Annotated in this window: 91 protein-coding genes and 1 pseudogene (2 of these 92 running past the window's edge); 35 read left to right on the top strand and 57 right to left on the bottom strand. The window is 70.7% G+C overall.

All coding sequences use genetic code 11. The annotated features are described in order from the left end of the window. From QSK18_RS17040 to pepN, 3 genes are all read right to left on the bottom strand, one after another. A protein-coding gene (locus QSK18_RS17040) for an IPT/TIG domain-containing protein (RefSeq protein ID WP_285620263.1) crosses the window boundary here: on the bottom strand, positions 1 to 4,347 show its 5' portion. The gene continues 3,981 nt to the left of window position 1, outside the view; the window shows 4,347 of its 8,328 coding nt (coding positions 1–4,347); its start codon is at positions 4,345 to 4,347; its stop codon lies off the left edge, out of view. 646 nt (positions 4,348 to 4,993) lie between these two features. Then, on the bottom strand, positions 4,994 to 6,538 hold the full coding sequence (locus QSK18_RS17035; RefSeq protein ID WP_285620262.1) for an alpha-amylase: 1,545 nt from the start codon (positions 6,536 to 6,538) through the stop codon (positions 4,994 to 4,996). Positions 6,539 to 6,633: 95 nt separating this feature from the next. Next, entirely contained in the window at positions 6,634 to 9,183 is a 2,550-nt protein-coding gene (gene pepN, locus QSK18_RS17030; protein WP_285620258.1) for an aminopeptidase N, read from the bottom strand. A 73-nt stretch (positions 9,184 to 9,256) separates the two neighbouring features. Between pepN and QSK18_RS17025 the strand changes: the two genes are divergently transcribed. Then, the gene (locus QSK18_RS17025; protein WP_285620256.1) at positions 9,257 to 9,880 is read left to right on the top strand and encodes a class I SAM-dependent methyltransferase; all 624 of its coding nucleotides are present in this window, start codon (positions 9,257 to 9,259) and stop codon (positions 9,878 to 9,880) included. A 10-nt stretch (positions 9,881 to 9,890) separates the two neighbouring features. On the opposite strand, the gene QSK18_RS17020 is transcribed toward QSK18_RS17025, so the two are convergent. From QSK18_RS17020 to QSK18_RS16995, 6 genes are all read right to left on the bottom strand, one after another. Further along, positions 9,891 to 10,976 carry a glucosidase family protein gene (locus tag QSK18_RS17020; protein WP_285620254.1) on the bottom strand — a complete coding sequence of 362 codons (1,086 nt, stop codon included), beginning with the start codon at positions 10,974 to 10,976 and terminating at the stop codon, positions 9,891 to 9,893. Continuing rightward, positions 10,973 to 11,683 (bottom strand): class I SAM-dependent methyltransferase, encoded by a 711-nt coding sequence (locus QSK18_RS17015; RefSeq protein WP_232814100.1) that lies wholly within the window; start codon positions 11,681 to 11,683, stop codon positions 10,973 to 10,975. The genes QSK18_RS17020 and QSK18_RS17015 overlap by 4 nt, the downstream gene beginning before the upstream one ends. Positions 11,684 to 11,717: 34 nt before the next feature. Continuing rightward, positions 11,718 to 12,977 carry a glycosyltransferase family 4 protein gene (locus QSK18_RS17010; protein WP_285620250.1) on the bottom strand — a complete coding sequence of 420 codons (1,260 nt, stop codon included), beginning with the start codon at positions 12,975 to 12,977 and terminating at the stop codon, positions 11,718 to 11,720. A gap of 100 nt (positions 12,978 to 13,077) precedes the next feature. Next, positions 13,078 to 14,427, bottom strand: coding sequence for a mannitol dehydrogenase family protein (locus QSK18_RS17005; RefSeq protein ID WP_285620248.1), 1,350 nt, complete (start codon positions 14,425 to 14,427; stop codon positions 13,078 to 13,080). Then, on the bottom strand, positions 14,424 to 15,941 hold the full coding sequence (locus QSK18_RS17000) for a UxaA family hydrolase (RefSeq protein ID WP_285620246.1): 1,518 nt from the start codon (positions 15,939 to 15,941) through the stop codon (positions 14,424 to 14,426). The genes QSK18_RS17005 and QSK18_RS17000 overlap by 4 nt, the downstream gene beginning before the upstream one ends. Beyond that, the gene (locus QSK18_RS16995; RefSeq protein ID WP_285620244.1) at positions 15,938 to 16,936 is read right to left on the bottom strand and encodes a LacI family DNA-binding transcriptional regulator; all 999 of its coding nucleotides are present in this window, start codon (positions 16,934 to 16,936) and stop codon (positions 15,938 to 15,940) included. Before QSK18_RS16995 ends, QSK18_RS17000 begins: the two co-directional genes overlap by 4 nt. Before the next feature lie 118 nt (positions 16,937 to 17,054). On the opposite strand from QSK18_RS16995, the gene uxaC reads away from it, so the two are divergent. Together uxaC and QSK18_RS16985 are read left to right on the top strand one after the other, a co-directional pair. After that, the gene (gene uxaC, locus QSK18_RS16990; RefSeq protein ID WP_232814275.1) at positions 17,055 to 18,458 is read left to right on the top strand and encodes a glucuronate isomerase; all 1,404 of its coding nucleotides are present in this window, start codon (positions 17,055 to 17,057) and stop codon (positions 18,456 to 18,458) included. 13 nt (positions 18,459 to 18,471) lie between these two features. Continuing rightward, a complete protein-coding gene (locus tag QSK18_RS16985; protein ID WP_232814276.1) occupies positions 18,472 to 19,911 on the top strand; it encodes a Gfo/Idh/MocA family protein in 1,440 nt (479 codons plus the stop codon). 24 nt (positions 19,912 to 19,935) lie between these two features. Here QSK18_RS16985 and QSK18_RS16980 read toward each other — a convergent pair whose 3' ends face one another. The 3 genes from QSK18_RS16980 to QSK18_RS16970 are packed head-to-tail and all read right to left on the bottom strand — an operon-like array spanning position 19,936 to position 23,377. Continuing rightward, on the bottom strand, positions 19,936 to 21,273 hold the full coding sequence (locus QSK18_RS16980; protein WP_232814277.1) for a dihydrolipoamide acetyltransferase family protein: 1,338 nt from the start codon (positions 21,271 to 21,273) through the stop codon (positions 19,936 to 19,938). Then, entirely contained in the window at positions 21,273 to 22,250 is a 978-nt protein-coding gene (locus QSK18_RS16975; protein WP_285620240.1) for an alpha-ketoacid dehydrogenase subunit beta, read from the bottom strand. The genes QSK18_RS16980 and QSK18_RS16975 overlap by 1 nt, the downstream gene beginning before the upstream one ends. Then, positions 22,250 to 23,377 (bottom strand): thiamine pyrophosphate-dependent enzyme, encoded by a 1,128-nt coding sequence (locus tag QSK18_RS16970; RefSeq protein ID WP_285620237.1) that lies wholly within the window; start codon positions 23,375 to 23,377, stop codon positions 22,250 to 22,252. The genes QSK18_RS16975 and QSK18_RS16970 overlap by 1 nt, the downstream gene beginning before the upstream one ends. Before the next feature lie 155 nt (positions 23,378 to 23,532). Here QSK18_RS16970 and QSK18_RS16965 point away from each other — a divergent pair, with 155 nt between their 5' ends. Genes QSK18_RS16965 through QSK18_RS16940 form a run of 6 tightly spaced genes read left to right on the top strand, consistent with a single transcriptional unit; the run spans position 23,533 to position 28,725 of the window. Continuing rightward, on the top strand, positions 23,533 to 24,714 hold the full coding sequence (locus QSK18_RS16965) for an acyl-CoA dehydrogenase family protein (protein WP_285620235.1): 1,182 nt from the start codon (positions 23,533 to 23,535) through the stop codon (positions 24,712 to 24,714). Next, complete coding sequence (locus QSK18_RS16960; protein WP_285620233.1) at positions 24,711 to 26,378, top strand: acyl-CoA carboxylase subunit beta; 1,668 nt, start codon at positions 24,711 to 24,713, stop codon at positions 26,376 to 26,378. The genes QSK18_RS16965 and QSK18_RS16960 overlap by 4 nt, the downstream gene beginning before the upstream one ends. Beyond that, positions 26,375 to 26,524 carry a hypothetical protein gene (locus tag QSK18_RS16955; protein WP_232814282.1) on the top strand — a complete coding sequence of 50 codons (150 nt, stop codon included), beginning with the start codon at positions 26,375 to 26,377 and terminating at the stop codon, positions 26,522 to 26,524. Before QSK18_RS16960 ends, QSK18_RS16955 begins: the two co-directional genes overlap by 4 nt. Next, complete coding sequence (locus QSK18_RS16950; protein ID WP_232814283.1) at positions 26,514 to 26,993, top strand: MaoC family dehydratase; 480 nt, start codon at positions 26,514 to 26,516, stop codon at positions 26,991 to 26,993. Before QSK18_RS16955 ends, QSK18_RS16950 begins: the two co-directional genes overlap by 11 nt. Beyond that, positions 26,990 to 27,784 (top strand): HpcH/HpaI aldolase/citrate lyase family protein, encoded by a 795-nt coding sequence (locus QSK18_RS16945; RefSeq protein WP_232814284.1) that lies wholly within the window; start codon positions 26,990 to 26,992, stop codon positions 27,782 to 27,784. The genes QSK18_RS16950 and QSK18_RS16945 overlap by 4 nt, the downstream gene beginning before the upstream one ends. Beyond that, entirely contained in the window at positions 27,781 to 28,725 is a 945-nt protein-coding gene (locus tag QSK18_RS16940; RefSeq protein ID WP_285620222.1) for a MaoC family dehydratase, read from the top strand. The genes QSK18_RS16945 and QSK18_RS16940 overlap by 4 nt, the downstream gene beginning before the upstream one ends. On the opposite strand, the gene QSK18_RS16935 is transcribed toward QSK18_RS16940, so the two are convergent. Continuing rightward, positions 28,715 to 29,602 carry an AraC family transcriptional regulator gene (locus QSK18_RS16935; RefSeq protein WP_232814286.1) on the bottom strand — a complete coding sequence of 296 codons (888 nt, stop codon included), beginning with the start codon at positions 29,600 to 29,602 and terminating at the stop codon, positions 28,715 to 28,717. The genes QSK18_RS16940 and QSK18_RS16935 overlap by 11 nt on opposite strands. Before the next feature lie 219 nt (positions 29,603 to 29,821). Between QSK18_RS16935 and QSK18_RS16930 the strand changes: the two genes are divergently transcribed. Further along, positions 29,822 to 31,987, top strand: coding sequence for a beta-glucosidase family protein (locus QSK18_RS16930; RefSeq protein ID WP_285620220.1), 2,166 nt, complete (start codon positions 29,822 to 29,824; stop codon positions 31,985 to 31,987). Positions 31,988 to 32,044: 57 nt separating this feature from the next. Here the strand turns inward: QSK18_RS16930 and QSK18_RS16925 are convergent, their stop codons facing one another. The 4 genes from QSK18_RS16925 to QSK18_RS16910 form a co-directional block, all read right to left on the bottom strand. Further along, positions 32,045 to 32,764, bottom strand: coding sequence for an ABC transporter permease (locus tag QSK18_RS16925; RefSeq protein WP_285620218.1), 720 nt, complete (start codon positions 32,762 to 32,764; stop codon positions 32,045 to 32,047). A 30-nt stretch (positions 32,765 to 32,794) separates the two neighbouring features. After that, entirely contained in the window at positions 32,795 to 33,700 is a 906-nt protein-coding gene (locus tag QSK18_RS16920; RefSeq protein ID WP_232814289.1) for an ABC transporter ATP-binding protein, read from the bottom strand. 46 nt (positions 33,701 to 33,746) lie between these two features. After that, positions 33,747 to 35,468 (bottom strand): GMC oxidoreductase, encoded by a 1,722-nt coding sequence (locus QSK18_RS16915; protein WP_232814290.1) that lies wholly within the window; start codon positions 35,466 to 35,468, stop codon positions 33,747 to 33,749. A gap of 186 nt (positions 35,469 to 35,654) precedes the next feature. Further along, positions 35,655 to 36,479 (bottom strand): SDR family oxidoreductase, encoded by an 825-nt coding sequence (locus tag QSK18_RS16910; RefSeq protein WP_232814291.1) that lies wholly within the window; start codon positions 36,477 to 36,479, stop codon positions 35,655 to 35,657. 62 nt (positions 36,480 to 36,541) lie between these two features. Here QSK18_RS16910 and QSK18_RS16905 point away from each other — a divergent pair, with 62 nt between their 5' ends. Then, positions 36,542 to 37,543: a sugar-binding transcriptional regulator gene (locus QSK18_RS16905; RefSeq protein WP_232814292.1), complete on the top strand. Its 1,002-nt coding sequence runs from the start codon at positions 36,542 to 36,544 to the stop codon at positions 37,541 to 37,543. On the opposite strand, the gene QSK18_RS16900 is transcribed toward QSK18_RS16905, so the two are convergent. Continuing rightward, positions 37,540 to 38,460 (bottom strand): LysR family transcriptional regulator, encoded by a 921-nt coding sequence (locus tag QSK18_RS16900; RefSeq protein WP_232814293.1) that lies wholly within the window; start codon positions 38,458 to 38,460, stop codon positions 37,540 to 37,542. The two genes, QSK18_RS16905 and QSK18_RS16900, sit on opposite strands and share 4 nt — an antisense overlap. 86 nt (positions 38,461 to 38,546) lie before the next feature. Here QSK18_RS16900 and QSK18_RS16895 point away from each other — a divergent pair, with 86 nt between their 5' ends. Further along, positions 38,547 to 39,452, top strand: coding sequence for an EamA family transporter (locus QSK18_RS16895; RefSeq protein ID WP_232814294.1), 906 nt, complete (start codon positions 38,547 to 38,549; stop codon positions 39,450 to 39,452). Here QSK18_RS16895 and QSK18_RS16890 read toward each other — a convergent pair. Then, positions 39,424 to 39,810, bottom strand: coding sequence for a DUF1304 domain-containing protein (locus QSK18_RS16890; RefSeq protein WP_232814295.1), 387 nt, complete (start codon positions 39,808 to 39,810; stop codon positions 39,424 to 39,426). The two genes, QSK18_RS16895 and QSK18_RS16890, sit on opposite strands and share 29 nt — an antisense overlap. A 124-nt stretch (positions 39,811 to 39,934) precedes the next feature. Between QSK18_RS16890 and QSK18_RS16885 the strand changes: the two genes are divergently transcribed. Then, positions 39,935 to 40,501 carry a TetR/AcrR family transcriptional regulator gene (locus QSK18_RS16885; RefSeq protein ID WP_232814296.1) on the top strand — a complete coding sequence of 189 codons (567 nt, stop codon included), beginning with the start codon at positions 39,935 to 39,937 and terminating at the stop codon, positions 40,499 to 40,501. A gap of 22 nt (positions 40,502 to 40,523) precedes the next feature. Here QSK18_RS16885 and QSK18_RS16880 read toward each other — a convergent pair whose 3' ends face one another. Beyond that, positions 40,524 to 41,366 (bottom strand): hypothetical protein, encoded by an 843-nt coding sequence (locus QSK18_RS16880; RefSeq protein ID WP_285620211.1) that lies wholly within the window; start codon positions 41,364 to 41,366, stop codon positions 40,524 to 40,526. A gap of 243 nt (positions 41,367 to 41,609) precedes the next feature. Here QSK18_RS16880 and QSK18_RS16875 point away from each other — a divergent pair, with 243 nt between their 5' ends. Beyond that, entirely contained in the window at positions 41,610 to 42,938 is a 1,329-nt protein-coding gene (locus tag QSK18_RS16875; RefSeq protein ID WP_285620210.1) for a glycosyltransferase 87 family protein, read from the top strand. A 491-nt stretch (positions 42,939 to 43,429) separates the two neighbouring features. Here QSK18_RS16875 and QSK18_RS36270 read toward each other — a convergent pair. The 3 genes and pseudogenes from QSK18_RS36270 to QSK18_RS16865 all read right to left on the bottom strand — a co-directional run. Continuing rightward, positions 43,430 to 44,452, bottom strand: a pseudogene (locus tag QSK18_RS36270) (MptA/MptB family glycosyltransferase); the annotation flags it as partial. A 99-nt stretch (positions 44,453 to 44,551) separates the two neighbouring features. Then, positions 44,552 to 46,141 carry a nitric oxide synthase oxygenase gene (locus QSK18_RS16870; RefSeq protein WP_232814299.1) on the bottom strand — a complete coding sequence of 530 codons (1,590 nt, stop codon included), beginning with the start codon at positions 46,139 to 46,141 and terminating at the stop codon, positions 44,552 to 44,554. Next, entirely contained in the window at positions 46,138 to 48,303 is a 2,166-nt protein-coding gene (locus QSK18_RS16865; protein ID WP_285620209.1) for a globin domain-containing protein, read from the bottom strand. The genes QSK18_RS16870 and QSK18_RS16865 overlap by 4 nt, the downstream gene beginning before the upstream one ends. Positions 48,304 to 48,968: 665 nt before the next feature. Between QSK18_RS16865 and QSK18_RS16860 the strand changes: the two genes are divergently transcribed. Then, positions 48,969 to 49,667 (top strand): response regulator, encoded by a 699-nt coding sequence (locus QSK18_RS16860; protein ID WP_232814301.1) that lies wholly within the window; start codon positions 48,969 to 48,971, stop codon positions 49,665 to 49,667. Positions 49,668 to 49,929: 262 nt separating this feature from the next. Here QSK18_RS16860 and QSK18_RS16855 read toward each other — a convergent pair whose 3' ends face one another. Further along, on the bottom strand, positions 49,930 to 50,550 hold the full coding sequence (locus QSK18_RS16855) for a hypothetical protein (RefSeq protein WP_285620206.1): 621 nt from the start codon (positions 50,548 to 50,550) through the stop codon (positions 49,930 to 49,932). Between the two features lie 403 nt (positions 50,551 to 50,953). Between QSK18_RS16855 and QSK18_RS16850 the strand changes: the two genes are divergently transcribed. The 4 genes from QSK18_RS16850 (at position 50,954) to QSK18_RS16835 (ending at position 54,774) form a co-directional block, all read left to right on the top strand. Further along, entirely contained in the window at positions 50,954 to 52,276 is a 1,323-nt protein-coding gene (locus tag QSK18_RS16850; RefSeq protein WP_285620205.1) for an SMP-30/gluconolactonase/LRE family protein, read from the top strand. A gap of 148 nt (positions 52,277 to 52,424) precedes the next feature. Next, the gene (locus QSK18_RS16845; protein ID WP_285620203.1) at positions 52,425 to 53,066 is read left to right on the top strand and encodes a DUF6518 family protein; all 642 of its coding nucleotides are present in this window, start codon (positions 52,425 to 52,427) and stop codon (positions 53,064 to 53,066) included. Positions 53,067 to 53,130: 64 nt separating this feature from the next. Continuing rightward, positions 53,131 to 53,982 (top strand): ATP-grasp domain-containing protein, encoded by an 852-nt coding sequence (locus tag QSK18_RS16840; RefSeq protein ID WP_285620798.1) that lies wholly within the window; start codon positions 53,131 to 53,133, stop codon positions 53,980 to 53,982. A gap of 141 nt (positions 53,983 to 54,123) precedes the next feature. Then, entirely contained in the window at positions 54,124 to 54,774 is a 651-nt protein-coding gene (locus tag QSK18_RS16835) for a helix-turn-helix transcriptional regulator (RefSeq protein ID WP_232814305.1), read from the top strand. A 7-nt stretch (positions 54,775 to 54,781) separates the two neighbouring features. On the opposite strand, the gene QSK18_RS16830 is transcribed toward QSK18_RS16835, so the two are convergent. From QSK18_RS16830 to QSK18_RS16755, 16 genes are all read right to left on the bottom strand, one after another. Next, the gene (locus QSK18_RS16830; RefSeq protein ID WP_232814306.1) at positions 54,782 to 56,974 is read right to left on the bottom strand and encodes a hypothetical protein; all 2,193 of its coding nucleotides are present in this window, start codon (positions 56,972 to 56,974) and stop codon (positions 54,782 to 54,784) included. Next, positions 56,971 to 60,981, bottom strand: a complete 4,011-nt coding sequence (locus tag QSK18_RS16825; protein WP_232814307.1) for a hypothetical protein — start codon at positions 60,979 to 60,981, stop codon at positions 56,971 to 56,973. Before QSK18_RS16825 ends, QSK18_RS16830 begins: the two co-directional genes overlap by 4 nt. 2 nt (positions 60,982 to 60,983) lie before the next feature. After that, positions 60,984 to 61,973: a hypothetical protein gene (locus QSK18_RS16820; RefSeq protein WP_232814308.1), complete on the bottom strand. Its 990-nt coding sequence runs from the start codon at positions 61,971 to 61,973 to the stop codon at positions 60,984 to 60,986. Between the two features lie 27 nt (positions 61,974 to 62,000). Beyond that, entirely contained in the window at positions 62,001 to 62,618 is a 618-nt protein-coding gene (locus QSK18_RS16815; protein WP_232814309.1) for a hypothetical protein, read from the bottom strand. Next, complete coding sequence (locus QSK18_RS16810) at positions 62,611 to 65,688, bottom strand: LamG-like jellyroll fold domain-containing protein (protein WP_285620198.1); 3,078 nt, start codon at positions 65,686 to 65,688, stop codon at positions 62,611 to 62,613. The genes QSK18_RS16815 and QSK18_RS16810 overlap by 8 nt, the downstream gene beginning before the upstream one ends. Next, entirely contained in the window at positions 65,685 to 67,025 is a 1,341-nt protein-coding gene (locus QSK18_RS16805; RefSeq protein WP_285620197.1) for a baseplate J/gp47 family protein, read from the bottom strand. Before QSK18_RS16805 ends, QSK18_RS16810 begins: the two co-directional genes overlap by 4 nt. A 5-nt stretch (positions 67,026 to 67,030) precedes the next feature. Continuing rightward, entirely contained in the window at positions 67,031 to 67,456 is a 426-nt protein-coding gene (locus QSK18_RS16800) for a GPW/gp25 family protein (protein WP_285620193.1), read from the bottom strand. Further along, positions 67,453 to 67,797, bottom strand: a complete 345-nt coding sequence (locus QSK18_RS16795; RefSeq protein WP_232814313.1) for a hypothetical protein — start codon at positions 67,795 to 67,797, stop codon at positions 67,453 to 67,455. Before QSK18_RS16795 ends, QSK18_RS16800 begins: the two co-directional genes overlap by 4 nt. After that, positions 67,797 to 69,458: a hypothetical protein gene (locus QSK18_RS16790; protein WP_232814314.1), complete on the bottom strand. Its 1,662-nt coding sequence runs from the start codon at positions 69,456 to 69,458 to the stop codon at positions 67,797 to 67,799. The genes QSK18_RS16795 and QSK18_RS16790 overlap by 1 nt, the downstream gene beginning before the upstream one ends. After that, positions 69,455 to 69,838, bottom strand: coding sequence for a hypothetical protein (locus tag QSK18_RS16785; RefSeq protein WP_232814315.1), 384 nt, complete (start codon positions 69,836 to 69,838; stop codon positions 69,455 to 69,457). Before QSK18_RS16785 ends, QSK18_RS16790 begins: the two co-directional genes overlap by 4 nt. A gap of 21 nt (positions 69,839 to 69,859) precedes the next feature. After that, the gene (locus tag QSK18_RS16780) at positions 69,860 to 70,357 is read right to left on the bottom strand and encodes a hypothetical protein (protein WP_232814316.1); all 498 of its coding nucleotides are present in this window, start codon (positions 70,355 to 70,357) and stop codon (positions 69,860 to 69,862) included. Next, on the bottom strand, positions 70,354 to 70,629 hold the full coding sequence (locus QSK18_RS16775) for a hypothetical protein (RefSeq protein ID WP_232814317.1): 276 nt from the start codon (positions 70,627 to 70,629) through the stop codon (positions 70,354 to 70,356). The genes QSK18_RS16780 and QSK18_RS16775 overlap by 4 nt, the downstream gene beginning before the upstream one ends. 1 nt (position 70,630) lies before the next feature. Next, the gene (locus tag QSK18_RS16770; protein WP_232814318.1) at positions 70,631 to 71,023 is read right to left on the bottom strand and encodes a hypothetical protein; all 393 of its coding nucleotides are present in this window, start codon (positions 71,021 to 71,023) and stop codon (positions 70,631 to 70,633) included. A 13-nt stretch (positions 71,024 to 71,036) separates the two neighbouring features. After that, a complete protein-coding gene (locus QSK18_RS16765) occupies positions 71,037 to 72,161 on the bottom strand; it encodes a hypothetical protein (protein ID WP_352396570.1) in 1,125 nt (374 codons plus the stop codon). Between the two features lie 27 nt (positions 72,162 to 72,188). Further along, positions 72,189 to 73,013 carry a hypothetical protein gene (locus QSK18_RS16760; protein WP_232814320.1) on the bottom strand — a complete coding sequence of 275 codons (825 nt, stop codon included), beginning with the start codon at positions 73,011 to 73,013 and terminating at the stop codon, positions 72,189 to 72,191. A 244-nt stretch (positions 73,014 to 73,257) separates the two neighbouring features. Next, the gene (locus QSK18_RS16755) at positions 73,258 to 74,277 is read right to left on the bottom strand and encodes a phosphotransferase family protein (RefSeq protein ID WP_232814321.1); all 1,020 of its coding nucleotides are present in this window, start codon (positions 74,275 to 74,277) and stop codon (positions 73,258 to 73,260) included. 318 nt (positions 74,278 to 74,595) lie between these two features. Here QSK18_RS16755 and QSK18_RS16750 point away from each other — a divergent pair, with 318 nt between their 5' ends. Together QSK18_RS16750 and QSK18_RS16745 are read left to right on the top strand one after the other, a co-directional pair. Then, on the top strand, positions 74,596 to 75,138 hold the full coding sequence (locus QSK18_RS16750; protein ID WP_285620183.1) for a hypothetical protein: 543 nt from the start codon (positions 74,596 to 74,598) through the stop codon (positions 75,136 to 75,138). A 95-nt stretch (positions 75,139 to 75,233) separates the two neighbouring features. Beyond that, positions 75,234 to 75,518 carry a hypothetical protein gene (locus QSK18_RS16745; protein ID WP_285620181.1) on the top strand — a complete coding sequence of 95 codons (285 nt, stop codon included), beginning with the start codon at positions 75,234 to 75,236 and terminating at the stop codon, positions 75,516 to 75,518. 170 nt (positions 75,519 to 75,688) lie between these two features. Here the strand turns inward: QSK18_RS16745 and QSK18_RS16740 are convergent, their stop codons facing one another. The 9 genes from QSK18_RS16740 to QSK18_RS16700 all read right to left on the bottom strand — a co-directional run bounded on the left by QSK18_RS16740 (position 75,689) and on the right by QSK18_RS16700 (position 86,729). Then, the gene (locus tag QSK18_RS16740) at positions 75,689 to 78,823 is read right to left on the bottom strand and encodes an efflux RND transporter permease subunit (RefSeq protein WP_285620179.1); all 3,135 of its coding nucleotides are present in this window, start codon (positions 78,821 to 78,823) and stop codon (positions 75,689 to 75,691) included. 73 nt (positions 78,824 to 78,896) lie between these two features. Continuing rightward, entirely contained in the window at positions 78,897 to 79,616 is a 720-nt protein-coding gene (locus QSK18_RS16735) for a TetR/AcrR family transcriptional regulator (RefSeq protein ID WP_232814325.1), read from the bottom strand. Between the two features lie 92 nt (positions 79,617 to 79,708). Then, positions 79,709 to 81,052 carry a DUF4153 domain-containing protein gene (locus tag QSK18_RS16730; protein WP_285620176.1) on the bottom strand — a complete coding sequence of 448 codons (1,344 nt, stop codon included), beginning with the start codon at positions 81,050 to 81,052 and terminating at the stop codon, positions 79,709 to 79,711. A gap of 356 nt (positions 81,053 to 81,408) precedes the next feature. Beyond that, a complete protein-coding gene (locus QSK18_RS16725; RefSeq protein ID WP_232814327.1) occupies positions 81,409 to 82,506 on the bottom strand; it encodes a HAMP domain-containing sensor histidine kinase in 1,098 nt (365 codons plus the stop codon). After that, positions 82,503 to 83,216, bottom strand: coding sequence for a response regulator transcription factor (locus QSK18_RS16720; RefSeq protein ID WP_269811071.1), 714 nt, complete (start codon positions 83,214 to 83,216; stop codon positions 82,503 to 82,505). Before QSK18_RS16720 ends, QSK18_RS16725 begins: the two co-directional genes overlap by 4 nt. A gap of 36 nt (positions 83,217 to 83,252) precedes the next feature. Next, positions 83,253 to 84,404 carry an AI-2E family transporter gene (locus tag QSK18_RS16715; RefSeq protein WP_502894207.1) on the bottom strand — a complete coding sequence of 384 codons (1,152 nt, stop codon included), beginning with the start codon at positions 84,402 to 84,404 and terminating at the stop codon, positions 83,253 to 83,255. A gap of 211 nt (positions 84,405 to 84,615) precedes the next feature. Next, positions 84,616 to 85,080, bottom strand: a complete 465-nt coding sequence (locus tag QSK18_RS16710; protein ID WP_232814330.1) for a nitroreductase/quinone reductase family protein — start codon at positions 85,078 to 85,080, stop codon at positions 84,616 to 84,618. A gap of 57 nt (positions 85,081 to 85,137) precedes the next feature. Continuing rightward, the gene (locus tag QSK18_RS16705) at positions 85,138 to 86,328 is read right to left on the bottom strand and encodes an RNA polymerase sigma factor (protein WP_285620167.1); all 1,191 of its coding nucleotides are present in this window, start codon (positions 86,326 to 86,328) and stop codon (positions 85,138 to 85,140) included. A 26-nt stretch (positions 86,329 to 86,354) separates the two neighbouring features. Beyond that, entirely contained in the window at positions 86,355 to 86,729 is a 375-nt protein-coding gene (locus tag QSK18_RS16700; protein WP_285620165.1) for a YciI family protein, read from the bottom strand. A gap of 138 nt (positions 86,730 to 86,867) precedes the next feature. Here QSK18_RS16700 and QSK18_RS16695 point away from each other — a divergent pair, with 138 nt between their 5' ends. From QSK18_RS16695 to QSK18_RS16685, 3 genes are all read left to right on the top strand, one after another. Further along, positions 86,868 to 88,151, top strand: a complete 1,284-nt coding sequence (locus QSK18_RS16695) for a sensor histidine kinase (protein ID WP_285620163.1) — start codon at positions 86,868 to 86,870, stop codon at positions 88,149 to 88,151. Continuing rightward, the gene (locus QSK18_RS16690; RefSeq protein WP_285620161.1) at positions 88,148 to 88,828 is read left to right on the top strand and encodes a response regulator; all 681 of its coding nucleotides are present in this window, start codon (positions 88,148 to 88,150) and stop codon (positions 88,826 to 88,828) included. Before QSK18_RS16695 ends, QSK18_RS16690 begins: the two co-directional genes overlap by 4 nt. A gap of 147 nt (positions 88,829 to 88,975) precedes the next feature. Further along, entirely contained in the window at positions 88,976 to 91,153 is a 2,178-nt protein-coding gene (locus QSK18_RS16685; RefSeq protein WP_285620159.1) for an MMPL family transporter, read from the top strand. 6 nt (positions 91,154 to 91,159) lie between these two features. Here the strand turns inward: QSK18_RS16685 and QSK18_RS16680 are convergent, their stop codons facing one another. After that, on the bottom strand, positions 91,160 to 92,779 hold the full coding sequence (locus QSK18_RS16680; protein ID WP_285620157.1) for a PucR family transcriptional regulator: 1,620 nt from the start codon (positions 92,777 to 92,779) through the stop codon (positions 91,160 to 91,162). Positions 92,780 to 92,932: 153 nt separating this feature from the next. Beyond that, the gene (locus QSK18_RS16675; protein WP_232814337.1) at positions 92,933 to 93,955 is read right to left on the bottom strand and encodes a hypothetical protein; all 1,023 of its coding nucleotides are present in this window, start codon (positions 93,953 to 93,955) and stop codon (positions 92,933 to 92,935) included. A gap of 366 nt (positions 93,956 to 94,321) precedes the next feature. Between QSK18_RS16675 and QSK18_RS16670 the strand changes: the two genes are divergently transcribed. Beyond that, positions 94,322 to 95,239, top strand: a complete 918-nt coding sequence (locus QSK18_RS16670; protein WP_352396576.1) for an AraC family transcriptional regulator — start codon at positions 94,322 to 94,324, stop codon at positions 95,237 to 95,239. Positions 95,240 to 95,277: 38 nt separating this feature from the next. Here the strand turns inward: QSK18_RS16670 and QSK18_RS16665 are convergent, their stop codons facing one another. Beyond that, positions 95,278 to 95,988, bottom strand: a complete 711-nt coding sequence (locus QSK18_RS16665) for an SDR family oxidoreductase (protein ID WP_269811089.1) — start codon at positions 95,986 to 95,988, stop codon at positions 95,278 to 95,280. 261 nt (positions 95,989 to 96,249) lie between these two features. On the opposite strand from QSK18_RS16665, the gene QSK18_RS16660 reads away from it, so the two are divergent. From QSK18_RS16660 to QSK18_RS16635, 6 genes are all read left to right on the top strand, one after another. Then, on the top strand, positions 96,250 to 97,119 hold the full coding sequence (locus tag QSK18_RS16660) for a calcium-binding protein (protein ID WP_285620150.1): 870 nt from the start codon (positions 96,250 to 96,252) through the stop codon (positions 97,117 to 97,119). A 241-nt stretch (positions 97,120 to 97,360) separates the two neighbouring features. Next, positions 97,361 to 97,522, top strand: coding sequence for a hypothetical protein (locus QSK18_RS16655; protein ID WP_232814341.1), 162 nt, complete (start codon positions 97,361 to 97,363; stop codon positions 97,520 to 97,522). A gap of 78 nt (positions 97,523 to 97,600) precedes the next feature. Then, entirely contained in the window at positions 97,601 to 98,302 is a 702-nt protein-coding gene (locus QSK18_RS16650; protein ID WP_232814342.1) for a calcium-binding protein, read from the top strand. A 322-nt stretch (positions 98,303 to 98,624) separates the two neighbouring features. Continuing rightward, positions 98,625 to 99,845, top strand: a complete 1,221-nt coding sequence (locus QSK18_RS16645) for an MFS transporter (RefSeq protein WP_269811073.1) — start codon at positions 98,625 to 98,627, stop codon at positions 99,843 to 99,845. 75 nt (positions 99,846 to 99,920) lie between these two features. Beyond that, complete coding sequence (locus tag QSK18_RS16640) at positions 99,921 to 102,893, top strand: condensation domain-containing protein (RefSeq protein WP_285620146.1); 2,973 nt, start codon at positions 99,921 to 99,923, stop codon at positions 102,891 to 102,893. Next, positions 102,886 to 105,849 (top strand): amino acid adenylation domain-containing protein, encoded by a 2,964-nt coding sequence (locus QSK18_RS16635; protein WP_285620144.1) that lies wholly within the window; start codon positions 102,886 to 102,888, stop codon positions 105,847 to 105,849. The genes QSK18_RS16640 and QSK18_RS16635 overlap by 8 nt, the downstream gene beginning before the upstream one ends. Positions 105,850 to 105,884: 35 nt before the next feature. On the opposite strand, the gene QSK18_RS16630 is transcribed toward QSK18_RS16635, so the two are convergent. After that, positions 105,885 to 106,793 carry a S66 peptidase family protein gene (locus tag QSK18_RS16630; RefSeq protein WP_285620142.1) on the bottom strand — a complete coding sequence of 303 codons (909 nt, stop codon included), beginning with the start codon at positions 106,791 to 106,793 and terminating at the stop codon, positions 105,885 to 105,887. Positions 106,794 to 106,801: 8 nt separating this feature from the next. After that, positions 106,802 to 107,716, bottom strand: a complete 915-nt coding sequence (gene gnd / locus QSK18_RS16625) for a phosphogluconate dehydrogenase (NAD(+)-dependent, decarboxylating) (RefSeq protein ID WP_232814347.1) — start codon at positions 107,714 to 107,716, stop codon at positions 106,802 to 106,804. 94 nt (positions 107,717 to 107,810) lie between these two features. On the opposite strand from gnd, the gene QSK18_RS16620 reads away from it, so the two are divergent. Beyond that, a complete protein-coding gene (locus QSK18_RS16620) occupies positions 107,811 to 108,464 on the top strand; it encodes an HAD family hydrolase (protein ID WP_232814348.1) in 654 nt (217 codons plus the stop codon). A gap of 33 nt (positions 108,465 to 108,497) precedes the next feature. Here QSK18_RS16620 and QSK18_RS16615 read toward each other — a convergent pair whose 3' ends face one another. Next, the gene (locus QSK18_RS16615; protein WP_232814349.1) at positions 108,498 to 109,043 is read right to left on the bottom strand and encodes a hypothetical protein; all 546 of its coding nucleotides are present in this window, start codon (positions 109,041 to 109,043) and stop codon (positions 108,498 to 108,500) included. A gap of 104 nt (positions 109,044 to 109,147) precedes the next feature. Continuing rightward, positions 109,148 to 109,795: a hypothetical protein gene (locus tag QSK18_RS16610; RefSeq protein WP_285620137.1), complete on the bottom strand. Its 648-nt coding sequence runs from the start codon at positions 109,793 to 109,795 to the stop codon at positions 109,148 to 109,150. A gap of 189 nt (positions 109,796 to 109,984) precedes the next feature. Here QSK18_RS16610 and QSK18_RS16605 point away from each other — a divergent pair, with 189 nt between their 5' ends. The 3 genes from QSK18_RS16605 (at position 109,985) to QSK18_RS16595 (ending at position 114,152) form a co-directional block, all read left to right on the top strand. After that, entirely contained in the window at positions 109,985 to 110,569 is a 585-nt protein-coding gene (locus tag QSK18_RS16605; RefSeq protein WP_285620135.1) for a YdeI/OmpD-associated family protein, read from the top strand. A gap of 268 nt (positions 110,570 to 110,837) precedes the next feature. Then, the gene (locus QSK18_RS16600) at positions 110,838 to 112,433 is read left to right on the top strand and encodes a 5-guanidino-2-oxopentanoate decarboxylase (protein WP_285620132.1); all 1,596 of its coding nucleotides are present in this window, start codon (positions 110,838 to 110,840) and stop codon (positions 112,431 to 112,433) included. Positions 112,434 to 112,529: 96 nt separating this feature from the next. Next, positions 112,530 to 114,152, top strand: coding sequence for a flavin monoamine oxidase family protein (locus QSK18_RS16595; RefSeq protein ID WP_285620124.1), 1,623 nt, complete (start codon positions 112,530 to 112,532; stop codon positions 114,150 to 114,152). 7 nt (positions 114,153 to 114,159) lie between these two features. On the opposite strand, the gene QSK18_RS16590 is transcribed toward QSK18_RS16595, so the two are convergent. Then, positions 114,160 to 115,343, bottom strand: partial view of a class I adenylate-forming enzyme family protein gene (locus tag QSK18_RS16590; protein ID WP_232814354.1) — the 3' portion only. 226 nt of this gene lie beyond the right edge of the window; only the last 1,184 of its 1,410 coding nucleotides appear in the window; the start codon falls outside the window, past its right edge — the gene reads right to left on this strand; it ends in the stop codon at positions 114,160 to 114,162.

Raw genomic sequence — 115,343 nt, 5'->3', positions numbered from 1 at the left:
GGACAGCCCGGAGACCACCGGCGTCCCCACGTAGGTGTAGTCGTCGGCCGCGGTGCCCGGCGAGGTTCCGCCTGCGGTGCTGACCCGGACGTTGACCGTTCCCGGCAGGAGCGACTGCGGTGCGGTGGCGGTGATGCTGCTCGGACTGTTCACCACCACGCTGGTTGCCGCGCTCAGGCCGAAGGTCACCGTGCTGGTGGGCGTGAACCCGGCACCCGTGATGGTCACCGTGTTCCCACCGGCCAGCGGGCCCGTGCTCGGGTTGATCCCGCTCACGGCCGGCGCCCCTAGGTAGGTGAACGTACCCGGGGCAGAGGTCCCTCCGTCGGCGGTGGTGACCGTGACGTCGACGGTGCCGGCACCGTGCGCCGGAGTGACCGCCGTGATCACGGAGTCGCTCACCTTGAGGTAGCTGACCGCGTTGACCCCGCCGAACCTGACCGCCGCAGCGCCGCTCACCGTGTCGAAGCCGCTGCCGTTGATCGTGACCGCGGTCAGCCCCGTGGTCGGGCCGGCGTCCGGGCTCACCGTGCTGACCACGGGCTGGGCGATGTAGGTGAAGTCGTTCAGCAGGGCCAGAGGCACCGACGTACCCCCGGGCGCCACCACGGTCACCTGAACCGTGCCTGCCCCGTGCGGCGGGGCGAGCACGTCGAGGCTGTTGTCGCTGCTCACGGTCGGCACCACGGAAGTCGTGCCGAACCTCACCTCGGTGGCCCCCGTGAATCCGGTGCCCGTCAGCGTGACCGGCGTACCCCCGCCGATCGGCCCGGTGTTCTTCGACAGCGTCAGCACCGTGGGCACGCCCGCGTAGGTGTACGGGCGCGAGTTCGAGGTGTTGCCCAGGCCCGAGGAGACCGTCACGTTCACCGTGCCGACGCCGGCCGGGACCGTGGCGGTGATCTGGGTGTCCGAGCTGATGGTGAACGTGGCCGCGAGAATGCCGAAGTCGACGTCGGTGGCCTGGTTGAACCCGGTGCCGGTCAGAACGACCTGGTTGCCGCCGACCAGCGGCCCGCGGGCGGGAGCGACGGATCCCAGGGTTGGCGCGCCCAGGTAGGTGTAGGTCGCGGGCGCGCCCGGTCCACCGTTGAGGGTGGTGACGACGACGTCCACGTCCCCGGCTGCGTGGGCGGGAGTCAGCGGGACGGTGATGGTCGTGGGCGTGAACTGGGTGAACACGACTGGTGTTCCATCAAAGGTGACGCTGCTGGTGCCGGTGAAGTCGGTGCCGGTGATCGTGACCGTGGTACCCCCGATCGCCGGGCCGCTGCTGGGCGACAACGACGTGACGGCCGGCGCGGTGACGTAGGTGAAGTCGTTGCCCGCCCCTGCGGTGGAAGAGGTTCCGCCGGGCGCGGTCACCACGACCTGGGCCGTTCCGGTGCCGGCCGGCGCCTTGGCGGTGATGCTCAGGTCACTCGAGACGGTGATCGGCCCGTCGGCTGGGACACCGTCGAAGGTGACGCTGGTGGCCCCGGTGAAACCGGTACCGGCGATCACCACGTTCGTCCCGCCGGCCTCCGGTCCGGAGGACGGGAGCAGCCCGGACACGGTCGGCGCAGCCACGTAGGTGAAGGTGGCCGCCAGGTTGAGGGTGGCGGCGATCGGCGTGGTCACCGTGACATTCACCGGTCCGGCCAGCCCCAAAGGTGCGGCCGGAGCCACCGCAGTGATCTGCGTGTCCGAGTCCACGGTGTAACTGGTGGCGTTCGTGGCACCGAACTTCACCGCTGCGGCGCCGGTGGTACCAGTGAACCCGGTACCGGTGATCGTCACGCTCGTGCCGCCGGAGACCGGACCACTGGTGGGACTGAGCGTGGTCAGGGTGGGGGCACCGCGATAGGTGAACACCGCCCCCGGGTCCTGGGCGCTGATCCCGCCGTTGGGCGTGCTCACCCGCACGTACACCGGCCCGGTCGGGTGGCCCGGCAGGACCGGCACGGTAATCTGGGTGTCGTTGTCCACGGTGAAGGCCAGCGGGTTGGTGCCCCCGAAGCTGACCGCGTTGGCGTTGCTGAATCCGCTGCCCCGGATCACCACCGAGGTCACCGGCAGCCCCAGGGCCGGCCCCTGGTCAGGCGTCACCGACGTCACGACCGGAGCCGCCACGTAGGTGAAGCGGTTGGCTCCGCTGGTGGTGACCGTGCCACCGGCGGTGGTCACGGCGACGGCTGCCGGGCCGGCTGCGCCGGCAGGAGTGACGGCGGTGATGCTGGTGGAGTTGTTCACCGTGTAGCTGGTGGCGTCCACACCGCCGAAACGCACCGTGGTGGCCCCGGTGAAGTTGGATCCGGTGATGGTGACGCTGGTACCCCCGGCCACCGGACCGGCTGACGGCGAAATGCCGCTCACCGTGGGCGCGGCCGCATACGTGTAGTTGTCGGCGCTGGTGTCGGCCGACGTGCCACCGGGCGTGAGCACCCGGACGTCGACCGTTCCGGCCGAGTGCGCCGGCGCCGTGGTGGTGATCTGGGTGGGGCTGACCACGGTGAACGCCGAGGCGTTGTTCCCCGCGCCGAAGCTCACCGCGCTCGCACCGGTGAAGCCCGTGCCGGTAATGGTGACCGGCGTACCGCCGGCCGTCGGCCCGGCGGACGGGCTGACGTTGGTCACGGTGGGCAGAGCGATGTAGGTGAACTGGTCGGCGGCTGAGGCGCTGGAGGTGCCGGACGGGTTCGTGACGGTGATGTCGATCGTGCCGGCAGTGCCCGCCGGGGCGATGGCGGTGATGCTGGTCGGCGAGTTCACCGTGTAGCTGGTCGCGTTGGCGTTGCCGAACTTCACGGCCGCGGCCCCGGTCAGACCCGCGAACCCGGTGCCGGTGATGGTGACCGACGTACCCCCGGCACTCGGGCCGCTGAAGGGCGCCACATTCGTCACGGTGGGCTTTGTGACGTACGTGAAGTTGTCGGCGCTCGTGTTGGCCGACGTCCCCCCGGCGGTGGTGACCGCGACGTCCACGGTGCCGGCCGAGCCTGCCGGTGCGGTGACCGTGATGCTGGTGCCGGTGTTCGCGGTGATGGTGGCGCTGGCGTTGCCGAACTTCACGGCCGTCGCGTTGGCCAGCCCGGTACCGGAGATGGTGACGCTCGTTCCACCGGCGAGATCGCCCACGGACGGGGAGAGCCCGGAGACCGTCGGAACCGCGACGTAGGTGTACTCATCGGCCGTGACCACGTCGGACTGGCCGCCGGGCGTATTCACCCGCACGTCCACCGGCCCGGCCGAGCCGGCCGGGGCCACCGCAGTGATCTGCGTGGCGCTGTCCACGCTGAAACTGGTGGCGGCGGTACCGCCGAAGCTGACGCCGGTCGCGCCGGTGAGATTGGTGCCGGTGATGGTCACGCTCGTGCCGCCCGCGGTCGGGCCGCGCGTCGGATTCATCGCGGTGATGACCGGTTTGGGGACGTAGGTGTAGTCGTCCGCGGCCGTGTTGGCGGAGGTGGCGGTCGGGTTCACCACGCGTACGTCCACCGTGCTCGTGCCCGGCGGGGCGACCGCGGTGATGCTGGTCAGCGAGTTGATGGTGTAGCTGGTGGCGCTGGTCGAGCCGAACCGCACGTCCGTAGTGCCGAGGAAGCCGGTGCCAGTGACCGTGACGCTGGTGCCTCCCGCCTCGCTGCCCCGGATCGGCGAGATCCCCGTGACCGCGGGCGTGGGCGGCACGGTGGTGCCGCACTCGCTGGTACCGACGTCCAGGTTCACCGCGGCCAGGCCGGCCACGTTGATGGACACCCTTACGGCGACCACCTTCCGGGCGTACTGCCCGGCGCCCTGGCTGGAGGTGCTCTGGTAGTTCAGGATGATCGACCCGGCCGAGACCGGCGCACCGAGCACGGTGACGGTCAGCGGGATCGTGTAGTTGGCCGGGATCGGCCCGGCCGGGATCGCCGCCCCCAGATTCAACCCGCCGCCCAACTGCAGGCCGGTCACGGTCGCGGAGCCGGTGACCCCGCTGCCCGTGGCCGCGCACTGCGACTGGGTCGGACCGAGCCGCACCAGGCCACTGGCCACGTTCAGGTTGGCCAGTTCGGCACTGGAGTTGGCCCGGTCGTAGAGCGGATCGGCGGTGGCCGCGCTCTGCAGCACGCCGGCCGAGAGCACCGAGTCCAGGCCCAGACCGGAGGTGTTCACGGCCGAGTTGCTGGTGGTGCCCGGGTACTGCGAGGCGATCACACTGGCGATGTTGACGTTGGCCGCCCCGAGCAGGGCGACGCTGCCGTTGAGCACGTTGGCATTGGAGATGACGGTGCCGGTGAACGCCGAACCCGGCTGCGCGGCAACCGGAACCACGGCCCCGGCGACCAGCGCCGCGGCCAGGCCCCGGGCCGTCGCCCGGCGCATCCCGCCCAGCCGACCGAGCCCACCCGACCCCGCCGCCTGAGCAGACCCGGGCAACCTGCCCCGGCCGTCCGCTCGACCAGGACCAGGAAACCCGGGCGAGCGAACCGCGCGACCAGAACCGAGCAACCCAACCCGGCCACCCGCGCGACCAGAACCAGGCACCCCATCCCGGCCGTCCGCCCGATCAGGAGCGGGCCACCCGGACGAACCCTCCGCGCGACCAGAACCGGGCAACCCGACCAAGCCACCCGAGCGACCAGAACCGGGCAACCCGACCGAGCCACCCGAGCGACCAGGATCGGGCGACCCAACCGGGCCACCTGAGCGACCCGGTCGATCGAGCGGACCGTGGCCACCGACGTCCGTGCTTGGTTCGCCCCGAACCCGTCCACTTACCCAGGCTGCCAGCCTGTTATCACCGAGCAACCGATGCCACGCGCGCATGCCCGCACTCCCCCAGAGTCCCCCACATCCCCCGACGTGGCGTGAGTGACTCTAGGTAGAGCGCGAATTACAGAGAGGTAATTAGCTCGGCGTGTCGGGAGAGCCGTGCAGATGATGCCGGGGCAGTTGGGACATAAAGGCCCGAGTCCCTACCAGCGCCGGAGTCCTACCAGCGCCGAAGTCCCTGCCAGCGCCCGAGCCCCTACAGGCGGTCGGCCTTGGTGAACGCCACCGCACTCTTGCCCTTCACGGTGACCTTGGCCCGCCCGTCCGAGCCCACCTGGACCGTCGAGCCCGAGCACTTGCCCTTCTTCACCGTGCCGGTGGTGACGTCGCAGTAGGTGCCCCCGGGCAGCCCGGTGTCGAAAGTGGCCGTACGCGGCTGCTTGTCGTTGTTCAGAGCCATCCAACCGGCCTTGCCGCGACTGAAGGCGATCAGGTTGCCGCCGTCGTCCCACCAGTTACGCACCGGGGAACGGCCCACGTGGTTGTGGAACGAGACCATCCCGGTCACCGCCGGGTCCGAGTGCACGCACACCCACGCCTTCGAGGTGCAGTCGGTGTCGGTGATGTACCCATCCTTGTCCGCGGGCGGCGAGGCATCCGTGGTCTCCCACGCGAAACTGCTGTACACCTGAGGGGTTCCGTAGCCGTAGCCGAGCAGGAACTGGTTGGCCAGCACGTTGGTCGCGCCGTCCTTGTAGTTCAGCGAGTCGCCGTTGCGCTCGGTGTCGTGGTTCTGCACGAAGCTCAGCGTCTTCTTGCTCGGCGTCAGCCCGGAGCCCTCACCGAACCCCTGCAACGTGGCCAGACTGCCGGTGGCGTTCTCCGGGTAGCTCTTGAACGCGTTCTTCAGCTGGATGTCGGCGTCCAGCCCGAGCACCGCCGAGCCCGCCTCGGTGAAGGCGTGCGGCGAGAGGATGCCCGGTCCCCCACCGAACACCTCCAAGGCCACGTAGGGGCGGGTGCCGTCCACGGTGTCGCGCAGCTTCTTCTGCAGGGCGATCAGGTCGGCCTGGCCGATGTGCTTGGCCGCGTCCACCCGGAACCCCGAGACTCCCCAGCCGAGCAGCTTGTTCAGGTAGCCGGCCAGCTCCTTCTGCACCTCGGGCCGGTCGGTACGCAGGTCGGCGAGACCGACCAGCTCACACTTCAGCACCTGCTGCAGGTTGTTGAAGTCGTCGATACCACCGGTGGCGGACGGGCAGTCGGTGCCCTTCTGATGGAAGTCGGCCGCGTCGTACAGTCCCGGATACTCGAAGTGCGAGTACGAGCGGCCGCCGTACGAGACCGATCCCTGCCCCGTCATGTGGTTCACCACGGCGTCCACGTAGACCTTCACCCCGGCCTGCCGGCAGGTCTTCACCATGGCCCGGAACTCGGCCTCGGTGCCCATCCGCCCGGCCAGCTCGTACGAGACCGGCTGATAGATCTCCCACCAGGGATGGAGCACGGTGTCGCTACCGTCGCCGAGCTTGGTGCGCTTGAGCGAGTCGGCGGGCTGGGAGACCTGGACGCCGGCGTACCCAGAGGGCCCGAGGACGTTCGTGCACTCCTTCGCCACGGACGTCCAGTTCCACTCGAACAGGTTGGCCATCACGTCCGAACGTCCCGTCCCGGCCGCCTGCACCACCTGTTGTTCAGGGGGAGCCGGGCGGTCGCGCTCCAGAGCGGCCATGCCCCCGAGCGGCAGACCGATCGCGGCCAGGACGGCCAGAGCACTCAGGGACGAGGAGCGTACGGACATGCGATCCCCCATGGTCGACACTGACCCACCGACGGCGTTGCGCGTAGCAACCGAACCGTAGCTGCCCGCACACGCCCCCGGCTAGGGGCTCCCGCTCAGCGGCCCTGGATCTTCTGCACCCGCACCAGCTCGTCACGCCCCTCCAGCACCAGCCGGCGCAGCCACGACGGCGGCTGCGCCTCGGCCAGATACTGCTCCGTCAGCGCGAGGGCCTCGGCCGCCGTCTCGGCCGCTGCCGGATAGGCGTCCTCGGCGAACGCCTGCGTGCGCTCGCTCGGCCAGACCGCGGCCACGTTGACCAGCACGTCGAAGTACGCCTGGGTGAAAGGATGCACCAGCTCGCCGTGTTCGGCCGCCCGCAGCCCCGTCAGCGCCCACTGCAGAGTGCCGAGCGGCTGCGTGCCCGAGGTGATCGCCTTCCAGGCGGCCGACTTCGCCTCTGCGGCCGGACGCGCCGCGGAACAGGCAGCGGCCTGCGAGCGCCCCTTGTCGGTGAGGTCGCGCTGCAGTTCGGCGTCGATGCGCTCCTGGGTGGCCCGGCCGGTGGTGGCCAGGCGCAGCAGCAGGCTCCAGCGCAGGTCGGTGTCCACGACCAGCCCCGGCACGGTCTCGCTGTCGGTGCCCTCGAGCAGCGCCTCGACGAGGTCGAGCTGCTCGGGCGCCAAGGCCGAGGCGGCGAAAGCGCGCACGTAGGCGAGCTGTTCGGGAGATCCGGCACCGGCGGCCCGGGCCAGTTCGAGGGTCACGGCGGCCAGCTCGGGAAGCTTCTGCGCGCGGGCCGAGGGCTCCAGGTACCGCTTGGCCGCGGTGACGGCCTGGTTCAGCAGCGTGCGGCGCACCACCGCGTTCGGCACCGTGCCCACGTTCTCGAGCACCAGGTCGACGTAGCGCCCGGGCGGGAACTGCGCGTCGCGCACCATGTCCCAGACGATCGTCCAGCACACGGCCTGGGCCAGCGGGTCGCCGATGCGCCCCACGCCCTGCCCGTCCGGGGCCGTGACCAGGGCCAGTGAGGCATCGTCGAGGCGGACCTTGGCGTAGGTGAGGTCGTCGTCGTTGACCAGCACCAGGTCGGCGCGGGCCTGCCCGATCAGCTCCAGCACCTCGGTGCGGGCGCCGGAGACCTCCAGCTCGACCCGGTGCCGGCGCACCACGGCACCGGCCTTCTCGTCGTACAGGCCGATCGCGATCCGGTGCGAGCGCAGCGTGGGGTGCTCCGGCGGGGCGGTCTGCAGCACGGCGAAGCTGCTGTAGGTGCCGGACTCGTCCAGCGTGAACTCGGCGTGCAGGGTGTTCGGGCCGGTGGTCTGCAGCCATTCGGCGGCCCAGCCGTTCATTTCCCGGCCGGTCTCCTCGGTCAGCGCGGCGAGCAGGTCGGCCAGGGTGGCGGTACCCCAGGCGTGCCGGGCGAAGTAGCGGCGCAGGGCCGCCCAGAAGGTCTCCTGGCCGATCGTCGCCACCAACTGTTTCAGCACCGACGCGCCCTTGTGGTAGGTGATCGCGTCGAAGTTCACCTCCATCGAGCGGATGTCGACGATGTCGGCCGCGATCGGGTGGGTGGTGCTGAGCTGGTCCTGCCGGTAGGCGCGGGCCTTGGCGTTGTCGGCGAAGGTGACCCAGGCGTCGCTCCAGCGGGTGGCCCCGACCATGGCGCTGGCCGCGGCGTAGGTGGCGAACGACTCGTTCAGCCACAGGTCGTCCCACCACTGCATGGTGACCAGGTCGCCGAACCACATGTGCGACATCTCGTGCAGGATCGTCGCGGCCCGGTTCTCGTACTCGGCGTCGGTGACCCGCGAGCGGAACACGTACGTCTCGGTGAAGGTGACGCAGCCGGGGTTCTCCATCGCGCCGAGGTTGAACTCGGGCACGAAGGCCTGGTCGTACTTGCCGAAGGGGTAGGCCATCCCGAACGCGCTCTGGAAGTAGCCGAAGCCCTGCCGGGTGACGTCGAGGACGGCCTCGGCGTCGAAGTGCGGGGCCAGTGACTGCCGGCACAGCGTGCGCAGCGGGATCACCACCTCGGCGCCGTCCACCTCACCCCGGTACTCGCCGGAGACCACGTGGTACGGCCCGGCGACGATCGCGGCCAGGTAGGTGGACAGGCGCTCGGTCTCGGCGAAGCGCCACCGCCGGCCCTGTGCCACCGGCTCGACCGCGGTCTCGGGCGAGTTGGAGACCACCTCCCAGTCGGCCGGGGCGGTGACCGTGAAGGTGTAGCGGGCCTTGAGGTCGGGCTGGTCGAAGCAGGCGAACACCCGCTGGGCGTCGGCGGTGGCGAACTGGCTGTGCAGGTAGACCCGATCGTCCACCGGGTCGACGAAGCGGTGCAGGCCCTGGCCGGTGCCGGAGTAGGCGAAGTCGGCGACCACCCGCAGCGTGTTCTCGGCCTCCAGGCCGGCCAGGGTGATCCGGCCGTGCGGGTCGGCGGTGACCGGGGTGCCGTTCAGGTCGGCCTCGCGGCAGGTGGCCTCGGCGATCTCGGCGAAGGTGGTGGCGCCGGGCTGGGAGGAGGTGAACCGCACGAGGGTGGTGGAGCGGAACGTCTCGGGCCCGGTGGTGAGGTCGAGCTCGACGTCGTACGAGTGGACGGTGAGCAGTCGGCTACGCTGTGCTGCTTCGTCTCGGGTCAGGTTCCCAGCCATGGTCCGCAGCCTATGCGCAGTGCCCCGGTCACCGGACAAACCCCTGCACCAGGGGCTCCCCTATCCTCACGCCATGGCCTCGCCCACCGCCCTGCTCGCCGCCGCCCAGGCCGCCCCGGGCTTCATGCCGCCGCACGAGGGCCAGGCCCTGTACCGGGCCGCCCTGGCCGCGAGCGCCGAGGGGCCGCTGCTGGAGGTGGGCAGCTGGATGGGCAAGTCGGCGCTGTACCTGGCCGCGGCCGCCCGGCAGCGCGGAACCCAGGTGGTCACCGTCGACCACCACCGGGGCTCCGAGGAGCACCAGCCCGGCTGGGAGTACCACGACTCGGGCCTGCTCGACGGGCTCGGCCGCATCGACACCCTCCCGGCGTTCCGCCGCACCATCGCCGAGGCCGACGCAGAGGACGTGGTGGTGGCCGTGGTCGCCCGCGGCGAGACCCTGGCCGCGATCTGGAGCACCCCGCTGGCGTTCCTGTTCATCGACGGCAGCCACACCGACGAGTCGGCGCAGCGTGACCTGGCCGCCTGGGCCCCGCACCTGGCCCCGAACGGCACCCTGGCCATCCACGACGTCTTCCCTGATCCGGACGACGGCGGCCAGGCCCCGTACCGGATGTACCAGGCCGCCCTCGCCACCGGCGCCTACGAGGAACTGGAAGGGACGCACTCGCTGCGGCTGCTGCGCCGCAAACCCTGAGAGCGGGCGGTCAGGACGCGACGCCGTCCAGGTCGTCGTCCTCGGCCGACCGGTGGCCGAACACATCGGCGGTGGCCTGCCCACCGCCGATCAGGTCGACGGCCAGCACCACCGCCGCGCCGGTCCAGGTGCTGCGTTCCACCGGCCAGCGCTTGCCGTCCTCGAGCACCAGCCCTGTCCAGTAGGAGCCGTCGCTCTCGCGCAGATGCTGCATGGCGGCGACCAGTTCGGCAGCCCGCCCCAGGTCGCCCGCGCCGGCCAGGGCAAGGGCCAGTTCGCAGGTCTCGGCCCCGGTGACCCAGGGCCGGTCGTCCACACACCGGATTCCCCAGCCCGGCACCACGAACCGTTCCCAGTCGGCCGAGAGTCGTTCGAGGGCGGCCTGGCCACGCAGTGCGCCCCCGAGCACGGGGTAGTACCAGTCCATCGAGAAGCGGTTACGATCAGCAAAAACGGACGTTTGGCGCGACTTTTCGAGCAGGGTCACCGGGCTGCCGTGTCCACTGATCATCAGAGCCAGACGCGTCGCCGCGCGCTCCCACTCGCCCGCAACGTCCAGACGTCCCATCTGGTGCGCGATCCGGGCCCCACACCGAAGAGCGTGGTGGATGCTCGAGCAGCCGGTGAGCAGGGCCGTGGGATCGGCAGAACCCTGGGGTGAGCGGGCCCAGCCGATCGTGCCGTTCGGATTGGCCAGCCCCAGAACGAATCCCAGGGCCCGGCGGACCATGGGCCACATCCGCGCCAGGAACTCGTCGCCACCCCCGCTGAGCCAGTGGTGCAGCACCCCGACCGCGACGTAGGCGGCGTGGTTGCTCTCGGCCGTCGCGTCGGTGACCGATCCGTCCGCTGCGTAGCGGGCGGCCCAGCTGCCGTCGGCACGCTGCTCGCGCCGCAACCACTCGTAACCGGCCAGCGCCTGGTCGTTCAGGCCCGCCACGTCCAGCGCCATCAGGCACTCGACGTGGTCCCAGGCGTCGACCTGCCCGCCGGCCTCCCACGGCACCGCTCCGTCCGGAAGCTGCACCGCGGCGATGCTGTGCGCCGTCTCCAGCAGGTCCGCAGCCTGAGGCAGTACCGGAAGAGTGTGGCTCACGCCGGCTTGTGCAGATAGAGAACGACGCTCTTGCCGATCAGCGGGTTCAGCGCCGCCTCCAGCACCCGGGTGGTGCGCGGCTTCTTCACGATGTCCCAGACCAGCAGCCGGTGGTAGGCGCGCACCACGGCCGCGTCCCGGTTCACGCCGACCGCGCACTTCAGCCACCAGTACACGCTGTGCAGGGCGTGGGCGTGGGCGGTGCCGGTGTGCTGCAGGCCCGCGTCCTGGCACAGCGACGCCAGTTCCGAGGCCTTGTAGATGCGTACGTGCCCACCCTCGTTGGCGTGGTACTCGTCCGACAACGCCCAGCAGATCCGCTCCGGCAGCCACCGCGGAACGGTGATCGCCGCCCGGCCACCCGGTTTCAGCACCCGCGCCAGCTCGGCCACCGCACTTGCGTCGTCCTCGATGTGCTCCATCACCTCCGAGGCGATGACCCGGTCGAAGGACGCGTCGGGGAACGGAAGGGTGCGCAGGTCACCGACGACCGGGGCGGTGCGGGTACCGGCCGGCGTCTCCCCGGCCAGGTCCATCGCGCCGGTCCAGGTGCGGGTGGTGGCCAGGTCCTTGTGCGACAGGTCGAGCGAGACCACGTGCGCGCCGCGCCGGTACGCCTCGAACGTGTGCCTGCCCTCACCACACCCCAGGTCCAGCACATCCATCCCGGCCTGCACGTCCAGCCGGTCGTAGTCCAGCGTCAGCACCTACCCCGCCCTACCATTCCGCTCGTCGAACACATCAGGAACCCACGGCCGCAATCGCGTCCGAATACCACTGCGCCGTACGGCTGGCCGTCAGCCGCCAGGTGAAATGCTCGACCACCCGCGACCTTCCGGCCTCGCCCAGCCGGCGGGCCAGGGCGGCATCGTCCAGAAGCCGCCCGATCGAGCGGCCCAGGGCGTCCACGTCCCCGGAGGGCACGTGCAGGGCGGCCAGCCCGTCCGGCCCCACCACCTCCGGCAGCGCGCCCGCAGTGGTGACCACCAGGGGCACACCGCAGGCCATCGCCTCCACCGCCGGCAGCGAGAACCCCTCGTAGCGCGAGGGAACCACCGCGACCTGGGCGCTGCGGAACAAAGCCGCCAGCGCCTCGTCCGTAAGCCCTTTCACGAAACGCACCACACCGCTCAGCCCCAGCCGCGTGATGGCCTGATCAGCCGCCCCACCGGGCCGCGCCGCCCCCACCACGACCAGCTCCACCGGCCGCTCCACGGCCACCTTGGCAACCGCCTCGATCAGGTCGTTCAGCCCCTTCAGGGGAACGTCGGCACTGGCCACGGCCACCACCCGCCCGGCCACCGGCTCAGGCCCGGCGGTCGGGGCGAACGTCTCCTCGTTCACTCCGACCCCGATCACCCGCAACTTCTCAGCGCGCACCCCGAAAGCCCGCACGATCTCGTCGCGCGAGGCCTGGGAGACGGTGGTGAGCCAGGGAAGCCGCCGCGCGACCCGCCCCTGCATCCGGCAGAACGCGTACCACCGCCGCAGCGACAACTGCTTCGCCCGGTCGCCCGCCTCCCGCGCCGCCGCCAGCTCCAGGTCACGATCGACGGTGATGGGATGGTGAATCGTGGCCACCAGCGGAATCCCCCGCCGCGCCAGTTCTGCCCGCAACCCCAGCAACCCGTAGCCCAGCGACTGGTTGTCGTGCACCACATCGAACTCGCCCAACCGCGAGCGCAGATGGTGCCACGCCCGCAGCGAGAAGGTCAGGGGCTCCGGGAACGCCGCCGTACACATCAGCCCCCACTCCAGCACGTCGACCGGCGAGCGGAACTCACGCAGCCGCGGGGTACGGAACGGATCGGGCTCGCGGTACAGGTCGAGGTTGCGCAGGTGGGTCAGCCGCACCCCCGGATCGAGCTCCGGCAGCGGCGGTCCGGAGAACACCTCGACCTGATGGCCGAGCGTGACCAGCTCACGGGACAGATGCCGGACGTAGATGCCCTGCCCGCCACTGTGCGGCTTGCTGCGGTACGACAGCAGCGCAATGCGCAAAGGGCGTCCTGCCTGCAACCGCCGGTCCATGTCCATGAACTGATCACGATATCGGCTCCCTGGCACGCGGACGCGAACCCCCGCACGCCGGGAGCCTGACCTACCCCTTGCGGCGCCAGCTTCGCGCCACCTGAACCTGCTCGACCAACGCGGCCCGCAGTTCCCCGTCGTCCCGTAAGTCTGGGGCGAAGACCTCGTCCACCCCCAGCAGTGCCTCCACCAGCCCCGCGGCACTGTCGGGGGCAGCGGTAACAGCAGAACTGAGGACGTCGGCGTGCGGGTCGTCGAGGGGAAGGCCGGTGGAGTGGGTGGTCGCCTCTACGTAGGCCATCCAGGCCGCGACGCCGAGGATCGCGGCCTGGGGCAGGCGGCCGGCCGCGCGGGCGTCGCGGATGGTGCCCAGCAGGCGGGGGCCGAGCTTGAGGCTGCCGTCCATGGCCACCTGCACGGTGCGGTGCGGCAGGGCCGGATTGCCGAAGCGCTGCAGCACCGTGCGCCCGTACTCCAGAACCTCCAGGCCGTCGGGGGCCAGGGTGGGGGCGACGTCTTCCTCGATCAGGCGCCACGCCGCCGCGGCGAGGGCGTCGTCGGAGGCGGCCTGGGCGATCGTGGTGTGACCGGCCAGGGCGCCGAGGTAGGCCAGCAGGGAGTGGGCGCCGTTGAGCACCCGCAGCTTGCGCCGCTCGTAGGGGGCCACATCGGCCACCAGTTCGGCGCCGGCCTTCTCCCAGGCCGGGCGGGCGGCGGCGAAGTCGTCCTGGATCACCCACTGCCGGAACGGTTCGGCCACCACGAGCGCCTCGTCGAGCAGGCCGAGACGCTCGGCGGCCTCGGCGCGGTCGGCGGCGGTGGTGGCCGGCACGATGCGGTCGACCATGGAACAGGGGAAACGGACGTGGTCGGCCACCCAGGCGGCCAGCGGGGCCGGGCTGTGCTCGAGGACCAGGTCGCGCAGCACCTCGCCGTTGCCGTTGAGGTTGTCGCAGGACAGCACGGTCAGCGGCGCGCCCCCGGCAGCCCGGCGGGCGGCCAGGCCGGTGATCAGCCGGTCGAGGGCGCCGCCCGGGCCGGGGCGGTAGCCCTTCTCGGTGATGGTCAGCGTGACCACCTGCACCTGTTCCTGGGCCAGGCGCTCGGTGAGGCGCTCGGGCTCGCTGCTGCCGTCGACCACGTCACGCACCACGTCGATCACATCGAGGCGGACGCCCTGCGGGCCGCGTTCGAGCACCGAGTACAGGCCCTGCTGCGGCCGCAACTGCTCGGCGACCGTGGCCGAGCGCTGGGTGACCCCGCAGATGCCCCACTCCCCCGGCGCGGCCGCGAGCTGGGTGTACACGGCCTGGTGGGCACGGTGGAACGCGCCGATGCCGAGGTGCACGATGCCGACCGGAGCCTGCGGCCCGAACTCGTGCTCCCCGCGGTCGAGCGCCTCAGGGGAAAGTCGTTTCACAGCACGGCTCCGATCTGCCAGGGCACGATCTCTTCCTGCCCGGCGCCGAGTTCTTCGCTGAGGGTGGGCTCGCCGGAGGCCACGTCGAGCACCCGGTCGTAGATCTGCCGCCCCACGTCGGCCACGTCCAGGCCCTGTTCGACGATGCCGGAGCAGTTGATGTCGATGTCGTCGGCCATGGTGCGGGCCAGTTCGGCGTTGGTACCGAGCTTGAGGGTGGGCGCCGGGCGGCTGCCCAGCACCGATCCGCGGCCGGTGGTGAAGCAGAGCACGTTCGCCCCGCCGGCCACCATGCCGGTGACCGACACCGGGTCGTAGCCGGGCGTGTCCATGAACACGAGCCCGGGCCGGGGCACCTGCTCGCCGTAGCCGACCACCGCCGACAGCGGGCTGTGGCCGGCCTTGGCCACCGCCCCGAGCGACTTCTCCAGGATGGTGGTGATGCCGCCGGCCTTGTTGCCCGGGGAGGGATTGCCGTCGAGGGTGGTGCCCAGCGAGGCCGTGTACTCGCGCCACCACTCGATCCGCTCGCGCAGGTCCGCCGAGACCTGCTCACTGACCGCGCGGCGCATGAGCAGCACCTCGGCGCCGTAGATCTCGGGGGTCTCGCCCAGGATGCTGGTGCCGCCGGCCGCGACCAGCAGATCGCTGGCCACCCCGAGGGCCGGGTTCGCGGTCAGGCCGGACCAGCCGTCCGAGCCCCCGCACTGCAGGCCCAGGACGAGGTGCTCGACCCCGGCCGGTTCGCGTCGGAGCCCGGCCAGGGACTGCGCCATCTCCCGCACCACGCCCGCTCCCCTGGCCACGGCCGCCTTGGTGCCACCGGCGTCCTGAATCGTGTAGGAGACCACCGGGACCTCGGGCGAGAGATCGAGATCGGACAGGACGCCGGACATCTCGTTGATCTCGCAGCCCAGGCCGACCACCACCAGGCCGGCGATGTTGGGGTGGCGCGCGTAGCCGGTGAGGGTGCGGCGCAGGATGTCCCAGCCCGGGCCGCTGTTGGCCATGCCGCAGCCGGTGCCGTGGGTGAGGGCCACCACCCCGTCGACCGAGCCGTCGGTCTCCGTGCGCACGAGCTCGTCGGTGCGGCGGGCGATCGCCTTGGCCACCCCCGCCGAGCAGTTCACCGTGGTCAGCACCGCGATGCTGTTGCGGGTGCCGACCCGGCCGTCGCCACGGTGGTAGCCCAGGAAGGTGCGGCGCAGGCCGGCCGGCAGCTCCAGCGTGGAACCGTGCCCGACGGCGGATTCCGACGCGGCGCCCCCGTCGACGAAGGCCAGGTTGCTGGTGTGCAGGTGCTCGCCCGCCTGCACGTCGCGGGTGGTCACACCGATGACCTGACCGTACTTGCGCACCTCGGCCCCGGCCGGCAGATCCCGCAGGACCGCCTTGTGCCCGGCCGGGATCTCCTGCCGCGCCACCAGGTCGGGGGCGAGCTGGTCACCGGCCTTCACCGGCGAGCGCACCACCGCCACATCGTCACCGGCGGCCAGACGCAACAACAAGCTCACTGAGACTCCGATCGTCGTCGCTTCGGGCCGGTCGAGCCCCGCACCACCAGCGCAGCCGGCACCCGCCGCTGCCGGGCCCGGGGTTCGGCCTCGGCCAGCTGCTGCAGCAGCAGATCCACCGCCTCGGCACCGGCCCGGGCCAGCGGCATGGCCACCGTGGTCAGCGAGGGCCGGATCATGCCGGCCATCGGGATGTCGTCGAAACCGGCCACGCTCAGCCGGGCGGGCACCGCCACCGACTGCTCGGCCAGCGCCTGGCACAGGCCGATCGCGACCAGGTCGTTGTAGGCCACCACCGCGCTGACCGGCGCCGACAGCACCAGCCCGGCCGCGCCCGCGCCGCCCTCGAACGTGGGCGACACCTGCCCCAGTTCGTGCAGCACGACCCCGGCCCGGGCACAGGCCTGGCGCACGCCGCGCAGCCGCTGCGCCCCCGACCAGCTGCCGCTCGGCCCACCCAGGAAGCCGATGTCGCGGTGGCCGAGGCCGGCCAGGTGGTCGATCAGCTCGGCCGCGCCCTCGGCGTTCTCGAAGGTGACCGACGAGGCCCGCGGCAGCGCCCGGTTGACCAGCACCGTGGGGGTGGCCTCGACCGCCTCGTGCAGCGCGGCCGGGCGCATCCGCGGTGAGCACAGCAGCAGGCCGTCGACCTGCTTGGCCAGCTGCCGCACCAGCTCCGGCTCGGCCGCGGCGTTCTCGTCGGAGTCGATCACGAACAGCTGGTAGTCCGACTCCAGCGCCCGGGCCTGGATCGCCTTGACCAGGCCGGGGAAGAACGGGTTGGCCAGGTCGGGCACCAGCAGGCCCAGGTTGCCGGTGCGGCCGGTGATCAGCCCCCGGGCGGCCCGGTTGGGCCGGTAGCCCAGCTCGGCGGCCAGGGCCACGATGCGTTCCCGGGTGCGCTGGTCCACCTTCTCCGGCACCGTCAGCGCCCGCGAGACGGTCGACGCGGACACGCCCGCCGCCTGCGCCACGTCGCGAAGCGTCACCGACACGGTTCACCCTCCCTGGCCTTCGGGCCTCCATCCTGCCCCCGCCTGCAATCGTTTGCAAGGCCGGGTCGAAATGGGAACCGGGCCTTGACACAGCAGATTCAGATGCAAAGGTTTGCACATGCCGACCGCGCTGACGCTGCATCCCGACCGTGCCCTGCCCTCCGAACCGGCCGCCCGTGCACTGGCCCGGCGCATCTACTCCCACACCGCCGCGCTGCCCATCGTGAGCATGCACGGCCACGTCGAGGCACAGGCCCTGGCCGACGACGCACCGTTCGGCGACCCGGCCGCTCTCCTGGTCACCCCCGACCATTACGTCACCCGAATGCTCTACTCCCAGGGCGTGCCCACCCACCAGCTCGGCGTGGGCGAGAACCCGGCCACCGCGCGGGAGATCTGGCGCACCTTCTGCAACCACTGGCACCTGTTCCGGGGCACCCCCTCGCGCTACTGGCTGGAGCACGAGCTGGTCGAGGTCTTCGGGGTGAGCACGGCCCCCTCCGCCGAGAGCGCCGACGCCCTGTTCGACCAGATCTCCGCCGTCCTGGCCGATCCGGGGTTCCGGCCCCGGGCCCTGCTCGAACGCTTCGGCATCGAACTGCTGGCCACCACCGACCCGGCCGCCTCCCAGCTGGAGCACCACGCCAAGCTCGCCGCCGACGGCTTCGGCGAGCGCGTCATCCCCACCTTCCGGCCCGACGCCGTCACCCACCCCGCCCGCCCGGGCTGGGCCTCCGACGTCGCGCTGCTCGGCCGGGCGGCCGGCATCGACACCGGTGACTACACCGGCTACCTGGCCGCACTCCGCCAGCGCCGCAACGCCTTCGTCGAGGCCGGGGCCCTGGCCACCGACCACGGCCACCTCGCCACCGACACCACCCCCCTCAGCCCGCAACAGGCGTCCTCCATCTACCGAAACGCCCTCGACGGCGAACTGAGCGCCGAGGCGGCCGAAGCGTTCACCGGGCACATGCTCTTCGTGATGGCCCAGATGTCGGCCGAGGACGGCCTGGTCATGCAACTGCACCCGGGGGTCCTGCGCGACCACCACCCCGGCGCGGCCGCCGCCCTGGGGCCCGACCGGGGCTGGGACATCCCGGTGCGCACCGAGTTCACCCGCTCGCTGCGGCCCCTGCTGGAGCAGTTCGGCATGGACCCGGCGTTCCGGCTGATCCTGTTCACCGTCGACGAGACCACCTACAGCCGGGAGCTCGCGCCGCTGGCCGGGGTCTACTCCGCCGTGCGGCTGGGCGCCCCCTGGTGGTTCCTCGACAGCCCACACGCCATGCGCCGCTTCCGTGAGGCCGCCACCGAGACCGCCGGTTTCTACAACACCTCCGGCTTCGTCGACGACACCCGGGCCTACGCCTCCATCCCCGCCCGCCACGACCTGTCCCGGCGCATCGACGCCGGCTACCTGGCCTCGCTGGTGCTGGAACACCGCCTCAGCGAGGAAGAAGCCACCGAGACGGCCCTCGACCTGGCCTACCACCTGCCCAAGAAAGCCTACGCCCGCCGCTAGGGAGCCCTCCGCAATGAGCAGCCCGATCGACCAGAACCCGACCGCCCCGCCCGCTGGCCCCCCGAAAACCCCCTCAGCACAGGTCGTCCCCCAGTTCGAAGCGGTCCCGGCCGACCGCCCTCGCCGCCGCTACGCGGTGGTGGGCACCGGCCACCGGGCCGGCATGTACATCGGCGCACTGACCGGCGAGCACGCCGACGTGGGCCGGATCGTGGCCTGGTGCGACCCGAACCCCGCCCGGATCGGCTACTACGACCAGCAGGCCGGGCCCGGGCTTCCCGCCTACACCCCCGGCGACCTGGAGCGGATGATCCAGGAACAGGCCGTCGAGACGGTGATCGTCACCAGCCCCGACGTGCACCACGCGGGCCTGGTCGACCGGGCCCTGCGGGCCGGGGCCGACGCGGTGGTGGAGAAGCCGCTGACCACCACCGCCGAGGGCTGCCGGCTGATCACCGACGCGGTCGCCGAGACCGGCCGCGACGTGGTGATGACGTTCAACTACCGCTACGCGCCCCGGAACTCGAGCCTGCGGGAGGTGATCGCCTCCGGCCGGATCGGGACGGTCACCAGCATCCACTTCGAGTGGGTGCTCGACACCCTGCACGGCGCCGACTACTTCCGCCGCTGGCACCGCGACAAGGCCAACTCCGGCGGGCTTCTCGTGCACAAGTCCAGCCACCACTTCGACCTGGTCAACTGGTGGCTGGGCGACGTGCCGCAGCGCGTGTACGCCACCGGCGGGCTGCGGTTCTACGGCGACCAGGCCGCCCAGCAGCGCGGTCTCGGCGAGCGCCCGGACCGCGGCACCGGCGCCGGCAACGACCCGTTCTCGCTCGACCTGCGCGAAGACCCCCGGCTGAAGGCGCTTTACCTCGACGCCGAGCACCACGACGGCTACCGGCGTGACGTGGACCCGTTCGCCCCCGGCGTGAGCATCGAGGACAACATGTCCCTGCTGGTCGAGTACGCCGGCGGGGCCAGCCTGACCTACTCGCTGAACGCCCACTCCCCCTGGGAGGGCTACCGGGTCACGGTCAACGGCACCCGCGGCCGCGCCGAGCTCGACGTGGTCGAGCGCAGCCACATCGACCTGGACGAGCAGGGCCGGGCCGTGCTCGACCCCTCCGCCACCCCGGACGACGCCAGCGACGACCTGCGCCCCCAGCGGGACCGTCTGCTGGTCCAGACCCACTGGGCGCGCGCCGAGGAGTACCCGATCCCCGACGGCATCGGCGGGCACGGCGGCGGGGACGCCATCCTGCTCAAAGACGTCTTCCGCCGCGACCTGCGGATCGGCGACGACCCCCTCGGCCGGGCGGCCGGCCACCTCGACGGGGTGCGGGCGGTGGCCGTGGGCATCGCCGCCAACCGCAGCCTGACCAGCCGTCTTCCGGTGGACGTGGCCGACCTCGGGCTCGGGGTCGACCTCGCCACCGGCAAGTCGGTCTGAAGCCAAGCTGAAGTCGGGCTGAGGTCAGGCCAGTAGCAGCTCCCGTCGCGGGTCGGCCAGGATCGCCCCGATCCGGGCCAGGGCCCGGGCCCCCTGCTGGCCGTCGATGATCCGGTGGTCGAAAGACATCGCCAGCTGGGTCATCCAGCGCAGCGCGATCCGGCCCTGGTGCTCGGCCGGTGCCCGCCGCACCGAGCCCAGGCACAGGATCGCGCTCTGCCCCGGGTTCAGGATCGGCGTACCCGAGTCCACCCCGAACACCCCGATGTTGGTCAGGGTGATCGTGCTGCCGGAAAGCTGGGCCGGGCTGGCCTTCCCGGAACGGGCCAGCTCGGTGGTCCGGGTGACCTCACGGGCCAGCGCCGGCAGGCTCAGGCTGCCGGCGCCCTCCACCGAGGGCACCAGCAGGCCGCGCTCGGAGGCCGTGGCCACCCCGAGGTTCACCCGGTGGTGCAGCACGATCTCGTTCGCGTCCTGGTCGAAGGTGGCGTTCAGATCGGGGAACTCGCGGGCGGCCAGGCACAGGGCCCGGGCCGCCAGCAGCATGATGGTGACCCGGGAGCCGTCGAACGCTTTGTCGGCCCGCAACTTCTCGACCAGTTTCACCGACCGGGTCACGTCCACGGTGTGGAAAACGGTGACGTGCGGGGCGGTGAAGGCACTGGCCGTCATCGCCGCCGCGGTGGCGGCACGAACACCCCGCACCGGGATGTGCTCGTCGTCGCTCACTGCGGCCACGGTCTGCGGCCTTTCGGGAACGGCCGTGGCCGCCTGCCGCACATCGTCGCGGGTGACGTCGCCGTGCGGGCCGCTGCCCCTCAGCGAGGCCAGGTCCACGCCGAGATCCTTGGCGAGTTTGCGTACCGGCGGCTTGGCCAGCGGCCGCCCGGTGCCGTTGCTGTTGTTTGCGGACTGGGGGTACCTCCCGGACCCGGAGGGGTTGGGGGATTGTGCCGACGCGGGTTTCTCGGCCGGCGGTTCGGGGGTGGCGGGCTGGGTGGCCGGTGGACGCCTGCGGGCGCGCCCCCGGCTGTGGCCGGGGCCGTAACCGACCAGCGTGGACGGCGGTTTCTCCTCGTCGGGCTTGCCGATACCGGGCTTGGCCATCTCCCCATCATCGGTGATGGCGATGATCGGGGTGCCCACCGGTACCAGCTGCCCGGCCGGCACCAGCAGCTCGGCGACCACCCCGGCGTACGGTGAGGGCAGCTCGACCAGCGACTTCGCGGTCTCGATCTCCACCAGCGGGTCGTTCACCGCCACCCGGTCGCCGGGGGCGACCCGCCAGGTCACGATCTCCGCCTCGGTCAGGCCCTCACCGACGTCGGGAAGCCGGAACTGCCGGCCGGTGACCACGGTCATCAGAACTCCAGCAACTTGTCGACGGCGGCCAGCACCCGGTCGGTGTCCGGCAGGTACTGCTCCTCGAACTTGGCCGGTGGGTACGGCAGGTCGAAACCGGTCACCCGCAGCACCGGCGCCTCCAGCTGGTAGAAGCAGCGCTCGGTGACCCCGCTGACCACCTCGGCCCCCAGCCCGGCGAACCCGGGCGCCTCGTGCACCACCAGGCAGCGGCCGGTACGGGCCACCGAGGCACACACCGTGTCCAGGTCCAGCGGCGACAGCGAGCGCAGGTCCACCACCTCCAGCGAGCGGCCCTCCTCCTCGGCGATCCGGGCCGCCTCCAGGCAAGTGGCCACCATCCCGCCGTAACAGACCACGGTGGCGTCGGAGCCGGCCCGGGCCACCACGGCCTTGTCGAAGGCCGGGGCCAGCGACAGGTCGGTGGAGACCTCGCCCTTCTCCCAGTAGCGGCGCTTGGGCTCGTAGAAGATCACCGGATCACCGCAGGCCAGGGCCTGGCGCAGCATGTAGTGCCCGCTCTGGGGGTCGGAGCAGATCACCACCCGCAGGCCGGCGGTGTGGGCGAAGTAGGCCTCGTTGGACTCGCTGTGGTGCTCGACCGCGCCGATCCCACCGCCGCAGGGGATGCGGATCACCACTGGCATCGGCACCCGCCCGCCGGTGCGGGCCCGCATCTTGGCCAGCTGGGAGACGATCTGGTTGAACGCCGGGTAGACGAAGCCGTCGAACTGGATCTCGCACACCGGGTGGTACCCGCGCATCGCCAGCCCGATCGCGGTGCCCACGATCGAGGACTCGGCCAGCGGGGTGTCGATCACCCGATCGGACCCGAAGTCCTTGCTCAGACCGTCGGTGACCCGGAAGACCCCACCCAGCGGACCGACGTCCTCACCCATCACCACGGCCTTCGGGTCCTGCTCGAGCACCTGCCGCAGCCCCGAGTTCAGCGCCGCCGAAAGACTCAGCCGGGTCATCACGCCACCCCCTCGAAACTCGCCACGAAGTCGGCGTACTCGGCCTTCTGAGCACTCAGCGCCGCCGTGCGCTCGGCCAGCACGTGGTCGAAGAGCCCGCCCAGTTCCACCGGCCCGAACTCCTGGCAGGCCCGCCGCAGCTGCACGCCCAGCTCCTCGCACTCCTCCTCCAGCGCGCCGAGCCACTCGGGCGGGGCCCAGCCCCGCGCCTGCAGCAGCTTCTCCACCCGGGTGAGCGGGTCACGCGAGCGCCAGGCGTCGGCCTCGGCCTGGTCGCGGTAGCGGGTCGGGTCGTCGGAGCTGGTGTGCGCCCCCATCCGGTAGGTCACCGCCTCGATCAGCGCCGGTCCCGCCCCCGAACGGATCTGCTCGACGGCCAGTTTCGTGACCGCGTGCACCGCCAGCACGTCGTTGCCGTCGACCAGGTACGAGTCCAGGCCGAAGCCCCGCGCCCGCTGGTGCACCGACGTGCGCATCTGCAGCCGGGTCGGGGTGGAGATCGCGTACTGGTTGTTCTGGCAGAAGAAGAGCACCGGCGCCGAGCAGGCCGCGGCCCAGTTGAATGCCTCGTTCGCATCGCCCTGGCTGGAGGCGCCGTCACCGAAGTAGGCGGTGACCACCTCGTCGCTACCGTCGCGCTGCACCCCCATGGCGTAGCCGGTGGCGTGCGGCAGGTGCGCGCCCAGCACCACCGAGTAGGCGCTCAGGTGCAGCTCGGCCGGGTCCCAGCCGCAGCCCGAGACCCCACGCCACTGCTCGAGCATCTGGGCCGGCGTGACCCCGCGGAACAGGGCCGCGGCGTGCTCGCGGTAGCTGGGGAAGATCTGGTCGGTGGGCCGTAGCGCGGCCACCGAGCCCACCTGCGCGGCCTCCTGGCCCAGGCTGGGCGCCCAGAGGCCGAGTTCGCCGTGCCGCTGCAGGGCGAACGCCTCGGAGTCGAGACGGCGGGTCAGGCGCATCCATCGGTACAGGTCACGCACGAGTTCGGCGCTGTCGGCGCCGACCTCGAGATGCCGGGCCAGATCGGCGGGCCACTGCTCGGGCGCCGCCAGATCACCGCCGGGGGCCAGCAGTTGCAGCGGCTCGGTGGTTCGCTCGTGGTGCCTGTGTTGCTCGGACTGCTCCATTGCATTCCTCCTGCATCCAACACCAGGTCAGGTGGTGGGTGCCGCGACGAGGGGTGGCCGCCGACGGAACCCGCGGATGGTGCGTCGATCCACCGGGTGAGGCGGATCACGCACAATGTAGCCCGCGGCAACGTGGTCTGGGTACCGTGGGGTCCGTGGACCAATGGGGATCTGCACGACGCGGCGGCCGTTTCGAGCTTTCGGCCGAACACGAGAACTTCCGGGACAGTGTGCGGGCGTTCGCCGAGCGGGAGGTCGCCCCGCACGTAGCCGGCTGGGACCGGGAGCACCACTTCCCGGTGGAGCTGGTCGCGAAGATGGGCGATCTGGGGCTCTTCGGGCTGGTCGTGCCGGAGAAGTTCGGCGGCGCCGGGGGTGACTTCACCAGCCTGTGCGTGGCCATCGAGGAACTCGGCCGCGTCGATCAGTCTGTGGGGATCACTCTTTCGGCGGGTGTCGGCCTGGGCATCAACCCGATCCTGACCTTCGGCGACGACGCCCAGAAGGAACGCTGGCTGCCCGACCTGGTGGCCGGGCGCACCCTGGCCGCCTTCGGCCTGACCGAGCCGGGCGCCGGTTCCGACGCCGGCGGCACCCGCACCCGGGCGCGGCGCGAGGGTGAGGACTGGGTGCTCAACGGCGCCAAGCAGTTCATCACCAACTCCGGCACGCCGGTGACCTCGGTGGTCTCGGTCACCGCGCGGCACGAGGACGGCTCGATCTCGACCTTCCTGGTGCCCAGCGGCACAGCCGGTTTCACCGCCGGGCCGGCGTACGACAAGCTGGGCTGGCGGATCTCGGACACCCATCCGCTCACCCTCGACGACGTGCGGGTGCCGGCCGGGAACCTGCTGGGCGTGCAGGGCCGCGGGTTCCACCAGTTCCTGGCCATTCTCGACGACGGGCGGATCGCCATCTCGGCGCTGGCCCTGGGCCTGGCCCGGGCCTGCCTGGAGCTTTCGCTGCGCTACGCCGGTGAGCGCCAGACCTTCGGCCGGCCGATCGGCAGCCGCCAGGCCGTCGCGTTCTCCTTGGCCGACCTGGCCACCTCGATCGAGGCGGCCCGGCTGCTCACCTACCGCGCCGCCGCCCTGAAGGACGAGGGAGCCCCCGCCAAGGTGGTGAAACAGGCTGCGGCGATGGCGAAACTGTTCAGCAGCGAGGCCGCGGTCGACGCCACCCGGGCAGCCACCCAGGTGTTCGGCGGCTACGGCTTCATGGAGGAGTACCCGGTCGCCCGCTTCTACCGCGACGCCAAGATCCTCGAGATCGGCGAGGGCACCTCCGAGGTCCAGCGCCTGGTGATCAGCCGCGGTCTGGGACTGGACGTCGAATGACCGGCGTCGACACCCGCCGGGGCCCCGGGCCCGCCCAGAGCACCGCCCCTGGCACCGGCACGGACCCTGGTCGTGGCACCGGCTCGGACACTGGCGCTGGCCCTGGCACCGGCTCGAGCCCCACCACCGGCAACCGCACTGCCCCGGCGACCCCCACCCTGGCCGACGCGACCGCAGCCACCCTCTCCCCCACCCCGGCCGCCGCGGCCAAGCTGGCCAGGACCGGCAAGCTCTACGTGCGCGAGCGCATCGCCCTCCTGGCCGACCCGGACACCTTCGTCGAGGACGGCCAGCTCGCCAATGCCCTGGCCACAAGCCTTCCCGCCGACGGGGTGGTCACCGGCGCCTGCCTGGTGGAGGGCCGCCCCGCCCTGGTGGTCGCCAACGACAGCGGGGTGAAAGCCGGCTCGTGGGGCGCCCGCACGGTGGAGAAGATCATCCGCATCACCGAACGCGCCCTGATTGAGGAGCTGCCGATCTTCTGGCTGATCGACTCGGCCGGGGCCCGGATCACCGACCAGGTGGCGCTGTTCCCGGGCCGCCGCGGGGCCGGCAAGATCTTCCACAACCAGGTGAAGCTGTCCGGCAAGGTCCCGCAGATCTGCTGCCTGTTCGGGCCCTCCGCGGCCGGGGGCGCCTACATCCCGGCGTTCTGCGACATCGTGATCATGGTCGACGGCAACGCCAGCATGTACCTCGGCTCCCCCCGGATGGCCGAGGTGACGGTGGGCGAGAAGGTCACACTGGAGGAGATGGGCGGGGCCCGCGTGCACACCGAGATCTCCGGCTGCGGCGACCTTCTGGCCACCGACGACGCCGACGCGATCGAGCAGGCCCGCTGGTTCTTCAGTTTCCTGCCCACCTGCTGGCGCGAACCGGCACCCGAGAGCGATCCGGTGCCCCCGGCGTCCGTGATCGACGAGACCACCGTGCCGGCCGCCGAGCAGGTGCCCTTCGACATCCACCGGCTGATCGACGGGATCCTCGACGCCGACACGTTCTTCGAGATCAAACCGGCCTTCGCCGCGGAGCTGGTCACCGGGCTGGGCCGGATCGAGGGTATGCCGGTGGGGGTGGTGGCCAGCAACTCGGCGGTGCGCGGGGGCGTGCTGTTCATCGACTCGGCCGACAAGGCGGCCCGTTTCGTGGAGCTGTGCGACGCGTACAACATCCCGCTGCTGTACCTGGCCGACGTGCCCGGCTTCATGATCGGCAAGGAGGTGGAGCGGCAGGGCATCATCCGGCACGGGGCCAAGATGATCACCGCCGTCTCCGAGGCCACCGTGCCGCAGATCTCGGTGATCGTGCGCAAGGCCTACGGCGCCGGCCTGTATGCGATGAACGGCCCGGGTTTCGAGCCGGACGCCTGCCTGGCCCTGCCCACCGCCCGGATCGCGGTGATGGGCCCGGATCCGGCGGTGCGGGCGGTCTACGCCAACCGGATCGACGAGATCGCCGACGCGGACGAGCGGGCCGCGTTCGTGGCCGAGCGCAAGGCGGAGTACGAGCAGGACGTGAACCTGCTGCACCTGGCCTCGGAGCTGGTCATCGACGCGGTGGTCGAGCCGGGGGCGCTGCGCTCGGAATTAGCCCGCCGGTTCGGCCTGCTCGCCGGAAAGGTGCGCCGGCGGACGGAGAAGCACCACGGTGTGAGGCCGGTGTGAGCGGCCTGGAGGTGCACGGCCCGGCCACCGAGGCCGAGATCGCCGCCGTGGTCGTGGCCCTGAGGGCCCGGCCGGAAGAACCCGCCCCACTTCGCGACTGGCGCCGCGCGCGCCGGCAGGCCCTGAGGATGCAGCGTGGCACGTGAGATCCAGCAGCGCGGACTGTACTTCGAGGAGTTCGAGGTGGGGGCCCGCTACCTGCACCGCCCCGGGCGCACCGTCACCGAGGCCGACAACGTCCTGTTCACCACCCTGACCATGAACACCCAGTCGCTGCACCTGGACGCGGCCTTCGCGGCCGGTCAGGAGCCCTACCACCAGCGCCTGGTCAACTCGATGTTCACGCTCAGCACCCTGGTCGGGCTGTCGGTGGCCCAGCTCACCGAGGGCACCCTGGTGGCCAACCTGGGCTTCAGCGAGATCAGTTTCCCCCGGCCGGTCTTCGTCGGCAACACGCTCTACGGCTCCACCGTGGTGCACCACAAACGCGAGTCCGTGTCCCGGCCGGGCGAGGGCATCGTCACCCTGGAGCACGTCGGACGCAACCAGGACGACGAGGTGGTCGCCCGGGCCACCCGGGCCGCGCTGGTCAGACTGGGCGGGGGGCAGTCATGAGCTTCGGCCCGGCCTGGCTCTTCTGCCCCGCCGACCGCCCTGATCGCTACGCCAAGGCGGCCGCCGCGGCCGACGTGGTCATCCTCGACCTGGAGGACGCCCTCGCCCCCGAGGCCCGCCCGGCCGCCCGAAGGGCACTGATCGAGCACCCCCTCCCCCCGGCCACCACCGTGATCCGGCTCAACCCCAGCGGCACCCCCGACCACCACGCCGACCTGGAAGCATTGCGGCAGACCGCCTACACCACCGTCATGCTGGCCAAGACCGAGTCCGCGCAACAGATCTCGGACCTGGCCCCGCTGCAGGTGATCGCCCTGGTCGAGACCCCGCGCGGGGTGCTCGAGGTGGCCGGCATCGCGGCCGCCGCCAACACGGCCGGGCTGATGTGGGGCGCCGAAGACCTGATCGCCGGACTGGGCGGCACCTCCAGCCGCCGGCCCGACGGGCGCTACCGCGACGTGGCCCTGGCCGCGCGCTCGGCCGTGCTGCTGGCCGCGGGGGCCCACGGGCGGTTCCGGCTCGACGCGGTCCACCTCGACATCAAAGACCAGGCAGGGCTGCGCTCGGAGGTGGACGATGCGGCGGCCAGCGGCTTCGACGCCACCGCCTGCATCCACCCCAGCCAGGTGCCGGTCGTACGCGAGGGCTACCGCCCCCCGGCGGCCGAACTCGACTGGGCCCGGCGAGTCCTGGCGGCCGGCAACCAGGGGGTCTTCACCTTCGAGGGCCGCATGATCGACGCCCCGGTGCTGCGCCACGCCGAGGCCCTGGTCCGGCGGGCCCGCACGTGAGCGAGGTGCGCGGGCCCTACTTCGACGAACTGCACGTAGGTCAGGTCTTCGACCAGGCCCCCGCCATCACCCTGACCAGCGGCCGGGCCGCCGCCCACCAGGCCGTGCTGGGCAACCGGCTGCGCCTGACCCTCGACGACACGCTCGCCCAGGAGGTCACCGGTGCCCCCGGCCTGGCCTCCCCGGCACTGGTCTGGGACACCGCGATCGGCCAGTCCACCGTGGTCACCCAGCACGTCAAGGCCAACCTCTTCTACCGGGGCCTGAGCTTCCACCGCCATCCCCGCCTGGGCGACACCCTGCGCACCGTCACCACCGTCGACGCCCTGCGCGAGAACACCCCCAAGCCCGGCCGCGCCCCCACCGGCGTGGCCGCCCTGCACATCGTCACCACCGACCAGCACGAGCGGGTGGTGCTCGACTTCTGGCGCTGCGCCATGCTGCCCTCGCGCTCCGCCGGCACCGGGCACCGTGACGACCTCGACGCGGTCGGCGTGGAAAGGCCGCTCCGGGTGCCCGACTGGGACCTGGCCGCCTACCACCGCCGAGTGCCGGGCCCTCACCACGGCGACCTCGAGGTCGGCCAGACCTGGTCGGTCTCCGGCGGCGACGTGGTCTCGTCCGCCCCCGAACTGGCCCGGCTGACCGGCAATGTCGCCGCCGTGCACCACGACGCGGCCGCCGCCGGAGGCCAGCGGCTGGTCTACGGCGGGCACACCATCGGCCTGGCCTTCCACCAGGTCTGCCGGGCCCTGCCGGCGATCGTCACGGTGGCCGGCTGGACCGGCTGCGACCATCTGGCCCCGGTGCACGAGAACGACACCCTGACCTCCCGGATCGAGGTCCTCGACCGGCAACCGCACCTGGTCAGGCTGCGCAGCGTCGTACGCAACGCCACCACGGACGTCCTCAGTTGGACCTTCACCGCCGTCATGGCCTGAGCGACTGCGCGAACCGCGAACGGTACTGCGAGGCCGAGAAGCCGTAGTGCGCGCGGAACCGGCGGGCGAACTGGTTCTGGTCCGGCCAGCCCACCGAGCGGGCGATCGCGGTGATCGGCTCGCGGGTGCGCACCAGCAGCGTGGCCGCGCTCTCCAGGCGGTGCTGCGAGAGGTAGGCCATCGGCGGCAGCCCGGTGGTGGCCTTGAACAGCCGCACCAGGTGCGCCGGGGCCACGTGCAGCTCACCGGCCAGCTCGGTCAGCGTCCAGTGGTGCGCCGGGTCGCCCTCCAGCAGGCTCAGGGCCCGGGCCACCGCCGGATGCGCCACCCGGCCCGGCTCCGGGTGCTCCACGGCCCGGGCCAGGATGCCCAGCACCAGGATCAGCCGCCCGATGATCTCCGCGCGGTGCCGGCCCGAGGGGCGGTCGCGCAGCCGGCTCAGGGCGTCGAGGTGGGGCAGGCACTGGGCCAGGTCCTCCTCGCCCAGCCGGGTGCTCATGATGCCCCGCCGGTCCTCCGCGTAGGGCCCGGTCCACAGCAGGTACCCCAGCAGCGGGTCGTCCCGGCTCCAGGCCAGCTCCTGGCGCAGCAGGTCGACGGAGAAGCAGCAGTTGTAGAGCACCAGGTCCGAGCAGTCCGCGTAGCCGTGCCAGGCTCCCGGCCGCAGCAGCACCACGTCACCCACCTGCAGGCTGCGCGGCCCGGCGGGCGAACGGTGCACGCCCGCTCCGGCCAGGGTGATCGCGATCTCCACGAAACTGTGGGTGTGATCGGGGTGCCGGCGCTCGTGCAGGTAGTGCCCGGCCCACACCGGGGACCCGTCGGTGATGAACAACGTCCCGTCGACCTCGTCCACCGGAGGTTCGGCCAGCCGCACGCGCGAGTCCCCCTCTGCCCTGAGTGAAACGTTCAAGACGCTAGGTAGCCGGGCCCGGCAAGTCAACAATTCCCCGGGTCCCAGCGCGCCGAACGGCAGACCTCCGACCGGCAGATCAATTTCCGCCTAGTTCCGGCGCCTTCCGTCCTATCGGCCGGCCGCCGCGGAATTGAACGATCTACCCGGCCCGGTCGACGGGCCGGACAGGAGAGGATCTCCATGCGTACCTTCCCCCCACGGCTGGTGCCGGTGCTCGCGGCTCTGGTGGCCGCCCCCGTTCTGGCCGTCACCACACCCGCCCAGGCTGCTCCGACGAAAAGCGCTGCCGAAGAATGTGCCTGGATGGACACGGGCAAGTCGGCGGACGAACGGGCCCGGCTGCTGCTGAAGGCCAGCACCCTCGAGCAGACCCTGCGCTGGCTCGACGAACAGGCCGCCAACAACCCGGCGCAGACCACGTTCAACGGCGCCACCTACCCGGTCCAGGTGCCCTGCACCCCGACCGTGGTCTACTCCGACGGCCCCGACTCCGTGCGTAACCCCGGCGGAGTCACGGCCTTTCCCACTCCGCTGGCCCAGGCCGCCACCTGGAACCCGCGCCTGGCCCAGCAGAAGGGCCGGGCCCAGGCCCAGGAGGCCTACGGCAAGCGCCGCAACGTGCTGCTGGCCCCCGGCCTGGCCAGCGGCCGTACCCCGCTGTCCGGTCGCACCCCCGAATACCTCGGTGAAGACTCGCTGCTCACCGGCACTCTCGCCGCCGCCGGGGTGAAAGGCATTCAGCAGGACGGCAAGGTCGGCGCCACCCTGAAGCACTACGTGGCCAACGAGCAGGAACTCGACCGCCAGACCAGTTCCTCGAACATCGACGAACGCACCTTCCGGCAGGTCTACCAGCTGCCCTTCGAGGTCGCGCTGAAGGCCGACCCGGCCTCCGTGATGTGTTCGTACAACCAGGTCAACGGCGTGTATGCGTGCGAGAACGAGATCCTCGACGACCTGAAGAAGGAGACCGGCTGGAAGGGGTACGTGATGTCCGACTTCGGCTCCGTGCACTCCACCGGCCCGTCCCTGAACGCCGGGCTGGACCAGGAACTGAACCGGCCGATCTGGTACACCCCCGACCGGATCAAGGCTGCCCTGGCCGACGGCAGCACCACCCGCAAGGAGATCGACGAGGCCGCTTTCCGGGTGGTGCGCAGCTACATCCGGGCCGGGCTGTTCGACAACCCGTTGCCGGCCGAGGCGGCCGCGAACGTCTCCACCCCGGCCAACAAGGCGATCGCCCGTGAGGTGGTCGAACAGGGGTCGGTGCTGCTGAAGAACGACCGCAAGGCCCTGCCTCTCAAGGGCCGGAAGCAGACCATCGCGGTGATCGGCCCGACGGCCTCGAACGAGCCCAACGCCAACGGCATCAGCGCCAAGAGCACCTGTTCCATGCTCTTCCGCACCACCCCGGCGGTCACCTGCACCCCGATCTCCCCCCTGGACGGCATCACCGCCAGGGCGCAGAAGAACGGCAGCACCGTCACCTACTCCAACGGTGACGACGTCGCCGAGGCGACCCGACTGGCCAAGGAGGCGGACGTCGTCCTCGTTTTCGGCTGGCTCGGGATGGGCGAGTTCGCCGACATCCCGAACCTCTCGCTGCAGCAGAACGGTGATGCCCTGATCAGTGCGGTCGCCGCGGCGAACCCGAACACCGTCGCGGTGCTGGAGACCGGCAGCGCGGTCACGATGCCCTGGCTCAAGCAGGTCAGGGCCGTGGTGCAGGCCTGGTACCCGGGCGAGCAGCAGGGCAACGCCCTGGCCGCGCTGCTGTGGGGCGACGTGAACTTCACCGGCAAGCTGCCGATGACGTTCCCGAAGTCCGAGACCGACCTGCCCACCCGCACGCCGGAGCAGTACCCGGGCGTGGTCCGCGACGGCATCCGTCAGGTCGAGTACAGCGAGGGCCTGGCCGTGGGCTACAAGTGGTACGACAGCAAGAACATCGACCCGCTCTTCGAGTTCGGGCACGGTCTTTCGTACACCACGTTCACGTACTCGGACCTGAGGACGTCCGTGAGGGGCGACTCGGTCAAGGTCACCTTCCGGGTCCGCAACTCGGGCGAGCGGGCCGGGACCGAGACCCCGCAGGTCTACCTCACCCTGCCCGCCGCGGCCGGGGAACCGGGCAAGCGCCTGGTCGCCTTCGACCAGGTCTCCCTGAAACCGGGAGCCGCCCAGACGGTCTCGGTGACGATCCACGAGAAGTCCGCCGATCGTCCGTTGTCGGTCTGGGACAGCAAGAAGGACCAATGGCGGACGCCCTCGGGCACCTACCGGGTACAGGTCGGCGACTCGTCGCGGTCCCTTCCGCTCAGTGACCGGATCAACCTGCGCTGACACGCATCACGCCAACAGCCCCCGGAGCATCTCCGGGGGCTGTTGGCGTCAGAGCGCTCAGCGGCGCGGTTCCCAGCGGAACATCCGGGTGGCCAGGGCCACCGACAGCCCCACCCAGGCCAGGGTCGGCACCATCAGGGCCACCGACTCGCCCAGGCCGATACCGCCGTTCCAGGCCTGCACCAGCAGTTCGGTGGCGGAACCACCGGGCAGCAGCCGCTTCACGGCGGCCAGCTCCTCCATCCCGCTGATGCCCACCCAGCTGGCCACGCCGATCACCCCGAGGCTGACCGGGAGGGTGGTCACCTGGGCGTGCTCGGGCGAGTTGGTCAGCCCGGCGGTGGCCAGGGCCAGGGCGATCAGCATGGCGATCATCGACAGCACGGTCAGGGCCAGCAGCGGCACGTTGCCGGGGGCACGGGTCACCGCGCCGAGCACCACCAGGATCACGGCCACCTGGATCAGCGACAGCAGCGCCACCGGGGCCACCAGCCCGGCGATGATGCCGGTGTCGCTCTCAGCGGTGGAGCGCAGCCGCTTCAGGAAGAGGTTCTGCCGGCGCGAGGCCAGCGTGGTGACGATCGTGGTGTAGAGCCCGAACGCGCCCACGGTGAAGGTGACCAGGGCGGCGATGTAGCCCAGGCTGGCCATCTCGGCCCAGGTCTCGTGCTGGCGGATGAACAGCGCGCTCACCGCGGCCGGCATGATCAGGCTGGTCACCAGGACCAGACGGTTGCGGAAGATCTGGATCAGCTCGGCGCGAGCGATCGACAGCATGGGGGGGATCCTCTCGGAAGTGAAGGGGTTTCAGGCGGCGGTCGTGCCGGGGGTGCTGTGACCGATGGCGCGGAAGACGTCGTCCAGGCGGGTCGGCCCGGCCTCGAGGTCGACCAGCTCCACGCCGTTGTCGAACGCCCAGCCCAGCAGCAGGTGCAGGTCCTTCTGCAGCTCCTGGGTCTCCACCCGGTAGCGGCCCTCGTGGGTGCGGGTCGCGCTCACCGGCAGGCCGGACAGCGGCGCGAGCAGGCCGAAGCTGATCACTGCGGGCAGGGTGCGGGTCAGCTCGGCGACCGTGCCCTCGCGGTAGAAGGTGCCGCCGTGCATCAGGCCGATCCGGTCGGCACGCTGCTGCGCCTCTTCCAGGTAGTGGGTGGTCAGCACCACGGTGGAACCCGCCTCGCGCAACCGATCGACCGACTCCCACAGGTCGTCACGGGACTGGATGTCCAGGCCGGTGGTGGGCTCGTCGAGGAAGACCAGCTCCGGGGTGCCGTAGACGGCGGTGGCGAAGTCCAGGCGCCGCTTCTCGCCGCCGGACAGCTGCGAGACCCGGGTCCCGGCCTTGCGGGTCAGGCCGACCGCGTCGATCACCCGGGCCGGGTCGTCCTCACGGCGGGTCAGCGTGCCGATCACCTGCACCGACTCGCGCACCGTGAGGTCGGGCGAGAAGCCGCTCTCCTGCAGCATGATGCCCATCCGGGGCCGCACCGCCCGGCGGTCGCGGGGGTCCTGGCCGAACACCCGCACGGTGCCCGAGGTGGGCCGGCGGTGCCCCTCCACCGTCTCCAGGGTGGAGGTCTTGCCGGCCCCGTTCGTCCCCAGCAGGGCGTACAGCTCACCGCTGCGCACCTCGAAGGACAGGTCCTTGACGGCGTGGAAGTCGCCGTACTTCAGGTTGAGTTGCTGAACCTCGATGACTGGTGTGGTGGACATGACTCCATCCCACCGCCGGCCCGGCCGGATCGGCAGTGCGGTGAAGTCACCAGCCACCCATGACATTTTCCCGGGTCGACGGTGACACCGGCATCTGTGTGCCCGGCAACGCGGCCGAGAGCCGGGTGCGCAGGTGGTCGGCCAGGCGGGTGCTCAGGGCCACGATGGTCAGGGTCGGGTTCACGTAGCCGAGGCTGGTCGGGAACACCGAACTGCCGGCCACGTAGAGGTTGCGCAGCCCGTGCACCCGGCTGTCCGGGTCCACCACCCCGAGCTTCGGGTCGGGGTGCATGCGGGTGCCGCCCATCGGGTGGTGCATCCCCCCGAAGTGCGGGCGCAGCGGGCCGTCGAACCGCATCCACGGCTCGAACCGGCCCAGCCCGGCCTTCTCCACCGCCACCCCGAAGTAGGCCATGCTGCGCAGCAGGTTGCGCTGGTCGCTCTGGGTCCAGTTCATCTTCAGGTGCAGCCGGCGACGGCCCAGGGCGTCGCGCTGGGCGGCCAGGGTCAGCCGGTTCTCGCGCAGCGGCGACTGCTCGGTGGCCACGTGCACCTGCAGCAGGGAGAACTGCGAGCGGTCCACCTCCGGGCGCGACCAGCCCCCGCGGAACCACTGGTAGGCGTCCGGCGAGCGGTACCAGTCGGAGGGGCCGGAGCGGTCGAAGGTGCGCAGCACCGCGGCGGTCTCGCCGGGACGGGACAGCAGCGTGCGGGCCTTCTCCCAGGGCTGGGAGACGAGCCGGCCGTGCAGCAGGGGCTTGAGCGATCGCAGGGCCCGCTCGGCGGTGGAGTTGAAACCGGGCCGGCGCGGCACGAACACCGCGCCCATGTTCAGCAGTTCCTCCTGGCGCTTGAACTCCTGGTCGAACGAGAGCACGCCGTTGACCATCTGGCCGCCCACGTAGTGCAGGTCGTACAGCCCGACCCGCTCCAGCACGTCCGGCGAGGACGGCTCGATGGCCCCGAGCCGCAGTTCCGGGTGGTCGGTGACCCAGCAGCCCACGTTGTCGTGACGGTTGCCCGGACCGCCCGGGCGGAACGGCAGCGACGACAGGAGCACCTGGCTGTTCTCGACCCCGCCGCCGGCCAGGACGAAGATCTCGGCGTACACGGAGAAGGTGCTGCCGTCGGCCCGCACGACCACGGCCCGGTGGATGCGGTCGTCGTCGCGCCCGCCGTCGAGGGCGATCACCGTGCTGCCGACCATCACGCGCACGTTGGGGGCGGCGGTCAGCTGGTCGCGGGCCAGGAGGGTGAAGGTGTCGGCCGGGGCGTACTGGGCCATGCGGGTCTGCAGCCGGCCCACCGGCAGCACCGGGGTCGAGGGGGTGGACCAGGCGGCCGGGTCGTCGTTCATGACGCTGCCGGCCCAGGTGTGGTGGGCCCGGTCGTAGTAGGGCGCGAGCTCCTGGCCGCCCACCGCCCAGCCGCTGTCGGGCTGCCACGCCTTGGCCTCGAAGTCGACCGGTTCGCCGGTCAGCGTGCGCGCGTAGACCCGGCTCTGCCCGGGCCAGGTGACGTGCACCCAGTCGTTGGCCGTACCACCGAACTGGCGGCGGCGGGCGCCGGCCATGGCGTGCGGCTGGTAGTAGGGCGACTCCATCTGGCTGCCGGCCAGGTCCTGGGCCGCCTCGTCGGGTTCGTACCGACCGCTCTCCAGCACCAGCACCTCGAAGGGGGCACCGATGCATTCCCGGGCGACGGTGAGCCCGGCCGGACCCGCGCCGATCACACACACATCGGTGTGCACGTCTTGGCTACTGGACACCTGCGGGTCACTCCTAGGACGTCGGGGACGACGACCGTACCAATGAGCTGCCGGTGTCCGGAACGAAAAGTTTTACGCCACAATGGTCTTCGTCGGCCAACTCTCCAGTTGCGTGAGGCTGGCGGAACTCCTGAGCGGCAGGCGGCAGGTGGGTCACCAGTGACGTAAGGGTAGAGATGGGGCGTCTCAACCCCGGGCCAGGAACTCCCGCGCGCCGCGCAGCCGCGTCGCCAGACGGGCCTGGGTGCGGGTGCTGTCGAGCCGCACGTCCAGCGGCCCGGCCACTCCCGAGGCGGCGCGACTGCCCACCGGCAGCGCGGTCTCGTCCAGCCCGTCGCGACGGGCGATCAGCAGGCCCAGCTCGTGCCGGCTCACGGCGTCGGCACCGGCCAGGTGGCACACACCGCCCGGCCCGTTCGCGCGGGCCAGTTCCAGCAGTGCGCCCGCCAGGTCAGCGACGTGCACCGCGCACCTTACGTCGTCGGCGAAGAGCACCCCCGACGTGGCCCCGCTCGCCAGCGCGTGCACGAGCTTCTCGGTGGGCGAGTCACCGTTGCCCACGATCAGCGAGGTGCGGGCGATCACCGCGCCCGGCAGCAGGCCGGCCACGGCCACCTCGGCCGCCGCCTTCGCGGCGCCGTAGGCGTGCACCGGGTCAGGTCGCGCACTCTCGTCGTAGACGACCGCCTTCCCGGAGAAGAGCGCGTCGCTGGAGACCTGCACGAGCCGACCACCGATGGACGCCGTTGCGGCCGCCACGTGCATGGCACCTTCGGCGGTGGTGGCCCAGTCGGACTGCTTGTACGCGGTGTTGACCACCATGTCAGGCCGCAGCCGGTCCAGGAGGGCGGCGACCTCGGCCCGGTCGGTCACATCCAGCCGGTGCCACCGTCCCTCGCCCGCCGGCCGGGCTGAGAGGTACGTGCCGTGGACCTCACCCTCGGCCACCCCGGCCTGCTTCATCAGTTCGCCGCCCAGGTACCCACTGCCACCGATCACGAGAAGGCGCATGACCGGACTCTAGAAGGGGAGGCCGTTGGAATAGCTATTCACCAATGGCCTAGTATGCGGCGGTGACCAGCACACCCCCTCCGGACCCGTCCGCGCGCAGCCGCGACCTCGAGCCCGAACAGCTGCGCCTGCTGGTGCGGGTGGCCCGGCTGTACCACGAGCAGGGCGTGCGCCAGCCGCAGATCGCGGCCGACCTGCACATCTCCCAGCCCCGGGTGTCCCGGCTGCTGAAACAGGCCACCCAGCTGGGCATCGTGCACACCGTCGTCACCGTTCCCACCGGCATCCACGCCGACGTGGAGGAACGGCTCAAGGCCCGCTACGGCCTGCGCGACGCGGTGGTCGCCGAGGTCCCGGCCGGCGACGAGGACCGGTTGCTCTCGGTCCTGGCCGGGGCGGCCGCCGCCTACCTCGACGCCACCCTGCACGGCGGCGACGAGATCGGCCTGTCCGCCTGGAGCGCCTCCCTGCTGGCCACGGTCGAGGCGATGCGGCCCAAGCGGCCCGCCGTCGCCCGCAACGTCAGCCAGGTGCTGGGCGGCATCGGCGACCCCACCGCCCAGATGCGGGCCACCCGCCTGCTCACCCGCTTCGCCGAGGTCACCGGCGGCCAGCCGCTGTTCATGCCCACCCCGGGCCTGGTCGGCAGCCCGCAACTGCGCGAGGCCCTCACCCAGGACGCCTCGGTCGCCCAGATCGTGCGGGCCTGGGACGAGCTGACCCTGCTCCTGGTCGGCATCGGCGCCCTGTCCCCCTCACCGCTCCTGCGCAGCAGCGGCAACGCGATCACCGAGACCGACCAGCGCGAACTGCGGGAGCTGAACGCGGTCGGCGACGTCTGCCTGCGCTACTTCGACGCCGAGGGCCGGCTCGTGCCCTCCACCTTCGACCAGCGCGTCGTCGGCATCACCCCGCAGCAGTTGCTGAGCGTCGAACGCCGTCTGGCCGTGGCCGGGGGCACCGACAAGCACGCCGCCATCCGCGCCGCCCTCACCGGCGGCTGGGTCAACATCCTGATCACCGACCTGGACACCGCCGCCGCCCTGCTCGCCGAGCAGCCTTAGAGCCTCACCACGGCGGGCGGGGGCGGGTTCTGCTCGGCCGCCTCGCCCAGGGCCTGCCGGAACACCTCCACCGCACGGTGTTTGGAGCTCCCGGCCCGCACCGCGGTGAACAGCCGCCGGTGCGGGCGGCCCGGAAGCTGCACCAGCTGCAGGCCTTCCAGCAGCGCGCCCATCAGGCCGGGCAGGAAGGCGACCGCGTGCCCCTGCCGGACCAGGTGCACGTGCAGCGAGGGGTCGGGGCTCTCGAACCGCACCCGCGGCTCGAACCCGGCCTCACGGCAGACGATGTCGGCCCAGCGCCGGGCCGTGGAATTGGGTGGGTCCAGCGCCCAGGGCAGCTCGGCCAGGTCCGACAGCGAGGCCGGGCGCTCGCTGAGCGGCCCGTGCCGCGGCAGGGCCAGCAGCATCGCATCGTGAGTCAGCACCGACAGGTCCACCCCGGCGCGCACCGGTTCGGGCACACCGGGATGCTCCTCCCCCAGGATCAGGTCGAAGTCGTGGGCCAGCAGCCCGTCGTAGGCCGGGGACACCTCGCGCTGAGTGATCGCCACCTCCAGGCGCGGATGGGCCTGGGCCAGCACGCTCAGCGCCACCGGGGCCAGGCTGAGCACCACGCTCTGGAACGAGGCCACCCGCAGCAGCCCCCGGATCTCCGGCTGGGCGGCCGACAGCTCGGCCTCGGCCAGCTCCAGCTGGGCCAGGACCGCCTCGGTGTGCCGCACCAGGTTCAGCGCGTCGTCGGTCAGCCGCACCCGGCGCCCGACCTTCACCAGCAGCGGCACCCCCACCTCCCGCTCCAGCTGGGTGAGCTGCTGGGAAATGGCCGAGGGGGTGTAGCTCAGCACCCGGGCAACTTCCGCGAGAGTCCCAGAACGGTTCAGTTCGTGCAGGATTCGCAAACGGGACAGATTGAGCACAGAAACAGACCCATCAGCTCAGCTAATGCTTTCCGTTGACTAACGTTCACTAGACTAAATGAAGGTTGGCCCACGATGCTGACCGCATGCCCCGCACGTCCAACACGTCCAACCCTGCCGTCCTGCTCGTTCTCGGCTCCTGCATTTCCCTGCAGTTCGGCGCCGCCCTCGCAGCCCAGTTGTTCCCCACCCTCGGCGCCTGGGGAACCACCACGCTGCGACTGGGCATAGCGGCCCTGGTACTGCTGGCCATCGCCCGCCCGGCGGTCCGCGCCTGGAAGTGGGACCAGTGGCGCGCCACCTTCGCCCTGGGCCTGGCCCTGGCCGGGATGAACGGCTTCTTCTACGCCGCGATCGAGCGCATCCCGCTGGGCACCGCCGTCGCCATCGAGTTCCTCGGCCCGCTGGCCCTCGCCGCCCTGCTCACCCGCACGGGCCGCGACCTGGTCTGGGTCGGCCTGGCCCTGCTCGGCATGGCCGTCCTCGGCCTCGAGAGCCTGCTCAGCACAACCGGTCTCGACCCGCTGGGCGTCGGCTTCGCCCTGATCGCCGCGGTGTTCTGGGCCCTGTACATCCAGACCGGCGCCCGAGTCGGCATTCTCGTGCCCGGCACCGGCGGCCTGGCCATCGCTCTGGCCGTGGCCACCCTGGCCGTCTCCCCGCTCGGCCTGTCCGGCGCCACCGCCGTGACCGAGGCCCCGCACCTGCTGCTGATCGCCCTCGGCACCGCGCTGCTGGCCTCGGTGATCCCCTACACCCTGGAACTGGCTGCGATGCGCCGGGTTCCGCGCAACGTGTTCGGCATCCTGCTCAGCCTGGAACCCGTCGCCGCCACCGCGATCGGCTGGCTGCTGCTGCACCAGCACGCGGGGCCGCTGCGCCTGGCCGCGGTCGTCCTGGTGGTCGCCGCCAGCGTCGGCTCCAGCCTCTCGGCCGGCCGCGCGGCGCGCGAGGAGGAGCCGGTCAGCTCGCCAGAACCAGTACGAGGGTGAGAGCGGGCGGCACGAACTGCGGCACCGCCGAACGCAGGTAGCGCCGGCCCGTCGTGGCCAGCACCACACCCGCCAGGGCCATGCAGGCACTACCGAACACCACCAGCGACTTACCCACCACCAGCGCATCGCCCTCGCCGTGGATCAGCACCAGCCCCACGGCGAGGCCGATCGCCAGCGCCAGGTTGTAGAAGCCCTGGTTGTAGGCCATCGGCCGGATCGTCTGGGCCTCGGCCGCACCGGCCACGCCGAAGCGCCCGAACACGGCCGGGCGGGTCCACAACACGCTCTCCAGCGCGAACGCGGCCACATGGAAGAGCACCGCCAGAACTCCGGTGACGGTCGCGGCGATGAGCACGATTTCTCCTCTGAACCGGCCTGATCTCATTCGATCGGCCTGGAAACATTCCGGACCGCTCGGTCCGATCCGCTACTCTGGACCGACCGGTCCGGAAAGTCAACCGGCCGCGGAGGAGACGAAGATGGCGCGCAGCAAGGAGTTCGACGACCTTACCGCGGTCACGGCGGCCCGGGACGTGTTCTGGGAACGCGGCTACGCCTCCACCTCCCTGGCCCAGCTCCAGGCCGCCACCGGCCTCAGCAAGTCCAGCCTGTACGAGACGTACGGCAGCAAACGCGGCCTCTTCTCCCGCGCCGCCGAGAACTACCTCGAGCACATCATCACGCCACGTCTGCGCCCCCTGGAGGAAGCTGACGCCGGGCGGGACGAACTGGTCGCCTACTTCGAGGGCCTGACCGACTACTTCACCCGCGCTCCCGAGCACGTCACGCGGCGCGGCTGCCTGCTGCTGAACACCTCGATGGACCTGAACGACCTCGACGAGGACGCCGCCCAGTTGATCCGTGACTACCGCGCCCGGGTCCACGCGGCCTTCCTGGGTATTGCCGGCCGAACCAGGGACGATCCGGCGCCAGAAGCCGAGATCCTCACCGCTGCACAGATCGGGTTGATGGTCACTGCCCGGCTCGACCCGGCCGTGGCGGCGCATCTCGCCCGCAGCCTGGCCCACCGCGTTCAGGCCTGGTGAGTTCCAGCCGGCGGTGCTGGCCTCAGCCGGCGTCGCAGATCTGCGTGACCTGCGACTGGCTGCGCCCGATCCACCCCGCCACCTCGGTCACGCCCTTCCAGCGGCCGTTCGCATCACGCTTCACGTACTGTCGCACGAGCACATCCCTCACCTCGGTGGCCGCCCGCCGCCGCGCCTGCGCCGTGAGCAACTCCACCGTGACCTGGTAGTACTCAACCCGAGCCGACTCGACGTCAACCGGCGCCTCAACCGCGCGGGCCCTCGCCAGCGTCCTCAATTCGCTCTCGCCCATGAGCTTCAGCTCGGCGGCGGGGGCCAGAGCCGCAGCTCGGGCTGCGAAGAACTCGTCCGGCTGCCAGTGCCCCGCCTTCTGCAGGCCCTGACCGGCCCTGGGATCGAAGCAGGTCAGGATCCAGGCCAGACGCGCGCGCTCGCTGCGGCACCGGTCAACCACCCCCTCGACCTCCTGCAGCAGGCTCGCCACCACCTTGAGCCGGGCCGGCAGCTCGGTAGCCGTGGGGGCGCCGCCCACCTCGGCCCTCACCCAGGCCGACTCCCGGGCGGTGATCTCGTCGGCGTCAGGGATGCGCAGCCCCGAGCGGGTGCGCTGCTCCTTGGCCGGGGCCTGCGGCAACGGAAGCTCCTGCACGTCGGCCCGCTGTTCCCCCGCCAGCTCCCGCCCCTGCTTACGCCGCTTGGACACCGACTGCCGCGACGCCCCGAGCAGACCCGCGATCTGCTCCACACCCCAGCCGGCCTCGTCGATGAGCGCAGCGACATAGCCGCTCAGCACGGCGGACCGCTCACGGTCGGCCTGCAGCTCCTGGAGCTGCCGCGCGACCACCGCCTCCGGACCCTCCGGCATGCCTCACCCCACTCACCCGATGCGGCTGACAACCTACCCAGTGTCGACCTAGGGGCCAGCGACGCCCCTGCCGCGCGGGCAGAGCGGCCGGTCGAGCGTCATACGTGAAGTGTCCGAACAGTCCTATGGACGTTTGTGGCTCCGACGCGGGAACGGCGGCTGACGTCGTGGAACCGGATGTTGGCCGATCATTCGCGCCGACGCGACCGGCCCGTTCGCACACAACCCCTATGGTCAGGCCCCGTGTCCCGGCCTACCCGCGCGCTCGCCCTGGGGTTGCTGCCCCTGCTGCTGCTCACCGGTCTGACCCTGGTGGTCGCCGCCGGTCTGAAGTCGTACTGCCTGACCGACTGGCAACCCGGGGACCAGCCGAAGGTCTGTTACAACGACATCCAGACCCTCTGGCACCTGCGCGACATGGACCAGCACGTCGCTCCCTACCAGGGCGCGGTCGAGCACACCGTCGATGCGCAGGGGCACGAGGTCATCCGGCTGGGGGCCGGGCAGATCGAGTACCCGGTGGTGACGGGGGTGTTCGCCTGGCTGAGCTCGCTGCCGGTGGACTCGGTGAACGGGTTCTGGATCGTCTCGGCCCTGGCCCTGACCCCGTTCGCCTTTCTCAGCGTCCTGCCGCTGTACCGCATCGTCGGCCCCCGGGCCCTGCTGTTCGCCCTCTCCCCCCAGTTGGCCGCCTACGCCTACCTGAACTGGGACCTGCTGCCGGTCGCGGCGACGGCCGGGGCGCTGTGGGCCTGGCACCGGCAGCGCTACCTGCTGGTGGGAGTGCTCGCCTCGGTGGGGGCGTGCGCCAAGATCTACCCCGGCTTCCTGCTGCTGCCGTTCCTGATCGCGCTGCTCCTGGACCGCCGGGTGGCCGACGGCGCTCGGATGGTCGCGGCGGCCGTCGGCACGGCGCTGGCATTGAACGTGCCGTTCATGGTGGCCAACTTCGAAGGCTGGTACGGGCCTTTCGCCATGCAGTCGAGACGCGTGAACGACAAGACCACGAACTCGATCTGGTACTGGCTCTTCGACGCGCATCAGACCTCGATCGCCAACCTGTGCGCCTGGGCCGCCGTTTTCGCGCTGTGGGGCGTGCTGATCCGCGTGGGCGTGCAGCGCTGGCGCAGCGAGGGAAGCTTCCCGGCGCTCGCGGTGGCCGGGGCGATGGTGGCCGGTTACATCGCAGTGGGCCGCGTCGACTCCCCTCAGTACGGCCTGTGGCTCGTGCCGTTCCTGGTCGTGCTGGCCGTGCCCTGGCGCTGGGTCGCGGTGTTCACCGTGACCGACATCTGGCTGTGGGCTCAGTGGTCGTGGTTGTGGGGCACCCCGGGCTGGATGGGCAACGCGGCCATGCTGGCGCGGGGGCTGACCGTGCTGGCGCTGGCATTCGTGCTGGCTCGGAGCCTGGAGATCAAGCCCACCGGTAGCCAGGGCGCCGGGGAACGCCGAGCCACCACGAACAACCAGCCGAGCAGCCCGCAGACCAGCAGCGGCGCGGCCACGTGGCGCACCCCCAGCATGACCTCCGTGGCCAGCGATGAGGGCACGTCCGCGCGGCCCGGCACGTAGGAGATCGCCATCACGGCCAGCCTCGTCACCAACAGACCTTCGAGCAACAAGGGGACGTCGGCGAGGACGAACGCTATCCACAGAGGTGCGTCGTACCAGGGAAGAACGTACGGAGCAGCCACGGGGTAGGCCAGGGAGAGCACCAGCAGGGCGCGGGCTGCGCTACGGAGCTCGACGTCGGTACCCACGCTGGCGAAGTGCACGGGCTGCCAGATGCGGCGCGCGGCAACGATCACCAGCACGGCGAGCGCAGCGAAGAGCAGGGGCAGCAGGTCACGAGCCGCCGGCCCGAACAGCACCTCCAGCAGGCTGATCAGGGTCCGCCAGGGGCTGGCGATGGAGACGAAGTGGCTGGCTTTCTGCGTCTGGGCGTAGGTGTGCGGCCCGGCCCACGCATGGGCCGGCACCAGGACCAGGGCGGCGCCGACCAGCGCCGACGTGGTGGCTGCAGCCACTTCCACGGCCGGCCGCCGGTGGATCGCCCACCATGCGGCCGCGGCCACGGCCAGGTAGGGCAGCTTCGTGCCTGCAGCCAGGGCGAAGGCCACGCCCGCCAGGCCCCACAGCGGCACCCGCACCAGCAACCCGTCCATTGTTGGGTTCTGGCGGCGGGTCAGGATGAGCAGCGCCACGCCCGCTACCGCGGCCGCCACGGACACCGTGTCCAGGTGGGCACCACCCACAAGCACGGCCAGGAGCGCGGGGTTCAGCAGCCACAACACCGCCACTCGCCCTCTGACGCGCTGGTTCTCGCCGGCCAGCCGGTACAACAGCGCGCCGGTGACCAGGAACGCCGCCCCCACAACGAGTTGCAGCAGCCACACGGTCAGCCGCAGGTCCCCCGCCCCGACCATCGCCGCCACCTCGAACAGCGCCGTGGCGACCGGCCCGTACACACTGGTCGTGCCCTCCCACGGAGCCTCAACCGCCCCGATCACCGCGTCTGCCGTGGGCCAGGTGTTCGGCGCGACCACGTACGGGTCAGCCCCCAGCGCACTGATCCGGCCGTAGGCGGCGTAGCTGAGATGGTCAGCCGAACCGAAAGGTGCGACGAGAACCGCGAGCGTCGTCATCAGTCCGGCCGCCGCCCAGGTCAGGCTCCTGCGCGGGGCCCAGCCCGCCCGGAGCGCTTTGAGCGCCTGCCAGGTGCCCAGTGCCGCCAGGAGGTAGCCGCCGGTCAGCAGAACGATGACGAGTGCGGGCGCCGGGGCGAGTCCGAGGTCGTAAGGCGGTGACCAGTGGCGGGGGCCCAGGGGCGGCGTGGCCGCAGAGGCGCCCAGGAGCGAGGGGATGAACAGCAGGACGAACGCCGCGGCCAGACACGCCAGCGCGGCGTGGGGTGTCTGCTTCTGGCCCCGGGCAAACCCCGTCCTCCCCCAGCCCCTAGGGGGCCGGGAGGTGCCCCCACCGGGGAGAGGGACGAGGCGAGACGAAAAGTTGAGAAGGGATCCGGCCCCGGTACTGCACTTCGACCAAAAGCCCTGTTCAGCCGGTGTCTGCCTGACCCTCGTCACGTTTCCCGATCGAACCGGACGTGACGATCCGTGGCGTGAAAGCTACGCGCGAGCGCCGCGACCTTCGGGTGAACACTCGGCGCGCCGGCGCCCGCCCGGCTACATCTGGCGGTGCGTCACCGGGCAGCCGCGCGGCTCGGTCGGCTGGTCGTCCTCGTTCCAGGCCGGCGCGTACTCGTACGTGCCCACCGGCTGGGCGGCCGTGACCTTGGCGTGGCGGCCGTGCTGGCCCGCCTGCAGCCCCGTCTCGGTGGTGCGGTCCAGGTCGGCGATGTGCACCGGCACGCCCGGGCGCAGCGACTTCACGGTGAGCCAGTGCTTCACCAGCGTCGCGCCCCGCTCCTGGGGCAGGTGCGGCAGCGGGTGGCTGGGGAAGCGGAACCGCGAGCCGATCCGGTTGGACGTCCAGCCGGTGTCGTTCGGCGGCATCTCGCCGTGGGTGGTCAGGTGGCGCTGGCAGAACTTGGCGAAACCGCTCTGGCTGGCCGAGAGGTTGTTCATCTTCATCCGGGACTGCTTGAACCCGGCACGGATGGCCCGCAGCGTGGCGATCTCGATCTGCGCCATCCGGTACTCGTCGAACCGGTCGGTGGCCGAGAGCATCTGCTGGTCGACCGGGCCGTGGATGGCCTCGCCGATCCGGTCGGCCCAGTTGTAGCGGCGCGGGTCGAGGAAGTTGGTGGCCAGTTCCTCGTCCACGTACCAGCCGTTGAAGATGGTGCAGAAGCGCTGCCCGGCGATGTCCAGGTCGAAGTTGGTCTGCAGCGGGATGGCCGGCCAGCAGGCGAACGGCTCGCCGTAGCCGGAGTCGTCGGCGCGGCCCTTGCTCTCCGGGTGGTGCGGCCAGGGGATGTCGATCAGGTAGCGGCTGCTGTTCGGCACCGAGGCCATGACCAGCTCGCCGTCGGCGCCCATCGCGATCATCGGCAGCACGTCGAACGAGCCGGGACGGTACCCGGGCATGGGCTCGATCAGGTCCTCGGCCCCGTAGGAGCGCACCCAGTCGGTGACGTCGAGATACCCACCGTCGCCGGTCCACCCACCGTCGGCCGTGCGGTACCCGGCGGCCCGCAGCATCTGCTCGGTGACGAACATCTGCCCGAGCTCACCCGGCGCGATCGGCGCACCCAGCACGGTGATCACGGTCTGCGGCGGCACCGGCGCGTTCATCGCCAGGTCGGCGTGCTCCACGGCGGCATGCAGCATGTCGACCGCGCTGCGCACCTCGGGCCGGTACTGGATGACGGCGTGCTGCAGCGCGTGCTGACGGCCCGAGCAGCGGTCGGAGTTGATCCAGGAGTAGCGCACCCAGAACTGGATCTCGTTGGGCCGGACACTGAACGTGCGGCCCGGCCCGACCTCGGCGATCAGCTCGACCAGCCGGGCGCGGCGGGCGTTGGCGGTGAGTTCCTCGGCCGTGAACCCGCAGACCGAGGCCATTTCCGGGTCACGGTCCAGCCACTCGTACATGAGCTGCCACTCCGCGACCACCCGGTCGGGGTCGATCGGCGGGCGCTCGGTGTCGTGCCGGAACGCCGTGGTGGGGCGGAACAGCGGGTGCTCCCCCGTACTCGGAACCGACAGCGGCAGGCCGGCCGGAGCCGTACCCGTCTTCACCTGCACGGTGGGCGCCGCAGCGGCGAACGTTGTCTCGCCGTAGCCGGTGCCGCGGTGGAGGTGCTGGGTCATACGGTGCCCTGCCAGGATTCGGCCGGCTGCCCCGGCTGCGGTTGCGTGGCGCGCGGGGTGGCGACCGGTATGCCGTGAGGCTGCGTGGCGTAGGGGCTGGGCTGCATCAACTGCTCGCCGGTCACCTCCTGCTGCTGCTGTTGGTACTGCTGCATGCCGTACTCGGCCGCGCCCTGGTGGGCCCCGCCGTACCGGTTGCCGGTGGCCTGAGCCGAGCCCGGCGCGGCATACGACGTCTCGCCGTACTGCTGGTCAGCAGGCTGCGCGTACTGAGCGTCGGAGTACTGGGCCCCGTACTGCCCCTCGCCCGGCTCGCCGTACTGGGCCTGGCTGTACTGAGCCTGGCCGTACTGGGCGTCGCCGTACTGAGCCTGACCGGACTGGGCCTGACCGTAGTGAGCCTGACCGGACTGGCCCTGACCGGACTCAGCCTGGCCGTACTGAGCCTGGCCAGGCTGCTGGGCGTCCGGCTGACCGTACTGACCCGCGCCGGCCTGCTGGGCGTACTGCCCCTCGGCCGCCTGGTCATAGCCCTGGGCGTAGCTCTGGGGGTCGGCGTACTGCTGTTCCGCGAACTGCCCCTGCGCGTACTGCTGCTGCCCGTACTGACTTTCGGCGTACTGACCTTCGGCGTACTGACTTTCGGCGTACTGCCCCTCGGCGTACTGGCCTTCGACGTACTGCGACTGGCCGTGCTGGCCCTGGGCGTACTGCTCCTGGCCGTACTGACCTTCTGCGTACTGCCCCTCGGCGTACTGAGCGTCCCCGTACTGACCTTCCGCGTACTGTCCTTGGTCGTGCTGACCAGCGGCATACGGCTCCATGGCCTGCCCACCGGCGTACCCCTGGCCGTACTGAGCATCACCGGGCGCAGCGGCGTACTGCGCACCCTGCCCGTACTGCTGAACAGCCTGCCCACCGGCGTACGGCTCAACGGCTTGCCCACCGGCATACCCCTGGCCGTGCTGAGCATCACCAGGCGCAGCGGCGTACCCCGCCTCGCTGTACTGCGCAGCCTGCCCGTACTGCTCCACCTGCCCGTACTGGGCCGCAGCCTGGTCATCCCCGTACTGCGACTGCCCGGCGAACTGCTGGTTGTTCTGCTGCCCGTACTGCGGACCGGACGCGAACTGCGACCCCGCCCCGAGAGCCAACTGCTGCGTCGCCGGTTGCTGCACTCCGGCCTGCTGCTGGGCCAGAGCCCGCTGCTGAGCCGCCTGCTGCTGGGCCAGAACCTGCTGCTGGGCAGCCTGCTGCTGATTGCCGTACTGGTGATCGATGTACTGCTGCTCGTGCTGCGAAGGTGCAGGCTGCGGCGCCTCCTGCTGAGCCGGCGGCGCGTACAGAGCGGGCGGAGCGGCATACATCGCCGGAGGAGCGGCGTACAGCTGCGGCGCCTCCTGCCCCTGAGCCTGCCCCTGGCCCGAGCGATCGACCGGCAGCTGCCCCGTACGCGGCCGCCGAACCCCGGCCGGCGTGGTCTTCGGCCCAAGGGCAGCAGCCCTCGAACCCACCGCAGGAACAGCCCCCGTGCTGGGCCCCGAACCGCCCCGGGCAGCCGAAACAGCCCCGCCTGAGGTAGCCGCCGCACCGGCGCGACCGCCCGCCCCGGTCGCCCCCGGCACCCGCCGCTCGGGAGCCACGGGAGCGGCCAGCTGGGACGCGTCCCGCTGGGGCGCCGACTGCGCCACGACCTGCTTGTCCTCGACCTCGGCACCGTCGGCGCCGTCGATCATCACCGCGGCCATCCACTCGTACACGGCCATCCAGCTGGATGCCACCGTTGTCTCCAGGTACCCGCCGTTCAACGCGCGCAGGGCGCGGACCAGGGCGTGGGCCACGTAGACGTAGAGGTCGTTGGTGATGCCGTACTTGTGCCGGTGGATCGCTCCCCAGCGGCGCAGCTGCGCCTCGACCATCTCCGGACGGTCCAGGTGGTTGACCGCCATGAGGATGGCCTTCAGCAGACGATCGTTCTGCTGGGTCATGTCCGGCGGGAACAGCGGACGGGCCTGGGGCGCCATGTCGAACAGCTGCTTGTAGAACTCCTCGGTCAGCGCGGTGCTGTCCTTCGGCAGGGACTGGCAGCTCTTGCGCACGACCTCGATCGTCCGCGCATCGAATGGAGGGAGTTCCTCCAGTCGTCGCGGTTCGCGAAACATCCAGTTCTCCCTAGAGATGCAACCGTCGGCAGGCGCAAGGCAGGAGCAGGGCCACCGGATGACGAAGCGTCGAGCACCGTTCTACAAAAGAACCAAAAGAACATGCAAGCTCGACAAAACTTACGAAACCCGGTGACAGCCCGTCTTGAAGCGATGACCAGCACTCATACGAAGTCGTGGTGCACAGGATCTCTTTGGCCGGCACAGACGCGGGAGCGCAGGGCACAACCGCTGCAACCGCGTCAAGATCAGAATGAATCTAGCTGCCCGGAAACACGGTTCGCCGAGCAAACATTCCGGCGTCATGCAAAAGCGGGCGACAATTTCCAATCAGGCTTCGCCCTCCGGCAATTCAACTACTCTCGGCACACTGATGCAAACTCTGCGTGGACACAGAGGATTCACTTCGTTCCCGAGTGATCCAGATCATGCCGCCCGGCCCGCCACAGACGTCCTTCATCGGATACGACGAAAATCCACAGCCCACTCACATGTGGCACCTACCCCTACGATGTCTCCCAACCTGGGGCTCGAATCTGCGAGCGTCGTACGTCACGCCATGATCTGGGATCGGCCGCTCGCGCAAGGAGGATGATGAGGTTCCGCCTCCAGCCGGCAGCGTTCTGTCCGGCCTGTTTCTCCCCGTGCGTGGCCCGGGCGGGCGCATGAGTCCCGACCACCTGATCCGCACGCTGATCGTGGAACCCGATCCGGTTGTCGCGAGTCTGCACAGCGAGTATGTGAAGAAGACGGCCGATTTCACTGTCGGTGGCGTCGCGTACACAGGTGCCGAGGCTCTGCAGCTGCTCGACACCGAACCCTTCGGCCTGATCCTGCTCGACCTGCAACTGCCCGACATCAGCGGCCTGGAGCTGTGCCGGATCCTGCGCGCCCGCAACAGCCCGGTGGACATCATCGTGATCACCGCGGCCCGCCAGATCGGCCTGGTGCGCTCGGCCCTCTCCTTCGGGGTGGTGCACTACCTGCTCAAACCCCTGACGCTGCGCAGTTTTCAGGGGCACCTGCGTCGCTACGCCACCTACCACCGCCGCACCACCGACTCCACCGGGCCGATCAACCAGTTCGACATCGACTCGGCCATCGCCCAGCTGCGCCCCGACGTGCGCTCGGAAGTCGTTGCCTCCCGCGCCACCTCGCTGCGCACGCTCGATCACGTGGCGTCACACCTGCGCACCTCGAGCACCCCGGTGACCGCGAACGAGGTGGCCGAGGCCCTGGGAATCTCCCGCGTCACGGCCCGCCGCTACCTGGAAGAGCTCACCGCCCGCCGGATGGCCGCCCAGACCCAGCGCTACGGAAGCTCGGGCCGGCCGCGAAATCTCTACCACTGGCACGCAGAGTAGGCGAACAGCTACCAGCTTGAGGACGAGTGCGCGCACCGACTGCGGCCACTCACCTCGGGTGCGTGGTTCGTTTCTGGTCAGTCATCCCGCGTCCTGCCGCTGCCCGTACGTCGCGAGCCAACGCTGGGCGCCGCGAAGGTTGCGCACCAGACCAGCGCCAGGGGCCCGGCCAGCCCACAGATCAGCAGGCCGGCGAACAGCCAGCGGTTCGGCCCACGACGAGCCCGTTCTCGGACCGAGGCAAGTGGCTCCCCCGGACTGGTCATGCCGCATCGGCGCGGGTGCCGTGCTGGGCGAGCCAGGCCTTCGCCCGTCGTACGTTGCGCCAGGTGAACGGCAGCGAGCAGAAGAAGCCGAGCGCCCCCACCCCGACGAAGAGGTCGGCGACGAGTACCCGCTCGTCCGAGAGGAGCCGGTTCGCGCTGATCAGCACCATGACCGGAAGCAGCAGGTACAGCGTCCAGCGCTGCATCACCGTGCGCTCGGCCAGATCCTGGGCGAGCGGCTGGTCGCGGGGTTCGACCGCCTGGCCAGACCGGATGGCCTTGTTGATCGCCTTACGGCGTTCGCGATCCACGCCGGCGGCCAGCACCGGGCTCAGCCAGCGCACGCCCCGGCGCCGCAGCCACCAGAACACCGGCAGCGTCACCAGGATGGGCAGCACACCGGCCAGGGTGATGAGAAGCCAGACCCACCAGGGCGTTCCGCCGTCGTCCGAGTCCTCGGCCGCGATGATGCCCATGGCCACCGCCAGCGGGGTAACGAGCAGGCAGACGATCATCGTGCCGAAGAACCAGCGGTCGGTGCGGCGCTTGGCTCGTGCCCCGATCTCGGCGAGCTCCTGGTCGTCACCGCCGGTTGTGGCCGGCCTCGCGGTTACCAACCCCGGGTCTGTCCTGGGTATGACCCCGGAATCGTTCGGCTGGTCCTTCTCCGTGTCCGCCACCCGCACATGATCACGTCGGTGATCACGCTCCGCATCTCAAAACGCCACAAACCTGCCCTCAGCCATCAGGAGCTCATCCCCGTCCGACGTTGCGCCACGAGCGCCCACCCCCTGGCCACCCAACCGCGCGCAATATGTCCGCTTATGCCCGCCCGATCGAACCGCCGCGTATCCCTTGACGGACCCGCGGGTCGGAGTGAACCTGTTGGAGGCAATCGGTTCCGAAGATCGCTTGCCCAAAGGGTTTTGGGGTTTCTCAGGGCGCGCTGCGCCTTCCGCGAGAGCCGACCACAGACGCCGGGGCGCTGACGTCGGCTTCCTTCCGTTGGGGGAACGAAGGATGGACAACGACACCTTCAGCCAGCCTGCCCACCACTCAGCCCTTACCTCGGCCCAGGCACCGTCCCGCCGTTCGGTGCTGGCCGCGGCCGGGCTCCTCCCCCTCCTGCCGGCGTCCCCGCAGTTCACCGCCCTCGGAGCCCGTCCGAAGAGGCGGGCGGCCAAATTCGCGGTCACGTACACCGATTTCGCCGCGGTCACCCCCAGCTATCTCACGCCCACCCAGTGCTGGAACTCCCTGGGCCTGGACGACCAGAACCGGCTGTACATCAACTGGACCAGCACACGCTCCGACGGCCGGGAAGACACAGCGCTGTTCCGCTACACCCCCAGCTCCGGCCGCAAGGAGTTCCTCGGCAGCTTCATCGACGTGGCCACCCGCCAGAACAACCTGGCCGGCGGCGAGCAGATCCCTAAGGGCCACACCCGGATCGTGCAGGTCGGGCGCAAGCTGTACATGGGCTCGCAGGGCTTCCACGACTTCAAGGGCGCGATCGACACGCTGCCCGACTACCGGGGCGCCCACCTGTTCAGCTTCGACCTCGACACCGGCGCCTTCGACGACGTCAGCCGGCACCTGCCCGGCGGCGTGGTGATCAAGCACCAGGGCATCGTGGCGCTCAGCTACTCCCCCGAGCACAAACTGCTGGTGGGGCTGTCCCACCCGCACGGCGACATCATCCTGTTCGACCCGGCCACCGCCACCGTGCGCAAGGTGGTCAAGGGCATCCCCTGGGCGCTGAACAAGATGGTCAGCCGCGAGATCGTGGTCACCCGCACGGGCAGGGTGTACACCTATCGCGGCCCGGAAGACCCGGCGCTGCGCGGCAACAGCAACCCCGTGTGGGAGTACGACATCGCCACGGGCAAGCACCGCAACACCGGCATCAAGCTCAAGGGCGGGTTCTGGAACGGCCAGGCGGTCACCGCCGACCGCAGCAAGATCTACCTCACCACGGTGACCGGCAACCTGTACCGGCTGGACGTCGCCACCGGCGCCTTCACCTCACTCGGATCCTTCATCGACCCGGCCGACTACGACCACGCCAGCAAGTACCGGGTCATGTACCTCTACGGCATCGGGCTCACAGCGAACGAGAAACAGCTCCTGGGCTGGCCGATCATCGCCCCGACGGCCGGCGACGAGGGCGGCGGCACCCGGCTGGTCAGCTACAGCATCCCCGGTGCCAAGGCGACGAAACAGATCGACTCCCCGATCGCGGCCTTCACCGGCAGCAACCACCGCGATCCCAAGGGCCGCTTCTACCAGGCCGCGTTCGACTGGGACCACAACTGCCAACTCGCCATCCTGTCGCCCAAGTAGCCGTGCCCACCACCGACGTCCTCAAAGCACAAACCCGACCCGAACCAGAGGACGTCGGCCTCAGGTACCGCTCGAATCGTCCTCTTGTTCAGTGGCCCGGCACCACAGAAGGACGCCGGCCCGCACCAGTGCGGGCAGGATCACCTGGGTGAGCGAGCCGACGATGCGTCAGAATCCGCTGTACGAGAACCGTTTCGATGATCCGGCGGTCGCCGCGCTGGTGGTGGCGGTGCTCAGCTTCGTTCTGGGTGGCCTCACCGCGTACGCGCAGACCGTGCTGCCCTACTCGATGTTCTCCCTGGCCAACTCGGCCAACGGGTGGACGGCGCTGATGGTGGTGCTCCTGCTGTGGGTGCGCCCCGGCGTACGGCTGGCCGCCGTGCTCGGTTCGGTCAGCGGCGTGCTGCTCATGCTGGGGTACACGGCCGCGCTGGCGCTGTACGGGCACGCGTACGACCCGTTGCTGTGGACGTTGTCGGGCGCCGTTGCTGGTCCGTTCATCGGAGTGGCCGCCGCGTGGCTGCGTGAACGCGGCGGTCGGGCTGCCCTGGGTACGGCGGCGCTGACCGGCGTGACCATCGGCGAATCGCTGTACGGCCTGACGGCGGTGAGCCAGAGCACCAGCCCGGTGTACTGGACGGTGAGCGGGCTGGCGGGGCTGCTCTTCCTGCTCGGGATGCTGGCGCGGCGTATCCGGGGACGGGCGCCGCTGGTCCTCACCTTGGCCGGCACGGCAGCGGTGGTCGTGGTGTTCATCCCGGTCTTCGGCACCGTCGGAACGTATGCGTGAGGTAGAGGCAGCGCGTAAACGTGCATGACAGAGCCGTTATAGCCGCTGAATACTGCTGCTCGTGATGCTTCTCTTCCCCGCCGATCCGCTGCGCCCCCGACGCCCGGACGAACACTACGCCGAGGAAGTGGCTGCGGCGCGCGAGCTCGGGCTGACGGTGGCGTTCGTCGACCACGACGAGCTGACCCGACCCGACGGCGCCCGAGCCGGGGTGGCCCGGGTGCCGCACGATTCCGGGGAGGCGCTGTACCGCGGGTGGATGCTGACCGCGCAGCAGTACGCCGGATTCGAGGCAGCGCTGCGCGAGCGCGGGGTACGGCTGGTGACCGATGCCGGGCAGTACCGGCGCGCCCACGAACTGCCGGGCTGGTACCAGGCTCTGCGGGAGGTCACGCCCCGGGCCGAGTGGCGCGAGGGCGACACCCGTGAGGCTTTCGACGCGGCGCGCACCGCTCTGGGCGTTGGGGCGGCCGTGCTGCGGGACTACACCAAGTCGGCCAAGCATCACTGGCACGAGGCCGCTTTCATCCCCGATCTGCAGGACGCCGAGGCCGCCGGGAAGGTGGCCGACCGGTTCCGGGAGCTGCGCGACGAGGCCTTCACCGGCGGCTACGTGCTGCGGCAGTTCGAGGAATTCACGTCGGACGAGGTGCGCACGTGGTGGGTCGACGGCGAGTGCCGGCTGGTCGGCGCTCACCCCGACACCCCGCAGTCGCTGCCCTCGTCCCTACCGGCGACCGACGTCTGCACGCCCCTGATCCAGAAGCTGGCTCTTCGGTTCGTCACGCTCGATCTGGCTCTGCGCACCGACGGGGTGTGGCGGGTGATCGAGCTGGGCGATGGCCAGGTCAGTGACTGTCCGCCCGCGCTGGTGCCCGAACTGGTCCGGCAGTACGCGGCGGCGGCCAACCGGTGAGCTGATCACGGACTCGCCGGTAGCCTGCGGCGGCTGCCTCAAAGTGCCGGGCCCGGCCGGTTCTGCCAGGTCAGCGCGTTCTGTGGGGCACGATCGGAACACTTGCCGACGACCGGGCCCGGGCCCACAGGAGGTGCTCCGGTGTCGAACGGCTCATTCCCCCTCGCGCCGAGGAGCGCTCCGGAAGGCGACGAGAGCGGAGCCGCGGCAGTGGCGGGGCTGCTGCAGCGGCTGCTGCCCTGTGAGTGGATCACCTTCGCCGTCACCGTGGTGCCCGGCCAGCAGATCAGCAGCTGGCCGGGCGCACTGTGGGACGGGCGGGAGACGTACGCGAAACCCTCCGAGCGGCAACTGCTGACGTGGCTGTCGGCGGCGGCCGGGCGCACCGAGCCGGTGAACCTGGCGTCGCAGGAACCGTTCGGGCGCCTGCTCGCCCTGCCCGTGCAGGCGCAGGTGCCGAACCAGGGCGGCCCGCCCGAGCTGGTGACCTGGGTGCTCAGCCGGCCGGGAGACGAGTTCGGCCGGGCCGAGCTGGACCTGGCCCGGCTGATCGCGCCGGTGCTGCGCCGGCACTGGCACCTGACCCGGTTGCGGCGCGAGGGCGTGACCAGCCGCGAGCTCGAGGTGCTGAGCCTGGTGGCGGCCGGGCTGACCGCGGCGGCGGTGGCCCGGCGCTGCGGCATCAGCACCCGTACCGTGCACAAACACCTGGAGCACGCGTACACGAAACTGGGCTGCCACGACCGGCTCTCGGCCGTTCTGCAGCTGCGTGACGCCGGGCTGCTGATCTAGGGCGGCGTCAGGGCCGGGCGCGCATCCGTCGTACTGCGGCCAGGGCCACCTCCCAGGCCTCCAGGTGCAGTGTGCCGGAGTTGCCGTTCACCAGCCGGTTGTACTCCATGGCGGTCAACGGGGGCTTGCCCGGCAGCAGGCGGTCGCGCAACCAGTTGATCTCGTGCATCTCGTGGGCCAGCACCGCCACGATCGCCTCGTCCGAGTCCAGCACGTCGGCGTTCAGGCGCACCATCATCACGTCGGTCGGCTCGGTGACCGGGGCGCGCTTCCAGTAGGTCGGGGTGATCCCCCCTCGGGGCGCCTGCACCTGGCCGGTGAGGGCGCTGCCGGTCTCGTTGGCGGTCTTCTCCCAGACCACCCGGGTCTCGGTGCTGGCGATCTTGCTGCCGTAGTCGGCGAACGCGTTCTTGGGCAGGTCACCTTCCTGCACCACCCGGACGATCACGTCGTCGCCGATGTGGACGCCGTTCTGCTGGGCCAGCTGCACCGCCTCGGCCAGGGTGCGGCGCTGACCGCCGGCATTCCTGGCGAACACCATGCCGCCGTGCTCGAGGGCGATCGCCGCTCCGCCGATCCGGGTGCGCCCGGCCTTCATCACCGCTTCCACGAAGTCCTGCTCGGTGCCCACCAGCCGGCCCTCGGCGGCCAGCACCTTCGCCTGGGCGCGGGCCGCGGCCTCGAGGGCGGACAGCTCCTTGGCCAGGATCCCGGCCTTGGCCACCCCGGCCAGGTTCCGCAGGGCCAGACCGGCCGCGCCCACGTCGATCACTGCACCGAAGATCGACACGACGAGCCAGGCGATCGAGGGGTCCTCGCGGGCCAGCGCGGTCGCCGGGTCGAGCGAGGAGTGGGAGGCGGCGTTGGCGAAGGAGTAGTTCTGGTACTGCTCGGCCGCCCCGTACACCGACAACGCGGCCGAGCCGATCGACAGGCCCCCCGCCACTGCGATCACGGCGGCGCTCGCTCCGGGGGCGGCGGCGCCGGCCGTGGCGATCGATGCGCCGATGGCCAGGGCCAGGCCGACCGCGCCGAGCAGCAGCTGGCGGATCAGCTCGTCGCGCTTGCGCATCTGCAGGTAGCGGTCGAGGGCCGCGGCGGCCGGGGTTCCGGCGATCACGCCCATCTCGTGGCGGGCGGCCTCGATCACGTGGTCCAGCTCCCACACGCTCTGCTCGTCGAGGCGCTTGCGCATGGTCGCGATGCTGTCCAGCACTTCGGTGGTGATCGCCGAGACGTCCCACGCGAAGCGCACCGGATGGGTGGCGGTCAGCCTCGTGTAGTCCAGGTTACGGCGCAGCAGGATCGGGAACTCCTGCCCGTAGATCCTTTTCAGGTCTTTCAGCCGGGGCAGGAGCTGCCCCTGCACGACCTGGTCGCTGCGGGCGTAGGTGCCGGTCAGGATGTCGTCGAACTGGTTGGGGTCGAGCTGGCCGGCCATCGGGGCCCCGGAGGCGGCGGCCTGCTGGTTGCCGGTCTGCTTCACCCGGTCGAGGATCTGCTTCTGCAGAACCGCCATCTCCCCGGCGGCGCTGCGCAGTCGCTCGGAGGCACTGCCGGTGGGCGAGTTGTAGCGCACGGCCTCGCGCCGGGCCACCAGTTCGCTGCTGTCCAGGAGCCCCTTGGCCTTCTGCAGGGCACGTCGACTCACGGCGCCGATCAGCCGCTCTTCCAGGCGTTCGAGGTCGGCCCGGGTGGGCGCCATCAGGCGCGCGGTGTCCTTGGCCTGCCCCGAGGCCCACATCCAGTTGAACAAACCCCCGCCCGGGGCGGTGCTCGGCCTGACCGGTGGGGCGAGTTCGGCCTGCCGTACCCGCACGGCCAGGTCGTTCACGGCCGTCACCAGGGGGTCGGTGGTGGCTTTCACACCAGAACCGACTGGGGACGTCGGTGAGCCACCGGCTGCGACCGGAACCCCCACCGGCCGTCCCTTGTCCTGATAGCTGGGGATCCCGATCAGACCCCCGCCCGTTGCGTTCTCGGGCACCTCGTTCTCGGGCACTGCTCGCTGACGTACCGGCGGGCGGTCCAGGCGGATGACGGGATCGACGGGCCCACCGTCGTCCACAATCTCGTTCACTACCTGGGCCACCGCCTGAGTGACCGCCGCGCGCACGAGCCGCAGCAACTCGGCCTCGGAGCTCCCCCCGGGCGCATCGGCAGCCTGGGGCTCGGTGGGCCGGTGGTACACGTGCCTCACGGCGTGAACTCCAGAACGCGCCCGCTGCCGGGAACGATGAATTCGTTCAGCTCACGCAGCAGCGAGGGGGGAACCTGCAGCTGGTCGATCCCGTAGCGGGTGTCGACGATGCGCGGCAGGCCTTTGACGTCGGTGATGCCCGGGGCGGTTCCGTCGGGGTGCAGCGGGGTGGCGGTCCTGGTGGCCTCGTCGACCACCAGCACCTGGTGGGCCCTGCCCTGCTCGGGTGTGGAGACCCCGCGCAGCTGCCGGAACCAGCCCTCCTCCACCTCGAACACCTTCAGACGCGCCCCCGCCCGGTTCTCCAGCAGGAACTCCACCGACCGCTCGAACACGCCGAAGTTCAGGTTCAGCGCCCGCCCACCGGTGGCCAGGCGCACGTTGCCGGCCGGGTCGACCTGCACGAAGTCCCGGCTGCGGGCCACACCCGAACCGCCCTCGACCCGGAACACCACCCGGTGACCGCTGCGGCTGCGGAACAGCGGGCGCACCAGTCGTTCCAGCACCGGCGCATTGCCCTGAACCGCCCGCACCGGCAGCCGGATCCAGGCCTGGGGCCCGCCGGTGGCGTTCGTGCCGGCCTCCAGGGCGGCGAAGGCCGTGTCGAGCTCGGCGCTGGTCGGCACCACGTCGGCCGGGTTCATCCGCCCGGCCGCCAGATCGTCGGCCTGCACCCGGGCCTGCGCGGCGCGCGCGTCGATCAGCGTGGCGTTGCGGGTCAGCTCGTCGGCCTCGGCGGCCTTGATGTCGGCCCGGGCGGTGCGACCGGTCTGGCGGGCCAGGTCGGCGTTGGCCCGCACCCGGGTGGCCTGGGCCCGCAGGTTCGCGGCCTCGGCCTCGCGCCCGGCGGCCTGCAGACGCAGGGACAGCTCGAGCTGGTGCTGCATGATCTGCTCGGAGGTCTGGGTGGCCACCGGGTCGGCGGCGACCACACCGAGTTCGCCCAGCAGCCGCACCACCGCGCGTTGCTGCCCAGGCTCGTAGCGGCCGATGCGGCCCAGGAAGCCGGCCAGTTCCTGCGGTGAGCCGAAGGTTCCGGCGGCCAGGTGGCCTGCGGCCGCCGCGTCCATGGTGGCCAGCGCCTCAAGGAAGTGCACGGTCTCCTGGGGGTGACGGGCGAAGACGGTGGCCAGTTCGTGTGAGCGGGTGATGTTTCCGGAGGCTTCGGAGGCCCGCAGGAAGCGCTGCAGCCCCTCGGTGGCCTGCTGGGAGAACTTGGCTCCGGACAGCTGCAGGGTGCGGGTGGCGATCGCGCTGGCCCCCAGCTCGCGCAGCACCGTCTCCAGGCGCTCGCCGAGCGCTCCGGCGAATCCCCGGGCGGCGCCGTCCCCGGCCAGGGTGGAGAGGCTGGCGCGCAGGTTGGCCAGGGCCTCGGTGACGCCGGCCGAGAACTGCACGGCGCTGATGCCCTCGGCCCGCACCCGGCGGGCGATCTCGACGGCCGACTCCAGTGCGGTGCGCCCTCCGCCGAGGACGGCGTGAAGGGCCGGCTGGAGCGTGAATTCGGCAACGACCCCGACTGCTGCCCCCACGGCCATCGACTTGACGTAGGTGCCGATCCCCGACCAGGAGCCCTCGCCGGTGGCCACGGCGATCACGTCGTGGGCGAAGCGCTCCAGCCCGGCCGAGACGGCGCCGCTGACCGCGCCGGCCAGCAGGCGCTCGGCGATCCAGCCGGCCACCACCCGCCGCACGGTGGCGGTGCCGATCTGGGTCGCACCCCAGCGGCCGGCCACCGCGCCCAGGCGGAAGCCGAGCGCCATCAGGTAGCCGTCGAGGGCTGCGACCAGGAAGCCGCGCAGCGTCAGCTTCGCGTCGCCGAAGGCGACCCGCAGCAGGTAGATCAGTTCGGAGACGGCGATCGAGACGATCACCGTGGTGGCTCCGCCGGCCAGGTCGACCAGGACGGCGACGAGCCCGGCCTCCCAGGCCACGGCGATCAGGCCGACGGCGCTGATGCCGATCAGCAGGCTCTCGTAGAACTTCCCGGCCTGGCCCAGGGCCAGGTAGATCTGACGGGCCTCGAAGTCGCCGGAGGTCTCGGTGAACTCCTGGCTGACCTTCTTCCAGGCCCCGCCGGCGACCCGCTCGACGAACTCCAGCCGCAGGTCGTAGGAGGGCAGGCCGTCGAGGTCGCGGCGGGTCACCCCGAGCAGCCGGATGCTGCGCTGCACGGTGACGTCCTCGACGTCGTCCTTGGTCACCGGGACCTTGGCGGTGGTGCGGGCCAGGACCTCCCGGGCGAAGGCCTCGTCGTCGAGGTCGCGGGCCAGGCGGCCGGCGGCGATGTCGGCCATCACGGCGATCTGCTGGGCGGCCAGCTCGGTGCGGAACTGCTCGGCCTTGGCGGTGGTGGCCCGCTGTTCCTCGCGTTCCATCAGGTAGGTCTCGTCCAGGTCGCCCAGGACACTGCCCTTGGCCCAGCGCTGCCGCGGATCGCGTTGCAGCAGAACGGTCTGCTCTTCGGGCCGGTAGAGGTTGTTCTGTCTCGCGGCCCGGGCCCCGGCGAGGCGTTCGTGCAGGGCCCGCACCTCGGGACGGTCGGCGAACCGGGTGGGCAGGCTGATCATCAGCAGCCGGTGCTCGACCAGGAAGTAGCCGTTGGCCTGGACCGCCTGGAACAGTCCGGAGAAGTCACCGGTGCGCTCGAGGTCGGCGAGCACGTGCTCGGCCAGGGTGCCGCCGGGCGGGCGCTGGGCGGGCGGGCCCCCGGCGTTGGCCTCGTCCAGTTCGTCGAGCATGCACCAGGTCCAGCGTTCGGCCCTGATGCCGGCCTTGAGCAGAGCCCGGATCCGCCCGGCGATCTCGCGGGCCTTGGGTCCCTGCAGCGCTGCGGCGGTGCGATCGGGCCCGACGGGGATCTCGACGTAGGCGTAGAGCACCGGCCATCCGGCCTCCAGCCGTACTCCCCGGGCGGCGTGGCTGCCCTCCGGCGCCAGGTTCTCCGTGCCCACGTGGCGGGCCAGCCAGGACGGCAGGCGGGCCCCGACTCCCGGTGAAAGCACCTGCACGGCGTCGCTGATGAACGGCTCGCCTTGGGTGGCCGGGCGTTGCTCGCGTGCCGAGACCTGGGCCAGGTAGTAGACGGCCTGGGCCAGGGTGGGGCGGCGTACGCGGGCTGCGAGTACCCAGACCGGCACCGACTCGGAAGCGAACTCTTCGGCGAAACGTTCCCAGGGCACGTGGACGTCGTGCTGGAACGCCCCGCGGTCGACCAGGAAGCCGGCCTCTGGCAGGGGAACGTTCAGGCGGGTCAGGGGCCCGGCGTCCAGGACCTCGGACACGCTGATCCCGGGCAGCGACATGAAGGCGTACAGCACCCAGCCGCCGTGGCTGACCACCGCGTCCTGGCCGTTGCCCTCCACCCGCCGCTGGTTGCGTTCCCCCGGGGAGGGGATCGCCGAGCGCATGGAGCCGCTGCGGTCGAGGTGGGTCAGTTCGCGCCAGCCGCCGTCGAACGGGGTGATGAGGTCGGCGAGGATCTGCCGCGGGCCGAGCCTGGACAGCTGGCCGGCCCGGGCGTTCACCGCGGTCTGTAGGTCCAGCAGGCTCGTGGTGGTGTTGACCTGCACCCACCAGACCTCCACCCAGCGTTCCTCCTGGGCCCGGTCGTCGTAGAGCACCTTGGCCGGCAGTTCCTCCCCCCGCACCCGCTCCACCACGTCCAGATACTCGCCGATGGGCACGCGGAAGTTGACCGTACGCAACACGATCCAAGGTCGGCGCCGCGACAGCGGCACCGTCGTAGGACGTCCATTGTTCTGATAGCCGGGCACCGCGTAGCCGTCGCCGAGATCCCTCTCGGCGTCGTAGCGTTCGTGGGTCTGTTCCACCGCCTCCAGCGTTGCACTCTCGGGCAGCTCCCGGCGGGCCGCGGCCAGCCGGGAGCGCACCTGCGCCGCGACCTGCCGGGTGAGGGCCTGCAGGGTCTCCTCGTCGGGAACTCCGGTGACCCGCACCCGGATCGGCACGTGACAGTGCAGCGACGGGGACGGCGGCAGGGCCATGATCAGCCGTTGATCACGGACAGCACCTTGAGCCCGCTGCCGACCGGATTGCCCTTCAGGTCGCGCTGCACGATCTGGAACACCTGCACGGCCCCGAACTTGCGCTTGTGGCCGGGCTCGAACCGGAACCGGGCCCGCAGCGGGCGCTCGAACCCGGGCAGCGGCTCGCGGGGGTCGAGCGCACCGATCTCCTCGGCCTCCATCCGTACCTCGGGCAGCTCGTCGTCCAGGAACAGCGGGTACGGCTTGCCCTTGACCAGCACCACCGGCGCCTTGTGCTCGCGGCTGAACGTGATGCTGTCGTCGGAGAGCAGCAGCCACCGCTCGCCGGCCCCGAGCGCCACCTTCGCCTCGACCGGTTCCACCGCGACGGTGGTCTCGATCAGTTCGGGCGCGGCCATCACCTGGAACTCCTGGAAACCCTCCCAGAAGTTCTGCCGCGGCAGCAGGGTGCAGTTGCGCTGGCCCTGGTGCTGGTCGTTGACCACGTCGAAGACCGAGTCCAGGGCCAGTTCCTGGCCTTCGGTGTCGGAGAAGACGTTGGCGATCAGGCACAGGTGGCCGCCGCCGTTGACGGTGGCGTTGAGTTCGGCCTGGGTCGGTTCCCAGTCCACCGGGCCGAGCACCGGGTCGTTGATCCGGCAGGTGAGCACGTGCGCGTCGTTGGGGCTGGTGCCGCCCGAGCCGGGCGCCAGCGTGTTCACCTGGCCGCGCAGCTGCCGGACGGCCATCGACGGTGAGCTGGCCCCGACGTGCGGGTTCATCACGTAGATGTCGGCCCGGACGTTCTCGGCCGCGTCGCGGCCCTTGTTGGTCACCCGGGCCCGGACGCGGGTGGGGGTGCCGACGCGGGTCTGGGTCTGGTTCGGCCCGCCCTCCAGGAACAGGCTGAAGTTGTTCCAGAACGGGTTGGCGCCGGTCCACGGACGGGTGCCGTCGTCGAGTGCGGGCGAGGCCCCGAAGTCGACCTTGAAGTAGAGATCTCCGGCCACGTGAGCAGCTCCTTCGCTGGTGAGTGATCAGGCCACGTAGGTGATCTGGAACCCGGACAGGGTGACGGTGTCGGTGTTCTGCGCGCCGTCCAGGGTGGCCAGCAGGTAGTAGCGGTAGTTCTGGGTGTCGACCTGCACGAAGTTGGGGTCGGCGGGGTCGTTGCGGTCGAACGGGCTGGCGTCGCCGGTGACCCGGGCGATCCGCTCGGCCGGGGTGACCGACGAGATCAGGCGGTTGCGCATCAGGGCCACCCGCAGCAGTCCGGAGCCGCTGTTCTGGCCCACCACCCGCAGCTGCACCAGCCGGGACCCGTGCGGCAGGGGCACCGCCTGTACGCCGGAGAGGGTGACCAGGTTGCCGGTGCGGGCGGCGTAGCCCTGCGCGTCGTGGGCCCAGCCGCTGGCTCCGGCCACGGTCACCAGGGAGGGGGCCAGGGTGAGGGCCTGCTGGGTGGGGGTGGGCCCGGCGCCCAGCGTGTCCAGGGCGGTGTCGACCTGGGTGACCACGTCGGCCAGGGAGGTCAGGTCGGACTCCAGGGCGTCGAAGCGGGCGTTGAACCCGTTCGGGCCGCCGGCCTGCACCCGGTCCCGGTTGTCCACGTAGGGCGTGTGGTGGAAGGTCTTGGTGAACGAGATGTCACCCATGCTCGCTGTCCTTTCGGGTCGGTCGGGCCGGTCGGGTCAGGCGCGGGACCGGCCGGTGCAGGCGGTATCGGGGGTAGGTGTGGTCCTCGGCCCGGCTCGGCCCGCCGGGCAGCTCGACCACGGCCGGGCGCAGGCTGCGGGTCAGCACCTCCACGCCCAGGGGGCGCAGGCTGTGCACCACGTTCATGATCAGCTCGTACTGGTCGCGGCTGACCGTGGCGTCGGCCGGCACTTCGGGGCGTAGCCGCACCTGCAGGGCGAAGGGCCCGTTGGCGCCGGCCTCGCGCAGTGCCGCCTGCACCCACAGCAGCCCGGGGGTGCGGCCGGTGACGCGTACCGTGTCCGCGCCGGTGGTGGCCAGATCGGCCCTCCCCGAGGTGATCGGCCCGCTGCCCCAGCTCAGCCGGGTGGTGGGCGAGATGTCGGCGGGGGCGGGCTGGACCTGCACGGTGATGCTCTGCCCCTCCTGCACCTGGTGCGGTCCGCTGACGGCGATCAGGTCTTCGGCCCGCTGGCGTACCTGCACCTGAGGGCCGGAGACGCTGACGTGGGTGAAACCCGCGGTGTGCGCCAGCGCAGCCAGCCGTCCCGCCGCCAGGGTCGGATGCTGCACGGTGAGGGCTCTTCCTTGTGCGGCAAGGGTTTGCGGGTCGCCCGGGGGTAGGGTGGTGAACCCGCCGGAGACTGCGAGCACGCCGGGGGCAGCTTCGGCCAACAGGTCCAGCAGTTGTTGCAGGCGGGCGGCGGTGCCGCGTTGCATGCGCGCGGACTGCCCGGCGAAGCTCGCCCGGGGGTCGCTGACGGTGGCCAGTAGCGCCGGGTCGAATGTCGCGGCCGGCTCTCCCGCCACCTTCGGGTCGGCGTTGCGGGTGCCGTCGGCCGCGATCGACGAACCGGCGGGCACGGCGGCAGGTAGCACACGGACCGTCAGGGAAGCGGTGCTGGTGTGCCCCTCCCAGGTCAGGTCGGCGGAGATCGCGGCATCTCCGGGGGCCACGCCGCGGGCGAGCGCCACGCCGGGTGCCGTGGGGGTGATGGTGACGCGACCAGGGCCGACGCGGGCCGTGTGCCAGGTGATTTCGGCTCCGGCGGGTGGATTCGGCTGCAGCCGCAGGATCAGATCCGTACCTTCGACGACCTGGGGACGTCCGCCGTCGGGTTCCACGGTCAGGGAACCGCCGGGGGCCACGGCGACCACGACTGCCTGAGTGAAGCCGTCCGGGTTCCCGGCGCGGGGCACCCCCACCAGGTCGAAGCCGGCCTGATGGGCCAGCGCGGCCAGGCGGGGTGTGCTGATGCTCGGGTGGGTCAGATGGGCCAGGCGTCCGGCAGAACGAGAACTGAGGACGCGTGGGTGCCAGGCTCCCACGACCCGCACCTTGGTGCCGGGAGCCTCAGTCAGTGCGAGAGCAGCCAGGCGGTCGAGCCTTCGGGCCAGCGCGGGCTGCATGAGCCGGGAGTCCCCGCCCGGGTCCGTCACGTGCTCGACGGCCGGATTGCTGTAACGCAGCAGCAGTTCCGGCGGCCGGTCCAGATCGTCCTGGTCACCGAACGCCTGCTGCTCGGTGACGTTCCAGACCCCGGAGGCGTGGATGCTCGTGCCGACCGGTACCAGCGCGGGCAGGACCCGGACCTGGTGCACGCTGCGCAGGGTCGGGGTGTCCTCGTCGATCACCTCCAGAGGCTTCTTCACGCCGCCGATCTCCCCGGCTGCGTCGTTGAGCAGGTCGGTCAGGGCCGCGGGGGTGGGCAGCACCCAGCGCCGGAACAGGTGCAGGCGCCGGCGGTAGTGCTCGTCGTCCTCGCCCAGCACCGGCGCGAATGCGGTGCGGGCCACCCGGCTGAGGCGAACCTCGTCCACGGTGGCGTTCAGCGTGCCCCCCACGGTGAGCGGCTCGCCCGCGGTCAGGGCGCCCAGGGCGGTGATGTCGGCCAGGGCCAGGCGCAGGCCGTCCAGCCAGAGGGCTGCCGTGTGGCCGGCGCGGTCGATCACCAGGGCGATGTGGGTGATGCGGTCGCTCGCAAGTGTGGTGTCCGCGTACAGGTCCTGGGTGGTGGTGCCGTCGGACAGCCGCGCGCGGACGTTGCGGGGCAGGCCCCGGCCGAACTCGCCGATCTCGAGCGACCATCCGGGTCCGGTGGCACCGCGCCGGGCCAGGATGCGGGCCTCGCCGGGCTGGGCGTCCGGGCGCAGGAAGCACTCGGCGGTGAGGTCGGCCGTGCCGGGCAGGTCGAAGTCGGGGTGCGAAGGGATCACCGCGGCGCCGGCCCCGGCCAGGAGCAGCCCCGGGCCGAAGCGGCCGGCCGCCCCGGGGGCTGCCGGCCCGGTGAGGAGGCCGTCGTGCGCGGTGCGGCCCGGGAAGCGGCCCACCGCGTCCACCACGCTGGTTCCGCTGGTCTCGTCGAGATGGTGAAGGGTCAGGGTGTCGTCGTCGACCGAGTACGGCAGGGGCGGGAAACGCGGTACGGCCAGGTCGATGCCGATGAGATCGAGACTGGCGCCCACCGCCGTCCCCAGTTGTCTCTGACTGGCGGTGCGGGCGATCTGGCGGCGCAGGCTGTCGCGCTCCCCGCCGAGCACCCACAGCACCCGGGCGAGATTGCCCAGCAGCGCCGACAGCGCCCACTCGTTGGCCGGATCGGGAACCTCGGTGGCACCGGTGCCCTGGCGCCGGCGGGCCACGATGCCGGTCAGGGTGCTGGTGGGGGTGGCGTTCGCGGGCGGCGGGACCGGAAGGGACTCCCCCGCGAGCGTCCCTGCCCTGAAGGTCAGGGACACGTTCACCGGGCCGCCGGGCATCCCGGTCCAGCGCAGCGTCACCTCGGTGTCGTGCTGCAGGTCGCGGCGGGCGCGCAGCACGTACGAGGGCGTGGGGGTGGTGCCGAAACGCGCCTGGTGCTCGCGGAAGTCATACGGTGCAACGGCCGCCGTACCAGGGGTGGGCCGCGGCAGCAGGGTCAGGTGCAGCACGTCACCGCCGGCGGCGAAGGGTTCGGTCAGGCGCAGCGACATCCGCCCGGCCGCTCCCCGGCCGAGCACTACCTGTTCGAGCCCTGCGACGGGACTCATGGCGTCACCAGTTCCAGGTCGTGCAGGTCGGCGTCGGCCCGGAAGACCGGCAGTTCGGTGGTGCCCATCAGCAGGTTGCGGCCGATCGCGGCGTCCACGGCCGGGGTCTGGTGCACGACCTCGCCGAAGGTGATCCGGCCGAAGGCGGGCGGGTGGCGGCGCAGGTGCAGGCGCTGCACGTCGAGCACGCCGGGGACCTCGACCACGGCGCGCACCACCTGGCTGTACAGCACGTCGCCGCCCAGCCGCAGCGTTCCCAGGGCCTCGGCCAGGCGGGTGCGGATCGCGGCCGACAGCGCGGCCGGGTCGTAGCCGGGTTCGACCACGATCCGGGCCCGCACCCCCACGTCGATGTGGTCGGCGGCCACGATGTTCGGGTGCACCCCGGCCGGGCGCACCCGGTCCACCTCGCGCAGCACCCGCTCGTACACCCCCTCCACCGCACCGGTGGTGCGCCAGGGCCAGCGGAAGTCGTGGGCCACCACCACGTCGAAGGTGTAGGCCGCGCCGATCTGCCGTTCGCCGCTGAACAGCCGCTCGCCGAAGTCGAACTCGTCGAAGAAGCTCTGCGACACGTCCACCCCGCCGAGCGGGTCCGACAGCAGCACGTCGACCACGCCGTCCACGTTCAGCACGCTCTGGCGCACCGCCTCGACCGTCCACAGCGATCGGGAGATGCCCAGCTGACGGCCGCGGTAGGAGTCGTCGTCCTCCATCCCGAGGCCGCCGGTGAAGGCCTGCTCGTTGGTCACGGTGAGAGTGGCCACGCCGAAGCCGGACAGGTAGATCTGCTCGTAGGCCGGGTCGACGCCGACGATCTCGCCGGCGGTGATGTCGCCGCGGGAGCCGCGGGTCAGGCTGCGGGCGGCGACCCTCTGGCTGGGGGTGGTGGAACTGAGCTCGACCGGGGCGAGCGTGACGAACGAGAGCCGGCCGGGACCGGCCGCGGTGACCAGCTGGGTGCCGTCGGGCACGATGTAGCTGCGCCCGGGCAGGCCGCCGCCGAGGGTCAGGGTGACCTCGCCGGAGGCCGGGAGTTCCCGCCGGGGCAGGTTCCCGTCGTCGCCGAGCAGGTCCAGGCTGTCGCCGGTGGCGGTGCAGACGAAGGAGGCGTAGTAGAAGTCCTCCAGCCGTTTCCACAGTTCGGCGTCCTCGTGGACGGTGGCCTCGATCAGCTTGCCCAGCGAACTGGTCGAGGTCAGGTCCGGTTCCAGGCCCAGGGTGGCCCACATCTGCCGGGCCCGGGTGCGGGCGTCGGCCAGGACGGCGTCGAAGCCCTTGAGGACGAACCCGTCCTGGGTCACGCCGAACTGTGGGCTCAGTGGCTGTTCGGTCATGGCTCCTACAGCTCCACGTCGGTGAGGATCAGGGCGGTGGTGTCCTGGGCGGTGCGTACGCTGACCGCCACCTGACTCAGGCGGTCCTTGACGGGGTTTCGCCTCTCCGGGGGAAAGCCGGGTTCGTCGTCGAAGACCACCGACAGGACGTCGGCCACGCGGGGGTCGGAGGCGAGTGTGCGCACGATCTCCAGGCGCAGCAGTTCCTTGACCATGCGCCGGCCGTGGTTGCCGGTGAAGGCGCGGGTCACGTCCAGGCCGTAGGTGGCGTTGACCTGGTCGCTGCCGTAGGGGGTGAGCAGGCGCAGGGTCAGGGCCTGACGCAGGTTCTCGTCGCCGTGCACCGGCCTGAGATCGCCGCCGCTCAGCACGAGGTCGCCGTCCTCCAGGCGCAGGCTGGAACCGAAACGGTTGCCCGGCTGCACACTCATGACGCCTCCAGCACGCTCTGGCCGGCCGACTCGACCTGCCACAGCACCGGCAGCGGGGGCACGGCGTTCGTCAGTCCCTGCGCCGTCTGCAGCATCACCGGCTGCCCGGCAACGCTCAGCGTGGTGCTCATCCCCGCCGTCACCGCCGTGACCTTGGCGCACGGCACCTGACCGGCTGCGGCGTTCGTGTTCGTACAGCCCGCCACCGTGGCCGCCAGCAGGTCGGCCTGCACCAGCACCGGCGACCCACCGGCGCTCAGCGCCGAGGTGGACGCCTGCACCATCACGGTTCCCTGGTGCGCGCACTTCAGCGTGGAGGCGGTGGTCAGCACGGCCGGCATCACTGCACCGCCACCTTCGCGCCGTCCAGGCTGAGCGAGACCTGGCCGTTGGTCAGCGTCATCTTCTTCTGCGCGGTGGTGATTTTCAGCTCTCCGTCGGAGGTGATCTCGATCGTCGTGCCGCTGTGGTGCTCGATCACGACCGTGTTCTCCGGCGGCGGGCTCGGCCGCTCCCCCACCGGCGGCAGGGCCGGTGTGCCGACCACGATCCGCAGCGAGCGGGCCTGGATGATCCGGGCGCCCTGCTTGTCGGTCAGGTCGTTCACGCCCTTGCCCACCGGCAGACCCTGATCACCGATCTCGGTGGGCAGGGCCAGCCAGTAGTCGCCCGGCTCGTTCTTCGGCGGTGCGTGCCGGGGTTTCTCGGGCCACAGCCAGCCCGCCACCACCGCGTCGTTGACCAGGCCCCGGTTGTGCGCCAGCAGCGCCCGCATGCCCGGGTACACCGGCGTGACCAGGCCGACCTGGTGGAACGCGAACGGTGAGGCGATCGGCTTGTTGTGCAGTTCCACGTCGTCGGTGACCGGGCTGGCCACGCTCGGGGCGACCACCCCGGAGGCCACCTTCTGGCCGTAGTGCAGATCGCCCAGGTGCTTGCCGTCCTTGCCGGCCCGATAGGTGGTGACCTCACCGACGTCCACACCCGGATGGTCTTCCCGGCCCCGCGAGGCAATGTCCTCCAGGCGGTCGACCACGCCCTGCACGCCGCCGCTCATCCGCACCGGTTCACCGGCCGGGGCGGCCACGACCAGCAGCTTGGTCACGTAGCCGTCGGAGCCGTACTCGTGGACGGCGCGGGCGATCCGCAGGGGCCCGGCCGGGACCGAGTCCAGGTTCTTCACCTCGAGCTTCTGCCCGGCCCTCAGCCCGGGATGCCCGAGCACGGTGATCTCCAGCTGGTCGCGCACCGGCGGGTCGGCGACCAGCTCGCCGGGCAGCAGGTCCTGCCCCTGCCGGTCGACCCGGGCCACCACGTTGGCCTGGGCGTCCGCGCTGACCGGGGCCGGTTCCTTGCCCACTGCGGCGCCCAGGTACACGGCGCCGTCGCGGACCACCATCGACACCTTTGCCTCGCGGGCCAGGTCCTGCACCGCGCCCAGGGTGGTGCGCGCGCACGAGGTGAAGTCGTTCAGCGTGCCCGGGACCGTGGAGCCGGCGCCGAGTTCGACCTCGGCCTCCTGCAGCAGGTCGCGGACCATGTGCATCCGGGGCAGGGCCGAGGGGCGGTCGAGACTGCCCGGGCGGCGCAGCAGCTTGAACCCGGCCTCGTCCTGCCCGGTGAGCACCACCTGCGACACCCCGCCGGTGCCCTGGCCGATGGTCAGGTCGCTGACCCGGCCGGTCATCACCGTGGCCCGGCTGAGCGGGCGGTCGAAGTAGCCCAGCCGGACCGTGGCCCTCAGGCCGCCCTTGGGCACCGACTTCAGCAGCGCGATGCTCTTCTCCGGCAGGTCGTCCAGGGTCACCTCGAAGGTGGCGCTGTTCGTCTCGCCCATGGTCACCCGCACCGCCACGTCCAGCACCAGCCCGCCGCCGAACACGTCGTTGGTCACCGTGAGCGGCAGCCCGAGCCCGGCGTAGGAGGCCACGGCGGCCAGCAGTCCCCCGCCGCCGGCCTCCACCGCGGCGAACTCGACCTTGTGCCACAGAACGAAACTCATCGCACGGCCACCCCCGCCACGATCTGCGACCCGTGCCGCCCGACGCCGTTCAGGTTCCCGATCGCCACCCGGGCCGAGCGCAGCGTCACCGCCAGCTCCCCGGCGCGATACACGTGGCCGGGGACCAGCTTGCGCCGCAGCAGCGTGGTGCCCCGCTCGCTGTCCTCCCGCACCACCGTCATCACCAGGTAGGCGCCGTCCGTGGGAAGGTCCAGCGCCGCCGACAGTCCCAGCTCGGTGTCGCGCGGGGGCAGCACCTCCTCCAGCACCACCACCTGCAGCCCGAACACGTAGCCGCGCCCACCCACGACTAGGCGGAACGACTGCGGGAACCCCTCGTCCGGGTCCACCGGCAGACGCAGGAACGTCGCAACGCTCACGGTCTCTCCTCACGTGGGTCCTTACAGCGGTGGGCCGGGGGTACGGGCGACCGGACTGGCCGGTGGGCTGGGACCGACCGCGGCGGTGGCGATCGCCAGCGCCAGGTCGGCCGCCTCCCCCGCCAGGGCGGTCAGGTTGGAACGGGGTACGTGCTGCAGGCTGATCGTCACGTCCAGGGCCTCCCGCTTGGACACGCTCTGGGTGACCCGTAGCTCGGTGATCTGCATGTCCAGGCTGATCGTCAGGCCCGAGACCACCGGGATCCCGGTCACCGCCAGCAGCGGTGCCGAGGCGGCGAGCAGGGCCCGCGAGGTCAGCGCCATCGCCTCCAGCGCCTTCTTCAGCAGCAGCCGCTCCGGGCCGAGCAGCACCGCCTCGATCGCGATCGTCTTCACCGTCGGCTGGGTGGCCTGCGACCAGCGGCTGCCGCGCACCCGCTCGATCTTGTAGCCCTGGCTCATCGACAGGCTCTGCACGTGGAACAGCGGCACCGCCCCGACCAGCACCGGCAGGCTCATCGCCGGCTCTTCAGTTCGCGCTCCAGCTCGGCGAACACGTGCGCGGCGACCTGCTCGACGGCGGCCGGGCGCAGCTCCCCGACCAGTTCGACCTCCACCGGGAACCAGTAGTTGACCACCGTCCCGCCCTCACCCACCGGGGCGAGAACGGCCTGACTGCCCGGTGCCGGGACGATGTACTCGCCCTCGTGCACCAACGCCAGCCCGGTCCGCTCAACCCGGTCGGCACCCGGTGGAACCGACCCGCTGTCGGGCCCCGAGGCGTCCTCCATCTCATTCCTCCACGCTGACCGTCAGCGCCATGCAGGAGAAGTTCGCCTGCGGCACCCCGTCGATGGTGATGTTGCTGGGCGTGGCCGAGGTGACCACGCAGCGGGCGAACTTCAGCGACTTGAAGGCCCAGTCGTCACCGGTCTTCTCGGCCACACTGACCGAGAACTCGGTGCCGTTGACGGCCAGCTCGGTCAGGTCGGCCACCGCCTCGGCCACCGCCGGCACGGTCATCGTGAAGGTCACGGTGAACGGCTGGCGCACGTAACCGGTGCTGTCGGCCTCGAGGCTGTGCACCACCGTGTGCGGCACGTTGAAGGTCGGGGAGAAGTTCGAGATCGGGGTGATCGTCTTGTCCCCGAGCTTGACCTCGAGGCGGGTGTTCCAGTCGGCCATGGGATTTCAGCTCCTACTCGAAGCGCAGGGTGATGGCGACGCGGTGGATCGCCCCGGCGTAGTCGACCGCGGCCAGCACCTCGGCGACCCGTTCGTTCTGGGCCTTGCTGATCTGGGTGCGCTCGCTCGGCGTGAGCGTGGCCGGGGGCTTGTCCAGCAGCGACAGGATCGGCACGGTGAGCGTGAACCCCTCGATCACCTCCTGGCGCACCAGCGGGTCGAGCACGGCCTCCATCTGGGCGATCAGCGCCCGCAGCCCCGAACGGCTGACCCGGGCGGTGCCGACCGAGCGGATCAGCTGGGCCTTGAGCAGGAACGACACGTTGTCGATGCAGCGCACGATGTCGATGTACTTCTTGCCGCCCGGGTTCCCGGTGTACCCCTCACCCAGGTAGATCCCCTGCCCGGGGATCAGCGGCGGGTCGACCAGCCAGTTGACGCCGGCTCCGGCCGGTCCGCTGCTGAAGGTCTCACTGCCGTTCAGCGCGGTGATCTCGGCTCCGGTGAACGGGGCGCTGCTGACGTTGACCTGCTTCAGCAGCATCGAGACGTGCGGCTCGTAACCGGCGATCGTGCCCGCCACGGCGGCGGCGACGTCCTGCGCGGACTTGTGCGCGACGTACACCATCCGTTCGTGGGCCAGAGAGCCGGCAACAATGGACGGGTCGGTGTCACCTTGGGTGAGCATGGCCACCCCGATGCGTTCCAGTCCGTCACCGCCGCTGGTCGAGACCTCGCTGACGTGGGTGGCCAGCGCGTGGATCGCGCCCTCCTCCGCACCGGAGGCGTCGTCCAGCGGGGTGTCGGCCACACACACGATCTGCACGTCCAGCGTGGACAGGCTCTCCAGCGCGGCCGGCCAGTCCGGGTCGTCGGCGTCGACCCGCACCCCCTGCACCACCGTCGGGCCCGGGCTCTGGGCGAAGCACAGCGCGATCGAGTCGCCCAGCGTGCCCGGCGCCCGCCGGCGCGCCTCGGAGGGGTCGGCGAACAGGATCGGGGCGTTGACCTCGAGCAGGTCGTCGGGCGGGTCGTCGTCCGGGGTCACCGCCCCGACGACGGCGATGTTGCCGAAAGCGCGCACGGCCGGGGCGAACAGGTCGGCGACCGGATTGACGCGGATGTAGCGCACGGGCATCTGCTCGGCCCTCTCTCACGACGGGTGTCAGTTGGTCTCGCTGAACAGGCACAGCACCTGCTCGCGGGCGAAAAGCTCTTGCACGAGCTCGGTCTGCAGGCCCTCGGCCCGGGCCTGCGCCGCATCCAGCACCACGGCCACCGCCAGCGGCCGGTCCGGGCGGCCCAGCAGCGCGTCCTTCACCCCACCGCGGGTCTGCGCCGCCACCTCACGCACCGTGCGGGCCCGGCGCAGTGCCTCGGTCAGGCCCAGGCCGGCCTCGATCAGCACGGCGAGTTCGAACTCCACGTCGTGCTGGTTGCGCGGGTCGGCCGGGTCGAAGGGTTCCGGCGCCCGGAACCGCACCTCGGTGATCAGGTACTCGAACGCCTCCCGCAGGTCCTCCACGGTCTGCAGGCGGTGCCGGGCCATGAAGTCGTCGACGTCGATGTAGCGGAACTGCTCCCGGAACTCCTCCAGGGTGGCGAAGTCGTCCATGCTCTTCGCCAGCACCGACTCGACCCCGCCCGGATCGGTTTCCGCGACCAGCGTGACCCGCAGCCGGGCCAGCAGGTCCACCCACACCGGATCCACACCGCCCCGGTTCTCCACCGCCACCTCGGTGACCACGTAGGAGGGCTGCGTGCGTGTCCAGGTGCCCACCTGCCGGGCGGCCGGGAACAGCGGCAGCTGCACACGCAGCTCAGGAACCGCTACCTGACTGATGCTTTCGAGGCGCACATGCTCCAGGTCGTGCACCGACGCCAGCAGCATTCCCAGCGCCTGCGGATCGGGCGCAGGAGTGGACAGTTCCACCGCCAGGCGCGCCGGGTCTCCCAGCCGCAAGAGGGTCCGATCGACGAAACCGCCCATCCCACGCCTCCTCCGGCCGCTCTTGGAACAGTCAGCATCGACCGGCGAGGAGGATCTTGGGGATACGCAGAAATACGTATTGCGGCGCTACAGCGCCGCAGGCGAGAGCCCGGATCACGTGCTCTCCGGAGGTATTTCTGCCGGGGGCCAACCACTTCCGGCTCGCGCTCGCGGCCCAACGCATTCTTGCCGACGATCGTTCGGTCCGCCTTTTCGGGCGGACCCTGCCCCTTCGGCGGGTCACCTACCAGGTGAGTCGATCCAGATGGTTGCGACCGGACATCAGCCACGTGATGCGCTCCTGCGCCGCTTCCCGCGTCTCGGGCCGGGGGTGGCGTGCGTACAACGCGAGCTCGACGTACAGGTCGTAGAAGTCCAGCCGCTCGCGCAGATGCTCGCGCTCGAACAGCTCCGGATACGCGCCGTGCAACCAGCCGGGAACGTCCGCGAGTGCGCCCTCGTCGAGCCCCGTTTCGTGAGGTGCGGGTGGGAACTCGCGCGCCCGGGCACACCAGCGCAGGAGAGTGTCGAGCTCGGCATCGGCCGGCTGGGCCAGCGCCTCGGCGAAGTCGATGAGCCCGGTGACACGCCCCTGATCGACGATCACGTTGGACCCGTGCAGATCGCCATGGACCAGCACGGGCTCGTCGGCGGCGAACAACGTCAACCGCTCCTGGACCCAGCCGGCAACCTCCGTGAGCAGGCGCGGGTCATGACCGGGCAGCTGCCGGGCGGCCTCGACGTGCTGCAGCGTCGCCCCCACCACGGGCGGGTGGAACGCAGGCCAGGGCCCCCCACTCAGTGCGCCGGCCAGCCAGGGCGGCAGCAGATCGGCCGGGGCCTGGATGCGGTGGAGCGCGCGCAACGCTGAGCCGAGGCTTTCGATCATCGCCTGCCGAGTGGCGCTGTCCGCAGCCGGCCACGCTTCGTGCAGGGTCTGGCCGGGCAGTCGTTCGGAGATGTACCAGGGCCCATCCGGACCGTCGCCGTGGGAGAGCAGCCGAGCGTGCGGGACCTCGCTGCCCGCCAGCAGGCTGACGACGGCGGCTTCGTGCCGGTACGCGTCGCGGTGCCGTCTGTCGGTGTTCAGCCGTACGACGTACTCATCGCCGACCCACGCCCGGCTCACCCAGCCGGCCTTGAGGTGGAACTTCCCCGTGGCGTGCAGGCCCGCCGCCTCCAGTGTCCGCAGCAGCACCGGGTCGCCGAACGGTGTCGGGTGGGTCATCTCGGTGCTCCTCAGCGGGCCGACAGCGTCATCCACGTAACGATGATCGGCCCTCGATCGCGATCCGCCGGGTCGGCACCGGCTCACCCGTCCGTCAGAACCGCACCCACACCACCGGCGGGTGGAACGCAGGCCACCGCGCACCGGCCAGAGAGCGGGAGCGGATCGGCCTTAACCGGAACGCGGTGAACAGCACGCAGCGCTGAGCCGAGACTGCCGCCTTTCGCGCGGTGAATGAGCCGCCTGCCGGGTTCGGCCGTCCCAGAGGCAGAACTGCTCCGCAGCGCCCTCTTGGCATTCGGCTCGACCAACGGTGTGGCCGAGGTTGCGCGGCAGGCCGCTACCGTCGCACGGGTGCGGATTCCCCTCTCGACCCCGGCCGCCCTTCTGATCACCGGCACGGTGGGTTCGGGTAAGTCGACCACTGCTCAGGCCATCGGTGGGCTTCTGCGTAAGGATGCGATCCCCCACGCCGTCATCGATCTCGACGCTCTGCGCAACGCCTGGCCCAGCCCTGCCGACGACCCGTTCCACGAACGCCTGATGCTGGCCAACCTGGGCGCCGTAGCCCGCAACCACGTGGTCGCCGGCGCAGTTCGCCTGGTCGTGGCCGGGGTTCTGGAGGATCTTGCGCAGCGGCCGCTGTACGAGCAGGCCGTCGGGATGCCGCTGTCGGTGTGCCGTCTGCGCCTTGACCTTGCCGATGTTCAGGCCCGTCTGCATCGGAGGCACCGCGACGATCTCGAGGCCCTGAACTGGCATCTGCAGCGCAGTGGGGAGCTGGACGCCGTCCTCGACGCAGCCGAGGTCGCTGATGTCGAGGTGGCCGTGAAGGCTGAGCAGACTCCGGCCCAGGTGGCGCAAGCGGTCGTCCGCGCCGTCGGCTGGACCAGCTGAGCGGAGATTGTTGGAGTCATGAGACCGACGAGCGAATGAGCGGGTGAGCCATGGCGGCTGTTGGGGACGTGTGGCGGCTTCGCTGCGAGGGACGCGTGGTCGCCGAGCTCCACGTGACCCAGATGGATATGCCGTGGATCCGTGCCCGCGTGGAACGGCTGGCCGGCTTCGAGGCCTTTGCTCCGCTGTATGCCGAGGACATCCGGCTGCTCGAGACCCTCGAGGAGGAGGCCGCGGAGTGGAGCGCGCACTACGACCTCATCGAGGGCGCGACCCAGTTGCTCTACCCGGACGGCACTGAGGTGCCGGAGTACCTCCTGCACATCGATGGCGACGAAGCCCGGTGGCGGCGGCACCACGAGCCGTTTCAGGAGCACTGAGTCGCCTCGCCCCGAACAGTGCCCTGCGAGCACGGCTCGGCCCCGAGAAGGTCCCCAACGAGGAACGGCCCGCCCAGCAGCCGAAGCTGCCGAGCGGGCCGTTCCGTCCTCAGGCTCGTTCTACGCCGAGCCCTCCTACATCGAGCCTGGGCTCAGATGACTGCCGGGGCTCAGGCGTGGCCGGCCGTGACCGGCTCGGCCGGGGCCGGGTCCTGGTCGTTGCCGGCCTTCTTCGCCTTCTTGGCCGCCCGTTTCGCGGCCCGCTTCTCCTTGCCGCCCTCGACCAGCGTGTACAGGCTGGGCACGAGCACCAGGGTCAGCACGGTGGCGCTGGTCAGGCCGCCGATCACCACCACGGCCAGGGGCTGGGAGATGAACCCGCCGTGCCCGGTCAGGCCCACCGCCATCGGCAGCAGGGCGAAGATGGTGGCCAGCGCCGTCATCAGGATCGGGCGCAGACGGTGCCGCCCGCCCTCGACCACGGCCTGCTGCAGCGGCATGCCCTCACGCCGGTACTGGTTCACCAGGTCGATCAGCACGATCGCGTTGGTGACCACGATGCCGACCAGCATCAGCATGCCGATCAGGGCCGCCACACCCAGCGGGGTGTTGGTGAGCAGCAGCAGGATGATGGCGCCGGTGGCCGCGAACGGGATGGACACCAGCAGCACCAGCGGCTGCACCAGGCTGCGGAAGGTGGCCACCATGACCACGAACACGATGACGATCGCGGCCAGCAGCGCCAGGCCGAGCTGGCCGAACGCCTCTTCCTGCTCGGCCGAGGCCCCACCGATCGTGTAGCTGGCACCCGCCGGAAGCTCCAGCGCCTCGAGCTTCTCGGTGACCGAGGAGGTGGCCGCACCCAGGTTGTCCGGGTTGGTCGGCGTGCCGCTGACCGTGGCGCTGCGTGCGCCGTCGATCCGGGTGACCTGCACCGGGCCGGGCTGCTCACGCACGACCGCGATCTCGGACAGGCGCACCGGGCCCTGGGCGGTCGGGATCTGGATCTTGCGCACGTCGGCGATCGTGGCCGGGGCCTCGGTGCCGCTGCTGATCACGATGTTCTGCTGAACGCCGTCGATCGTGACCTGACCGGCCTGCGAACCGCGGAAGGCATTGGAGACCAGCCCGCCCACGGCCTGCTCGGTGAGCCCGGCCGCGGCGGCCGCCTCGGGGTCGACCTCGACCTCGACGCGCGGGATCTCCTCGGACAGGTCGCTGGTCACGTCCTTCAGCTCGGTGACCTCGGCGACCGCCTCGCGCACCTGCTCGGAGGCCTGGGAGAGCACCTCGGCGTCACCGGCCTGCACCTGCACCTGGATGTCGCTGGCGCCGAAACCGCCCTGGGCGCCGCCCACGACCACGTCGCCGACGTCCTTGAGGGCGCCGATCCGGTCCTCGAGGCGGGTGGTGACCTCCTCGATCTCTGCGTCCTCGTTCACGGTCAGCGAGAAGGTGGCGCTGTTGGCGTTGCCGCCCAGGCCGGGGATCGCCCCGCCGCCCACGGTGGCCTGGTAGGACTCGAGCTCACCCTCCTGGGAGAGCACCTGCTCGACCTTCTTGGCCGCCGCGTCGGTGGTCTGCAGGCTGGTACCGGCCGGCAGGGTCTGGGTGACGTTGATCGTGTTCTGCCCGGACTGGTCCAGGAAGTTGGTCTTCAGCAGCGGCACCATGGCCAGGGTGGCGGCCAGGATGACCACCGAGACGCCGACCGTGGTCCACCGCGTCCAGCGCTTGTCCACCGCGAAGTGGATCACCGGCACGTACATCCGCTGCAGGAAGCTCTTGCGTTCCTTCTCCTCGGCGGCGACCCGGATCTCGTCGGCGTGCTCGAGCTGCTCGGCGCTCGGCTGCTTCAGGAACCAGAAGGCCAGCACCGGCACGATGGTCAGCGAGACCAGCAGCGAGGCCAGCAGGGCCACGCTGACGGTGATGCCGAACGGCTGGAACAGCTCGCCGATGATCCCGCCGACCAGGGTCAGCGGCAGGAACACGGCCACCGTGGTGATGGTGGAGGCGGTGATGGCACCGGCCACCTCACGCACCGCGGTGGTGATCGCGTGGATCTTCTCCTCGCCGTACTCCAGGTGCCGCTTGATGTTCTCCAGCACCACGATCGAGTCGTCCACGACCCGGCCGATGGCGATGGTCAGACCACCCAGCGAGAGCACGTTCAGCGAGATGCCGTCGACCCACATCACGATCAACGCGGCCAGCACCGACAGCGGGATCGAGACGGCGGTGACCAGGGTGGAGCGGATCGAGGTGAGGAACACCAGGATCACGATCACGGCCATCACCAGGCCGAGGACGCCCTCGGTGGCCAGCGACTCGACCGACTGCTCGATGAACGGGGCCTGGTCGAACACGGTGACCAGCTGGGCGTCCTGGCCCAGGGCGGCCTTCCACTCGTCCAGGTTGTCCTGGATGGCGTGGGAGATGTCGACCGGGTTGCCGTCGGGCGTGGAGGTGACCGAGATGCCCAGGCTGTTCTGGCCGTCGGTACGGGTCAGCGAGGTGGGCGGCACGTCGACCGACTCGACCGAGGCGATCGACTCCAGCGGGACCGCGCCCACGAAGACCTTGCGCAGCTGCTCGATCGTCGAGATCGCGCCGCCGACCTGCACGGTCAGCGACTGCGTGCCGTCGGCCACCGAACCGGCCGGGACGGCGGTGCCGGCGCTGGCCAGGGCCGTGGTGATGGCCTGGGCGTCGACCTTGGCCTTGGCCATCTTGGCCGGGTCGGGGGTGATGACGACCTGCCGGTCGGGAGCACCGGTGACCTCGGCCGTACGCACCCCGTCGATCTCGTTGATCTCGGGCACGACCAGCTGCTCGAGCTTGTCGGCGAGCGCGGTGGTGTCGCCGCCGGAGGCGGACAGCAGCACGGCGGGCAGGAAGTCGTCGGTGCTGCCGGCCAGGACCTGCGGGTCGGCACCGTCGGGCAGCTGTGAGCTGATCCGGGTGATGGCCGTCTGCATCCGGTTGCTGGCCTGGTCGATGTTGGTGCCGTACTCCAGCTCGACCTGGACCGTGGCGAAGCCCTCGGAGGCGGTGGAGACCACCCCGGTCACCCCCGGGACGCCGCGTACGGCACCTTCGAGGGGCTCGACGAGCTGGGACTCCACGGTGTCGGGGGCCGCGCCGGAGTAGGTGGCGGTGACGAACGCCGCCGGGAACTCCAGCGAGGGCAGGAGCTGCTGTTTGAGGGACGGGATGGCCAGGAGGCCGAACCCGGTGATGGCTAGCGACACCAGCAGGACCAACGCGCGGTTGGCCAGGCTGAGCCGGGTCAGGACGGACATGCCTGCGCTCTCTTGTCTGGGGGAAGGGGCCAGCTTGTCTGGGGTAAAGGGCTGGCTTGTCTGGGGCAAGGGGCTAGGGAGTCGGGCGGGACGAGGGATCGGGACCGGCTTCGTTGCCGTCGGCGTGATGGCGCCCGGACCTGATCGCAATCGCCGGATCAGGTTCCTGAGGGGCCGGATCGGGGAACCCGGCGGCGAGCAGGTCGAAGGTCTCGGCCACGAGGACGGCCGCTTCGCCGGCCCGCCCGCCCTGGTGCCAGCGGCGCAGGGTGGCGTGGAAGGCGGAGGCCCCGACGAAGGCCAGCAGCCCGGGGAAGGCGTGGTCGGCCGGGACCCGCACCCGCTCGGCGATCACGTCGGCCAGGTTGGCCAGCGCGGTCTCGCTGCTGGCCATCAGCCGGGGGAAGAGCTCGGGGTTGCGCTCGAGCACCTTCATCCGCAGGGCGAAGACCTCGGGGTGGTGCTCGATCTGCTCCACCTCGTGCACCAGGCCGTACCGCAGCGCGGCCAGGGCGCTGAGCTCGGGCGGGGCGGCGCGCACCCGCTCGCACAGCCGCGCGGCCTCGTCGGCCTGATCGCTGACCAGGGCGTCTTCCTTGGTGGCGAAGTAGTTGAAGAAGGTGCGCTGGGAGACCCCGGCCGACTCGCTGATCGCCTCGACGGTGACGTGCTCGAAGCCGTAGTCGGCGATCAGGCTGAGGGCGGCGTGCACGAGGGCCTTGCGCGTGGCGACCTTTCGGCGCTCGCGCAGGCCCGGCACGCGAACGGCCTCGCCCCCACCCCCGTCGTCCATGCGACGAGAGTAGGGGCGATCTTGCAGCCTCTGCAAGTTTGCAGTTTATGAACGTTTCGCCAACGGGAGCTGAGCCGCCGCCCCCTGGTACCTCACCCTCGCCCGGACGACCCCGGGATCACGTCCGACACGCACGCAGGCGCGGTAACGATCTGGTCCTCGATCAGCCCCTGGGCCCGCGAGTGCGCGAGATTCCAGGCGTACCAGGGCCGGTCCCACGTGGTCGCGGACAGCACGCACGGCCGTACGTCCTTGGGTAGTTCCATCAGCGCCGGCACCGCATCCTCGGACAGTTGCGACAGGTAGTAGGCGTCCAGGTCGTGCCCCTGCTCGAAGCGATGAACGTTGGCCGTGGCCACCAGCGCGTCCGGGCCGGCCACCGCCAGAGCCAGCAACCCCAGACCGGCGGAGCCGATGGCCAGCCGCGGCAGCCAGTCGGTGCGCCGCAGCAGCCAGGTCAGGCCCACCGCGAGCAGCAGAACAACCACCCACAGCTCGAAGGCGCCGGCGTTCAGCCGGGCCACCGTCCAGCCGTACTCGTCCTGGTAGAGCCACAACCGGCTGAGCGCTGACACGGCCAGCAGCAGGGTCAGCGCCAGCAGCGTGCCGGCCCCGGCCCCCAGAAGCCGCCGGTGCTTCCCGCCCGCCGAGCGCCCCGACCAGGCGATCAGCAGCAGCACCAGCACGGTGACCACGATCAGCTGCCCGAAGCCTTCCCGGGCCCGCGCCGCATGACCCACCGTCGAGCCACCGAACAACTGCCCGGCCTCGACCGCCAGGAACGCCGCGATCGTGGCTGCGACCAGCACCAGCGGCACCATCCACTCGGCCGGGTGCCGGCCCTTCACCACACGCGACCGCTGCTTCAGGGTGCTCGAGGCGGCGAAGCCCAGCGCCAGCACGAACAGTGTCACCAGCACCAGGACGACCACCCGCCCCACCAGCAGGTCGGTCGGCGGCTCCTCGATCCGGAACCATTCCCCGACCGACGAGAGCAGGGACGCGAACTTGGCGTCCGCACTGGCCAGCAACGCCCCGATCACTCCCGCGCAGGCCACGCCCACTCCCACGCCGGTGAGCACCGCGACCGGAGCCTGGACCGGAAGACGCCGAGGAGTGTTGCGCTGCAGCGTGATCCCGGCCCACGGGACCGCCCGGATCACCGCCTCGAGCATCAGCGGCCCGGTCCCCAGAAGCGTGCTCCACTGCCGTACCCCCAGAGCGGCGGCGGCCGCGAGCGCAGCAGCGGCCAGTACGCAGACGAACGACAGCCATTCGCTGGCCCGCACCACCGACACCGCGCTCAGCAGCACCGCGAGCACGACCAGCGCCACGCTGAACAGCCGCGATTGCACGTCGGTCACCGGCCTCGGCCGCACCGACAGCAGCACACCGCCGGCGATCAGCAGCGCGACCGCGAAGATGTTGATTCCCATCTCGGCGTCCGGGATCACCAGGGCTGCAACCGCTCCGGCCCCGACCGCCGCCAAGGGCAGAGCCAGCCGGGGCGGCGCCGGTTCGGCCCAGTGATCACGTGGCCAGATCGGAGGCAGCGGCTCCCCGGCCCCCGGATCCCAGGCCCCCGAGGAAACGGCCCTGGGAGAACCGCCGGTCGAAGCCGCTGTCGTACTCGCCACCACGGTCCCCGTCACTGCCGGGCCCGTACCGGCAGTCGCCGAAGCGCTCCCCTGCGCGGCAGCACTCTTACCGGCGCCCGCCGAAGCATTCGCCGCCGCAGCACTTTCGGCCGCGGAACCCTTTGCCTTTGGCCCATCGTTCATGAGCCATCACGCTAGGACCGCCGCTGGGAGCGTTCCGGGGTGATCATGTGAGGATTCTGTGAAGGAATCTCCACACGAATCCGGCATCCGGCCCCGTCCGAGTCCACCACGTCGATCCGCCCGCCGTGCAGCACCACCACCCACCGCGCGATGGCCAGGCCCAGCCCCGTGCCCCCGTCCTGCCGCGAATCCCCCGGCTCCCCCGAGGCAAACCGCTCGAAGACGCTGTTCCAGCGTTCGCGGGGTATGCCCGGCCCGTTGTCGGTCACCTCGAGAACCAAACTTGAGGACGTTTGTCCCGCCCGCGCGCGGACGCTCACCTCTCCCCCGTCCCCGGCATGGCGGGAGGCGTTGTCCAGGAGATTGGTGAGCACCTGGGCCATCCGCCGGGGATCGAGGTCGGCGACCAGGTCCGGCGGCACGTCGACGGTGATCGAGGCGCCAGGCCGGGCCAGTCTCACCTCGGCCACCACCGGCTGGACCAGGTCGTCCACCGGCACCGGCCTGCGGTGAAGGGTTTCGGCCCCGCCGTCGGTGCTGGCCAGAGTGAGGAAGTCGGTGAGCAGCCCACCCAGCCGCTCGACCTGCCCCAGCACCTCGGCCAGGGCCTCGGGATCAGCCGGGCGCACCCCGTCCACCAGGTTCTCGACCTGTGCGCGCAAAGCCGCCACGGGCGTCCGCAATTCGTGACCGACGTCGGCCAGCAACCGCCGACGCTGCCGGTCGGCCGCCTCCAGCTGCGTGGCCATCGTCGTGAAGGCCCGCGCCAGCTCGCCGACCTCGTCGCGGCTGTTGGTCTGCAGGGCCGGGAACGGCCGTCCCGCGGCCAGTTCGCGGGCCGCCGCCGTCATCTGGCGCAGGGGCAGGGTCATCCCGTGCCCCACCAGCTGGCTGACCACGAGCACGATCAGGCTGGCCCAGATCATCCCGTAGCGCACCCGCCAGCCCAGCACCACCACCGCGTACCAGGTGACTCCGGCCGTGACCACCAGGTTCAGCCCGACCAGGAGGGCGAACTTGAGCTTGATCGAGGGCACCGGGTCCAGGGGGCGCCAGCGGTCCCAGAAGCGCACGATCCAGTCCCCGGCCGCCTGCCAGGTCCCGCTCATGAAGGTTCCAGGGCGTATCCGACCCCGTGCACCGTTCGGATGCGTTCGGGGCCGATCTTGCGGCGCAGCGTCTTCACGTGCGAGTCGACGGTGCGCGAGGCGCCCGAGGTGGGCGGGTCGGGCCAGGCCCAGACCTCGGCCAGCATCTGTTCCCGGGTGACCACCCGCCCCGGCCGCTGGGCCAGGGCGTGCAGCAGGTCGAACTCGGTGCGCGTCAGGTGCACCTCCTGCCCGGAAAGCTCGACCCGGCGCCCACCGACGTCCACCATCAGGCCCTTACCGAGGTCCAGTTGTTCCGACCGGGAGACCTTGGCGCGGGCCAGTTCCTCGGCCCGCTGCACCCGCCGCAGCAGTGCCCTCACCCGGGCCACCAGTTCGCGGGGGCTGAACGGTTTGGTGAGGTAGTCGTCGGCGCCGACGCCCAGCCCGATCAGCCGGTCGGTCTCGTCGGCGCGGGCGGTGAGCATGAGCACCGGTACCGGGCGTTGTGCCTGAACCCGCCGGCACACTTCCAGGCCGTCGAGGCCCGGCAGCATCACGTCGAGCACCAGCAGGTCCACGCTGTCGTCGAAACGCTCTACCGCCACCCGCCCGTCGTGGCAGACCTCGACCGCGAACCCCTCCGCCTCCAGCCGGCGCCGCAGCGCATCGGCGATGACCGGGTCATCCTCCACCACCAGAACACGCTGCACAGGGCGAACGTACGGCATCCCGGCGGGCGGGTTCACGCCCGCCGGGAGAAGGAATCAGTCGCGGCGGAACCAGTCCCGCAGCCGGTTGGCGGCCGCCGGGCGGTCGCTGGGGTTCTCCGTTGCCGGCGGGTCGTCGGTCTCGCGGGGGCCGTCGGTCTCCGCGACCACCGGCACCACGTCCTGCTCCCCCACCTCGGGTGAGGGGTGGTGCAGGTTGTGCTCGGGGGGCAGTTCCTCGGTGGGCTCGGAAAGCTGCTCGCGCAGGTAGCCCCAGATCACGGCGATCAGGCCGGCCACCGGCACGGCCAGGAGGCTGCCGACGATGCCCATCAGGCTTCCGCCGAGGGTCACGGCCAGCAGGATGACCGCCGCGTGCAGGCCCAGGCCCCGGCTCTGGATGATCGGCTGGAAGACGTTCCCCTCCAGCTGCTGCACCAGCAGGATGATGCCCAGCACGATCAGCGCCGCGGTGAAACCGTTGAACACCAGGGCGATCAGCACGGCCACGAAGCCCGCGAACAGCGCCCCGACGATCGGGATGAACGCGCCCAGGAAGGTCAGCACGGCCAGCGGCAGCACCAGCGGCACGCCGACCAGCCACAGCCCGATACCGATGAAGACGGCGTCGAGCAGACCGACGAACGCCTGCGAGCGCACGAACGAGCCGAGCATGTACCAGCTGCGGGTGGCCACGATCGGCACGTCCTGGGCCAGCCGGCCGGGCAGCTGCCGGGACAGCCACGGCAGGAAGCGGTAGCCGTCCTTCAGGAAGAAGAACATCAGGAACACCGCCAGAACGGCGGTGATCAGGCCGTTCACGATGGTGCTGACCCCGGTCAGGGTGACGCTGATGATGTCGCTGACGCTCTCCTGCACCCGCGCGACACCGGCGTCGACCGCCTCGTTGACCTGGTCGTCCTCGATGTTCAGGGGCGGCCCGGCCATCCAGTCACGGGTCTGCTGGATGCCCTGCTGCACACCGTCGGCCAGCTCCCCCGACTGCGAGGACACCGGCACCACGATCAGCACCACGGCCCCGGCCACGACCAGCAGGCCCAGGAGCGTGGTGACGCTCGCGGCCAGCGCGGCCGGCCAGCCATGGTTGCGCAGGAAGCGCGAGACCGGCTCGGTCAGCGTGGTCAGCAGCAGAGCGATCACCAGCGGCCAGATCACCGACCAGGACGCGTTCAGCACACGGATGAACATCCACAGGCCGAACAGCACCACCACGATCTTGGCGGTGCTCCAGGCGGCGGCAGTCAGCGCGCGGTTGGCTTTGGCGGCGCTCATTGAACTTGGCATCACCGGCGGAGTCTGCACTGGTGACGGGCTGACCGCACTCTCGCAGGGCACTCGTTTGCCGTGTCTTGTCCAGGTCGTGACCTGAATGGATCATGTGCACCGGCGGACGGGCCCGTCAGCGCGGCTGGAGTACGACCACCGCCGTACGTCCCGGCCGCTGGGCGGCGTAGGCGTCGAGGTGAGGATCCAGTTCCAGCCACCGCGCCCACAGCCGCTCCCGTTCCGGCCCTTCCACCTCCCGGGCCAGCACCGGGCGACCTCGCCCGCCGGTTCCGGCCAGGTCGGCCACGGCCTCGGGCTGGGCGCGCAGGTTCAGCAGCCAGGCCGGATCGGGCGCGGCCACACCGTTCAGCGCCACCACGCACAGATCGGGCCCGTCGGCCAGGTACGAGAGCATGACCGACCGGGAATGCCCACTGTGACGGCCGGTCGTGGTGAGCCGCATCAGCCCCTCGTGCCCCGGCCGTTGCACCCGCAGCCCTTTGCGCCCGCCGGTCAGGACGTACAGCCGCCGGTGGGAACGCCAGAACGAGCGCATCACCCAGCGAGGTGGAAGTTTCGGCGTCTTACTGGTGGCCATCGGTGCTCCTTGATCAGCGTCGTTCAGGACGCTACGCGCCGACAACGAGCGCTCACATCAGGTACGGCCCTGATTCGCCCCCTGCGCATTGAGATAACGCTGTTCGGCGATGCTCGTGGCCAGCTCGGCCGCGCGCGCGTACTTGGCCCTGGCCGCCTGCTCCTGCCCGGCCGCCCGCAGCAGGTGCGCATGTACGGCGTGAACGCGGTGCTGGCGCCGCAGCGCCGGATCCTCGAGCAGAGGCCTGATCATGGCGAGCGCCTCGGCCGGCCCCCGTGTTTCGGCGACCGCGACGGCGTGGTTCAGGGTGAGAACCGGGCTCGGCGTCAGCCGCTGCAGCATCTCGTACAGCAGGACGATCTGCGGCCAGTCGGTCTGCGCCGCGTCTTTCGCTTCGGCGTGCACCGCGGCGATGGCGGCCTGCAGTTGGTAGGGGCCGACCGGTCCGGTGGGCAGGGCGGTTTCGAGCAGATGGACGCCCTCGGTCACCATCGCGGTGTCCCACCGGGTGCGGTCCTGGTCGGTCAGGGTGCGCAGGTTGCCGTGTGCGTCCAGGCGCGCAGCCCGTCGGGCGTGGGTCAGGAGCATCAGGGCCAGCAACCCGGTGATCTCGGTGTCGGCGGGCAGCCGGGTGTGCAGCTGGCGGGTGAGCCGGATGGCCTCGGCGGCGAGTGTGCTGTCGGTGAGCTCGGTGCCGGTGGTGGCAGTGTGGCCCTCGGTGAAGATCAGATAGAGGACGTGTGCCACGGCGCGGATGCGATCGGGCAGTTCGTGGGGTGGCGGGCTGGTGAAGCGGGCATCCGCCTGCCGTAGGCGGGTTTTGGCGCGGGTGATGCGGCGGGTCATGGTGGCCTCGGGCACCAGGAACGCCCGGGCGATCTGGGCGGTACTCAGCCCGCCGACCGCCCGGAGGGTGAGGGCGACCTGCAGGTCGGGGCTGAGCGCGGGGTGGCAGCACAGAAGCAGCAGGGTCAGCGAGTCGTCCGTGTCCGGCGCGGCCTCCGGCCCCGGCTGTACGGCCAGACGTTCCTCCCGCCGCAGGCGGGCGTCCTCACTGCGCCTGTGATCGATCAGGCGCCGCTCGGCCACCCGGATCAGCCACCCCCGGGGACGCTCCGGGATCCCCTGCGCCGGCCACTGCACGTGCGCATCGGCCAGGGCCTCCTGCAGCGCGTCCTCGGCCGCCTCGAAGTCACCGAACTTGCGTACCAGCGCAGCCAGGACGTGCGGCGCACACTCGCGCCACACGTCCTCTGCTGTTGTGTCGGTCGGCGTCACTGCATCCCAGGGCGCAACTCGATCGTGCCCCCGGGCTGGGCGAACTGCGCCGCGATCTCCTCCGCGCGTTCGCGCGTGGCGGTGTCGATCACGAAGAACCCGGCCAGCTGCTCCTTGGCCTCGGCGTAGGGACCGTCGGTGACCAGGTGACCCTGCGGGCTCCACCCGTACAGCGTCGACGTGGCCGGGGCCGCGAGCGCCTCGGCGTGCACCAGTTCGCCGGACTCCGAGATCTCCCCCAGCAGGTCCTCGAACGCCTTGTCCGCCGCCTCGTGCTCCTCCGGGGGCAGCGCCTTGCCCTCCGGGGTGAAACGCGAGGTGGGGTGGCCCCAGGGGTCGGGGTTGGAGTGGATCAGGATGACGTACTTCAAGACTGGCTCCTGTCGCTCTGGGCTCGCCTCTGCCGCGGCCTCGAGGGTACGTCGGAGCCGGTGCTGCGATCCGGACACCTGCTCAGCCGATACCTTCCCCGGTGGACGCAACCGCAGGACAGCCGTCCGGAGTCCGGCGTGGAAAGGGTGCTCGTGAACTTCGTGTCCAGGTCGTGGACCTGGCTCTCGGCCGGCAGCCTCTTCGTGCTCGGCGGCGAGGCGTACGGGGCGCTCAGCGGCCCGGACGCCCCGAGCGTGCACCTGTCGCTCCTCGTCGTCCTGGCCCAGTGCCTGCTCGTGTGGCTGCGCGTGCCCGCCGCCCGGGCCTGGATCCTGGGGATCTTGCTGTTCCTGGTGTTCATCGTCTCCGGCGACGGCCCGGCGACCGGCCTGGGCATGTGCCAGCTGCTGCTGCTGAACGCCGTGGCCTCCCTGCCGCGCTGGCGGGCGGTGACCGCCGCCGGGACCACGTTCGCCGTCGGCTGCCTGGTGATGGCGCTGCACGAGCCGTTCCCGGTGCTCGGCCTGGAGACCATCACGCTGATCATCTGGACGGCCGGGGCGGCCGGGATCGGCACCGCGCTGCGCTCACGGCGTCAGTACGTCGCAGCCGTGGAGGAACGAGCGCGCTGGGCCCTGGAGACCCGGGAGGCCGAGGCCCACCGCCGGGTGGCCGAGGAACGCCTGCGCATCGCCCGCGACCTGCACGACGTGCTGGGTCATCAGGTCGCGGTGATCCGCCTGCACACCGGGCTGGCCCGGCGCACGCTGCACAGTTCTCCCGAGCGGGCCGAGAGTGCCCTGCGCGAGGCCGAGTCGGCCACCCAGATGGTGCTGCGGGAGATGTCCAGCATGCTGAAGGTGCTGCGCGACAGCGAGTTCGACGGGCCGGCCCCGCCGGCCCAGGGCCTGGACGACATCGACACGCTGGTGCAGACCCTGCGTAAGGGTGGGATGGACGTGCTCCTGCACCGCCGCGGCGACACGGAGCGGGTGCCGGAACTGGTCGCCATGACCGCCTACCGGGTCTCGCAGGAACTCCTGACCAACGCCCGCCGGCACGGCGCCGGCCCGGTGACCCTGACCCTGGACATCGACGCCGACGTCCTGCGGCTCCGGTCCCACAACGCCGTTCCCGCCGCCGACACCGCCGTGGCCCGGGAACGGGATGTCACCCGTGATCCGGAGGGCGGCTACGGTCTGATCGGCATGCGCGAACGGGTGCGGACGCTCGGTGGCCGGCTGTCCGTCTCCCGGCGGGACGGGACGTTCACGGTCACCGCCGAACTGCCCCTGAGCATCGACGCTCCCGGAACCACCGACGTCCTCGAGCCCGTCGACACAAACGCAACCACCGACGTCCTCAAACCCGCCGACGCAAACGCAACCACCGACCGTCCTGAAGAAAGAGACGCACCATGACCGGGGACGTCCGTGTCCTGATCGCCGACGACCAGGCCCTGATCCGGGTGGGGATGCGCGGCATCCTGGAGTCCGAGCCGGGACTGGCCGTGGTCGGGGAGGCCGCCGACGGTGCGGCCGCGGTGCGCGCCGTGCGGGCCGGTGGCGTGGACGTCGTGCTGATGGACCTGCGCATGCCCGGCACCGACGGGATCGAGGCGACCCGGCAGATCCTGGCCGACCCGGGCCTGTCCCCCGGCGTCGCCGTCCTGGTCCTGACCACCTTCGAGACCGACGCCGACATCCTGTCCGCAGTGGGCGCCGGGGCCAAGGGCTACCTGGGCAAGGACGCCGACCCGGAGACCGTGATCGACGCCATCCGGGTGGTGGCCCGCGGCCACTCGCTGCTCTCGCCGCGGGCCATGGCCACCCTCGCCTCCCGGGCCGGCTCCGCCCAGCCGGCCCGCCCGCGCCGCCCGGACGCCCTGGACGTGCTGACCGGCCGCGAACTGGAGGTCGTGGTCCTGGCCGCCAAGGGCCTGACCAACGACGAAATAGCCCTTCACTTCACCATTTCCCCGCTGACGGTCAAGACCCACGTCAACCGGGCGATGAGCAAGCTGGGTGTCAGTGACCGGGCCGCGCTCGTGGTCGCGGTGTACGACAGCGGCGTACTCGACGTACCGCCGCAGCAGTAGGGCGCCCAGCACTACCGCCGCCGGCGTACACGCAGATCCCTTACGCAGACGACGACAGCACCTGCCCCAGGCCGCGATCGTGAGCAGGCCCCCGCGTGGTGAACGACCATCACGCCCTCTTCCTTGCTCAGAAAGCGGCTCTTTCACGTGGCCCGACTTCTCTACCGGCTGGGCGTGTTCTGCGCCCGCCGCCGCCCCCTCGTCTTCGCGATCTGGCTCCTGGCCGCGGTCGGCCTCGGTGTCGGCGCGGCCACCGGCAGCCAGTTCAGCGACGGCGGCTTCTCCATGCCCGGCTCGGAATCCAGCCGCGCCCTGGATCGCATGGAAACGCACTTCCCCGCGGCCCAGGAGAGCGAGGACACCGGCAGCCTGCAACTGACTCTCACCAGCCGTACGGACTCCCCGATCGGCGTGGGCGCGAACCGGCGCGCGGTCGAGCAGATCCTGGAGCAGGCTGCCGGCCTGCCCAACGTGGCCGCCGTGAGCGACCCCTTCGACCGGCAGATGCCCTACGTCTCACCGGACAAGAGCACCGCCGTGGCCACGATCAGCCTGACCGGCGTCACCGACGACAACGCCGAGGCCCTGCACGAGCAGGTCGTGGACCTCGCCGAGCAGGCTCAGGGGCTGGACGTCGAGGTCGGCGGTTCCCTCGGGGCCGGGGGCGCCGGGGAGGGCGGGCACGCCAGCGAACTGGTCGGCATCGCCCTGTCGTTCGTGGTCCTCCTGGTCACCTACGGCTCGCTGGTCGCGGCTGGCGCCAACATCCTGATGGCACTGGTCGGTGTGGCCGTAGGCCTGCTGGGCGTCCTGGCCTTCTCGGCCCTCCAGCCGATCAGCAGCACCACCCCCACCCTGGCCCTGATGATCGGCCTGGCCGTCGGGATCGACTACTGCCTGTTCATCCTGGCCCGCACCCGCAACGAACTGCGGGAGGGCCGATCCCTGGAGGACGCGATCGGACGGGCCGCCGGTACCGCCGGATCGGCCGTGGTGTTCGCCGGTACCACGGTGATCATCGCCCTGGCCGCGCTGTCGGTGGTCGGCATCGGTTTCCTCACCGAGATGGGCCTGGCCGCTGCCTTCACCGTCCTCGTCGCCGTGCTGGCCGCCCTCACCCTGCTGCCGGCTCTGTCCCGGTCGATGGGCCCCCGCATGATGCCGCGTAAAGAACGTCACGGTCGTCAGACGAGGAATGCGGACCGCCTGACCTTCCTCGAGCGGTGGATCGCGATCGTGGTGCGCCGCCCGGCCGTGGTCGCCGTCTCGGTGATCGCCGCCCTGCTGGTGCTGTGCATCCCGGTCCTGTCCATGCAGACCGCCCTCAGCACACCCGGCGGTGAGGACCCGGACAGCACCCAGCGAGCCGCCTACGACCTGATCGCCGAAAAGTTCGGCGCGGGCGCGCAGGACCCGCTGATCGTGCTGCTCGAGGGCGAGGACGTCCAGGCTCAGGTCGGGCCGGTGACCAGCACGATCCAGAGCCTGCCGGACGTCGCCCGGGTCACCCCCGCCGGCGTCAGCGAGGCCGGTGACGCCGCCATTCTCCAGATCACCCCCGCCAGCGGGCCAATCGACGAAAGCACCTACCAGCTGGTGCGGGACATCCGCTCTGCAGCATCGGATCTCGACGGCGTCCAACTTTCGGTGACGGGGCAGACCGCCATCGACATCGACCTCAACCACGCCCTCAACCAGGCCCTGATCGTCTACCTGATCCTGGTCGTCGGCCTGTCGCTGCTGCTGCTGATCGTGCTGTTCCGCTCGATCCTGGTGCCGGTGATCGCCACCCTCGGGTTCCTGCTGTCGGTGGGCAGCGCGTTCGGTGTGACCGTGGCCGTGTTCCAGTGGGGCTGGCTCAGCGGCCTGTTCGCCGCCCCGTCCGGCAACCCGCTGCTGACCTTCATGCCGATCCTGATCGTCGGCATCCTGTTCGGCCTGGCGATGGACTACCAGGTGTTCCTGGTCTCCCGGATCCACGAGGCCCACCGGCACGGGATGCGCCCGGTAGAAGCCATTCTCGACGGGTTCGGCCGCACCGCCATCGTGGTCGCGGCGGCCGCGCTGATCATGACCTCGGTGTTCGGCGCCTTCGCCATCGCACCCATGTCGATCATCGCCTCGATCGGCCTGGCCCTGACCGCGGGGGTCCTGGTCGACGCCTTCGTGGTGCGGATGATCCTGGTGCCCGCCCTGCTCGCGCTGCTGGGTGAGACGGCCTGGTGGATGCCGCGCTGGCTGGACCGGGTGCTACCGCACATCGACGCCGAGGGGGAGTCGCTCGAGACGGACGAGCGCCGGGTTCCCGTGTCCACCGCCTACTGACGCAGGTCACCGGGCGCGGGCCTGGGCCAGGTCGTCGGCGATCAGGGCGACGTGCAGGGACACCCGGATCGACGGATTGTCCAGGTCCACCCCCAGCACCCGCTCGAGCTTGCTCAGCCGGTCGTAGAACGCCGCCCGGGACAGATGCAGGCCGGCGGCGGCCTCCGACTTGCTGGCCGGATGCTCCAGCAGGGCCCGCAGCACCGGCAGCAACTGGATCTGCTTGCCGGCCGGCGAACTGTCGTGCCGGCGCAGCGGTTCCAGCTCACGATCGACGAACAGCCGGACCCGCTCGTCCTCACCGAGGAGGGTCAGCAGGCCGTGCAGGTGAACGTCCGGCAGGCGGTGCACCGTCACCGCCTGACCGGACGGCCCACCGCCCGGGGCGACCGGCGGCACCGAGTCGGCCACGTGCCGGGCCTCGGCCATCGTCCGGTCGATCGCCTCAGGCACCATCACCGCCCGCCCCGCGCCCGCCACCATCGCCTGCCGCAGCCGGGCGGCGAGCCGGTCGACCAGCGGATCCGCCTGCGCCGAGGCCGGGATCGACAGCAGCAGCCGCACCTCCCGGTCGACCTGGGCCACCAGCGCCGGCACCTTGACCGCGTGCGCGGCCGCCACGACCGCGGCAATCACCTCGTCCAGGTTGTCCCGCCCACCCCCGAGCGCCGCAGGCCTGAGCACCACCCCGGCGAACTGACGCCGGGCGATCGGGAACCCCGCCAGCTCACAGCGGCGCACCAGATCGTCGTCCACCGGCTGGCTGGTCAGCGCCAGCAGAAGTTCGTGATGCCGCCGCCGGGAGGCATTCTCCTGGTCCCGGTCGCGCAGCCGGTGCAGGGCCAGCGAGGCCGCCGCCCGCTCGGCGACCGCGATCAGGCGCTGGGACGGCGGCTGCTCGGAACCGATGATCAGACGCCCCCAGGTCTGCTCCCGGCTGCCCAGCCGGGTGACCAGCCAGCCGTTCGCCTCGTCCCAGCTCGTGCGGCCGCTGACGCTGACCCGGGCCGAGCGGGCCCGCCAGCCGTCGAGGAAATCGGGGACGACCACCGGGCCGGGCAGGAAGTCGAGCGGACGGTGCTGGTCGTTCTCCAGCACCACCGGCGCACCCGCCAGCCGGCGCACCGCCTCCAGAACCTGCTGCGCCTCAGCCTGTTCGAAGCTCAGCTCGGTGAAGGTCTCGTGCACCCGCTCCGCCTCCCGCAACTGAGCCAACTGCTGGTCCACCACCGTCTCCCCCACCGTCTGGATCACCGCCGCGAACCTGACCTCATGGGTGAACGCCACCAGCGGCAGGCCCGCCTCGTCGCACGCCCCGACCAGAACCGGCGGAAGCGTGCCCTCCTGCCAGCGCCGCCCGTACTCCACCATCAGCCCGGCGCACCCGGCCTCGGCCAGGCTGTCGATGAACCCTTGGAGTCCGGCCCGGTCGCCGTCCGCCGGCAGACCGACCCCGGTGGTCAGGACCAGATCCCCGGCCCGCAGCAACGGCGCGATGTCGACCAGCTCGGTGGCGTGCACCCAGCGCACCGCCGCGTGCAGATTCACCTCTCCGGCCAGGACCACGGGGGCGCCCTGGCGGACCACGGGGAGGTTGAGCACGTCGGCCAGGGTCAGATGCAGCACGGGCGACAGTCTGCATGATCAACAGGCACTCAGGCGACACTTTGTCACCGTCGTGAGCTCCGCCATGCCTCGCTACGTGGGCCGCCCGGTGAACGTCAGGTCATCGCCACCCTGCGGGCCGGCTGATCCGCCCTACCAGCGGGTCGCGGTCATTCATGACGCCAGCAGATCGAAGTGGAACCCGATCGCGAAAAGGATGAACCCGGCCCAGCGGAGCCGGTGGGCCGGGCGGGCGGCGTCCAGAAGGTCAGCGACCACCGGTGCGCTCGCCGCGACAACTCCGTACCGCAACCACATCACGACTCTGCGGACGGTGCGCCCCGGCCCGGCGCTGTCCACCATGATGTTGAGCCACACCACCAACGTGGCGAACAGCAGCGCGAACTGCACGACGCGAGGGCCGCCTCGGTCCTGCGAAGTCCACGTGCCGACGGCTATGAAGGCGCTGATGGCCACCACGAACGACACGTAGGTCAAGGCTGGATGTCGTGGTGTGCGTGCAATAACGGCGTCCCACTGGCGGCGTTCGTCCTCGGTCAGGCCCGCCGTGATCAGTTCTTCGATTACTGAGGTGAGAAACGGCAGTTGCTCGGAGCAGATCCGTGGGTGTTCCGCGTGCCCGCAATGCTCACCGCGTTCTGCGGCGAAACGTTCGTGAGCGGCCAGATATTGCTCCTCGGTGAACGGAGCGTCATCTGGGACCGCCTGCCAACCGAACGAGCCGGGATCGCCCATGGCCGAGAAATACGTGGCCGAGGTGTCGTCGTAGCGAGCAGCAAACCGCACTCCGGTCAGGTGGCGCACCCTTTCCAATTCGTGGGCGAACTGGTTCTCGGCTCGAACCGATCGGAACTGCTCCACCTCGCGGGAGGCGCGGAGCCCCACAGCGCGCAGCTTCTCCGGGCCGACGAGGTCGAGCAGGACGGTCAGGCCGGCGACGAACTGCAGCACCTTGCCCACCCGCCCCCACCAGCCCAGGACGAGCGGCCACAGGAACGTGTCCGCCGAGACGTCCCGGGTCAACCAGTCGCCGACGACCTCCAGGTATCCGGTGGTCAGGACCCAGGTACCAGCGGCACATACCGCCACCATGCTCGCCCACGCCTTCCACCTTCTCGGCCGGCCCCCCGAGAGACCCGCCCGAACCTCTCCCGTCGCTACCTTGACCTCGACCATCAGACCCCCCGGTCTCGACCGCCCCGACCCGTCGGCGGGTGGCGCCCCTGATCCTGCCGACAGATACGCAGCGTGTCAGGCATTAGCCCGACGGGAATTGGCTCGACCGACCCGAGGCCTGCGACCCATGGACTCGCTCGATCGCCCAATGCGCCCACAATCAGGCTGGCTACCTGGGCCGGAATACTCAGGAACACGGCCGGCGCTGCGTTGATCGTGAGCAACCCGCCGCCTGTCTCAGGAGCGCCGACCGCTGGGCGGCGCAGCCCTCGTCAAGCGGCGGGGCCACAGAGCCGGCTCAAGACCGCTGCCGCGAACACGCAGGTCCGTCGACCTGCCTCCGCCACGGCGCAGGCGCCTGACCCGCTGGCCGAGACCGTCCGTCTTTTCGGTGCGCACGGGTCGGTCGGGACTCGGACCGACGGCGGCGGCGACTGGGGTCTGTGGCTGGCCAACTGCCCGGGTGCGGTGATGCACCTCATCTCCTCCGGGAACGTCTGGCTGGAGGTCCCCCAAGAGCCACGGCGGCTGCTCCGCCCGGGCGATGCGGTCCTGTTGCCACCGGGCACGGCCCACGGGCTGTCCAGCGGCGAAGGCGTACGCATGGTGCCCTGTGATCTGGTCGCCGCCTCGCGGGCCCGTGACCAGGGTGGCGTGGTGCGGCTCGGATCCGGACCGGTGTCGGCCCGGTTCATCACCGTGAACTATGACCTTGACCCCGCGGTGAGCCGGACGTCGGGGTCGATGCCGGGAGCCGTCCTGCACGTCGAGGCGGCCAGCAGCCGCAAGCTCGACGCCACGATCGGCCTGTTGTGCGACGAGCTCTCACACCCGGAGATGGGCGCCACCGCGGCGGTCAACAGTCTGGTCGATCTGCTGCTCGTACAGTTCGTCCGGGCCGTCGGTGGTGGCGGCTTCGCCCCTGCGACTTCGCCTTGGCTGACCACGGTGAGCGACCCGGTGGTACGCGATGCCCTCGCCCTCATGCACCGGCGTCCGGCGTATCCGTGGACCACGGCCGATCTCGCCTCGGCAGTCCGGGTGTCTCGAGCCACCCTGAGCCGCCGTTTCCCCGCCACGCTCGGTATGTCACCAGGGGCCTACCTGGCGTCGTGGCGGATGGACGTGGCCGCCGCCCGCCTTCGGGACACGGACGACTCGATCGAAGTGGTAGCTGAATCCGTCGGTTACGGCTCGTCGCACGCCTTCCGTCGGGCGTTTCAGCGGGCCCGCGGGCAGTCGCCGCTGCGCTATCGCGCCGTGTCCCGGGTGGCGTCGCAGTAGCCACCCGGGACGTGCGCTCAGCGCGTGCCTCGTCGGCCTCAGCTGTTGGTCAGCAGAGTGAATCCGCGTGGTTCGCCGGCCAGCGACGCCTTGGCGGCAGCACCGTATGTGTCCGCCACGATCTCGATCTGGCCGGCTTCGATACCGTCGAACGCGGCGTTGACGATGTCGACGGGGTCGTTCATCACGGCAGCCGGGTTGAACGCTTTCATGGTCTCGGTTCTCGTCGGTCCGAAGACCAGCCCGGACACGAGGGTGTGCTGCTTCGCCAGTTCGAGCCGGATCCCGTTGGTCAGGCTCCACTGTGCGGCCTTGGCCACCGCGTAGGAGTTGTTGCCGTCGAAGCTGATCCAGGACAGATTCGACAGCACGTTGAGGATGGCGCCGCCGCCGTTGGCGCCGAGCACCGGCGCGAACGCACGGACCATGTTGAGCGTGCCGAACAGGTGCGTCTCCACGACCGTCCGGATCTGGCCCAGGTCGCCTTCGATCAGGTTCTGCCCCAGCGAGACGCCTGCGTTGTTGATCAGCAGGGTCACGTCGCCGGCGGCCTCGGCGGCTGCTGCCACCGACGCCGGGTCGGTGATGTCCAGGCGCAGCGGCACGACGCCGGGCAGGTCGACCATTTCGGGGCGTCGCGCGGCCGCGTAGACCTTCTTCGCCCCTCGCTGCAGCAGGTGCTCGGCGAAGAGGCGACCGAGGTCACGACCGGCGCCGGTGACCAGTGCTGTACTTCCCTGCAGTTCCATGATTCTCCTTGTTCGCTGCACCTTTCCGGTCGATCGTAGGAACTGGGCCGGACCCGACGGGTGGTCGAATGCCTCATTACCGTGACCGTCTGCCTCTGTCTCACCGCCCGGACATCGTCCGACGCGCCGGTGGAGTTGGGCCTGTAGACAGAAGCCGGCTTCTGGCACGCTGCTCAGCGTGATGCACGCCGCATCGCAGTGAGCATTCGGAGTTCCGGGGGGGCGTCCATGATCGTGCCGAAAAGCCGCACACTGCCTGCGGTGTCTGCGGTGTGGGGAACACTGCTGATGGCCAGTGGGGTGAGCCTGGTCTTCCCGGCCTCGGCGCAGGCGCAGGACCTGCCCGCCGTGGTGAAGGTCAACCACCACCTGAACTACCAGGCCCAGGTCGGTCAGACCAACCACCTGAAGGTCACGCGCGACATCGTCGACGGCCCGAGCGACGACATCTGCGACGCCTACGGCTGTGCCTGGTACCAGTACCGGATCGACGACAGCGTGGACATCAAGATCGAGAGCGACCCGGACGACACCTGCCTCTACCCCACGGCCTCGGACCAGACCCTGGTGGTGTGCACGTTCCTGGGCTTCTGGGGGCAGGACCCGGGCACGGTCGCAGGCTTCCACCTCGACACCGAGAACGACACGGTGACGTACGTCGACCTGAGTGGTGACCACTACGAGAACGACATGTTCGACCTCGGCGGCGGGAACGACACGTACACCAGCACCGGTGGGAAGACCGACGCAAACCTGATCCAGGGCGGGCAAGGGAACGACACCATCACCACCGCCCCGCAGATCGGCGATGTAGCCCGGATCCACGGCGGTCACGGCAACGACACGATCCGCACGTCGGGCGACTGGACCATCGCCTACGGGAACACCGGCAACGACAAGCTGTACGGCGGCGCCGGACGGCAGGACTTCTACGGTGGCACCGGCAAGGACCTGATCCGCGGCGGCGCCGGCACCGACTATTTGCAGGGTGGCCCCGGGAACGACACGGTGTATGGAGACGCCGGGGCCGACAGGATCTGGGGAAACAGCGGCAACGACAAGCTCTACGGCGGCAAGGGCACGGACACGATCTCCGGTGGTCCGGGCAAGGACGTCATCAAGAAGGACTGACAAAACCGGGCTCCGAACACGCACCGGGCATGTCCGCCTACTCGATGGGGATCTTCTCGTAGCAGGTGGCAGCGGAAGTCTTCCCCTCGCAGTTCACGGAACCGTTCCTGGACTCAGTCCTCAGAAGGTTGCCCGAGAGATCCTCATGGGACATATGTCTCGTTCCTGGCATCCTTGCCCGCGGGCGGTTGCGATTTGCGAGGTTGGAGGCACCGCAGCACCACATGCCTGGAGGCCCTGAATGATCCCCCGCACGAACCGGCTCACCGCAACCCTCGGCGTCGCCTGCCTGACCACGGCGGGTCTGATCCCGATAGCTCTGGCCGGTTCGGCCCAGGCGGCCACCACCTGGGCCCTCGCCGAGGTGGAGACCCACGACGGCAAGGACACCCGCTTCGGTTAATACAGCGGCAGCGGGGTCGACAACGATGCCACGGTCACGCTGGCAGAGTCGGCCGATGGGTCGAAACTCGTCTATACGGTGGACGACGTCCTGGACATCGAGATCGGCTCCGGCTGCGTCCATCCCGACCCCAGCGACCTCACGAAGGTCACCTGCGAGATCGACAACGCCCCGGTCGGTACCAGTGCGTCCTTGTGGGGCTACCTGGGCTTCAACGACGGCCAGAACACGGTCGTCTTCACCAACAAGACCGACCACAACATCACCAACGTCGACTTCCAGGGCGAGGGCCGCAACACCTACACCACCGGCGATCCCAACCGGCCCGACGCCAACATCGTGGGTGGCGGCCACCAGGGCAACACCTTCACGGTCGGCAACAACGCCGTCGTGAGCAGCAGCGTTGGCGACGACGTCATCAACGTCGTGGGTGACGACGCCTGGATCCGCACCGGCGGCGGCAAGGACACCGTCACCATCAGCGGCCTACGCGCCGAAGTGCTGGCGGGCGACGGGAACGACGAGATCCAAGGCGGGCCGGGCAACGACATCCTGCACGGTGAGGCCGGAAACGACGTCATCTACGGCAACGACGGGGACGACAACATCACCGGCGGCACCGGGAACGACGAACTGTACGGCGGCCGGCACAACGACACCCTGTACGGCAACAGCGGTGACGACGTCATTTTCGGCAACAGCGGCGACGACTACATTTCCGGCGGCCCGGGTGAGGACACGCTGTCCGGCGGGACGGGGACCAACACCGTCATCAACTGACTGGCGATCCCCGGGTCTGCTCCTGCCCATCCGGTCAGGAGCAGACCCGGGGTGAAGCGACCCTCGTGCGACTGGCCGGAGACCAGGTCGTCGATCCGGCACGAACTGCCTCGCTTTGCGGGTCCACGTAGGCCTGCCGCGGTACCGGCGCATGAACTGTCTGGCATGTCGGTTGTTTGACCGACAACATCGAACCCCCAAATCGCACAAACTCCTCGGGGGACCTCAAAGAGCGCGCTAGCGGGGAAAAGGGGCCTGTTCCGGTATTCCGCCGGCAGGGGCTAGCGCGGCACTGTACGAGGTCCGCGAGGGGAGACGCGGCATGCTGCAGGCGTTCTGGCCTGGTTCTCGAGCCGAGCGTGCACTGATCATCGCGACGTTGGCGAGTTCGTTCGGCTTCGCGGCCTTCGCCACGGCCAGCGGCCTGTTCTTCGTGCGATTCATCGATCTGACGCCGAACCTGGTGGGCATCGGGCTCGCGGTCGCCGGTGTCGTGGGGCTGGGCAGCCCGCTGCTGTTCGGCCGGTTGTCCGACGTGCTGGACGTCCGGACGTTGGCGTTGTGGTTGTTCGTGTTCGAGGCGGCGCTGGTCGCCTGCTACGCGTTCACGAGTACCTCATGGATGTTCATCGTCGTGGTCACGGCCGTGACGTTCGTCGATCGTGGCACCTGGGTGGCACGCAGCGTCCTCACCGTTCGGGTCGTCGCTGCCGAACAGCGGGTCAGGTTCCGGGCTCAGCAGCAGGTGGTCTTCAACGCCGGCGCTGCCGGCGGCTCGTTGACGGCGGCGGTCCCTCTTCAGCTGGACACCCGGGCCGGATACCTCGGCCTACTGGCTCTTTACGTGCTCTGCTACGCGGTGGCGGCACTGTGCCTCGCGGCGATTCCCCCGGCGGGCGGTCCGCAGCAGGCGCGCCCACAGGGCTGGCAGGCACTGCGAGATCCGGCCTACATCGCATCCGCGCTGCTTTCCGGGCTTCTCTTGCTGCACCACAGCCTGCTGATCATCGCCGTCCCCCTCTGGGTCGCGCGCTCCACTGACGCACCGACGTTCACCGTCGGTCTGCTGATCGCCCTGAACACGGTGATAGCGGTGCTGCTACAGGTCCGTCTGAGCGCGGGTTCGGAGACAACGCTCGGTGCTGCGAAAGCTGGGCGTAGCGGTGCGTTCGTCCTCGTCCCGGCCTGCATCCTGCTGGGGCTGGCCGGTTTCGGCAACACCCTCTGGGCGGTGACGACACTCGCCGCGGGAGTCGTTCTGCTCACGCTCGGCGAGCTCTGGACGGTTTCGTCGCGCTGGGGGCTGGGCTACGCGCTGGCCCCCGACGCGCTGATGGGTGAGTACCAGGGCATCTACAACCTCGGCACCTCGGTCGAGGGTGTCCTGGGGCCCCTTATCGCAACGTACATTGTTGTGGGTTGGGGATTTTCCGGTTGGCTGGTGGTAGCCGGCATCTTCTTGGCACTCGGCCTCCTGGTCGGCCCGACCACCCGCTGGGGCGAACGCACCCGCACGGAGCCCGACGTGGCCCGGTTGGCGTAGATCGGACCAGGTCACGGCCCCCACAACAGACGGGAAACGCGCATGGTTTCAGCTGCCAGGAGTGCCCTGACACGAGTGGCACACCACGTCGAGACGTCACCGGACACCATTGCCGTGGTCACCGCGTCGGAGAAGATCACCTACCGTGAGCTCTGGCAGCGGGCAGCCGGGTTCGCCGCCGCGGTGCCCCGGACGCCCGAGCCCGACCCCGTCGTCGGAATCGTCATGCGGCGCAGCATCGATCTTGTCGCGGCCGAGTTGGGAGCCTGGCTGGCCGGTGCCGCCTTCCTGCCCCTGGATCCACGGCTGCCGGACGCGAGAATACTGACCGCGCTTCGTGGCGCCGGCGCATTGGGCGTCATCACTACAGACGATCTTGCCGGGCGGCTCAGCGGCGTTCTCCTACTGGTCGGCAGCGGCGGCGACGAACTCCGGCCCGTGTCGGAGCCGGAGCAGTCCCGCCTGGCGTACGCGATCTCGACGTCCGGCTCCACCGGCACCCCGAAGAACGTGGCGATCGAGCACGGCAACCTGACGAACCTGATCGCCTGGTTCGTTCCTGCCTGCCAGGTCGGGCCGGATGAACGGGTGCTCAACGCGACGGCTCCGGGCTTCGACCTGTCGGTCCTGGACTTCTGGGGAACGCTCGCGGCTGGTGCGACGCTCGTCCTGGCCCCCGAACCGGCCGTCCGTGACGTCGAACAGCTGCTGGATTTCCTTGACGCCGAGCAGGTTACGCAGTGCCACCTACCGACGCCGATCGGCGAGGCGCTGCTGGGGTCGAGCCGCCGCCCGGCGACCCTGCGCTCCCTTCGCCTCGGCGGTGACCTGATGCGGATCTGGCCGGCCCCCGACTACCCCGCTGCCGTGTTCAACGCGTACGGGCCGTCCGAGACCACCGTGCTGGTGACGCTCACCGGCGACCTACGCGCCTATCAGCAGCGTGACCTGCCGCCCATCGGACGTCCTGTCGCCGGCGCGGAGATCCGGTTGCTCGACGAGGCCGGCCACGTCGTCACCGACCCCGGCCAGGTCGGGGAGGTATGGATCCGCGGACCGGTCGTCGGGCGTGGCTACCTGATCAGCGAGAGTCACCCCGCACAGACAGCTTTCGTTCCCGACGATACGACCGAGGGCGGCCGCTGGTACCGCAGCGGCGACCTGTGCACCTGGGGCCTGGATGGAGAGCTGTACTTTCGCGGCCGCCGGGATCGTCAGGTGAAGGTACTCGGCAACCGGATGGAACTCGGCGAGATCGAGCATGCGCTGCTGCGCTGCGAAGGGGTGCGGCAGGCCGCGGTGGTGCTCAGTGGCGCTGAGCCGCAGCTGTTCGGGTACGTGACCGGGGAGTGCGACCCGGCCCGGGTCCGGCATCAGCTGGTGGCGGAACTGCCCGCCGCGATGATCCCTGCCCAGTTGCGGGTGCTGTCCGAGATTCCCCTGACCGGGAACGGGAAGATCGACCGCGACGCTCTTCAGGCGCTGACGTCGAGCGCCCCGCAGCAGCCCCCGGTCAACGCCCAGGCCCCGAGCTCCGTCGAGCAGGCGGTGATACAGGTCTGGCAGTCCGTGCTGCAGACGCCCGTGGATCGCGACGCCAACTTCTTCGCGCAGGGGGGCGACTCGCTCACCGGCATCCGCGTGGTCACCCGTCTTCGCGAGCAGCACGGCTACTCCGCCTCGCTACGTCTGGTGCTCAGCCACCCGGTCCTGCAGGACTTCGCGGCCCAGCTGAACCCTGCGCCCGCTCCCCCTACCGCCGGCCCAGTCACCGGCCCAGCCATCAGCCCGGCCGAGACCAATGAGCCCATCGTTCCGCTGTCCGACGCGCAGCGGGCCCTTTCACAACTGCTCGGCGGCCCCGGCGACCGGACTTCGATCTGCGAGATACCGCACCTGATCCACCTACGCGGCGAGGTTGATCTGGATGCCCTGCAGTACGCCGCCAACACCGTCGCCGCACGGCACGAGGCCCTTCGTAGCACCGTCGATGACCAGGTCCAGGTCGTCCACGCCGCGCGACGGGTCGACGTGCCGGTCCGCGAGCAGCCGGGGGCGCCCTTGGCCGAGGTGGCCGAGCGTGCACGGCAGGAGGTGACCCGCCGCTTCGATCTGCGTCAGGAACGACCGTTCCGGATGGCGCTGTACCGGATGGGCGAGGCCGAGAGCCTGCTGGCGATGGCGACGCATCACATGTTCTTCGACGGCTACTCCAGTTCCGTGCTCTACCGGGAGCTGGCGGCCGCCTACTCCGCCCGGGCCCGGGGGCAGACGCTGCAGTTGCCCCCGGCCACCCCGTACCGGGCCTACGTGGCCGCCAGGGCCGCCGCGAAATCGCCGGAGTCGGTTCAGGAGCACCTCGACTTCTGGGCCGGGTATCTCGACGGGTTCGACCTGAGCGACCAGCCCTGCGACTTCCCACGACCGGCCACCCCGAGCTTCGCCGCCGGCGAGGTGTCGTTCGGACTTCCGGCAGTGACACTGGCCCGCCTTGATGCGTTCTGCGCACACCACCAGCTCACCCGGTTCCCGGTGCTCCTGGCGGCGGTGGGCACCGCAATGGCTGAGATCTCCGGGCGCAGCGACCTGCTGGTGGGAGTCTCGATCTCCCAGCGCCGCACGCTGGCGGACGAGTCGATCATCGGCGAGCTGACCGGCACCTACCCGGTACGGCTGGATCTGCGCAGGGCCACAGGTTTCACGCAGGTCTGCCGGGCCGCCGCAGACAGCTTCGGACAGGTCGAACAGCATTCCGGCATCCACTACCGGGCGCTGCATCCGCCGGTGCCCGCCGACCGGGCCTTCCAACTGGACTTCTCCATGAACAAGGCCCCCGCCGAGCAGCCGGACTTCGCCGGCCTGGTGGCATCGACGCTGTCCACGCGGGGCAAGGAGAACGGCACCCACCGGGACGTCCGGTTCGACGTCTTCGAGAGCGCATCCAGCCTCGAGTGCATCCTCACCTACCGCACCGAGCTGTACCGCCCCGCGTCGATCCGGCGCGCGGCCGACGTGATCGTCGAGAGGCTCGAAGGCCTTGATGTCTGAGCTGCTGCGGAGGGTGCTCGCCACGGCGGCAACGGCGCCGTCGCGCCCCGCTGTCGTGGAGGCGGGGCGGATCACCAGCTACGCGCAGCTGGCCGCCGAGAGCGAACGCCTCGCCCAGCAGTTGCGCGAGCTCGGGGTGGAGGCGGGCCACCGGGTGGCGGCGGTTCTTCCTCCGGGTGCCGACCTGTTGACCGTCGCGCTGGCTGCGTTCGCGCTCCGTGCGGCGTACGTACCGATCGATCCGGTGTTGCCGGGGCCCAGGATCGAGCAGATCCTCGCGGTGAGCTCGCCTCAGGTCATCGTCGACAGGGACGGGCCGCTCGCTTCCGGGCGGCCGGGCACGGCCCCCACGCCGTTCGACGTCGCCTATGTCGTCAGTACGTCGGGCTCCACGGGGCCGCCGAAGGCCGTGCAGATCGAGCACCGGAACCTGTTGAACTCTCTCACCGCCCTCGATCGGTGCGCGCCGGTCGAGGGGCCCTACACCGGCTCCTGGTGGGCCAGTCCCACCTTCGACGTGTCGCTGTGGGAATGCTGGTCACCGCTGCTGAGCGGCGGCACCGTGGCGGTCGTCCCGGCCGGCGCACGACTGGACGCCGAGCGGTTCGGCGCGTTCCTGGACTCCGCGGACGTCCACAGCGTCTACGCCCCGCCAGGGCTGCTGCAGGGGCTACGCGAGTACCTGGCAGCCGATCCGACACGATGCTCGCATCTGTCCCGGCTGCTCGTGGGCGTCGAACCGATCCCGCTCGGGCTGCTCCAGGACCTGCAGGCCGAACGCACCGGCCTGCAGGTCGTGAACGCGTACGGCCCGGCGGAGGCGACGATCTACTGCACCCTGTACCCGGTGCCCCCAGCCGGGGGCGAGCGCGCCGCCCGCACCCCCATCGGCACCGCTGTCCCCGGCAACACCCTCTACGTCCAGGACGAGCAGGGCCGGCTGCACACGTCGGGAGCCGGTGAACTCGTGGTGGCGGGGGCGAACGTCGGACGGGGCTACCTCGACGGCGACCCCGCCGGCCGGTTCCTGGCCGACATCGAGGGCGAGCGGGCCTACCGGACCGGTGATCTGGTCCGGTTCCTGCCCGACGGCAACCTGCTGTTCGAGGGCCGCCGCGACGGGCAGCTGAAGATTCGCGGTTCCCGCATCGAGGCCGGGGAGGTCGAGGCGGCGATCCGGGCGAGCGCACCGGTGCGCGAGGTCGTCGCCGACCTACGGGAGAACTCGGTCCTCGCCGCCTACATCGTGCCGGAGCCAGGCGGATCGATCGACGCGCAGGAACTACGGCGGGCACTCCTGGGAACGCTGCCGCCGGCGGCGGTCCCCACCATCGTCCTTACGCTTGAAGATCTTCCGCAGACCGCGAACGGCAAGATCGACCGTGCGGCGCTGGCCCGGCTCCCAGCCCCGACCTCCGCGTCGGCGAGTATCAGGACGGACGAGTCATGGAGCCTGGTGCGAGAGGCGGTGAGGGAAGCAACCGGATCCCCGCCGTCCCCGGACTGGAGCTTTCTGGAGTCCGGTGGCACATCTCTCTCGGCGGTGCGCATGGCCGTTGCCTTGCGTACCTACGGCGCCCAGGAGCTGACGCCGTTCGAGATCCTGGCCGCCACCACGCTGGGTGAGCTCGCGGACTCGCTGAAACCTTCTGCGCCCACCGGGATCGACCATCGGCACGAGGGACGGTTGAGTGGCCCTCTCACGCCGGCGCAACTGGGGATCTGGATGCACGACCAGCTCGACCCGGACTCTGCCCGCTACGTGGAGTCGTACTGCGTGGAAATATCCTGGGCCGTCGTCACCGAGGGCCCGCACGAGCCCGGCGTGGACGAGGAGCGCCTGCGTGCGACCGTGGCCGCAGCAGCGGCAGCACATCCGGCCTTCACCGCGGTGATTCGCGACGACGGTGAGTCCGTCACCATGCAACTGCTCGCCCACCAGCCCTTCTTGGAGGTCATCCGTCCGGGCGACCGGGCCGCCGCGCTCCGGCTCGCCGCCGAGCTCGCCCGGACTCCGATCGACCTGGCTGACGGGCCGTTGATGCGGGCCCAGTGGGCGCCGTTCGCGCCGGGCCGCGGTCTGCTCACGTTCGTCTGGCACCACGCCGTCGTCGACGGCTGGTCGCTGCGGCTCTTCCTCGCCGATCTGGGCCGCGTCTACGCCGAGCCCGGCCGTCCCCTGGCCAGGGCCGAAGGAACGATCTGCGACGCCAACGTACGGGCCATCGAGCACGCAGCCTCCCCCGAACTACGCAGCGAGACCGAGGTGACGGTGAGCCGGCTGCTGGCGGACTTCCCGGCAGGCACGTCACTGACCTGGTCGCGTGAGGGCGGACCAGGCTCCGCCGGCCACAGCCGAACTGTTCTGTCCGAGCACCTTTCGAGCGCTGTGCGAGCCGCCGCGATCGCGCACGGAACCTCCCCGTTCATCGAGCTTCTCGCGGCGTACGAGTACGCGCTTGCCAGCGCACTGGATCTGCCGCGGTTCGTCGTCGGCTGCGCCGACGGGCGTGCCCGCGCGGCGAGGGAGTGGAACGTGGCCGGCTACATGGTGGACACGCGGCTGGTGGTCGGAGCGAGTGCGCGAGGCCGGGCGGTGGGCGAGTACCTGCGCGGGGCGTCGGCCCACGCCGCCGAGGTTCTCTCCAGGCCGGTGCTGGCGCCGCTCGCTGCGGTGATCCCTGCGCTTCGCCGTGAACGTCCGGTGCCTGCAGCCTTCCCGAGCTTCTACTTCAGTGCTGACGAGGAAAACGTTCTGACGCTGCCGGGCGCCGAATGCAGGATTGTCGATCTGCCCGCCGCAACACCGAAGTTCGCGGTGACGCTCGAGGTGAAGCCGATCGGCAGTCGGTTCGTGCTGCGGCTGGAGTGGGATCGTGGGCTGGTGAACGATGCCGAGGCGGACGCTCTCGGGCAGGCACTCGAACGGGCTGTCGCCGCTCTGGACGCGCCATGAACGTGGTGCGCGAGCCGATAGTCGTTGCTACGGCTTCAGCCCAGCGCAGGCTGGGAGTAGTGAAGTGAGCGGTCGGCGGTGTCGAGTACCGCCGAGGGGCCAAGCGGCACGGTGAGCTGTCGCGGACCGTGCCCGACGTCGAAGCCGGACAGGATGGGCACTCCCAGAGGGCCGAGCCGTTCGAGCAGGATCGCGTCGGGATCCGGCCCGCAGTTGACCCACTCCCCCACCACCACGCCGGCCGCTGCGTCGAACCACCCGGCCCGCAGGAGCTGGGTCAGCAGACGGTCGAGACGGTGCGGTTCCTTGTTGATGTCCTCCAGCACAACGATGCAACCGCGGGCCGACCCGGCCTCGGGGCTGCCCAGCAGCGCTGCCAGCAGGTTGAGGTTGCCTCCGATCACCGGTCCGACGGCCTGCCCGGGCACCAGGACGCGCGCTGCGGGGCTGTGCAGCCGCACCGTCTGTTCCGGGCTCATCAGCGTCCGGATCAGGTGATCTCCCCACTCAGCGCCGTGCGTGTCGGTGGCCAGCGCCTGACCGGCCACCATCGGCCCGTAGAGAGTGGCGACGTCCGCGTGCCGGGCGAGCCAACGGTGCAGCACCGTGACATCGCTGTAGCCGACCAACGGCTTTGGTTGCGCGGCAGCGAAAACCGCCGGGTCCAGGTGATCGAGCAGGCGTAGCGCCCCGTAACCGCCCCGAGCGCACAGCACTGCGCCTACCCCGTCGTCGCACCAGGCCTCGGTCAGGTCCGCCGCACGCTGCTCATCACTGCCGGCGTACAGGCCGTCCCGGGCCAGCACATGCTGGCCCAGGACAACTTTCAGTCCGGCTGAGCTCAGCCGGGCGCAACCGCCGGCAAGTTGCTCGGGCGAGACCGGGCCGCTGGTCGCGACCACGGCCACCCGGTCGCCGGCCCGCAGCCGCGCCCCCCGTCGCACAGCCGGACTCAGTTCAGCGGCCCACCAGGGCGATTGACGACATGCCCTCCGAACTCCTCGCGCAGGGCCGAGAGCACCTGACCACCGAAAGAGGTTTCCTGCCGGGACCGGATGCGGGTGAGCAGGGCAGCAGTGATCGCCGGCGCCGGTACGTCACGGGCGATCGCCTCCAGCACCGTCCAGCGGCCGGTGCCCAGATCTTCCACGTAGTCACCGAACTTCGACAGGTGCGGGTCGGCGCTGAGCTTGGCGCTGAGCAGGTCCAGCAGCCGGGAGGTGACCAGGCTGTTGTGCCGCCACAGCTCCGCGATCTGCGCCAGGTCCAGGTCGTAGTCGCTGGCCCGCAGAATCTCGAATCCTTCGGCGTAGGCTTCCAACAGCCCGTACTCGATGCCGTTGTGAACCATCTTCACGTAGTGGCCGGCCCCGGAGCCGCCCACGTACTTACAGCCTCCGTCCGGTGCTGCCTGCTGCAGCACCGGCATCAGTTCCTCGGCGAGCATCCTGTCCCCGCCCACCATCAGGCAGTAGCCCAGGTCCTTGCCGAGCAGACCCGAAGACGTCCCGACATCAAGGAAGCGCAAGCCGCGTTCGGCGCACCTGGCCGCCCTGTCGACCGTCTCGTGGAAGTTGGTGTTCCCTCCGTCGATGAGGATGTCACCAGGCGCCAGGGCACCTTCCAGTGCCTGTGACACTGCCCGGGTAGGCTCACCGGCGGGAAGCATCATCCAGACCAGCCGCGGTCCGGAACCGAGACGGGCCAGCAGGTCCGGAAGATCGACGGCGGCCTCCAGCCCCTCCGCCGCGAGCACATCGACCGTCGCCGAGCTCAGGTCGTACCCCACCACGCGGTGTCCGGCTCGCAGCCAGTGCTGCGCCAGACCGCCGCCCATCCGTCCCAAACCAACCAGGCCGATGTCCATCCATCCTCCTTGATCCGACGAACCGGCGAACTGCGCACCATGTGTGTCCCCCCATGGCACACGGCTCACCCCTCAGCCATTTATATTACGAATCATGGGAAAACGGGCCGTTATTCTCGATTTCGACGGCGTCATCATGGACACCGAGTCCGCCGTGATTGCCGCCTGGCGCGCCGAATGCGCCGAGACGGGGCTGATCTTCGACGAGGCCGCGTTCGCCGCCGCCGTCGGGGTACCGTCCCTGACCCCGCAGCGGGTGGCGGCTCTGCTGGGCGCGGGCACCGTCGATCCCCTGGCGTTCGCCACCAACGTGCGGCGGCGTCTGCGCGCGGCGAGCGCCGAACTGCCGGTCCTGCCCGGCGTGCGGGAACTGCTGGCCGAGGCGAGTGCCGCCAGAGTGCCGGTGGCCGTAGCCTCCGGCGCGAGTCGCGACTGGGTCCTCGGCCACCTGAACCGGGCCGGCGTCCTGCCGGGCCTGGCCGCGGTGGTGTGCCGGGAAGACGCCCGGGCCGGCAAACCTGCTCCGGACCTGTACCTGGTCGCACTCTCCCGGCTGCACGTCGACGCTCGGCAGGCGGTGGCGGTCGAAGACTCCCTGACGGGCGTGACCGCGGCCCAGGCGGCAGGGGTGCGGTGCATCGCCGTGCCGGGTCCGACGACCATCGGTCACGACCTGTCCGCCGCCGACCAGCAGTTGACCACGCTCGCCGGCGTCAGCCTCGCGGACCTCTTCGCCGACCGGCCGTGAACCTCACCAGCACTTTCTGCGCAGGGCCGCAGCTCAGCGCAGAGACTCCCAGAACAAGTCCACCGCCCGCGCCAGCTCCTCCTCGGCCGGGGGCTTGATCAGGGCGAAAGCCGAGACGCTGAGCCGGTCGGAGGTACGCCAGCAGATGAGCCCGCCGGGGTAGGGAGAGCCTTCGCCATCTGGGCCCTGGTCCGCCGTGCGCAGTGAAAGGTTGCTGCTGCAGTAGGAATTGCTGTATCTCTGACCATTGTCGTTGAGCATCCGAAGATCCACCCTGCCGGTGAGATCCGTTCGTGTCGCCGTGACGGAGACCGTGGTTCCGCCCGCTTTGCCGTACATGGCGAACGCGAGCTGAGCCCCACCCACGTCCTCCCGCAGCGTCGCCACGCTCTCGGGGTCGTCTCCGGTGTTGTAGGGCGAGACGTCAAGCTCCATGAACGTGGACGGCATCGTGATGGCCCGGTCGTCGGGCGGCCCGGAGGAGGCCCTCGACGGCCAGAGGACCCAGAACAGGACGAACACGGCGACCAGGAGGAACCCGCCGACGAGCGCAGAGACCGCGCGTGGGCTCACCGGCATGGGTACCTCCAAGGACGCCTGACCTGTTCAGACATCGGCAGGTGGACAGCCTGCTCTTGAGGTCTGTACGTCGCTCATGCCGGTGCGTGTCTGGCAGGACTCCCCTAGGCGGAGACCTCGAAGAAGTCGTTCAGGGCGCGGCTGTTACGACGCGCGATCGCCCGCTCTTCGGCGGTGGTGCCGGTGTTCGGGATCTCCAGGAGTTCGCTCAGCAGGTTCCGCTGCTTGGCGTAACGCTTCTTGTAGGAGTGCAGCTCGTCGATCGCGCCGGCGATCCAGACCTTCTGCTCGGCCGAGGCGACCTGCTGGCTCTTGATCCAGTCGGCCCGGGCGATCTTCAACGGGTTGCCGGGCTTGATCGAGTACAGGCCCGGGGTGTGGAAGAAGCCGTTGAGCTCTCGGGTGAGGCGCACCACGGCGGCCCGCTGCTTCGGCGTCACCTGGGTGCCCGGGATCTTGGTCAGCGCGACCAGGTTGTCCTCTTCGTGCCAGTAGCGGTCACCCTTGGCGGCCGCCAGCTCTTTGCGGGCGGCGTTGAACGCGTCGTAGCGAGTCGCGTTGGGGCCCTCGGCACCGGCTTTCCAGTACGCACGTGCCTGTTGGAAGTGGCTGGCCCGGGCCGCGCTGCTCACGTCGGTGGTACGGCTGGAGACGTCGGCGTTGGCTGGACCGGCCGTGCCGATGACCGCCGCAGTCAGGGCAAGGCCCAGGGCGGCAACAGGGACGGAGACGGCCGGCTTGTTCTTACGCATCGGAACTTCCTCGAGTCGATCAGGCCGCCAGGCGGCTTGTGGTTGCTGTCCCCAGATGAGATGCAGCCAGACCCGGTTTGGTTCGGAACTGCTTCGGGGGGGGCGCCCGGGCCACCACTCTCACCGGCCGGGTCCGAAGTTGGCGAAAGAGGTCACCAGCTGACCGCATGCCCTGACAGCCTGGTCCGCATGGACGACGAACACACCGACGATCGCCTGACCGTGCCCGACACCGCCGCCTGGCGGGCCTGGCTGGATGCGAACGAGGCCTCGTCCAACGGCGTGAAACTGGTGCTGGCCAAGAAGGGCGTCACCGACCCGACGTCCCTGACCTACGCGCAGGCTCTGCTCGAGGCGCTGTGCAGCGGCTGGATCGACGGACGACGCAACGCCATCGACGACCGCACCTTCCAGCAGCACTTCACGCCCCGCCGGCCGGGCTCGCTCTGGTCCCAGCGCAACATCGGCCTGGTCGAGGCCCTGATCGAGCAGGGGCGCATGCGAGCACGGGGTACGGCCGAGATCGACCGGGCCAAGGCAGACGGCCGCTGGGCCCGCGCCTATGCCGGACAGGCCCGGGCCGAGACACCGCCCGACCTCAGCCAGGCCCTCGCAGGCTCCCCCACAGCGCAGACCAGGTTCGCCACCCTGTCCAAAGCTGACCGATACAGTCATATTCATGCTGTGATCACGGCTTCCACTCCGGCCGGGCGCGCCGCCCGCATCATGCGGATCGTCCAGGGCCTGGAGGAACCGCCATCAGCGACCACCTGAAACTCCCCACCCCCACGGCCCGAACGATGGCCTGACCAAGGCGCCCACCCACGTCTTTCGTCGGTGGGCGCTTTCGGTCGTGCCGCTGATCTGCCCGCCGACCACACGGGAACCTGATCAACGCCAGAAGCACCGTCCGTGACCTGGATCACTCACCTGCACTCGGGTGTTCAACTGCTGCCGGCCGGTCGTTGACGTACCCGGCTACGCTCGTCACCCGCCCGGGTGACGGGCCCGGGTCAGACCGGCGTCGGACGAGGAGTGCGTCATGTGGTTCGGCGAGGCTGCCGCCCATCTGCTGAGCCAGTACGGCATCGAGGACGTCTTCGGCATCCCCGGGGTGCACACGGTCGAGTTGTACCGCGGATTCGGTTCGGCGGGACTGCGCACGCACGTGGCCCGACACGAGCAGGGCTGTGGATTCATGGCGGACGCCTATGCGCGAGTCAGTGGGCGGGTGGGGGTCTGTGCAGTGGTCACCGGGCCGGGTCTGCTGAACCTGCTCACCCCGGCCGCCCAGGCCTGGCACGACTCCGTACCGATCCTGATCCTGGCCGCCTCCACCCGCAGCGACCTGGCCGGGCAGGCCCGGGGCGCGCTGCACGACATCCCCGACCAGGCCGCGGCCGCCGCCGGGGCGATCGGCTGGTCGAAGGTGGTCAGGAGCCCGGAGGCCTTTCCCGAACTGCTGGCCGAGGCCTGGGGCGTTCTGACCACCGGCCGTCCCCGCCCGGCCTGCCTGCACATCCCGATCGACGTCCTCGACTCACAGGTCCCCGGCCCCTGGACCCGGGCTCCCGCCGCAGACCGACCCAGCCTCGAGCCGTCCTCGATCGACGCGGTCCGTGCCCTGGTAGCCGCCGCCGAGCGTCCGGTGATCATCGCCGGAGGCGGTTCCCGAAGCGCCGCACCCGAGGTGCAACGACTCGCCGAGCGCCTCGACGCACCCGTTCTGACCACCGGGAACGGGTCAGGGGTGATCGATGCGTCGCATCCGCTGGCGGTGGGCACCCTGCTGCCGTTCTCGGGCGCCCGGGACCTGGTGGCCGCGGCGGATGTGGTGCTCGCGCTGGGGACCGAGTTCTCCGAGACGGACGTCATCTACACCGGCATCCCCCTGCCGGCGGGCGGCGATCTGGTGATGGTGGACGTCGATCCGGCCCAGTTGTCGGCGCACCGCCCGCGGATCGGCGTGTGCGCCGATGTGAGAACCTTCCTGTCAGCCCTGCTGGGCGTGCTGCCGGAACCGGCCGGCGTCGAGCCCCAGAGGGCGGGGGCACAGCGGGCCGAGCGGGCCCGCAGCCGGATCGAGTGGACCTCCGACTCCAGGCGGCACATGCCCTGGCTGGACGCCCTGTGGTCGATGTGCCCGCCGGACCTGATCACGACCCTCGACTCGACCCAGCTCGCCTACACCGCGCACCAGTACGTGCCCAGAACCCGTTCGGCCACCTGGCTGGCCCCCTACGGCCTGGGCACGCTGGGCCCGGCCCTTCCGATGGCCGTGGGGGCCGGGATCGCAGCGCCCGACCGGCCCACGCTGGCTGTCTGCGGCGACGGCGGGCTCCTGTTCACCCTGCCGGAACTGGCTACGGCCGTGGACGCGGGACGGCAACTGCTGCTCGTGGTGTGGGACAACCGTGGCTACGGCGAGATCCGCGACTCCTTCGACCGGGCCGGTGTTGCGCGCACAGACACCGAGGTCACGGCGTTCGACCTGGTCGCCGTCGCGGCAGGCTTCGGTGCCCACGCCGTGCGGGTGACGACCCCCGGTGACCTACGGGACGAAGCCCAGAAAGCGTTCCTGCGCAAGGGCGTCAGTGTGGTGGTGGTCACGGCCGACGACGTTCTCGGGACAGACTAGGGAAACTGTTCAACCGCCGACCTGGGTGAGTGGTACGGCAGCGGTTAGGCTTTCCGGCCAGATCTCTTCGGGCACGGCTGATGAGGGGCCTCGGAAATGACTGCCGGCCTGGCGCCGCTGACGATGTTCGGTCCGGACTTCCCCTTCGCCTACGACGACTGGCTCAGACATCCCTCCGGGCTCGGCCGGCTGCCGGCCGAACGGCACGGCACCGAGGTCGCGGTGGTCGGCGGTGGGATCTGCGGGCTGGTCACGGCCTACGAGCTGATGCGCCTGGGCCTGAAACCGGTGGTCTACGAGGCGGAACGGCTGGGCGGTCGGATGCGCTCGGTGCGCTTCGCGGACGGGCTTGACACCGTGGCCGACCTGGGCGCGATGCGCTTCGCCCCGGCCGCCACCACGCTCTTTCACTATGTGAACCGGCTGGGCCTGCGCACCGAGGCGTTCCCCAATCCACTCAGTCCCGCCGCCGGGACCACGTTCGTCGACCTGAACGGCCGCACCCACCAGGTAAGTTCGGCCGACGACCTGCCCCCGGTGTACCGGGAGGTGGGCGAGGCCTGGCAGCGGACGATCGCCGACGGCGCCGAACCGGAGCTGATCGAGGCGGCGCTGCGCGGCCGCGACGTGGCCGCTCTGAAGACCGTGTGGAACCGGCTGGTGGCCGAGCTGGACGACCAGTCCTTCTACGGTTTCATCAGCCGGTCCAAGGCTTTCGCCTCGTTCCGGCACCGGGAGATCTTCGGCCAGGTGGGCTTCGGGGCGGGCGGCTGGGACACCGACTTCCCCAACTCGATCCTGGAGATCCTGCGGGTCGTCCTGACCGGCGCCGAACACGACCAGCAGAGAATTGTCGGTGGCGCTCAGTCCCTGCCCGACGGCCTGTGGAAGCACGCTTCTGACAGCATTTTCTGGCCCGCCGGAACCTCACTGGCCACGCTGCACCCGCACGGGCCGGCCCCCGCGGTCACCAGCATCACCCGCTGCGGCGAGGGTCTGCGGATCAGCACTGCGGACGGGCACCGTGACTACCCGGCCGCGGTCGTCACCCCCCAGGTCCGGCTTCTGGCCACGCGGATCGACGTGGAGGAGTCGCTGCTGCCCACCGAGGTGTGGACGGCGATCGAACGCACGCATTACATGGGCGCTTCCAAGGTCTTCGTCGCCACCGACCGGCCGTTCTGGAAGGACGCCCAGGGCCCGCGTCTGGGCATGACCCTCACCGACCGGCTCCCCCGCAGCATGTATCTGCTGGACGACGGACCGGACTGCCCGGGCATCATCTGCCTGTCGTACGTGTGGAACGACGACTCGCTCAAGCTCGGGCCGCTGTCCCTGGCCGAGCGCACCGACCTGCTGCTGCGCCGGATCGCCCGGATCCATCCCGAGGTCGAGATCCGGGCCCGGATCATCGGTGAGCCGGTCGGCATCACCTGGGAGGACGAACCGAACTTCCTCGGCGCCTTCCGGGCCAACCTGCCCGGCCACTACCGCTACCAGCACCGCCTCTTCGGTCAGTTCCGCAGTGCCCGCAACGGGCTGTTCCTGGCCGGCGACGACGTCTCCTGGTTCAGCGGCTGCTCCGAGGGCGCCGTCACCACCGGCCTGAACGCGGTCTGGGCCGTGGTGCGACATCTGGGCGGCAGCAGCCACCGTGACAACCCGGGACCGGGGGACGTCTACGACGACATCGCCCCGGTCACCCTGCCCTACTCCTGAACCGCGCCTACTGGGAGGCCATCTCGGCCTCTGCGAGACCGGTCAGCTGCTTGCGGTCCGGCTTGCCGTTGTGGTTCAGCGGCAGCCGGTCCAGCACCACCACCCGGTTGGGCTGCTCGTAGGGCGGCAGCAGCTCGTTCAGCCGCTCCCGCCAGTACTGCCGGTCGCGGCCCTGCTCGTCCTCCACGTAGAAGACCAGGGAGGCGCCCCGCCGCTGGTCGGGCACGGCGATGACCTTGACCGAGCACCCGCCCCGGGCCACCTTGTTCTCCAGGATCTCCGGGTAGATGGTGTAGCCCATCCGGTTGACCGCCAGCTTGCGGCCCAGCACGAACAGGTTGCCGCCGGAGTCCAGATAGCCCAGGTCACCGGTGCTCTGCCAGCCGCGCTCCACCACGTCCACCGACCCGTCGTCGGCCAGGAAGCCCTCCATCATGTCGGGTGAGTGCACCTCGATCTCCCCCACCTCGTCAGCCGACAGGAAAGCTCCGGCGTCGTCGACGATCCGCACCCCCAGACCGCGGACCACCTGGCCCGTGCCCACCGGGTTCTGGCTGGTGGCGAAGCAGACGTTGCCCAGTTCGGTGCTGCCGTAGCTGTCCAGCAGCGGGTGCCCGGCGAAGTCCCGGTAGCTGTCCGAAAGGGCCGGGTCCAGCGGTGCGGCGCCGGAGCAGAACATCCGTACGGTTCGCAGGTCTGCCATCGGATCGGCGCGCCGGGTCACGATGTTGCGGATGCTGCGGTAGGTGGGCGGGGTGGCATCGATGACGGTGACGCCGGTACGCGAGGCCATCCGCAGCACCACGTCCAGCCGCCGGTACGGAGCCACCACCAGCGAACAGCGCCGCAGCCAGGCGATCATCACCATGGACAGGCCGTACTGGTGGGAGAACGGCAGCAGCGGCAGCAGCACGTCGTCGGCGACGTGCCCGACCAGATCGGCGTTGCGCAGCAGGTTCTCGAGGAACTTGCCGCCGCTCTTGACGATCCCCTTGGGCTCGCCGGTGGAGCCCGACGACCACATGATCAGGCCGTCGGGCATCTTCGCCCAGGGCTGCAGGTCGAAGTCGCCCTCGTCGTCCTGGCTGATGCCCGCGACCAGGTCACCGATCCGGGCCACGGGCAGACCTTCGGGGACGGCGCCCTCGTCGGTGACCAGCAGCCGGCAGGCCGCCCGGTGGTAGATGCGGA

It is taken from the genome of Kineosporia sp. NBRC 101677 (assembly GCF_030269265.1).
Taxonomy (GTDB): domain Bacteria; phylum Actinomycetota; class Actinomycetes; order Actinomycetales; family Kineosporiaceae; genus Kineosporia; species Kineosporia rhizophila.
This window is presented reverse-complemented; position numbering and strand designations above follow the sequence as displayed.

Bases quoted from the DNA above. Each gene is read 5' to 3' on its own strand.
- QSK18_RS16655 (WP_232814341.1), top strand. From the start codon at position 97,361: ATGATCCCCCGCACGAACCGGCTCACCGCAACCCTCGGCGTCGCCTGC.
- QSK18_RS17035 (WP_285620262.1), bottom strand. From the start codon at position 6,538: ATGTCCGTACGCTCCTCGTCCCTGAGTGCTCTGGCCGTCCTGGCCGCG.
- QSK18_RS16645 (WP_269811073.1), top strand. From the start codon at position 98,625: ATGCTGCAGGCGTTCTGGCCTGGTTCTCGAGCCGAGCGTGCACTGATC.
- QSK18_RS16710 (WP_232814330.1), bottom strand. From the start codon at position 85,080: ATGGCCACCAGTAAGACGCCGAAACTTCCACCTCGCTGGGTGATGCGC.
- gnd (WP_232814347.1), bottom strand. From the start codon at position 107,716: ATGGACATCGGCCTGGTTGGTTTGGGACGGATGGGCGGCGGTCTGGCG.
- QSK18_RS16880 (WP_285620211.1), bottom strand. From the start codon at position 41,366: ATGCCGGAGGGTCCGGAGGCGGTGGTCGCGCGGCAGCTCCAGGAGCTG.
- QSK18_RS16800 (WP_285620193.1), bottom strand. From the start codon at position 67,456: ATGAGTGTGCAGCCGGGCAACCGTTTCGGTTCCAGCCTGCGCCTGGAG.
- QSK18_RS16895 (WP_232814294.1), top strand. From the start codon at position 38,547: ATGCCCCGCACGTCCAACACGTCCAACCCTGCCGTCCTGCTCGTTCTC.
- QSK18_RS16665 (WP_269811089.1), bottom strand. From the start codon at position 95,988: ATGGAACTGCAGGGAAGTACAGCACTGGTCACCGGCGCCGGTCGTGAC.
- QSK18_RS16730 (WP_285620176.1), bottom strand. From the start codon at position 81,052: ATGGGAATCAACATCTTCGCGGTCGCGCTGCTGATCGCCGGCGGTGTG.
- QSK18_RS16980 (WP_232814277.1), bottom strand. From the start codon at position 21,273: ATGACCGTGGTCACCGGCCGGCAGTTCCGGCTTCCCGACGTCGGTGAG.
- QSK18_RS16870 (WP_232814299.1), bottom strand. From the start codon at position 46,141: ATGACCCAGCACCTCCACCGCGGCACCGGCTACGGCGAGACAACGTTC.
- QSK18_RS16760 (WP_232814320.1), bottom strand. From the start codon at position 73,013: ATGGGCGGTTTCGTCGATCGGACCCTCTTGCGGCTGGGAGACCCGGCG.
- QSK18_RS16790 (WP_232814314.1), bottom strand. From the start codon at position 69,458: ATGAGTTTCGTTCTGTGGCACAAGGTCGAGTTCGCCGCGGTGGAGGCC.
- QSK18_RS16715 (WP_502894207.1), bottom strand. From the start codon at position 84,404: ATGTTCATCCGTGTGCTGAACGCGTCCTGGTCGGTGATCTGGCCGCTG.
- QSK18_RS16635 (WP_285620144.1), top strand. From the start codon at position 102,886: ATGTCTGAGCTGCTGCGGAGGGTGCTCGCCACGGCGGCAACGGCGCCG.
- QSK18_RS16815 (WP_232814309.1), bottom strand. From the start codon at position 62,618: ATGGGTGACATCTCGTTCACCAAGACCTTCCACCACACGCCCTACGTG.
- QSK18_RS16975 (WP_285620240.1), bottom strand. From the start codon at position 22,250: ATGACCCGGCTGAGTCTTTCGGCGGCGCTGAACTCGGGGCTGCGGCAG.
- QSK18_RS16865 (WP_285620209.1), bottom strand. From the start codon at position 48,303: ATGTTTCGCGAACCGCGACGACTGGAGGAACTCCCTCCATTCGATGCG.
- QSK18_RS16860 (WP_232814301.1), top strand. From the start codon at position 48,969: ATGAGTCCCGACCACCTGATCCGCACGCTGATCGTGGAACCCGATCCG.
- QSK18_RS16775 (WP_232814317.1), bottom strand. From the start codon at position 70,629: ATGGAGGACGCCTCGGGGCCCGACAGCGGGTCGGTTCCACCGGGTGCC.
- QSK18_RS16960 (WP_285620233.1), top strand. From the start codon at position 24,711: ATGACCGGCGTCGACACCCGCCGGGGCCCCGGGCCCGCCCAGAGCACC.
- QSK18_RS16780 (WP_232814316.1), bottom strand. From the start codon at position 70,357: ATGAGCCTGCCGGTGCTGGTCGGGGCGGTGCCGCTGTTCCACGTGCAG.
- QSK18_RS16825 (WP_232814307.1), bottom strand. From the start codon at position 60,981: ATGGCCCTGCCGCCGTCCCCGTCGCTGCACTGTCACGTGCCGATCCGG.
- QSK18_RS16620 (WP_232814348.1), top strand. From the start codon at position 107,811: ATGGGAAAACGGGCCGTTATTCTCGATTTCGACGGCGTCATCATGGAC.
- QSK18_RS16840 (WP_285620798.1), top strand. From the start codon at position 53,131: ATGCTTCTCTTCCCCGCCGATCCGCTGCGCCCCCGACGCCCGGACGAA.
- QSK18_RS16740 (WP_285620179.1), bottom strand. From the start codon at position 78,823: ATGTCCGTCCTGACCCGGCTCAGCCTGGCCAACCGCGCGTTGGTCCTG.
- QSK18_RS16605 (WP_285620135.1), top strand. From the start codon at position 109,985: ATGGACGACGAACACACCGACGATCGCCTGACCGTGCCCGACACCGCC.
- QSK18_RS16675 (WP_232814337.1), bottom strand. From the start codon at position 93,955: ATGGTCGAGGTCAAGGTAGCGACGGGAGAGGTTCGGGCGGGTCTCTCG.
- QSK18_RS16910 (WP_232814291.1), bottom strand. From the start codon at position 36,479: ATGCGCCTTCTCGTGATCGGTGGCAGTGGGTACCTGGGCGGCGAACTG.
- QSK18_RS16945 (WP_232814284.1), top strand. From the start codon at position 26,990: ATGAGCTTCGGCCCGGCCTGGCTCTTCTGCCCCGCCGACCGCCCTGAT.
- QSK18_RS16735 (WP_232814325.1), bottom strand. From the start codon at position 79,616: ATGGACGACGGGGGTGGGGGCGAGGCCGTTCGCGTGCCGGGCCTGCGC.
- QSK18_RS16690 (WP_285620161.1), top strand. From the start codon at position 88,148: ATGACCGGGGACGTCCGTGTCCTGATCGCCGACGACCAGGCCCTGATC.
- QSK18_RS16770 (WP_232814318.1), bottom strand. From the start codon at position 71,023: ATGGCCGACTGGAACACCCGCCTCGAGGTCAAGCTCGGGGACAAGACG.
- QSK18_RS16765 (WP_352396570.1), bottom strand. From the start codon at position 72,161: ATGCCCGTGCGCTACATCCGCGTCAATCCGGTCGCCGACCTGTTCGCC.
- QSK18_RS16720 (WP_269811071.1), bottom strand. From the start codon at position 83,216: ATGCCGTACGTTCGCCCTGTGCAGCGTGTTCTGGTGGTGGAGGATGAC.
- QSK18_RS16805 (WP_285620197.1), bottom strand. From the start codon at position 67,025: ATGACCGAACAGCCACTGAGCCCACAGTTCGGCGTGACCCAGGACGGG.
- QSK18_RS16970 (WP_285620237.1), bottom strand. From the start codon at position 23,377: ATGGAGCAGTCCGAGCAACACAGGCACCACGAGCGAACCACCGAGCCG.
- pepN (WP_285620258.1), bottom strand. From the start codon at position 9,183: ATGGCTGGGAACCTGACCCGAGACGAAGCAGCACAGCGTAGCCGACTG.
- QSK18_RS16615 (WP_232814349.1), bottom strand. From the start codon at position 109,043: ATGCCGGTGAGCCCACGCGCGGTCTCTGCGCTCGTCGGCGGGTTCCTC.
- QSK18_RS16920 (WP_232814289.1), bottom strand. From the start codon at position 33,700: ATGTCCACCACACCAGTCATCGAGGTTCAGCAACTCAACCTGAAGTAC.
- QSK18_RS16795 (WP_232814313.1), bottom strand. From the start codon at position 67,797: ATGCCGGCCGTGCTGACCACCGCCTCCACGCTGAAGTGCGCGCACCAG.
- QSK18_RS16600 (WP_285620132.1), top strand. From the start codon at position 110,838: ATGTGGTTCGGCGAGGCTGCCGCCCATCTGCTGAGCCAGTACGGCATC.
- QSK18_RS16725 (WP_232814327.1), bottom strand. From the start codon at position 82,506: ATGAGCGGGACCTGGCAGGCGGCCGGGGACTGGATCGTGCGCTTCTGG.
- QSK18_RS16610 (WP_285620137.1), bottom strand. From the start codon at position 109,795: ATGCGTAAGAACAAGCCGGCCGTCTCCGTCCCTGTTGCCGCCCTGGGC.
- QSK18_RS16885 (WP_232814296.1), top strand. From the start codon at position 39,935: ATGGCGCGCAGCAAGGAGTTCGACGACCTTACCGCGGTCACGGCGGCC.
- QSK18_RS16595 (WP_285620124.1), top strand. From the start codon at position 112,530: ATGACTGCCGGCCTGGCGCCGCTGACGATGTTCGGTCCGGACTTCCCC.
- uxaC (WP_232814275.1), top strand. From the start codon at position 17,055: ATGCCGACCGCGCTGACGCTGCATCCCGACCGTGCCCTGCCCTCCGAA.
- QSK18_RS16850 (WP_285620205.1), top strand. From the start codon at position 50,954: ATGGACAACGACACCTTCAGCCAGCCTGCCCACCACTCAGCCCTTACC.
- QSK18_RS16985 (WP_232814276.1), top strand. From the start codon at position 18,472: ATGAGCAGCCCGATCGACCAGAACCCGACCGCCCCGCCCGCTGGCCCC.
- QSK18_RS16810 (WP_285620198.1), bottom strand. From the start codon at position 65,688: ATGAGTCCCGTCGCAGGGCTCGAACAGGTAGTGCTCGGCCGGGGAGCG.
- QSK18_RS16930 (WP_285620220.1), top strand. From the start codon at position 29,822: ATGCGTACCTTCCCCCCACGGCTGGTGCCGGTGCTCGCGGCTCTGGTG.
- QSK18_RS16925 (WP_285620218.1), bottom strand. From the start codon at position 32,764: ATGCTGTCGATCGCTCGCGCCGAGCTGATCCAGATCTTCCGCAACCGT.
- QSK18_RS17025 (WP_285620256.1), top strand. From the start codon at position 9,257: ATGGCCTCGCCCACCGCCCTGCTCGCCGCCGCCCAGGCCGCCCCGGGC.